The 115343-nt window shown below is 62.1% G+C and carries 84 protein-coding genes and 3 pseudogenes (1 of these 87 running past the window's edge); 52 read left to right on the forward strand and 35 right to left on the reverse strand.

Annotated elements, in window-relative coordinates; genetic code table 11:
* Both ACFZPT_RS16965 and ACFZPT_RS16970 read right to left on the reverse strand, forming a co-directional pair.
* Nucleotides 1–308: hypothetical protein (locus ACFZPT_RS16965; protein ID WP_379555525.1), on the reverse strand; the 308-nt coding region annotated here is incomplete at its 3' end.
* A gap of 146 nt (nucleotides 309–454) precedes the next feature.
* Nucleotides 455–1177 (reverse strand): pirin family protein, encoded by a 723-nt coding sequence (locus tag ACFZPT_RS16970; RefSeq protein ID WP_034114006.1) that lies wholly within the window; start codon nucleotides 1175–1177, stop codon nucleotides 455–457.
* Between the two features lie 180 nt (nucleotides 1178–1357).
* Here ACFZPT_RS16970 and ACFZPT_RS16975 point away from each other — a divergent pair, with 180 nt between their 5' ends.
* Nucleotides 1358–2308, forward strand: a complete 951-nt coding sequence (locus ACFZPT_RS16975) for a GlxA family transcriptional regulator (RefSeq protein ID WP_379555526.1) — start codon at nucleotides 1358–1360, stop codon at nucleotides 2306–2308.
* 150 nt (nucleotides 2309–2458) lie between these two features.
* Nucleotides 2459–3931, forward strand: coding sequence for a winged helix-turn-helix domain-containing protein (locus tag ACFZPT_RS16980; protein ID WP_034114002.1), 1473 nt, complete (start codon nucleotides 2459–2461; stop codon nucleotides 3929–3931).
* Here ACFZPT_RS16980 and ACFZPT_RS16985 read toward each other — a convergent pair.
* Entirely contained in the window at nucleotides 3878–6649 is a 2772-nt protein-coding gene (locus tag ACFZPT_RS16985; protein WP_034114000.1) for a winged helix-turn-helix domain-containing protein, read from the reverse strand. The two genes, ACFZPT_RS16980 and ACFZPT_RS16985, sit on opposite strands and share 54 nt — an antisense overlap.
* A 58-nt stretch (nucleotides 6650–6707) precedes the next feature.
* Nucleotides 6708–7106, reverse strand: a complete 399-nt coding sequence (locus ACFZPT_RS16990) for a helix-turn-helix domain-containing protein (RefSeq protein WP_034098366.1) — start codon at nucleotides 7104–7106, stop codon at nucleotides 6708–6710.
* 215 nt (nucleotides 7107–7321) lie between these two features.
* Here ACFZPT_RS16990 and ACFZPT_RS16995 point away from each other — a divergent pair, with 215 nt between their 5' ends.
* Nucleotides 7322–8230, forward strand: a complete 909-nt coding sequence (locus ACFZPT_RS16995; protein WP_034113998.1) for a LysR family transcriptional regulator — start codon at nucleotides 7322–7324, stop codon at nucleotides 8228–8230.
* 63 nt (nucleotides 8231–8293) lie between these two features.
* Here the strand turns inward: ACFZPT_RS16995 and ACFZPT_RS17000 are convergent, their stop codons facing one another.
* Nucleotides 8294–9538, reverse strand: a complete 1245-nt coding sequence (locus ACFZPT_RS17000) for a methionine gamma-lyase (RefSeq protein WP_034113995.1) — start codon at nucleotides 9536–9538, stop codon at nucleotides 8294–8296.
* Between the two features lie 123 nt (nucleotides 9539–9661).
* Here ACFZPT_RS17000 and ACFZPT_RS17005 point away from each other — a divergent pair, with 123 nt between their 5' ends.
* The 7 genes from ACFZPT_RS17005 (at nucleotide 9662) to uvrA (ending at nucleotide 20261) form a co-directional block, all read left to right on the forward strand.
* Complete coding sequence (locus ACFZPT_RS17005) at nucleotides 9662–10132, forward strand: Lrp/AsnC family transcriptional regulator (RefSeq protein WP_034098361.1); 471 nt, start codon at nucleotides 9662–9664, stop codon at nucleotides 10130–10132.
* Nucleotides 10133–10201: 69 nt separating this feature from the next.
* Nucleotides 10202–10819, forward strand: a complete 618-nt coding sequence (gene lexA / locus ACFZPT_RS17010) for a transcriptional repressor LexA (RefSeq protein ID WP_034098359.1) — start codon at nucleotides 10202–10204, stop codon at nucleotides 10817–10819.
* The gene (imuA, locus tag ACFZPT_RS17015; protein WP_034113993.1) at nucleotides 10819–11433 is read left to right on the forward strand and encodes a translesion DNA synthesis-associated protein ImuA; all 615 of its coding nucleotides are present in this window, start codon (nucleotides 10819–10821) and stop codon (nucleotides 11431–11433) included. Before lexA ends, imuA begins: the two co-directional genes overlap by 1 nt.
* A 7-nt stretch (nucleotides 11434–11440) precedes the next feature.
* Nucleotides 11441–12856: a DNA polymerase Y family protein gene (locus tag ACFZPT_RS17020; protein WP_034098355.1), complete on the forward strand. Its 1416-nt coding sequence runs from the start codon at nucleotides 11441–11443 to the stop codon at nucleotides 12854–12856.
* Entirely contained in the window at nucleotides 12853–15924 is a 3072-nt protein-coding gene (locus ACFZPT_RS17025; protein ID WP_034113991.1) for an error-prone DNA polymerase, read from the forward strand. Before ACFZPT_RS17020 ends, ACFZPT_RS17025 begins: the two co-directional genes overlap by 4 nt.
* 108 nt (nucleotides 15925–16032) lie before the next feature.
* Nucleotides 16033–17733, forward strand: coding sequence for an ATP-binding protein (locus tag ACFZPT_RS17030; protein ID WP_034113989.1), 1701 nt, complete (start codon nucleotides 16033–16035; stop codon nucleotides 17731–17733).
* 8 nt (nucleotides 17734–17741) lie between these two features.
* A complete protein-coding gene (uvrA, locus tag ACFZPT_RS17035; RefSeq protein ID WP_034113986.1) occupies nucleotides 17742–20261 on the forward strand; it encodes an excinuclease ABC subunit UvrA in 2520 nt (839 codons plus the stop codon).
* Between the two features lie 54 nt (nucleotides 20262–20315).
* Here the strand turns inward: uvrA and tkt are convergent, their stop codons facing one another.
* Nucleotides 20316–22370, reverse strand: coding sequence for a transketolase (gene tkt, locus ACFZPT_RS17040; protein ID WP_034113984.1), 2055 nt, complete (start codon nucleotides 22368–22370; stop codon nucleotides 20316–20318).
* A 175-nt stretch (nucleotides 22371–22545) separates the two neighbouring features.
* On the opposite strand from tkt, the gene ACFZPT_RS17045 reads away from it, so the two are divergent.
* Nucleotides 22546–22770, forward strand: a complete 225-nt coding sequence (locus ACFZPT_RS17045) for a DUF465 domain-containing protein (protein ID WP_034098345.1) — start codon at nucleotides 22546–22548, stop codon at nucleotides 22768–22770.
* Between the two features lie 66 nt (nucleotides 22771–22836).
* On the opposite strand, the gene ACFZPT_RS17050 is transcribed toward ACFZPT_RS17045, so the two are convergent.
* Entirely contained in the window at nucleotides 22837–24213 is a 1377-nt protein-coding gene (locus ACFZPT_RS17050; RefSeq protein ID WP_034113982.1) for a VOC family protein, read from the reverse strand.
* Nucleotides 24214–24409: 196 nt separating this feature from the next.
* On the opposite strand from ACFZPT_RS17050, the gene ACFZPT_RS17055 reads away from it, so the two are divergent.
* Entirely contained in the window at nucleotides 24410–27040 is a 2631-nt protein-coding gene (locus ACFZPT_RS17055) for a glucosidase (RefSeq protein ID WP_177449816.1), read from the forward strand.
* 89 nt (nucleotides 27041–27129) lie between these two features.
* On the opposite strand, the gene ACFZPT_RS17060 is transcribed toward ACFZPT_RS17055, so the two are convergent.
* From ACFZPT_RS17060 to ACFZPT_RS17075, 4 genes are all read right to left on the reverse strand, one after another.
* On the reverse strand, nucleotides 27130–27444 hold the full coding sequence (locus ACFZPT_RS17060) for an SCP2 sterol-binding domain-containing protein (RefSeq protein ID WP_034113980.1): 315 nt from the start codon (nucleotides 27442–27444) through the stop codon (nucleotides 27130–27132).
* Between the two features lie 56 nt (nucleotides 27445–27500).
* Nucleotides 27501–28211: a histidine phosphatase family protein gene (locus tag ACFZPT_RS17065; protein WP_034113978.1), complete on the reverse strand. Its 711-nt coding sequence runs from the start codon at nucleotides 28209–28211 to the stop codon at nucleotides 27501–27503.
* A 147-nt stretch (nucleotides 28212–28358) separates the two neighbouring features.
* The gene (locus tag ACFZPT_RS17070; RefSeq protein ID WP_052229572.1) at nucleotides 28359–33041 is read right to left on the reverse strand and encodes a hemagglutinin repeat-containing protein; all 4683 of its coding nucleotides are present in this window, start codon (nucleotides 33039–33041) and stop codon (nucleotides 28359–28361) included.
* A gap of 33 nt (nucleotides 33042–33074) precedes the next feature.
* Nucleotides 33075–34772 (reverse strand): ShlB/FhaC/HecB family hemolysin secretion/activation protein, encoded by a 1698-nt coding sequence (locus ACFZPT_RS17075; RefSeq protein WP_379555532.1) that lies wholly within the window; start codon nucleotides 34770–34772, stop codon nucleotides 33075–33077.
* A gap of 212 nt (nucleotides 34773–34984) precedes the next feature.
* Between ACFZPT_RS17075 and sohB the strand changes: the two genes are divergently transcribed.
* Nucleotides 34985–36010 carry a protease SohB gene (gene sohB, locus ACFZPT_RS17080; RefSeq protein ID WP_034098338.1) on the forward strand — a complete coding sequence of 342 codons (1026 nt, stop codon included), beginning with the start codon at nucleotides 34985–34987 and terminating at the stop codon, nucleotides 36008–36010.
* A gap of 584 nt (nucleotides 36011–36594) precedes the next feature.
* Entirely contained in the window at nucleotides 36595–38163 is a 1569-nt protein-coding gene (locus ACFZPT_RS17085) for a TerC family protein (RefSeq protein ID WP_034113976.1), read from the forward strand.
* Nucleotides 38164–38203: 40 nt separating this feature from the next.
* On the opposite strand, the pseudogene ACFZPT_RS17090 reads toward ACFZPT_RS17085, so the two are convergent.
* Nucleotides 38204–38473, reverse strand: a pseudogene (locus ACFZPT_RS17090) (thioredoxin family protein); the annotation flags it as partial.
* A gap of 75 nt (nucleotides 38474–38548) precedes the next feature.
* Nucleotides 38549–38797, reverse strand: a complete 249-nt coding sequence (locus ACFZPT_RS17095) for a hypothetical protein (protein WP_034113974.1) — start codon at nucleotides 38795–38797, stop codon at nucleotides 38549–38551.
* 304 nt (nucleotides 38798–39101) lie between these two features.
* Between ACFZPT_RS17095 and ACFZPT_RS17100 the strand changes: the two genes are divergently transcribed.
* From ACFZPT_RS17100 to ACFZPT_RS17135, 8 genes are all read left to right on the forward strand, one after another.
* Nucleotides 39102–39950, forward strand: coding sequence for a transporter substrate-binding domain-containing protein (locus tag ACFZPT_RS17100; RefSeq protein ID WP_034113972.1), 849 nt, complete (start codon nucleotides 39102–39104; stop codon nucleotides 39948–39950).
* A gap of 52 nt (nucleotides 39951–40002) precedes the next feature.
* Nucleotides 40003–40665 (forward strand): amino acid ABC transporter permease, encoded by a 663-nt coding sequence (locus ACFZPT_RS17105; RefSeq protein WP_034098333.1) that lies wholly within the window; start codon nucleotides 40003–40005, stop codon nucleotides 40663–40665.
* A 12-nt stretch (nucleotides 40666–40677) separates the two neighbouring features.
* Complete coding sequence (locus tag ACFZPT_RS17110; RefSeq protein ID WP_034098332.1) at nucleotides 40678–41340, forward strand: amino acid ABC transporter permease; 663 nt, start codon at nucleotides 40678–40680, stop codon at nucleotides 41338–41340.
* On the forward strand, nucleotides 41337–42119 hold the full coding sequence (locus ACFZPT_RS17115; protein ID WP_034098330.1) for an amino acid ABC transporter ATP-binding protein: 783 nt from the start codon (nucleotides 41337–41339) through the stop codon (nucleotides 42117–42119). The genes ACFZPT_RS17110 and ACFZPT_RS17115 overlap by 4 nt, the downstream gene beginning before the upstream one ends.
* Nucleotides 42120–42135: 16 nt before the next feature.
* Complete coding sequence (locus ACFZPT_RS17120) at nucleotides 42136–42525, forward strand: RidA family protein (protein ID WP_034113970.1); 390 nt, start codon at nucleotides 42136–42138, stop codon at nucleotides 42523–42525.
* A 74-nt stretch (nucleotides 42526–42599) separates the two neighbouring features.
* A complete protein-coding gene (locus ACFZPT_RS17125; protein WP_034098328.1) occupies nucleotides 42600–43364 on the forward strand; it encodes an IclR family transcriptional regulator in 765 nt (254 codons plus the stop codon).
* 9 nt (nucleotides 43365–43373) lie between these two features.
* Complete coding sequence (locus ACFZPT_RS17130; protein WP_034113968.1) at nucleotides 43374–44582, forward strand: amino acid deaminase; 1209 nt, start codon at nucleotides 43374–43376, stop codon at nucleotides 44580–44582.
* A gap of 85 nt (nucleotides 44583–44667) precedes the next feature.
* Entirely contained in the window at nucleotides 44668–45576 is a 909-nt protein-coding gene (locus ACFZPT_RS17135; protein ID WP_034113966.1) for a sugar kinase, read from the forward strand.
* Between the two features lie 108 nt (nucleotides 45577–45684).
* On the opposite strand, the gene ACFZPT_RS17140 is transcribed toward ACFZPT_RS17135, so the two are convergent.
* The 12 genes from ACFZPT_RS17140 to ACFZPT_RS17195 form a co-directional block, all read right to left on the reverse strand.
* Entirely contained in the window at nucleotides 45685–45960 is a 276-nt protein-coding gene (locus ACFZPT_RS17140; RefSeq protein WP_034098324.1) for a peptidylprolyl isomerase, read from the reverse strand.
* A 31-nt stretch (nucleotides 45961–45991) separates the two neighbouring features.
* Nucleotides 45992–48541, reverse strand: coding sequence for a PAS domain-containing sensor histidine kinase (locus ACFZPT_RS17145; protein WP_034113964.1), 2550 nt, complete (start codon nucleotides 48539–48541; stop codon nucleotides 45992–45994).
* A 142-nt stretch (nucleotides 48542–48683) separates the two neighbouring features.
* Nucleotides 48684–50636 (reverse strand): acetoacetate--CoA ligase, encoded by a 1953-nt coding sequence (locus ACFZPT_RS17150; protein ID WP_034113962.1) that lies wholly within the window; start codon nucleotides 50634–50636, stop codon nucleotides 48684–48686.
* Nucleotides 50637–50696: 60 nt separating this feature from the next.
* The gene (locus tag ACFZPT_RS17155) at nucleotides 50697–51470 is read right to left on the reverse strand and encodes a 3-hydroxybutyrate dehydrogenase (RefSeq protein ID WP_034113961.1); all 774 of its coding nucleotides are present in this window, start codon (nucleotides 51468–51470) and stop codon (nucleotides 50697–50699) included.
* A 7-nt stretch (nucleotides 51471–51477) separates the two neighbouring features.
* Nucleotides 51478–52869, reverse strand: a complete 1392-nt coding sequence (locus tag ACFZPT_RS17160; RefSeq protein WP_034113959.1) for a GntP family permease — start codon at nucleotides 52867–52869, stop codon at nucleotides 51478–51480.
* A 284-nt stretch (nucleotides 52870–53153) separates the two neighbouring features.
* Nucleotides 53154–54554, reverse strand: coding sequence for a sigma-54-dependent Fis family transcriptional regulator (locus ACFZPT_RS17165; protein ID WP_034114320.1), 1401 nt, complete (start codon nucleotides 54552–54554; stop codon nucleotides 53154–53156).
* A gap of 43 nt (nucleotides 54555–54597) precedes the next feature.
* On the reverse strand, nucleotides 54598–56169 hold the full coding sequence (locus tag ACFZPT_RS17170) for an ABC transporter ATP-binding protein (protein ID WP_034113957.1): 1572 nt from the start codon (nucleotides 56167–56169) through the stop codon (nucleotides 54598–54600).
* 10 nt (nucleotides 56170–56179) lie between these two features.
* Nucleotides 56180–57202 carry an ABC transporter permease gene (locus tag ACFZPT_RS17175; protein WP_034098316.1) on the reverse strand — a complete coding sequence of 341 codons (1023 nt, stop codon included), beginning with the start codon at nucleotides 57200–57202 and terminating at the stop codon, nucleotides 56180–56182.
* Nucleotides 57202–58263, reverse strand: coding sequence for a microcin C ABC transporter permease YejB (locus ACFZPT_RS17180; RefSeq protein WP_034113955.1), 1062 nt, complete (start codon nucleotides 58261–58263; stop codon nucleotides 57202–57204). The genes ACFZPT_RS17175 and ACFZPT_RS17180 overlap by 1 nt, the downstream gene beginning before the upstream one ends.
* Complete coding sequence (locus ACFZPT_RS17185) at nucleotides 58263–60125, reverse strand: extracellular solute-binding protein (RefSeq protein WP_034113953.1); 1863 nt, start codon at nucleotides 60123–60125, stop codon at nucleotides 58263–58265. Before ACFZPT_RS17185 ends, ACFZPT_RS17180 begins: the two co-directional genes overlap by 1 nt.
* A 129-nt stretch (nucleotides 60126–60254) precedes the next feature.
* A complete protein-coding gene (locus ACFZPT_RS17190) occupies nucleotides 60255–60536 on the reverse strand; it encodes a peptidylprolyl isomerase (protein ID WP_034113951.1) in 282 nt (93 codons plus the stop codon).
* A 129-nt stretch (nucleotides 60537–60665) separates the two neighbouring features.
* Nucleotides 60666–61157 carry a DUF1543 domain-containing protein gene (locus ACFZPT_RS17195; RefSeq protein WP_034113949.1) on the reverse strand — a complete coding sequence of 164 codons (492 nt, stop codon included), beginning with the start codon at nucleotides 61155–61157 and terminating at the stop codon, nucleotides 60666–60668.
* Nucleotides 61158–61263: 106 nt separating this feature from the next.
* Here ACFZPT_RS17195 and ACFZPT_RS17200 point away from each other — a divergent pair, with 106 nt between their 5' ends.
* Nucleotides 61264–62085 (forward strand): aldo/keto reductase, encoded by an 822-nt coding sequence (locus ACFZPT_RS17200; protein WP_034098310.1) that lies wholly within the window; start codon nucleotides 61264–61266, stop codon nucleotides 62083–62085.
* Nucleotides 62086–62134: 49 nt separating this feature from the next.
* On the opposite strand, the gene ACFZPT_RS17205 is transcribed toward ACFZPT_RS17200, so the two are convergent.
* Complete coding sequence (locus tag ACFZPT_RS17205; RefSeq protein WP_017527976.1) at nucleotides 62135–62650, reverse strand: Hcp family type VI secretion system effector; 516 nt, start codon at nucleotides 62648–62650, stop codon at nucleotides 62135–62137.
* Between the two features lie 481 nt (nucleotides 62651–63131).
* On the opposite strand from ACFZPT_RS17205, the gene tssA reads away from it, so the two are divergent.
* From tssA to ACFZPT_RS17285, 16 genes and pseudogenes are all read left to right on the forward strand, one after another.
* Entirely contained in the window at nucleotides 63132–64679 is a 1548-nt protein-coding gene (gene tssA / locus ACFZPT_RS17210) for a type VI secretion system protein TssA (protein ID WP_034113947.1), read from the forward strand.
* Between the two features lie 33 nt (nucleotides 64680–64712).
* Nucleotides 64713–65210, forward strand: a complete 498-nt coding sequence (gene tssB / locus ACFZPT_RS17215; RefSeq protein WP_034098307.1) for a type VI secretion system contractile sheath small subunit — start codon at nucleotides 64713–64715, stop codon at nucleotides 65208–65210.
* A gap of 28 nt (nucleotides 65211–65238) precedes the next feature.
* Nucleotides 65239–66714: a type VI secretion system contractile sheath large subunit gene (gene tssC / locus ACFZPT_RS17220; protein ID WP_034113945.1), complete on the forward strand. Its 1476-nt coding sequence runs from the start codon at nucleotides 65239–65241 to the stop codon at nucleotides 66712–66714.
* A 14-nt stretch (nucleotides 66715–66728) separates the two neighbouring features.
* Nucleotides 66729–67130 (forward strand): type VI secretion system baseplate subunit TssE, encoded by a 402-nt coding sequence (tssE, locus tag ACFZPT_RS17225; RefSeq protein ID WP_034113943.1) that lies wholly within the window; start codon nucleotides 66729–66731, stop codon nucleotides 67128–67130.
* A complete protein-coding gene (tssF, locus tag ACFZPT_RS17230) occupies nucleotides 67120–68895 on the forward strand; it encodes a type VI secretion system baseplate subunit TssF (protein ID WP_034113941.1) in 1776 nt (591 codons plus the stop codon). Before tssE ends, tssF begins: the two co-directional genes overlap by 11 nt.
* Nucleotides 68859–69860, forward strand: coding sequence for a type VI secretion system baseplate subunit TssG (gene tssG, locus ACFZPT_RS17235; protein ID WP_034098300.1), 1002 nt, complete (start codon nucleotides 68859–68861; stop codon nucleotides 69858–69860). Before tssF ends, tssG begins: the two co-directional genes overlap by 37 nt.
* 13 nt (nucleotides 69861–69873) lie before the next feature.
* Nucleotides 69874–72441: a type VI secretion system ATPase TssH gene (tssH, locus tag ACFZPT_RS17240; protein ID WP_034113939.1), complete on the forward strand. Its 2568-nt coding sequence runs from the start codon at nucleotides 69874–69876 to the stop codon at nucleotides 72439–72441.
* Entirely contained in the window at nucleotides 72438–73973 is a 1536-nt protein-coding gene (locus ACFZPT_RS17245) for a sigma 54-interacting transcriptional regulator (protein ID WP_379555535.1), read from the forward strand. Before tssH ends, ACFZPT_RS17245 begins: the two co-directional genes overlap by 4 nt.
* A gap of 55 nt (nucleotides 73974–74028) precedes the next feature.
* Nucleotides 74029–74160 (forward strand): type VI secretion protein, encoded by a 132-nt coding sequence (locus ACFZPT_RS17250; RefSeq protein WP_080758744.1) that lies wholly within the window; start codon nucleotides 74029–74031, stop codon nucleotides 74158–74160.
* A gap of 17 nt (nucleotides 74161–74177) precedes the next feature.
* Nucleotides 74178–75365, forward strand: coding sequence for a type VI secretion system-associated FHA domain protein TagH (gene tagH, locus ACFZPT_RS17255; protein WP_034113936.1), 1188 nt, complete (start codon nucleotides 74178–74180; stop codon nucleotides 75363–75365).
* A gap of 5 nt (nucleotides 75366–75370) precedes the next feature.
* On the forward strand, nucleotides 75371–75871 hold the full coding sequence (tssJ, locus tag ACFZPT_RS17260; protein WP_034113934.1) for a type VI secretion system lipoprotein TssJ: 501 nt from the start codon (nucleotides 75371–75373) through the stop codon (nucleotides 75869–75871).
* Nucleotides 75858–77186 (forward strand): annotated as a pseudogene (gene tssK / locus ACFZPT_RS17265) (type VI secretion system baseplate subunit TssK). The gene tssJ and the pseudogene tssK overlap by 14 nt, the downstream one beginning before the upstream one ends.
* Before the next feature lie 5 nt (nucleotides 77187–77191).
* A complete protein-coding gene (icmH, locus tag ACFZPT_RS17270) occupies nucleotides 77192–78055 on the forward strand; it encodes a type IVB secretion system protein IcmH/DotU (protein ID WP_379555536.1) in 864 nt (287 codons plus the stop codon).
* Between the two features lie 15 nt (nucleotides 78056–78070).
* Nucleotides 78071–81450: pseudogene (gene tssM / locus ACFZPT_RS17275) on the forward strand (type VI secretion system membrane subunit TssM).
* Complete coding sequence (locus ACFZPT_RS17280; protein ID WP_052202219.1) at nucleotides 81417–82178, forward strand: PP2C family serine/threonine-protein phosphatase; 762 nt, start codon at nucleotides 81417–81419, stop codon at nucleotides 82176–82178. The pseudogene tssM and the gene ACFZPT_RS17280 overlap by 34 nt, the downstream one beginning before the upstream one ends.
* Complete coding sequence (locus tag ACFZPT_RS17285; protein WP_034113931.1) at nucleotides 82175–83017, forward strand: serine/threonine-protein kinase; 843 nt, start codon at nucleotides 82175–82177, stop codon at nucleotides 83015–83017. The genes ACFZPT_RS17280 and ACFZPT_RS17285 overlap by 4 nt, the downstream gene beginning before the upstream one ends.
* Nucleotides 83018–83025: 8 nt before the next feature.
* Here the strand turns inward: ACFZPT_RS17285 and ACFZPT_RS17290 are convergent, their stop codons facing one another.
* Both ACFZPT_RS17290 and ACFZPT_RS17295 read right to left on the reverse strand, forming a co-directional pair.
* Nucleotides 83026–83361: a DUF6388 family protein gene (locus tag ACFZPT_RS17290; RefSeq protein ID WP_034098284.1), complete on the reverse strand. Its 336-nt coding sequence runs from the start codon at nucleotides 83359–83361 to the stop codon at nucleotides 83026–83028.
* A complete protein-coding gene (locus ACFZPT_RS17295) occupies nucleotides 83354–83620 on the reverse strand; it encodes a hypothetical protein (protein ID WP_034098282.1) in 267 nt (88 codons plus the stop codon). Before ACFZPT_RS17295 ends, ACFZPT_RS17290 begins: the two co-directional genes overlap by 8 nt.
* A gap of 322 nt (nucleotides 83621–83942) precedes the next feature.
* Here ACFZPT_RS17295 and ACFZPT_RS17300 point away from each other — a divergent pair, with 322 nt between their 5' ends.
* On the forward strand, nucleotides 83943–86018 hold the full coding sequence (locus ACFZPT_RS17300) for a PTS sugar transporter subunit IIC/EAL domain-containing protein (protein ID WP_034113929.1): 2076 nt from the start codon (nucleotides 83943–83945) through the stop codon (nucleotides 86016–86018).
* Here ACFZPT_RS17300 and ACFZPT_RS17305 read toward each other — a convergent pair.
* The 3 genes from ACFZPT_RS17305 to ACFZPT_RS17315 are packed head-to-tail and all read right to left on the reverse strand — an operon-like array spanning nucleotide 86015 to nucleotide 89298.
* A complete protein-coding gene (locus tag ACFZPT_RS17305) occupies nucleotides 86015–86857 on the reverse strand; it encodes a metal-dependent hydrolase (RefSeq protein ID WP_034113927.1) in 843 nt (280 codons plus the stop codon). The genes ACFZPT_RS17300 and ACFZPT_RS17305 overlap by 4 nt on opposite strands.
* A 15-nt stretch (nucleotides 86858–86872) precedes the next feature.
* The gene (locus ACFZPT_RS17310) at nucleotides 86873–87763 is read right to left on the reverse strand and encodes an SDR family oxidoreductase (protein ID WP_034113925.1); all 891 of its coding nucleotides are present in this window, start codon (nucleotides 87761–87763) and stop codon (nucleotides 86873–86875) included.
* Nucleotides 87760–89298 (reverse strand): NAD(P)/FAD-dependent oxidoreductase, encoded by a 1539-nt coding sequence (locus ACFZPT_RS17315; RefSeq protein ID WP_034113924.1) that lies wholly within the window; start codon nucleotides 89296–89298, stop codon nucleotides 87760–87762. The genes ACFZPT_RS17310 and ACFZPT_RS17315 overlap by 4 nt, the downstream gene beginning before the upstream one ends.
* Before the next feature lie 277 nt (nucleotides 89299–89575).
* Here ACFZPT_RS17315 and ACFZPT_RS17320 point away from each other — a divergent pair, with 277 nt between their 5' ends.
* The 10 genes from ACFZPT_RS17320 to ACFZPT_RS17365 all read left to right on the forward strand — a co-directional run bounded on the left by ACFZPT_RS17320 (nucleotide 89576) and on the right by ACFZPT_RS17365 (nucleotide 103175).
* Nucleotides 89576–90568: an alpha/beta fold hydrolase gene (locus ACFZPT_RS17320; protein ID WP_034113923.1), complete on the forward strand. Its 993-nt coding sequence runs from the start codon at nucleotides 89576–89578 to the stop codon at nucleotides 90566–90568.
* Nucleotides 90569–90876: 308 nt separating this feature from the next.
* Entirely contained in the window at nucleotides 90877–92157 is a 1281-nt protein-coding gene (locus ACFZPT_RS17325; protein WP_034113922.1) for an alkane 1-monooxygenase, read from the forward strand.
* 133 nt (nucleotides 92158–92290) lie between these two features.
* Nucleotides 92291–92785: an alkane oxidation protein activator PraA gene (gene praA, locus ACFZPT_RS17330; RefSeq protein ID WP_034098269.1), complete on the forward strand. Its 495-nt coding sequence runs from the start codon at nucleotides 92291–92293 to the stop codon at nucleotides 92783–92785.
* A 133-nt stretch (nucleotides 92786–92918) separates the two neighbouring features.
* The gene (gene praB / locus ACFZPT_RS17335) at nucleotides 92919–93413 is read left to right on the forward strand and encodes an alkane oxidation protein activator PraB (protein ID WP_034098267.1); all 495 of its coding nucleotides are present in this window, start codon (nucleotides 92919–92921) and stop codon (nucleotides 93411–93413) included.
* Nucleotides 93414–93546: 133 nt separating this feature from the next.
* Nucleotides 93547–95001, forward strand: a complete 1455-nt coding sequence (locus tag ACFZPT_RS17340; RefSeq protein WP_034113921.1) for an outer membrane protein transport protein — start codon at nucleotides 93547–93549, stop codon at nucleotides 94999–95001.
* A 229-nt stretch (nucleotides 95002–95230) separates the two neighbouring features.
* On the forward strand, nucleotides 95231–97756 hold the full coding sequence (locus ACFZPT_RS17345) for an acyl-CoA dehydrogenase (protein WP_379555537.1): 2526 nt from the start codon (nucleotides 95231–95233) through the stop codon (nucleotides 97754–97756).
* Between the two features lie 150 nt (nucleotides 97757–97906).
* Nucleotides 97907–99250: a 3-oxoacyl-ACP reductase gene (locus ACFZPT_RS17350; RefSeq protein WP_034113919.1), complete on the forward strand. Its 1344-nt coding sequence runs from the start codon at nucleotides 97907–97909 to the stop codon at nucleotides 99248–99250.
* Between the two features lie 4 nt (nucleotides 99251–99254).
* Nucleotides 99255–100145: a MaoC/PaaZ C-terminal domain-containing protein gene (locus ACFZPT_RS17355; RefSeq protein WP_099311711.1), complete on the forward strand. Its 891-nt coding sequence runs from the start codon at nucleotides 99255–99257 to the stop codon at nucleotides 100143–100145.
* Nucleotides 100142–101440: an acetyl-CoA C-acetyltransferase gene (locus ACFZPT_RS17360; RefSeq protein WP_034098256.1), complete on the forward strand. Its 1299-nt coding sequence runs from the start codon at nucleotides 100142–100144 to the stop codon at nucleotides 101438–101440. Before ACFZPT_RS17355 ends, ACFZPT_RS17360 begins: the two co-directional genes overlap by 4 nt.
* A gap of 31 nt (nucleotides 101441–101471) precedes the next feature.
* Nucleotides 101472–103175, forward strand: coding sequence for an AMP-binding protein (locus ACFZPT_RS17365; RefSeq protein ID WP_034113916.1), 1704 nt, complete (start codon nucleotides 101472–101474; stop codon nucleotides 103173–103175).
* A gap of 682 nt (nucleotides 103176–103857) precedes the next feature.
* Here the strand turns inward: ACFZPT_RS17365 and ACFZPT_RS17370 are convergent.
* Entirely contained in the window at nucleotides 103858–104973 is a 1116-nt protein-coding gene (locus ACFZPT_RS17370) for a Gfo/Idh/MocA family protein (protein ID WP_034113915.1), read from the reverse strand.
* 308 nt (nucleotides 104974–105281) lie between these two features.
* Here ACFZPT_RS17370 and ACFZPT_RS17375 point away from each other — a divergent pair, with 308 nt between their 5' ends.
* Nucleotides 105282–106322 carry a YCF48-related protein gene (locus ACFZPT_RS17375; RefSeq protein WP_034113913.1) on the forward strand — a complete coding sequence of 347 codons (1041 nt, stop codon included), beginning with the start codon at nucleotides 105282–105284 and terminating at the stop codon, nucleotides 106320–106322.
* 15 nt (nucleotides 106323–106337) lie between these two features.
* Nucleotides 106338–108713, forward strand: a complete 2376-nt coding sequence (locus tag ACFZPT_RS17380) for an RND family transporter (RefSeq protein ID WP_034113911.1) — start codon at nucleotides 106338–106340, stop codon at nucleotides 108711–108713.
* Nucleotides 108714–108732: 19 nt separating this feature from the next.
* Here ACFZPT_RS17380 and ACFZPT_RS17385 read toward each other — a convergent pair whose 3' ends face one another.
* The 3 genes from ACFZPT_RS17385 to ACFZPT_RS17395 form a co-directional block, all read right to left on the reverse strand.
* Complete coding sequence (locus ACFZPT_RS17385; RefSeq protein ID WP_034113909.1) at nucleotides 108733–113607, reverse strand: dermonecrotic toxin domain-containing protein; 4875 nt, start codon at nucleotides 113605–113607, stop codon at nucleotides 108733–108735.
* 68 nt (nucleotides 113608–113675) lie between these two features.
* Nucleotides 113676–114026 carry a hypothetical protein gene (locus ACFZPT_RS17390; RefSeq protein ID WP_143506395.1) on the reverse strand — a complete coding sequence of 117 codons (351 nt, stop codon included), beginning with the start codon at nucleotides 114024–114026 and terminating at the stop codon, nucleotides 113676–113678.
* A gap of 8 nt (nucleotides 114027–114034) precedes the next feature.
* Nucleotides 114035–115343: the 3' end of a dermonecrotic toxin domain-containing protein gene (locus tag ACFZPT_RS17395; RefSeq protein WP_080758741.1), read on the reverse strand. The gene runs 3020 nt beyond the window's last position; only the last 1309 of its 4329 coding nucleotides appear in the window; its start codon lies beyond the right edge, outside the window — the gene reads right to left on this strand; its stop codon occupies nucleotides 114035–114037.

The raw sequence follows: 115343 nt of genomic DNA on the forward strand, positions 1-115343 counted from the left end.
GCCAGAGCGCGTTCCTGCAAACGATCCGCACCGCCTTCGGCCAGAGCACGTTCCTGCAAACGATCCGCACCGCCTTCGGCCAGAGCGCGTTCCTGCAAGCGATCCGCACCGCCTTCGGCCAGAGCGCGTTCCTGCAAACGATCCGCACCGCCTTCAGCCAGGCCACGTTCCTGTAAACGGTCGGCGCCACCTTCGGCGACACGGTTTTCCATCAGGCGATCCGCGCCGCCTTCGGCCAACACGGGGTGAGCGAATGCGTTGGCAGCGAGTACCGAGAAAGCAAGGCTAAGCAAGAGTTGGCGTTTCATGAGAGTGTGCTCCGAGTCATTAAGTTGGGGTGTTGCTGTGTATGGGTTGGATGTTACGCGTTGCTTTTTTTAAGAGAACTTCATTGGGCTGATGGTGACTATCGACGCCAGCGATGGCCCGGTTTCCCGGGCCACCGCGCGGTCGGTCATGGCATCTGCGGCAGTTCCTGAGGTCGCAGGTCGAACACCAACACCTCGGCGTCCTCGCCCTGGCTCAGGCGAATCTGGCGCTCATCCCGCACCCGGGCGCCGTCGCCTTCTTCCAGGCGCTGGCCGTTGACCTCAACGCTGCCGCGAGCCACATGGATGTACACATGCCGCGCCGGTGGCAGGTCCAACGTCGCGGTTTCTTCGGCGTTGAACAGCCCGGCGTAGACCCGTGCGTCCTGGCGCACGCTGAGGGAACCGTCGGCGCCGTCCGGCGAGATGATCAACTGCAAGCGTCCGCGTTTTTGCGCTTCGCTGAAGTGCTCTTGCTGATAGCGCGGCTCTGCGCCGGCCACCGAGGGCACGATCCAGATCTGCAGGAAGTGCACGCCTCGGGTCTGGCTGTGGTTGAACTCGCTGTGGGCCACGCCGCTGCCGGCGCTCATCAGTTGCACATCGCCGGGGCGGATCACCGAGCCGGTGCCCAAGGTGTCCTTGTGCTCCAGGGCGCCTTCGAGCACATAGGAGAAAATCTCCATATCGCGGTGCGGGTGCTGGCCGAAGCCTTTGCCGGCGGCGACGCGGTCATCGTTGATCACCAGCAGGTCGGAAAAACCCTGCTCGGCGGGGTTCCAGTAGTTGGCGAACGAGAAGGTGTGGAACGACTTCAACCAACCATGATTGGCGGCGCCGCGTTCGGATGCTTTGCGTAGGGTCAGCATGGTCTTTGTCCTCAAGTGAGCGCGGTCTGCGACATGCAGTGCGCTGGCGTTGAGGAGAAGGTTACTGGTTGTCTTTTAATTCATTAAGAAGATGAAAACTGAATAACTGTCCACTTGCGGTTGACAGTTGCGAGCGTGCAATAATGAGCGCCGCCTTCTTCTCTATGGACCCTCCGCACAATGAAAACCGTGGCCATGGCGCTGTTCCCGGACTTCCTCCTGCTCGACATGGCCGGGCCGCTCGAAGTGTTCTCCATTGCCAATCGCTACCTGCCCCCTGCGCAGCATTATCGAATCCTCATCCTGGGCACCGAGTCTGGCCCGTTGCGCGCCTCCAATGGGGTGATGGTGCAGGCCGACCTGTTGCTGGAGCAGGCCCTGGACGCTTATGACCTGTTGCTGGTGCCCGGCGGCCCTGGCGCCTACAACGAGTGCCACCCGGCGTTGCTGCCGTGGCTCAGGGCGGCGGTGCCACGGGCGCGGCGCTTCGGTTCGATCTGCACCGGCGCCTTTGTGCTGGGGTACGCCGGGCTGCTGGACGGTCATCGCGTCACCACTCACTGGCACTACACCGAGCGACTGATCAAGGCGTTCCCCAAGGCTATCGTGGAGACCGATCGCATCTACTTGCAGGACGGGCGCCTGATCACTTCCGGCGGGGTCACCGCGGGCATCGACCTGGCGTTGTCGGTGGTGGCTCAGGACCACGGCAAACAGGTGGCGGTGGAAGTGGCCAAGGTGCTGCTGGTGGTGATGAAGCGTCAGGGCGGCCAGGCTCAGTTCAGCCCGATGACCTCGGCCGTGGCGCCCCAGGAAACCCCGATCACCCGAGTGCAGAACCATGTTCTGGCCAATCTTGAACAGTCCTTCACCGTCGAATCCATGGCCGCTCTGGTTGATATGAGCGCGCGCCGCTTTGCGCGGTTGTTCGCCAAGGATGTGCAGATGACGCCCATGGCCTTTCTGCAAGGTGCGCGCATCGACCGCGCGCGGCACTTATTGGAAACCACCGAGCTGCCGCTCAAGACCGTGGCGTTCCACGCCGGTTTCGGCAGCGTGCGGCATATGCGCTTTCTCTTCAGTGAAAAACTCGGCCTGACCCCGACCCAATACCGACAACAGTTCAGTTAACGACACCATGTCCGTCTAGCGCACCGGATTGTCCGTATCGCTCCCTGTGCCAGCATTGTCCTGTCATTGCCAACTGGCAAGATAACGCCAAGCCCATGGAAAAGGATGCGCGAACGCCCAAGAACGGGTGTTTCAGCGCGATGACGAGACATGAACAACCCTCAGTCGATGGACGCTGATGGCACACTGCGCTTTGGTGCTTATGTCTTTCACCGCCAGCAACGCCTGGTCAGCAAGGCGGGTTGGCCGGTGCCGCTTGGCGGGCGCGCGCTGGACATCCTCGCGTTGCTGCTCGAAGCGCCGGGACAATTCATCGACAAGGCGACCTTGATCGAGCGCGTCTGGCCGTGCAGCGTGGTGGAAGAGAATAACCTGCGTGTGCACATCGCCGCGTTGCGCCGGGCGTTCGATGGGCAACGCTACATCCTCAATGATCCTCATCGCGGCTATTGCTTCGCGGCACCGGTGCACGGCGCACTGCCTTCGGTGGCGACGCCGTGCCATAACCTGGTTGCTCGGCTGACGCCGGTGATAGGCCGTGACGAAGTATTAGGCGTGCTGGTGCGGCGCCTGTCCGGCCAACGCCTGATGACCCTCACGGGTTGCGCCGGGGTGGGTAAGAGCACCCTGGCATTGGCCCTGGCCGAGCGGGTCTTGCCGCGCTATCGCGACGGCGTATGGTGGGTCGACCTGGCCACGGTGCAGACGCCGAAGGCGATGCTGGAGCAGGTGGCCGCGGTGCTGCAGCTGCAAGCCGGGAGCAGCGCCCATGAGCTGGGACGGCACTTGGCGTCGCGCCAGTTGCTGTTGGTGCTCGACGGCGTTGACCTGCTATTGGTCGCGTGCCGGCAGTGGCTGCGCGTATTGCGTGAACTTGCGCCCCGGGTCAGCGTGCTGATCAGCAGCCGTGAACCGCTGCACCTTCCCGGCGAATGGGTGCTGCGCGTACCGCGCCTGGCGGTGCCCGCACCGGCGGCACTGGCCAGTGTCGAACAGGCGTTGGCCTGCCCGGCGGTGCAGCTGTTCGTGGCGCGCGCGCGGGCCGGGCAGCAAGGCTTTGAGTTGCGTCTTCAGGATCTGGCGCCGCTGCGCGATATCGTGCGGCGCCTCGACGGCATTCCCCTGGCACTGGAGCTGGCGGCGGCGCAGGTCGACGCGCTGGGCATGCGTGGCGTGCAGGCGCAGCTGTGCAAGGGCTTACAGGTCTTGACTCGGGGGCGCCGCACGGCGGTTGAGCGGCATCAGTCCCTCGCGGCAGCCCTGGATTGGACCTACCAGCGCCTGAGCCTGCCGGAGCGCTGGTTGTTCCTGCAATTGGGGCTGTTCAAGCACGCGGTGAACTTGCCGACGTTGAGCGCGTTGGTGGCCGGCACCGAACTGGAGCATGCCGACCTGGCGTACCTGCTGACACGCTTGGTGAATGTCTCGCTGCTCAGCGTGGAGCCTGGTCCCGGATTGCCGCGTTACCGCCTGCTCAATTGCCTGCGCAACTATGCCCTGATGCAGTTGCGCGACCCACGGCAAGTGCAACGTTTGCAGCAGGGCTATGGGCATTACCTGGGGCTGGGTTCAGGCCGGCCGTTTGTCCTGCAACTGGTCGAGCAGGCGGCGAGCGTCGACTAGATCCGGCGTGGCGAACCCTTCGCTAAACCGTTCGTACACGCCTTTGAGCAGGTCGCGGGCGGCATCCGCGCGGCCCAGGCTTTGCCACAACCGTGCCATCGATGCGGCGCTGCGCAGTTCCCAGGCCAGGGCGCCTTGGGTGTTGGCCAGGTCGAGGGCTTCGCGCAGCAGGGGCTCGGCAGCCAACATATCGCCCTGGCCCAACATCTGCTCGGCGGTTACCCGCAATAGTTCCGGCGCGCACCAACCGGCGGCCCCCGTGCGTGCACGCGCGGCGTTCTGTGCATCGACCGGGCAGGCGCCGAGCGTGACCAGAATGTCTTCGATCAGCCCCAGACCTTGCAGGTCGCTGCGTTCCATGATGCCGGCGTAATGCCCGGCCCAGGTCTGGAACAAGTGCACCCCATGTTTATGCGACTGTTCCAGCAATAGCGCTTGCAGGCGCTGCGCTGCCGTCTGGTCGCCGTTGTAGCGTGCGATCACCACGCCGGCCAGGGCCAGGGTGTAGCAGATCGAGGTGCCGTGGTTGACCTGCACGGCCAGTTCCAATGCCTGGCTGGCGGTGCGCCAGGCGCGCTCGGGGTAACCCTGCAGCCATAGGATGCGCGCCAGGACGGTCAATGAAGCAACATTCTGGTCGTACTGTATGCCGATGCCGTGGGCGAACCGGTTCAAGTGGCCGCTGTGGGCCATGCGCTGGATCAGCTGTTCGGCATTCTGGCGGGCCAGGACCTGGTCGCCAGTGAAATGCTGGGCCAGCACCTGCAGGCGCTGATTGCTCAAGCCCAGCAACGGATCGGTGCGCGGATCGAGGCGATCGAACTGCACGCTCTGCGCCCGCGCCTGGTCATAGCGCCCGCCACAGAGGTCGACCGCCATTTGCCCGGAGATCGCGCGCAACTGGCCGCCCAGGTCCTGGCTCTGCTCGGCCAGGCGCGCGGCTTCGGCGAATGCCGTGCCGCTCTGGGCCGCGCCGCCGACTGCGTGATAAACCAGGCTGCCCAAGGCCAGTTGCAGCTGCATCGCCAGGCGCGGGCAGGGCGCTTGGGCCTTGTCCATCAGGGCCAGGGCCTTGCCCACGTACAAAGCGTGTTCGCGCAGCAGCGACAGTTCCTGCCACAGCGGCATGGCGCTGACCGTCAACTTGATCGCCAGCGCCGACGCACCGCCCGTTCCGAGGCCCCAGTCCAGCGCCGCGCGGATGTCTTCGCGCAGCGGGGCGTAGCGGTCGATCCACGGCTGGGTCGCGAGTAGCGACCAATCGGCCTGTGCCTGTTCCATCAGCGCCAGGCAACGCGCCGCGTGACGTTCGCGGGTGGCGTCCAGCTCGCCGGCGAGGCTGAGTTTTTCCAGGGCGTAGGTGCGGGTGATGTCCAGCAGGCGATACACCATATCGTCATCGCTGGGTTCTACGTTCAGCAGGGATTTGCCCACCAGTTGGCTGATCGAGCCGGGTACCTCGGCCGGGGCGAGCGCTGCGCCGGCAATCACCGCCGTCGCGCTGGCCAGGCTGAAGCCGCCGCGAAACACCGCTAGACGGCGCAGGCAGATTTGCTCGCCGGCACTGAGCAGGTTGAAGCTCCAGTCCAGGGTTGCGCGCAGGGTGTGATGACGGGGCAGGTCACTGCGCTGGCCACGGTTGAGCAGGCGCACGTTATCGTTGATTTGCGCCAGCAATCCCGACAGGCCGAAACGCTCGATCTGCGCCGCCGCCAGTTCAATGGCCAGGGGAATCCCATCGAGGCGCTGGCAGATATCGATGGCCAGGGGCAGCTCGGTGTCGCTAAGTTCAAAGCTGTCCTGATGGGCCATGGCCCGCTCGATCAACAGTTGCAAGGCCGGGTAACCCAGGGCCTGGGCACGATTGCCGGAGGCGGGTGGGCAGGCCAGCGGCTCCAGGCGTTGCACCGACTCGCCCTCGGCGCGCAACGCTTCGCGGCTGGTGGCCAAGATGTGCAGGTGGGGCGCGTGGCGCAGCAAGGTTTCGCTGATCAGTGCGATGTCGTCCAGCAGGTGTTCGCAGTTGTCGATCACCAGCAGCAACTGGCGCTCCTGCAAGCTGCGCGCGAAAGCCACCAGCGGCCCTTGTTCGGCCGGCGCCAGGTCGAGCAGGGCGGCGAGGTTGGGCAGGATCATCGATGGCGTGCTCAGCGGCGCCAGGTCCAGCAGGTGAATGCCGTCGCGGTAGTGGCCGATCAGCAATTCCGCCACCCGCAGGGCGACGGTGGTTTTACCGATGCCGCCGGCGCCGGTCAGGGTGATAAAGCGTTGCGTGGGCAGTTGTTGCACCAGGCGGTCGATCAAGGCCTGGCGTCCGATCATGCGAGTGCGGCGCAGGGGCAGGTTGTGGCACGGGCGTTGAGGCGCACCGTCGCTGGGTAGGCTCATCGGTTCGATGCTCAATGGCGCAACAAAACTGTAGCCGCGCTGGGCCACGGTGACGATATAGCGCTGCCCGGCCTGGCCATCGCCCAACGCTTTACGCAACGCCGCCATATGCACCCGCAGGTTGCCGTCCTCCACCACGCTTGTCGGCCACACCCGCGCGATCAGCTCCTGCTTGCTCACCACGTTGCCGGCCTGCTCCAGCAGGATCAGCAGGATATCCACCGCGCGCCGCCCCAGGCGTAGCGGCCGACCGGCCTCCAGCACCAGGCGTTGGCGCGGGTGGATACGGTAGGGGCCGAACTGCACGGCCTGATCGCGGAGGTCGTTCATGGGTGGCCATGCTCTGGGAACGGTAGGCGGCCAGCATAGGCCAGGCGTGTCTGGATCACTAGGCGGCGATCACATGGGGCTTGTGACGCAGTTGGTGATTTCGCCAGGTCATTGGGTTGACCCCTTCACTGCGGGTAAACATGTGGCAGAAGTGCGCCTGGTCGCAGAACCCGCACTCCAGGCTGATCTGCGTGAGGCTCAGGGAGGACGTGGTGATCAGCTCCTTGGCACGCTGGATGCGCTGTTGGCGGATCCATTCCTGGGGCGATAGCCCGGTGCTGCACTTGAAAGCGCGAGAAAAATGGCTGCGCGACAGGGCGCAGGCCTGGGCCAGCTCGGCGATGGTCAGGCTTTCGCCGAGGTTGGCCAGGATCAGTTGTTTGGCGATGCGTTCGCGCCGAGGGCACAGGCCGCCAGTGGCGGGCAAGCGAGGCGCACAGTACTCAAGTCGGGCCATGACAGGTATCCGCAGTCGATGGGAGCGTTCCCGGTGAATGGATGCAGTGTAGACGGCTGCATTCTTGGCGCCGGTGCCTGTTCCTGACGAGTTAATCGTTGTTAATTTTGCCAGGTTAGGCGGTTTTTCCTGGCGAAAAAGACAGCACAGGCGTGCAATCCCGATGCCGCTGCTACGTGCTTAGCTGGCGGCCTGATAACCGTCTGGATAGCGCCATGAACCGCAACGACCTGCGCCGCGTCGACATGAACCTGCTGGTGATTTTCGAAGCCTTGATGTTCGAAAAGAACCTGACCCGAGTCGCTGAAAAACTGTTTATGGGCCAACCGGCGGTAAGCGCAGCGCTGGGGCGTTTGCGCGATCTGTTCGACGACCCGTTGCTGCTGCGCAACGGCCGGGGCATGGAGCCCACGCCACGGGCAGTGGCGATACTCAAGGAGCTGCAACCGGCCATGGACACCATTTCCGGCGCGGTTAGCCGCGCCAAGGATTTCGACCCATCCACCAGCTGCGCGGTGTTCCGCATCGGTTTGTCCGATGACGCCGAGTTCGGCCTGTTTCCGCCGTTGCTTAGCCAACTGCGCGAAGAAGCGCCGGGGATCATCGTGGTGGTCCGCCGGGCCAATTACCTGTTGATGTCGTCGCTGCTGGCCAGTGGCGAGATTTCCGTAGGCGTGAGCTACACCACCGAATTGCCGGCGAACGCCAAGCGCAAGAAGCTGCGGGATATTCCGTGCAAAGTGCTGCGCGGCGATGACGGCGTGGCGCCGCTGAGCCTGGATGATTACTGCCAGCGCCCCCATGCAATGGTGTCGTTTTCCGGGGACTTGAGCGGCAATATCGACCTGGACCTGGCGCGCATCGGCCGCGCCCGGCGGGTGGTACTGGCGGTGCCGCAATTCAGCGGGTTGCGGGCGTTGCTGGCGGGCACGCAGATCATCGCCACCGTGCCGGACTACGCGGCATGCGCTCTGACCGAGGGCACCACCCTGCGCGCCGAGGACCCGCCGTTTGCGATTGATGCGGCAGAGTTGTCGATGGTCTGGAGCGGGGTGCACGACAATGACCCGGCGGAGCGCTGGTTACGGGCGCGGATTGCCGAGCATATGGCACCGAGGGTTTGAGTCTGGCTCAATGCCACGTGATGTCTTGTATGGGCGGGCTTGCCCCGCGTCAGGCCTGCGCCGTTACCTCGCGGCGTGGGTCGCCATCGCCTTGGCACGCGGCGCCACGCGCATGCACTTGGCCAACGCCTGGTGCACATCCGCCAGCAGGTCGGCCACATCCTCCAACCCGACCGACAACCGCACCAGACCTTCGCTGATACCGTGCTGCGCGCGTTCCTGCGGGGTGTAGGTGGAATGGGTCATGCTCGCCGGGTGTTGGGCCAGCGATTCGGCATCCCCCAGGCTGACCGCGCGGGTAAACAATTGCAGGGCGTTCATAAAGCGCCGGCCGCTGTCGATGCCGCCTTTTAGCTCGAAGGCCAGCATGCCGCCGGCCTGACCCATCTGTCGTTTTGCCAATGCGTACTGTGGGAAAGACGGCAGGCCGGGGTAGGTAACGTGCTCGACGGCGGGATGGGCCTGCAAGGCTTCGGCCACGGCTTGGGCATTACTGCAATGGCGGTCCATGCGCAGGCCCAGCGTTTTGAGACCGCGCATCAGCAAGGCCGCGTCCTGTGGCGACATCACTGCGCCGGTCAAGTCCTTGAGGCCTTGCAGGCGAATGCGCTGGGCCAGGGCCTGGTTGCTCACGGCAATGCCGGCGGTGATATCGCCGTGGCCGCTGAGGTACTTGGTGGCCGAATGCACCACCACGTCGGCACCGAGATCGAGGGGGCGTTGCAGGTAGGGAGTGCAGTAGGTGTTGTCGACCACCACGGTCACATTCGGCTGCTGGTGGGCGAGGGCGGCCACGGCGGCGATGTCCACCAGTTGCAGGGTGGGGTTGGCCGGGGTTTCGCAGTAGATCATGCGCGTGGCAGGGCTGAGCGCGGCCTCCAGCGCAGCCAGGTCGGTCAGGTCGACGTGGCGCACCTTGATGCCGAATTCACCGATGCCGTGGTGCAGCAGGGCGAAGGTGCAGCCGTAAAGGGTCTGGCTGACGATCACCTCATCGCCGGGCCGCAACAGCGTCCAGAACGTCGCGGCGATTGCGCCCATGCCGGAACTGAACGCCACCGCCGCCTCGCCGTTCTCCAGGCTGGCCATGCGCGATTCCAGCAGCGCGAGGGTGGGGTTGGAAATGCGCGTATAGAAATGCCCGTTGGCCTCACCGGCAAAACAGGCAGCGCCGTATTCGGCCGTGGGAAAGGCAAAGGTGGCGGACAAATAGATCGGCGGCACCAGGGCGCCGTGATGGTCTTTGGGGTCATAGCCGTGATGGATGGCGCGTGTGGAAAAGCCGAATGTCTTGTGTTTATTGTGCATGTCGGGCGCTCCTTGTTTCCTACAATGCTATGCTCGAAATCGCGGCCGAACTTTGCCAAGTTTGCTGCCAAATCCCGTATCAGGGGATGAAAAGCCAATAAAAATAACGTTTAGAGGCACGCTATGCCCACTCACCTCGATCGTACCGATAAAGCCTTGTTAAACGCCCTGCAAAGCAATGCCCGTCTCACGGTGGCCGAACTGGCCGAGCGTGTGTCGCTAACCACCTCGCCATGCTGGCGCCGGGTACGAAACCTGGAGGAAAGCGGGGTAATCAGCGGTTACCAGGCGATCCTGTCGCCCAAGGCGCTGGGGTATGGGGTGACGGCATTTGTCAGCATCATGATGGAGAGTCACACCCAGGAGATTGCCCGCGCTTTTGAACAGCGGCTGCTGGATATTCCGGAAATCGTGGCCTGCCATAACGTGTCGGGGCGCTATGACTTCTTGCTGGAGGTGGTGGCCAAGGATCTGGAGTCGTTCGGCGAATTTGCCCGCGAGGTGCTACAGACGTTGCCGTGCGTCAAAGAGATCTATTCGAGCTTCTCCTACAAGTCGGTGCGACCGCTGCGGACTATTCCCTTACCTGCTTGATCGACTTATCGCTGGTTCAACACAACCCCGACTGACGGCTATTGTCAGAAATTTCCCACAGGGGTACAAATGTACTCCATGACGACCCTGACCCCCCGCCGTACCGCCATCCTGACCTTTATCCGCGACCGCATCGCGCAGCAAGGCCAGCCCCCCAGCCTCGCCGAGATCGCCGAGGCGTTCGGTTTTGCCTCGCGCAGCGTGGCGCGCAAGCATGTGCTGGCGCTGACCGAAGCCGGTTTTATCGAGGTCAACCCCAACCAAGCCCGTGGTATTCGCCTGCTCAATCAGCCGGCGCGACCCGAATGGCTGGATGTGCCTGTGCTTGGCCGTGTGGCCGCCGGTCTGCCGATTGGCGCCGATGCCGAAGTGCACAGCCGCCTGCAACTGGACCCGGCTACCTTCGCGAAAACACCGGATTACCTGCTACGGGTGCAGGGCGACTCGATGATCGAAGACGGCATCCTTGACGGCGACCTGGTGGGCGTGCGGCGCAGTGCCGAGGCTTTGAATGGGCAGATCGTGGTGGCGCGCCTGGACGGCGAAGTCACCATCAAACGTTTTGAACGCAACGCCGACACGGTGCGTCTGCTGCCCCGCAACCCCGCGTACCAACCCATTGTGGTGGGCCCCGACCAGGACCTGGCCATCGAAGGGGTGTTCTGCGGCCTGGTGAGGCAAGGCTGATGGGCGCCGTGGTTGCCCTGGACGCGCTGTTCAATGGTGGCCGCGTCTGGAAGGGCCGGCCCGCCGCGCCACCGGCCAGCCTGCATCCCACCGGGCTGGCGGCGCTGGATGCGGTGCTGCCCAGCGGCGGTTGGCCGGCCTCGGCCTTGAGTGAAATCCTGATGGCCAAGGACGGCGTGGGCGAATTGCAACTGGTGCTGCCGACCCTGGCGCGCTTATCGGCGGCGGGGGAGCGCATCGTGCTGGTGGCGCCGCCCTATACGCCGTACCCCCATGCCTGGCAGAACGCCGGGGTGGACGTGCGTCAGCTCTCATTGGTGCAGGCCGAGGAGCGCGACGTGCTGTGGGCTGTGGAACAGTGCCTGCGTTCCGGCAGTTGCGGCGCCGTGTTGTGCTGGCCGCACAAGGCCGATGACCGTGCCTTGCGCCGCTTGCAGGTGGCGGCCGAAACCGGCCAGACCCTGGCTTTTGCCTGGCGTGCCCTGAGTGAAGCAATCAACCCATCGCCTGCCGCGTTGCGCCTGGCCGTCGAGGCCAGGCCCGCCCAGGTGCGCGTGCTCAAGTGTCGCGGCGGGCTGGCCCATCCGGCGCCGATTGCGTTGGCCGGGCACTGAGCTTGCCATGCGCTGGGTGTGTATTGTCTTCCCGCAATTGGCGCTGGACGGGGTGCAGCGCCTGCATCCCGAGCCGGATGCGCCCTTGGCGCTGCTTGCCGGTACGCCGCAGCGGCGCGTCCTGCAAACCGTCAATGCCGCCGCGCGTGCGTTGGGCTTACGGCCTGGCCAGTCCCTGACGGCGGCACATGCGCTGGTCAAGACCTTTGCCAGCGCCGAATACGACCCCGTGCAGATTGAGCGTTGGCAGCAATTCCTGGCGGCCTGGGCCTACCGTTTCAGTTCTCAGGTCAGCGTGTATTACCCCCGCGCCTTGTTGTTTGAAATCGAATCGAGCCTGGGGCTGTTCGGGCCCTGGCCGCTGTTCGAAGCGCGCCTGCGCAAGGAGTTGACCGAACTGGGCTTTCGCCACCGCATCGTCGCCGCGCCCAACCCGGCGGCGGCGCGGGTGTTGGCCAATCTCTATGATGGTCTGGCCGTGGCCGATGACTCCGCTTTACAGCAGGCCCTGGCCCCGTTGCCCATCGACCGCGCCGGCCTGGAGCCGCAGGCGGCTACCGCGTTATCGCGCATGGGCCTGCGTACCCTGGCCCACGTGCAGGCCCTGCCTCGGCACACCCTGGCGCGGCGGTTTGACGCCGGTCTGCTCCAGCACCTGGATGCCTTGAGCGGCCAGCGCCCGTTGGCTCTGGACTTCTACCAGCCACCCGACCGGTTTGACGTGCGCATCGAACTGAACTTCGACGTGCATTCCCATCAGGCGCTGCTATTCCCTTTGCGCCGTTTGACCGCCGATCTGTCCGCATTCCTCTGCGGTCGCGACAGTGGCGTGCAGCGTTTCGATCTGCATCTGGAACATGCCCAGGCTGCCGACAGCGTGATCAAAGTCGGCCTGCTCAGTGCCGAGCGCGAACCGGGCATGCTGTTCGAACTGGCGCGCGGGCGCCTGGAGCAGGTGCAAGTCAGCGCCCCGGTGCGCAGCCTTCGCCTGCTGGCCGAAGACCTGCCGGTGTTTGTGCCGCAGCGTCAGGACCTGTTCGACGAGCGCCCGCAACAAACCCTGCCCTGGGAGCAATTGCGCGAACGCCTGCGCGCACGCCTGGGGGATGACGCTGTGCAGGGCCTGCGCTTTCATGCCGATCATCGCCCGGAGTGTGCCTGGCAAGCGGCAGCGGACCCGCGTGCCTGCCAAGGCTTGAACAAGGTGCAGCGCCCCGGCTGGCTGCTGCCGCAACCGAGCCCATTGGCCGAGCAGGGCGTGCATATCCTGATGGGCCCGGAGCGTATCGAATCCGGCTGGTGGGACGGCGCCGATATCCGTCGCGATTATTACTTGGTGCAGACCCGCACCGGCCAACGCGGCTGGGCTTTCCGCAACGTGGGGCAGAGCGATGGCTTGTGGCTGCAAGGCTGGTTTGCATGAGCTACGCCGAGCTGCATTGCCTGTCCAACTTCAGTTTTCAGCGCGGTGCATCCAGTGCCCTGGAGTTGTTCGAAAGGGCCAAGGCCCAAGGCTACAGCGCCCTGGCAATTACCGATGAGTGCAGCCTGGCGGGCATCGTGCGCGCCTGGCAGGCGGCCAAGGCGGTGGAACTGCCGCTGATCATCGGCAGCGAAGTGCGCCTGGAAAACGGCCCGAAAGTGGTGCTGCTGGTGCAAGACCTCAGCGGCTACCAGCACCTGTGCCGGTTGATCACCGTGGCCCGCCGCCGCGCCGAAAAGGGCCGTTATCGCCTGCTGCAAGACGATTTCGATCAACCGATGCCCGGCCTGCTGGCGTTGTGGGTGGCGGCTGACGATGACACCCAGGCGTCGATCCAATGGCTGCGCGAGACCTTCGCCGAACGCCTGTGGTTGGCGGTGCATCTGCATTGCGGGCAGGACGATGCACGCCACTTGCAGCAACGCCTGAACCTGGCCGCCAGTCTGCAAATACCAGCGGTGGCTTGTGGCGATGTGCATATGCACGTACGTGGGCGCCGCGCTTTGCAAGACACCATGACTGCCATCCGTCATCACGTCAGCGTGGCTGAGGCCGGCACGCGCCTGCACCCCAACGGCGAGCGGCACTTGCGCAGCCTTGACGCCCTCGGCGCGCTGTACCCGCAAGCGCTGCTCGACGAAAGCCTGGCCATCGCGCGTCGTTGCACCTTCGACCTCGGCCAGTTGCGCTATCACTACCCGCGTGAATTGGTGCCCGAGGGGCATACCGCTAAAACCTGGCTGCGCGCCGTCACCGAAGAAGGCATGGCGCGGCGCTGGCCCCACGGCGTCGAGGCCAAGACGTCAATGCAGATCGACCACGAATTGGGGCTGATCAGCGATCTGGGCTACGAAAGCTATTTCCTCACGGTGCATGACATTGTGCGCTTCGCCCGCAGCCGTTCGATCCTGTGCCAGGGCCGTGGCTCGGCGGCCAATTCGGCGGTGTGCTTTGCCCTGGGCATCACCGAGATCGACCCGAGCCTGACAAACCTGTTGTTCGAGCGGTTTTTATCCAAGGAGCGCAACGAGCCGCCGGATATCGACGTGGACTTCGAACACGAACGCCGCGAAGAAGTGCTGCAATACGTATTCCAGCGCTACGGCCGCCACCGCGCGGCGCTGACCGCGGTGGTCAGCACTTATCACGCTGCCGGCGCGGTGCGTGACGTGGCCAAGGCCTTGGGGTTGCCGCCGGATCAGATCAACGCCCTGGCCGATTGCTGCGGGCGCTGGAGTGACGACGCACCGCCCCTGGAGCGCCTGCGCGAAGCAGGCTTCGACCCGCATACGCCGATCCTGCATCGGGTGCTGACCTTGACCCAGCAGCTGATCGGCTTCCCTCGGCATCTGTCCCAGCACCCCGGTGGGTTCGTGATTTCCGAGTACCCGCTGGACACCCTGGTGCCGGTGGAAAACGCCGCCATGGCCGAGCGTACGATTATCCAGTGGGACAAGGACGACCTTGACGCGGTGGGCCTGCTCAAAGTGGATATCCTTGCCTTGGGCATGCTCAGTGCGATCCGCCGTTGCTTCGATTTGCTGCGCCAGCATCGCGGTCGCGACCTGTCGCTGGCCAGCATTCCCAAGGACGACCCGGCCACCTACGCCATGATCAGCAAGGCCGACACCATTGGCGTGTTCCAGATCGAGTCGCGGGCACAGATGGCCATGCTGCCAAGGCTCAGGCCCAAGGTCTTTTATGACCTGGTAATCGAGGTCGCCATTGTGCGGCCCGGGCCGATCCAGGGCGGCATGGTGCATCCGTACCTGCGGCGGCGTAACCATGAAGAACCGACGACTTACCCGTCGCCCGAACTGAAAACCGTGTTGCAACGCACCCTGGGCATCCCGCTGTTCCAGGAGCAAGTGATGCAGATCGCTATGGTGGCCGCCGACTACAGCCCCGGCGAGGCCGACCAGTTGCGCCGTTCCATGGCCGCCTGGAAACGCCACGGCGGCCTTGAGCCCCATCGCGAGCGGTTGCGCGATGGCATGCTGAAAAACGGCTACACCGAGGCATTCGCCGCGCAGATCTTCGAGCAGATCAAGGGGTTTGGCAGCTACGGTTTCCCCGAGTCCCATGCGGCCAGTTTTGCCTTGCTGACCTACGCCAGTTGCTGGCTCAAGTGCCATGAACCGGCGGCGTTCGCGTGCGCGCTGATTAATAGTTGGCCCATGGGGTTCTACAGCCCGGACCAGATCCTGCAGGACGCGCGGCGCCATCGCTTGCAGATCCGCCCGGTGGATGTGCAGGCCAGCGACTGGGATTGCAGCCTGGAACCCATCGATGGCGCGCAACCGGCGATTCGCATGGGCTTGCGCCTGATCTCGGGGTTTCGTGAAGAGGATGCGCGGCGCATCGAAGCGGCGCGCCGGCAGCAAATATTCAGCGACATCGCCGACCTGGACCGTCGCGCCGCGCTGGACTCACGAGCCCAGGCCCTGCTCGCCGATGCCGGCGCCTTGCGTGCCCTGGCCGGCAATCGCCACCGCGCACGCTGGGAGGTGGCAGGCGTGCACAAGCAACTGGGATTGTTTGCCGGCCTGCCCAGCCCCGACGAAGACGCGGTGGTCTTACCGGCGCCCACGGTCAGCGAAGACCTGCACGCCGACTATGCCACCCTGGGCACCACCCTCGGCCCGCATCCACTGGCGCTGCTGCGCGCCGAGTTGCGTCAACGACGCTGCCGCAGCTCCCGCGAGCTGATGGCGGTGGAGCATGGGCGCAATGTCAGCGTTGCCGGGCTGGTTACCGGGCGACAACGGCCCGGCACCGCCAGCGGGGTGACCTTCGTGACCCTGGAAGATGAGTTCGGCAACCTGAACGTGGTGGTCTGGCGTGACCTTGCCGAACGTCAGCGCCTGGCTCTGGTCGGCTCGCGTCTGCTTAAAGTCGATGGCCGCTGGGAAGCGGTAGGCGAGGTGCGGCACCTGATCGCCGGGCGGCTGACCGATCTGTCCACCTTGCTCGATGGCATGGATGTGCGCAGCCGGGATTTTCGTTGAGCCCAGTAGCATATGCGGCGAATTGCCCCTAACGTATGCAAATGAAACGATCCGCCCCCGGTGCGCTCCAACTGTTGCGACCGTCCTTTCTCTGCGCAGAGCCGAACGATGCAATTTTTATCCAACCCACACGGCTGTGAAGGTTGGGCCGGTGAAATGGCCCAGCGTATTCGCGCATTCGACTGGTCAACCACTGACCTTGGACCGATCGATCGATGGTCCACCAGCCTGGCCTGCACCGTGCAAATGATGCTGGCGTCTCCCGTGCCGATGGTGATGCTGTGGGGGCGAGCGGGCTACATGATTTACAACGACAGTTACTCGGCTTTTGCCGGTGGACGTCACCCTTATCTATTGGGCACGCCGGTGGAGCTGGGTTGGCCGGAAGTGGCGGATTTCAATCGGCATGTGGTGGACACCTGCCTGGCTGGCGGCACCTTATCGTTCAACAATAAAGACCTGGTGCTGTTGCGCAACGGCCTGCCGGAGACCGTGTGGCTCGATCTGTACTACAGCCCCGTCGCCGGCGATGACCAGCAACCGGCCGGGGTGTTGGCGATTGTGGTGGAGACCACCGAACTAGTGAAGTCCGAGCAGGTGCGCCAAGAACTCACGCACAACCTGGAACAGCGGGTGGCCGCCGAAGTGCAGGCGCGTTCCGCCGCCGAGGACCAGTTGCGCCAGTCGCAAAAACTGGAAGCCATTGGCGGCCTCACCGGCGGCGTGGCCCACGACTTCAACAACCTGCTGCAAGTGATCTCCGGCAACCTGCATTTGCTGGCGCGGCATGAGCCGCACAATGAGCATGTGCAACGCCGGGTCAGCGCTGCGATTGCCGCCGTGGACCGTGGCGCCAAGCTGTCGGCCCAATTGCTGGCGTTTGCCCGGCGCCAGCCGCTGTCGCCAGCGGTGTACAACCCGCTGCGTATTTACGAAACCCTGGGTGAACTGCTGCAACGCGCCTTGGGCGAAACCATTCATATCGACGTGCAATTGCCCCGCGACCCCTGGTGCATCCACGTCGACCGTCACCAGTTGGAAAACGCCTTGCTCAACCTGGCGATCAATGCCCGGGACGCCATGAAAGGCGAGGGTGTGATTCGCATCAGCGGCGAAAACATCATCCTCAACCCCGACGATTGCGTGGGCAAAAGCGTCAACCCTGGCGAATACGTGCGTCTGTCCGTGGCCGATACCGGGGTGGGCATGTCGCCGGCCATCCAGTCCAAAGTGTTCGAACCCTTCTTCACCACCAAGCGTGATGGCCACGGCACGGGCCTGGGCCTGAGTATGGTGTTCGGCTTTGTGCGTCAGAGTGGCGGCCATGTGGATGTGTGCAGCGAAGAGGGCAAGGGCACCGTGGTGAAGCTGTATTTTCCGCGCAGCCTGGGCGAGGAGTGCCTGGAGGTGCCGGCCGAGCCGGTGGTCTCTGAGTGTGGCCGGGAAACCATCCTGGTGGTGGAAGACAACGAGGGCGTGCGCCTGACCGTGGTGGAGGTGCTCGAACAATCGGGCTACACCGTGCTCACCGCCGAAGATGGCGACCAGGCCATGCGCCAGCTGCAAGCGGGCCTGCAACCGGAGCTGATTTTCACCGATGTGGTGATGCCGGGCCGGGTCAAAAGCACCGACCTGGCCGAGTGGGCGCGGGTGCAAATTCCGCCGGTGCCGGTACTGTTCACCTCCGGCCACACCCGCGACATCCTCTCCAACAACCATCTGCTGACCCCCGACATTCATCTGCTGAGTAAGCCCTACAGCCCCGAAGCCTTGACGCAACGGGTGCGCAGCGTGCTCACCGCTCGATAAGGTTGACCATGACCTCACAACGCAACCTCCCGCCGCTCACGGCCCAGGCCGCTGGCTTTGTGCGCGTGCGCGGCGCTCGCGAACACAACTTGCGCAACGTTGATGTGGACATCCCGCGCGATGCCCTGGTGGTGTTCACCGGCGTGTCCGGCTCGGGCAAATCGTCCCTGGCGTTTTCTACGGTGTATGCCGAGGCTCAGCGTCGCTATTTCGAATCGGTGGCGCCGTATGCGCGGCGCTTGATCGATCAGGTGGGCGTGCCGGATGTGGACAGCATCGAAGGCCTGCCGCCGGCGGTGGCCCTGCAACAGCAGCGCGGCACGCCGAGCGCACGCTCATCGGTGGGCAGTGTGACCACCCTGTCGAGCCTGATTCGCATGCTGTATTCCCGCGCCGGTCAATACCCGGCGGGGCAGGCCATGCTGTATGCCGAGGATTTCTCGCCGAACCTGCCCCAGGGCGCGTGCCCGCAATGCCATGGGCTGGGCCGCGTGTATGAGGTAACGGAGGCGCTGATGGTGCCCGATCCGTCCCTGAGCATCCGCCAGCGCGCGGTGGCGTCCTGGCCGTTGGCGTGGCAGGGCCAGAACCTGCGCGACATCCTGGTGACGCTGGGCTATGACGTGGATATTCCGTGGCGCGACCTGCCGAAAAAACAGCGCGATTGGATTCTCTTCACCGAAGAAACCCCAACGGTGCCGGTGTATGCCGGTTTCACCCCGGAGCAGACCCGCGAGGCGCTCAAGCGCAAGTTGGAACCCAGTTACCAAGGCACGTTCAGCGGTGCGCGGCGCTATATCCTGCACACCTTCAGCCACACTCAGAGCGCGCTGATGAAAAAGCGCGTCTCGCAGTTTATGCAGGGCAGCCCTTGCCCGCTGTGCGAGGGCAAACGCCTGACCCGAGCGGCGTTGTCGGTGAAATTTGCCGGGGTGGACATCGGCGAGTTGTCCCAGCTGTCGTTGACGCAGCTGGCCGAGTTGCTGCGACCGGTGGCGGCGGGCGAAGACCGCATGAAACTGTCGGTGGAAAAGCGTCTGGCGGCGCAGCGTATCGCTGAGGATCTGCTGGAACGCGTTAATACACTGATCGAACTGGGTTTGGGCTACCTGTCCCTGGAACGCAGCACGCCGACTTTGTCGTCCGGCGAATTGCAGCGTTTGCGCCTGGCCACTCAGTTGGGCTCGCAATTGTTTGGCGTGATTTATGTGCTGGACGAACCATCGGCTGGCCTGCATCCGGCCGATGGCGAAGCCTTGTTTACCGCGCTGGAGCGGTTGAAGGCGGCGGGCAATTCGTTGTTTGTAGTCGAGCACGACCTGGAAACCATGCGCCGCGCCGATTGGCTGATCGATGTCGGCCCGGCTGCCGGCGAGCAGGGCGGGCAAGTGCTGTACAGCGGGCCGCCCGCCGGCCTGGCCGAGGTGCAGGCGTCGCAGACCCGCGAGTACCTGTTCGCCGCACCGCGTCCGGCCACTGCCGCGCGTCGTGAGCCTAGCGCCTGGCTGACGCTGGAGGGCGTAACGCGCAATAACCTTAAAGATTTGCAGGTGGATTTTCCGCTGGGCTGCTTTACCGCCGTCACCGGGGTTTCCGGTTCAGGCAAGTCCAGCCTGGTCAGCCAGGCACTGCTCGAACTGGTGGGCAGTGGCCTTGGGCGCATGGTGGAAAGCGACGAGGAACCAAGCCTGGAAGATGACGCGCCGCAAGCAAGCGGCGGACGTATCGGCGCTGGGCTGGAACATATCCGGCGTTTGGTGCAGGTGGATCAGAAACCCATCGGCCGCACGCCGCGTTCCAATCTGGCAACCTACACCGGCCTGTTCGACAACGTGCGCAAACTGTTTGCCGCCACGCCAGCGGCGAAGAAGCGCGGCTACGATGCCGGGCAATTCTCGTTCAACGTCGCCAAGGGCCGCTGCCCCAACTGCGAGGGCGAAGGCTTTGTCAGCGTCGAGTTGCTGTTTATGCCCAGCGTCTACGCACCGTGCCCAACCTGCCATGGCGCGCGCTACAACCCCGAAACCCTGGCGGTGAAGTGGCAAGGCATGAGCATCGCCCAGGTGCTGGGGCTGACGGTGAACCAGGCGGTGGAGGTGTTTGCCGAACAGCCGGGCGTGCTGCGTTCGCTGGAGGTGTTGCGGGATATCGGCCTGGGTTACCTGCGCCTGGGCCAACCGGCGACGGAGCTGTCCGGCGGCGAAGCGCAGCGCATCAAATTGGCCACCGAGCTGCAACGCAATGCCCGTGGCGCCACCTTGTATGTGTTGGATGAACCCACTACTGGCCTGCACCCACGGGACGTCGACCGCTTGCTCAGCCAGCTCAATCAACTGGTGGACGCGGGGCACACGGTGGTTGTGGTGGAACATGAAATGCGCGTGGTGGCCCAGAGCGACTGGGTGATCGATATCGGCCCGGGAGCCGGTGATCTGGGCGGCAACGTGGTGGCCTGCGGCACGCCGCAGAAGGTGGCCAAAAGCAAAAAGAGCCGGACTGCGCCGTTCCTTGCCAAGGCGATGATCTAATAAGTGATGGGGGCCAAAGGTAGGAGGGGGCAAGCCCCCTCCCACAGGTTTTGATCAGTGCTGGTTAAGGTCGATCTGAGCCTTGGCCTGTTTCACCACATGCTCAACCGTGAACCCGAACTTCTCCTGCAATTTGGCCAATGGAGCCGAGGCGCCGAAGCTGTTCATCACCACTTTGGCGCCAGTCTGGCCGACGTAACGGTCCCAACCCAGAGGGCCGGCCTGTTCGATCACCACGCGCGCCTTCACGGCAGGCGGCAATACGCTGTCGCGGTAGGCCTGATCCTGGTCTTCAAACAGCTCCCAGCTGGGCATCGACACCACCTGCGCGGCAATCCCTTCAGCCTTGAGCTGTTCATAGGCGGCCACGGCCAGGCTGACCTCGCTGCCGGTGGCTATCAGGATCACCTCAGGCTGGTCAGCCGCCGCCAGCACATAGGCGCCCTTGGCCGCACCACAGGCCGCGGCATAGCGGGTGCGGTCAAGCGTCGGCAACGGTTGGCGCGACAACACCAGGCAGCTGGGCCGGTGGGTCTGTGCCAGGGCGACCCGCCATAATTCCAGGGTTTCATTGGCGTCGCCCGGGCGCAGGGTCAACAGCCCTGGGGTGGCGCGCAGCTGGGTGAGGTGTTCGATAGGTTGGTGTGTCGGCCCGTCTTCACCCACGCCGATCGAGTCATGGGTAAACACGAACACCACCGGCAGCTCCATGATTGCCGCCAGGCGGATCGGCGGCTTCATGTAGTCGCTGAACACCAGAAAGGTGGAGGTGTAGGGCCGCAGGTAAGACAACGCCAGACCGTTGGCGATCGCGCCCATGGCGTGCTCGCGGATGCCGAAATGCAGGTTGCGCCCGCTGTAGTCGTCGGCGCTGAAACGCCCGGCGCCGTCGAACGTGAGGTTGGTCTTGGTCGACGGCGACAGGTCCGCCGAACCGCCAAGCAGCCAGGGGATTTGTCGGGCGAAGGCATTCAGTACTTCGCCACCGGAAGCGCGGCTGGCGACGCCCTTGGCGTCCGCTTCAAAGGTTGGCAATTCGTCTTGCCAGTGCGCAGGCATCTCGCCGGCGCGCATGCGCCGCAGTTCGTCGGCACGGTGTGGGTCCAGGCTGGCCAGGGTCTGATTCCATTGTTGGAACAACGGTTCGGCCCGCTCATACAGCGCATCGCGCAATGCCGTGCGTGCGGCATCGGGCACCAGGAACTGGGCATCCTCGGGCCAGCCATAGGCGGCCTTGGTCAGGCGGATTTCTTCATCGCCCAAGGGTTCGCCATGGGCAGCGGCGGTGTTGTGCTTATGGGGCGAGCCATAGCCGATCACGCTGTCGACCACGATCAGGGTGGGCGCTCCGGTATTGGCCTGAAACGCTTGCAGCGCCTGGCTCAAGGCGCCCAGATCGTTGGCGTCGGTGACATGCAGCGTGTGCCAGCCATAGGCCTGGAAGCGCTTGATCACGTCCTCGCTGAACGCCAGCTCAGTATGGCCTTCGATGCTGATGGTGTTGTTGTCGTAGATCCAGCACAGGTTATCCAGCTTCAGGTGGCCGGCCATGGATGCGGCCTCGCTGCTGATGCCTTCCATCATGTCGCCGTCGCCGCACAGGGTGTAGACGTTGTAATCGAACAGCACCTGGCCGTCGCGGTTGAAACGCTCAGCCAGCCAACGCTCGGCCATGGCCATGCCGACGCTATTGGCGCACCCCTGGCCCAGCGGGCCGGTCGTGGTCTCGACACCGGTGGTCATGCGGTATTCCGGGTGCCCCGGCGTCTTCGAGTCGGCTTGGCGGAACTGCTTGATATCGTCCAGGCTGATCGCCGGCTGGCCGGTGCGCTGACCGTGGGCATCAACCTCCACCACGCCGGCCAAGTGCAGTAGCGAATACAACAGCATCGAGGCATGCCCCACCGACAACACAAAGCGATCTCGGTTAGGCCAATCAGGCTGCTCCGGGTGGTAGCGCAAAAATCGGCTCCACAGCGTATACCCCACCGGCGCCAGGCCCATGGGCGTGCCGGGATGGCCGGAATTGGCCTTCTGCACGGCATCCATCGCCAGGGTACGCAGGGTGTTGATGCATTGAGTGTCGACAGCAGTGGCTGGATGAGTCATGAACCGGTCTCCCTCGGGTTGCGATCTGCAGTGGAGGGCAGGGCGTCGTAAAAGGTTTGATCTCATCTCACCTGCCGCGACGAACGGGGCAAGATTCACCCAGGACATGACAAAGCCCGTGAGAATGGTCTAGCTTCAAGGTCGTAAGCCATCGATCAACATGCGGAGGTACGCCATGCCAGTGAAACACGACCTGTATCAGGATTTGGGATTGAGCAAGGAGGCCGTTCACGAACGCAGGGCAAGTGACAAACGCCTGGATTCGCTGCTCGACCAATACGACGTCGCCGACGCGGAAGTGGTAAAGGCCGAAGGAGCAAGTGCCAGCGATGAAGACGTGGAGAAACTGAAGAAAAAACGCTTGTTGGTCAAAGATAAGATTGTGGCGCAGTTGGGCTGAGCAGAACCAAGGAGCGAGCACGCTCGCTCCTACATCGTTTGTCCCGAAGTGTTTGAAAGGCAGCGATTATTCCAACAACGCCCGCATACACTCATCCACCGACCGCTGTTGTGTCTCCCCATACAACTTCAATTCATCAATCGTCGGGCTGCCGAGGGCTTTTTCGAATTCAGCCTGGTTTGAGTTGGCTGCGTAGTGGCTTTGCGCAGCGTCCCCCAGGTTCGACTGGAAGATCCCCGCCGCGCTGACCGGCAGGAAGTCCTCGTACACCAGCGGTTCCACATCGATATGGCCTGCGTCGATCAGCTCCGGCAGGGTGCGGGGTTGTGCGGGGTTGCCGCGTGCCGCCAGGCCTTGGGCAGTGGCGAAGTAGCGAAAGTAGGCCAGGCCCTGTTCGCGTAGTTGCGCGTAGGTGTCGGGGAAGGCCTGGAAATGGTGCGCCAGCAGTTGACCATAGCGCCCGGCGTTCGCCTCGTTGGGGAACGCCCCCAGTTCATCTCGGGCGGCGTTCAGCAGTCGGTCATACAGCGCGCGGCCCTTGGGCGTGAGTGCGACGCCGCGTTGCTCGATTTCGCCGAAACGTGCGCTGTGGCTGCCTTGGGCGTCGGTGAACGCGATGGGTTCGTCGAGGGCTTTGAAGCTGGTCTGGCGCAGCAGGATCGGGCACTGGCGGGGTGGCGGGCCTTCGATGACGGCCTTGGGTGTGATGCCTTTGCCGGGCATGGCCGCTTGCACCTGGTCGATGTCCAGCGTGCGCGGAGTGAGATGGTTGATATGCGGGCCTTTGAAGGCCACCACGTCGGCGATCAGGCGGTGTTGGTCGCTGAGTTGCTGGTACTGCGCGGCGGTGACGGTCGCGGTGTGGTGCCAGCGGAAGGTTTCCAGGGCCTGTCGGATAAATTCATCGGCATCCTCGACGTTCAGGCCACCGTCTCGCTCCGCTTGTTCGATCAGCGCCAGGGCGCCCGGGGTGAAGATCGAGCGCTTGGCCAAGGCGTTTTCGGCGAAGGCGCGCAGGTCGGGATTTTCAATCAGTTCCAGGCGCAGCAGCGAGGTGAACACGCGGAACGGGCTGGTTTGCAGCGCGCTTTCATGCACCGCACGAAATGCCGTGGAGTGCACCGGCACGCCCGCCGGCGTCAGGTCGTAATAACCCACCGGCTGCATGCCCATAACCGCGAACAAACGGCGGATGGTTGCCAGCTCGGCAGCCGTGCCCAGGCGAATCGCGCCGTGGCGTTCCATATCCAGGCGTTGCATCTCGCCGGTGCGCTGCAGGTGCTGTGCCAGCCGCGGATCAGCCTCCAGCGTCTGCGCGTTGACCTGCGCCACCAGCTCCATCAGCGCGCCATACAGCGGGACTTCAGCGCGGTACATCTCGGACATGGCCTTGGAAAAACCCTTGCGGATCTCGTCGGGGCTGACATGGGCGCTGGCTGGCATAGAAAAATTCCTGATCACAATGAAAGAGGGCGTGGCCGTTGCCCGGATTTTGTTGAGCCCCGAGGCGGCTTGCAAACGAAGAATCCTCTGGACTTCATTCTGCAAACGAATGAGTCAAGGTAAAACCGAGTTCATGTGCATTGATACGGGGATGGGTTCTACACTGGCCGCCAACCAGTGCCTGATGGAGGGTTGGATGACCGCATCTATTCTGCAAACGATCGAGGGCCAGCGCCTGGTGGGTGAGGGCGCCGATGCCTGGCGCGTGTGGGGCCCGTATTTAAGTGAGCGCCAGTGGGGCACGGTACGAGAGGACTACAGTGCCGACGGCGATGCCTGGCGTTTCTTTCCCCATGATCACGCACGTAGCCGCGCTTATCGCTGGGGCGAAGATGGTCTGGCCGGGTTCAGCGACAAGGCGCAGCATTGGTGCCTGGGCCTGGCGCTATGGAACGAGCGCGACCCGATCATCAAGGAGCGTCTTTTCGGCCTGAACAACGCTGAAGGCAACCACGGGGAGGACGTCAAGGAACTGTACTTTTTCGTCGATGGCGTGCCGAGTCATGCCTACATGCGCATGCTCTACAAGTACCCGCATGCAGCGTTCCCCTATGATGATTTGGTCGCCGAGAACGCCCGACGAGGCTTGGGCGATGCTGAGTATGAAATCCTCGATACCGGGGTGTTCGAGGACAACCGCTATTGCGATGTCAGCGTCGAATACGCCAAGCACCAGCCCGACGATATTTTCATGCGCGTCATCGTGCATAACCGCTCGCCGCAGCCGACACGCCTGCAGGTGCTGCCTCAGTTGTGGGCGCGCAATGACTGGAGCTGGACCTTCGATGCATCCAAGCCACGGTTGAGCCTGGACGGCGAGCGGGTGTTGGCGCGTCATCCTGCATTGCCGGATCGCTGGCTCAGCGCCTGGGACCAGGACGGGCTGGAATGGCTGTTCTGTGAAAACGAGAGCAACACCACTCGCTTCGACGGGCAGCCAGCATCGGGGCCGTTCAAGGACGGCATCAACGATTACGTGGTGAACGCGGCGCATTCGGCGATTCGTCGCGACGCCGGCACCAAGGTCGCCGCGCGTTTCATCCTCGATCTGCCAGGGCTGGCGAGCCAGACCCTGTACCTGCGCTTCGCCCCTGTGGAAGCGCCCCAGGTCCATGCACGCAAACTGTTCGAACAACGCCGCCGGGAAGCGGATGACTTTTACGCGGCATTGCAACACGGCATCAGCGACGCAGACGCGCGCAATGTGCAGCGCCAGGCCCTCGCAGGGTTGCTTTGGTCCAAACAGCTGTACTACTTCGACGTCAACCAATGGCTCGACGGTGATCCCACCCAACCTGCACCGCCACCCGAGCGCTTGCACCTGCGCAATAGCCATTGGCGGCACCTGTCCAATTTCGACATCCTGACCATGCCCGACACTTGGGAATACCCCTGGTATGCCTCCTGGGACCAAGGGTTCCAGGCCGTTGCCATGGCGTTGATCGATCCGGGGTATGCCAAGCACCAGTTGTTACTGCTGGTCAAAGATCGCTTTATGCATCCCAACGGCCAATTGCCGGCGTACGAATGGCGTTTCGACGATGCCAACCCACCGGTCCATGGGTGGGCCAGTTGGCGCGTGTATCAGCAGGACAAGGCGCTGACCGGTATTGGTGATTTGGACTTTCTTGAACGGATTTTCCACAAGCTGCTGTTGAATTTTTCCTGGTGGGTCAACCGCAAGGACGCTGAGGGGCGCAATCTGTTCCAGGGCGGCTTCCTGGGCCTGGATAACATCGCCCTGTTCGATCGCTCGGCTGCGATGCCGCCTGGCTATCAGCTCGATCAGGCCGACGGCACGGCGTGGGTGGCGGCCTATGCGCTGGATTTGATGCGTATCGCTCTGGAGTTGGCCAAGCGCAATGCCGTGTATGTGGATATTGCGGTGAAATTTTTCGAGCATTTCTTGTATATCGCCGGTGCCATCAACCGGGTCGACGATAGCGAGGAAGGCCTATGGGATGAGCAGGACCTGTTCTTCTACGATGTGCTGCGTCGCCCAGACGGCCAGAACGAACCGGTACGCCTGCGCTCCATCGTCGGCCTGATGCCGCTGTTTGCCGTGCTGGTGCTGGAGCAACGCGAGCATGAAGGTTTGCCTGGGCTACGCGAGCGCCTGCTGGGGTTTATGCACCACCGGCCCGATTTGGCCGCACTGGTATCGCGCTGGAACGAGCCGGGACAGGGCAATCGCCTGTTGCTGGCGCTGCTGCGTGGCGAACGCACCAAGGATCTGCTGCGGCGCATGCTGGCTGACGACGAGTTTCTCTCAACGTTTGGCGTGCGCTCATTATCCAAGGCGTTCGCGGACCAACCCCTGGCGCTGAAGATAAATGGCGATACGTTGTGCGCGCGTTACCAGCCAGGTGAGTCCGACTCGCGGCTGTACGGCGGTAATTCCAATTGGCGCGGGCCGTTGTGGATGCCCATCAACTACATGCTGATCGAGTCGCTGCGCGAATTTGAGCGTTATTACGCCGATCACTTTTCGGTGGAGTACCCGGCGGGCAGCGGTTATCTGGCGTCACTGGGAGAAGTGGCCGACGGCCTCAGCCAGCGGTTGACTCGTTTGTTTCTATTGGATGAAAACGGTTCACGCCCGTCGATGGCGGGGTATGCGCAGTTGGAGGCTGACCCCCTCAGCCGTGAGCTGGTGTTGTTTCACGAATATTTCCATGGCGAAACCGGCCGCGGCCTGGGGGCGTCACACCAAACCGGGTGGAGTGCATTGGTGGCGTTGTTATTAAGTGTTGCGCCGAAGGCTTGAGGGGAATAAGGCCGGTATCCGGTTAGTCGGAGGCCGCCAGGTTGAACGAAAAATCCCGCCGGGGGCGGGATTCTTTGAACATCGACTTATCAGGCCGGAAACAGTTCGCTCAGTTTCATCGCCAGCATCATGTCGCCTTCGGTGCGCAGCTTGCCGCCCATGAACGCCTGCATGCCGTCGGTGGTGCCGTCGACGATGCCTTTCAGCGTGTCGCTGTCCATCACCAGGGTGACTTGGGCGTCTGGGTTTTCGCCTTCTTTGAGTTCGCAGGTCTTGTCTTTGACCACCAGGGAGAAGTTCTTGGTGTCGTCGATGCGGAAACCGAACACCAGGTCCAAGCCTTCGGCAGCGCTTGGGTTGAATTTGGCTTTCATTGCTTCTACAGCTTTGGCTACGTCAGTCATGGTTTCGATCCTTAAGGGTGGAGTCCAGTGACCTTGGGGTCACGGTTGGCCGCGGTTCATCGGAAGGTGATGAGCTGCGGCGCCTTCAACAGTTGCAAGTGGGTATGGCTGTTGAAGGAAGCCAGGGCCACCTCGCGACCGCGGAATTTCAGCTGGTTGAGCGAGGTGTTCACAATCTGCCAGTTCAGCTCGAAGGCTTGGGCGGCAGGGATGCGAGTAATCAGGTGGAGCAGGGCGGTGATGGTGCCGCCGGAGGTGAACACGGCGATTTTGTGGGTGTTGTCGGCTGCTTCCAGCAGACGCTGCAGGCCGCCTTGGACGCGCTCGACAAACCCCAGCCAGCTTTCCAGCCCCGGTGGGTCGTAGGTGCCGGCCAGCCAGCGTTCGATGATCAGGGCGAAGATGCGTTGGAACTCGCTGCGGTTTTGCGCGGCATTGCGCAGGATGTCCAAAGCATCTGGCTCGCTGTCGAGCAGGTCGGGGAGCAGGGCGCGGATGATGGCGTCGGCATCGAATTCGTTGAAGGCGCTGTCGGTTTCCAGGGTGGGAGTCGGCAGGCCGAGGGTGCGGTATTGATCGAACGCGGCTGTGGCGGTGTGCTGCTGGCGGCGCAGGTCGCCGGCTATGCAGCGGTCGAACACCAGGCCCATGTCCGCCAGGTGGCGACCGAGCACTTGCGCTTGTTCCACGCCGATGGGGGACAGCACGTCATAGTCGTCTGCACCGAAGGAGGCCTGGCCATGTCGAATCAAATAGATGCTGCCCACGTCCGTTCACCCGGTACGTTGAAAGTCTGGCGAGGTTATGAGGATGCCGGGGAGCTGTCAATGGAAAAACATACGCTTGTTTTAAAAGCGTGTTGGAGCAACTGAGCAAGGCCCCTGTGCACAGGGGCCTGGATGTTTTTAACGCGCTTATTGATCGACTCCGCTGATCAGGTGTTGGCCTTGATCGTGGCCGCCGGTACGCAACAGGCCCAAGTTGAAATGCTCATCGCGCTGGCTTTGCGGGTCACGGGGGTTGTTGAACGCTGCGTAGAGCGCTGTGCCCAGTTGCTGGGGCGAGGTCGAGGCGTTGAGCGAGAAATCCGTGCGGGTGTCGCGGCCTTGGATGTCGCGGCCAGTAATCTTCGCCTCGCCCAGTGCCACGCGGCCATGGCTGGAGGCGATGCGCGCGCCGGTCAGGTCGACTGCGCCGCCCACATGCAGCGTTACCCCGTCGCCGCCGTTGATGCCGGACGCCTCGGCGACCGTGTTATTGCTGAACCAGCTGAAGTCCCCCAGCAGTGTGGGTGTGGTGTCGCGGTAAGCCGGATTTTGAAACAGCAGGTTCTTTAACGTGGACGACCCCGTGGCCGCGCCAGTACCGGCCTGGGTCGCGGGTGAGCCACCGACCTTGCTGATCAGCTTGTCCTTGAGCGTGCGCGCCTTGTCGGCCGTTTTTTCGTAAAGGTTCTTTCCGGCGGTCTTGAGCTTGCCCGACCATGGCCCGCCGGCCACGCTGAGCTTATCGACCGCGCCCGCCGGGTTCTTTTCCGTGGTCAATTGCGCGTCGACCTGCACCTTCAAGCCCTCCACCTGATCCTGACGGCTCTGCACCACCAAGTCGCCGTCGATTGTGCCGCTGACCTCGCGCGCCGTGACGGTGGCCCCCAGCAACTGCGTATCGCCGCGGCTGTCGAGTTGAATGCGATCAGCCCGCAGGCGGGTATTGTCGTGGGTCTGACTGCTGAGTTGGTCCACGCCGCCCTTGGCGCGCGCGAACAGGCCGGAACCGTTATTGGCCGGGTCCGTACTGCGGGTGCCGCTCACACCCAGTCCGCCGGCGATAGTGCGGTTGTTGCGGTGCTCGTTGGAGACCGCAGACTCCAGCACCAAGTCGCCGCCGGTGGCCGCCAGCTCAAACGCCTGGGCCTGGCCCTGCACTCCTTGCAGGCGCACATGATCGGCCTGGATACGCACGGTGCCCGCGCTATCGAGCGTGCCACCGCGCTGCAACACGCTGTGTTCGTCGATGTCAGCCAGGCTGAACTGGGCACCGGCGCTGCCGCTCTTGCTGCTGGATGTGTCAGCCTGGGTCGCTTTGGCACTGACGCGAGCCCCGCCGCCGATCCCGTCGCCACTGGCCGTGTGGGTATCGACCCCGGCCAGGAACTCAAAGCGGTTTCCGGCGGTGAGGCGAATATCGCCGCTGTTAAACGTGCCGACCTTGGCGCCGTGCAGGGTCAGGTCCTGCCCGGCGTCGATTTCGATCACGCCGTCGGCGATCAAATCGGCACTGCGGCCTTGGGAGTCTTCGACGCTCAAGTCGGATTTATCCAACTGGAAGCCCGCGTTGGCTTTCTTGCTGGTGCCTGGACTGCTGCCCAGTTCAACCCAGCCGAAACCGCTCAAGGTGCCTTCGCCGGAACCCTGCCAGTCGCGGGCTTGGTTGAAGGTCAGCGAACCGGTGGCCTGAATCTTCAAATCACCGCGTCCCGCGTCGAAGCGGCTGCCTTCATACCGGCCGTCGCTGCCCAGCTGTACGCTGATGCCGCGTTTGCCCTCGATGCTGCCTGGCACTGCGGTACGGGTGGTGTTACCCAGGTCAAAACTGCCGCCCACGCCCAGAACCCGCGCATTCAGGTCGCGGCCGGTGGTGGTGTACAGCCTTAACGAAGCGTCGGTGTCGGTGCCCTTGTCCTGTTGCCAACTGCTGTGCTCGGCTGCGTTGAAGGTATGGCTGTCGGCCTTGATCGACACGCCGCCCTCGGTGGCCGTGTAGCGTGTGCCTGTATCGGTCAATGCACCCTCGACCTGCACGTTGACGGTGGCGCCTTCGAAGGTGCTGACCACCGCTGTGGTGCCTCCGCTCTCGGCGCGGGTGTTCAGCACATTGACGGCCAGGTCGACTCCCAGGTTGGGTGGTTCAATCGCATCAAGCACCGAGGGTTGATAGAACTTGCTCTGATCCACCCCTTCGACCAGTTTCTGCACCGGGCGGGTGAGGTCTTTGTATTCGATGTTGCTGCCGATACTGGCGGTCCAGCCCTTGACCTGCTCGGTTTCGACGGTGCTGTTGGAGACCGCGCGGTTTTCCACGCTGCCGGCGCTGAGGGTGAGGTCTTTGTCAGCCTTGACCTGCGCGGCCTCGGTCAACAGCGTGCCCTGGCCCTTGTCGGCAACCAGATTCAGATCGCCGGCGCTGCTCAGATGGCTCGATTTGACGGTGGTGGAGGCGCTGCTTGTAATCACCTCTTCCTGACCGACCTTGTAACCGCCGCCGGCTCGATCCATGCCGCCGGTGACAAAGTGGCCAAGGCCGAAGGTATCGGTTTCACTGACGCGCGTGGTGGTGTCGGCTTCGCTGAGCAGTTCGATGGCGTGGCCGGCGATGTTCAAATCGCCCTGGGTACTGCTCACGTCCGAGGCTTTGACCCGCACGGTATTTTCGGCAGTGATGTCCAGCGTGGCGCCTTTTAGTTGGCTGCCTTCATGGGTGAGGCTGTCTTGGGTGGTGGTGTTGTGCTCCTGGCTATAGCCGACCCCGGCTTGAAATTGTTTCGAGCCCTTGATGCCGGGCGCCGCTTGTTTGGTCTCGGTGGCGGAAGAAGTGAACCCGTTGCGGGTGGTCTGCGTGACCGTGGTGTCGCGGCTCGTGCCCGCTAGCAAGTTGATATCGCCCACGGCGGTCAGTTTCAACTCGGCCTTTGCTTCGACATCCGCGCCGATCACATTCAGATCACTGGCGCTTTGCAGGCGCAGGTTGCTCTGGGACTTCACCTGGCTGCGCACCAGGTTGCTGGCGTTTTTCCGCTCGTCAGTCTGGTCCTTGAATAGGCCGAACAGTTTGCTGTCGGAGCGCGACTTTTCCGAGTGCACCAGGCTTTGGCTGCCGTCGATCGTCAGCGAGCCGCTGTTGCTGATCAATACCGCGTCCTGCTGCCCCAGCACCTGGCTGCCGGTAATCAGCACATCGTCGGAGGTGACCCGCAAGGTGCCCTTGGCACTGACGCGGCTGCCGATGGATTGGTCTTCGCTGCGGATGTCCTTGTCGTTTTTGCCGAACACGGCGCCGGAGAGCAGGTCGCCTTCGTAGTTGTTCTGCGTGCGTTGCTGGGCAGCGCGCGTGACGCCGACATTGACCTGTTTGCCGGACTCGATCGTCAGGTCCCCCTGGCTCTGGACCTGGCTGCCGAGCACCGTCAGGTTCTTGCCGCTGCGTACGCTCATTGCAGCGTTGCTTGACAGGCTGCTGGCGCGGGCGGTTTCGGTGGTGCGCGAGGTGTCGTAATCCCCACGCCATAGGCCCTTGCGGTGGTTGAGGGTTTCGCGGGTGGTCTGGGAGTCGTTCAAAGCGCTAAGGCGCAGGTCTCTGCCGGCCGTGGCCTGCAGGTTGCGACCGGCGCTGGCGCTGGAGGCCGACAATTGCAGATCGCCACCGGCCTTGAGCGTCAGATCGGTGCGGGCCTTGAGCTGGGTGCCGACGTGTTCGACGTCGATCTGGGTGGTGGTCTTGTCGTAGGTTTCGGTAGTGATGAACAACACCTTCTTTTTCCAGGACTCTTGCTGTTGGCTCTGGCTTTTGCGGGTTTTGGCCTCAAGGCGCAGATGGCGTCCGGCGCTGGCGTCGATGGCGCGACCCTGCACCTCAACCGCCGATAGTGTCAGATCGTTGTGGGCGGCGAGGGCGACGTCGCCGTTGGTGCTGCTGATGCGGGTGCGCACCGGCTCTGGGTTGCCGGAGATGGACAGGTTGCCGGCCGACGTCACCTTGAGATTGCCGCGCGCTGTCAGCGGCGCGGCGATCTTGACCCCGGCGCCGTCGGCGGTGCTGATAATGTTGATGCGTCCGGCCTGCATGGCGCCCAACAGCTGCGCGTCGACCGGGCGGGCGCTTGCCCGGGCGCTGCTTTCGATGACGGCGTCGGCGTAGCGCAGGCGATTCTGCCCGATCAAAACGTTGAGATCGTCCCGTGCGGTGAGCGTACCGTGGGTGCTGATGCGTGGAGCGATCAGGTCGAGGGCGCCGGCGCTGTTGCTAACGCCTCGCTCGCCAACGTTGAGGGGATTGGCACCGTTGAAGGTGGTGAGGCGCTTGAGCTTGCCGTCCTCCAGTTCCGGGCTGCCCACTACAAAGCTGGCGCGCGGTGTATTGATAAAGCTGGCGCCGTTGACTGTGATGCCGTTGGGGTTGGCCAGCACGTAGTCGGCCGCGCGCCCGAACACTTCCTGCGGGCCGTTGATATGGGAGGCCTTGCGGCTGGTTACTTCGTTGAGAATCAGGCCGGCCGCCCGGCCGCTGAACTGCGGATTGGCCGGTAACTGCCCGGCCAGTTTCGAGCGTCCCGCCGCCACCGCATTGTTCAATACCAGACCTGCGCTTTGCACGTTGTAGTCCACGAATCGGTTGTGGGAAACCCCAGCCGGGTTGGGCGCGACGATGTTCAATACCGGTACATCCTTCACGGTGAAGCGCTGGGCATTGCCGCTCACCGGCACCACATCGGCGGCGAACGCCTGATGGCCATAGTGAATCGACAGCAGGCTGCAGATCACCCAACGCAGGGGATGGGAGGGTTTGAGATGAAACGATGGAAAACGGCAATGACTAGTCATGGCTTGACCTTCTTGTTGTTATTGGGGGAGGCGTTATAAGTGCAGGCTTAACTCCATCAGCCAGAAACCTCGTTCCTTGATCGGTAGCGCGGGGCCGAACAGCCCGCGCTGGTAATCCACGTCCACTTGCCAGGTGCGGTGGTTCAAGGCCAGGCCAACGCTGGCCCCGCCTACACGCTGGATATCGGCGCCTTTGAGGTGCTGGCTCCAGCCCAGGTCCACCCCCACGCGCGGGCTGATCTGCAACTGGCCCAGCAGGTGTCGGCGCAGGCTCAAGGTGTTGCGCCACACCGCGCCGTTGGCGGCGGCCAGCGCAGCGAGGCGGAAGCCGCGTACCGCGTAATGGTCGGTGATCAGCAACTGTTCCAGGCTCGGCAGTGGGTCGGGGCTGTATTGCAGTGCGAGTTGGCTGTTCCACACACCGTCGGCGGTAGGGTTGTGCCGCGTGTAATCGATGTCGACGCGGTATTTATGAAATTGCGCGCGGGGCAAGTCCCGGGATTCACGCCGGCTGTCGCGGTCGGCGCCCAAGCCGTCGAGGCCCTGGGCATAGCTGACATTGGCGTTCCAGATGCCGTCCGCCAGCTTCAACAGGTTGAGACTGGCCTCGGCCACCGTCAGGCTCGGGCTCTGGATCGCCAGGTAGGTATCGGCGATGTAGCTTTGCGAGCGTTTTGTGCTCAGGCGCAGGTTGCCATTGAGCAACGTGTGCTGATCGCGCCACAGCAGGCGGTTGAGGGCGAGGCCGTATTGATGGGCCTGGCCGTTGGCGCTGACGGTCTGGCTGGGCAGGGCGATGCCATAGCGGTATTGGGCCTGGCTGGCGCTCAAGGCCAGGGTCCAGAAACCGTAGGGCAAGGTGTAGTAGATACCCTGGGAACGACTGTAGCGGTGGCTGTCGCCCAGGGAGGTACTGGCGCTGACACTGATGAAGTCATTCAGGCTCAGCGGGCTGTCGTACGCCAGATTGAGTAGCGCCGTGTGCCTTCCTGTCGCCTCGGTGCCACGGTTGTTGTAGCTCGCGCTGCTGCTCAGGCGCGGCGCAGTGGAGCGCGGGCGCAGCAACAGGTGCGAGGCCCCAGGTTGCTGGCCGGGGAGTACATCCACCGTCAGATCGACTGAGCGCAGGCGGTTCAACTGATCGAGGCCCTGTTCCAGCTCGCGCAGTTGCAGCGGCCGGCCCAGCATGTCGGGGAACGCGCCGCGCAACGACACCGGTAGGTCCGGATCCGCCAGTTCGATGCTTTCGAGGTAGCCTTCTTCGATGACGATGTCGAGGCGCTGGCCATCTTCTGGAGGCTGTTTCAGGTAGGGGCGACTGGTGATATAGCCGGCCTCGACGTACAGCGCGGTCAGTGCCGCCAACAATTGGTTGATAGGCGACGCGCCCATGCACGCGCTGAGGTGGGATTGCAGCACCGTGCGCAGGCGCGCCGGCTCGAGCAGGGTATTGCCCGTCAGGCGCAGGCCGCGTATCTGCCAGCACGGTTCGGTGGCGGACGACTGCGGGAGCGGGGCGGCGGGCTCCGATTGCACGGTGGCCTCACGCTCAAGCAGGCGCAGGCGCTGCTCGCGTTCCAGTTGCTCGCGAGTTCGACGCTCGAACTCTTGCGCACGCAGGTCGACCGGGTTGAGCTGTGCGGAGGCTGCCACGCCAGGGAGGCTGGCGCTCGATGCAATGCACAGCGCCATGAGCAGCCAGGCGCGGGTATCGAGGTGCTGGGGGCGCATCGGCGTCGCTCCTGTGTGGGTGTGTTCAACGCCGAGTTTAAAGTCGTTTTCTCCTGTATTTGCTGGGCTTTGGGTCTGAAAATGATGTGGGAATCGAACTACGCAAGTAGGACTTTGTCGCTATTTTTGTAGGATATAGGCCGGGTTAACAGTGTTAGACACGGTGGCGACAATCCCCGTAGACTGCGGCTTTCGAGCCTCATAGGTGTCTTATGGAGTTTCTTGCCGAGTACGCAAGTTTTCTAGCTAAAACCGTCACCCTGGTAGTCGCCATTCTGGTGGTGCTGATCAGCTTCGCGGCGCTGCGCAGCAAGGGGCGGCGCAAGTCCGCCGGTCAATTGCAGGTCAGCAAACTCAACGATTTTTACAAGGAGCTGCGCGAGCGCCTGGAGTCGACCCTGCTCGACAAGGATCAGCTAAAGGCCCAGCGAAAATCCGAGGGCAAGGCCGAAAAGAAGAAGGGCAAACAGAAAGCCGAGGCCAAGCCACGGGTGTTCGTGCTGGACTTTGACGGCGACATCAAGGCCTCGGCCACCGAGAGTCTGCGCCATGAAATCACCGCATTGCTCAGCCTGGCCACGCCCAAGGATGAGGTGGTGCTGCGCCTGGAAAGCGGCGGCGGCATGGTGCACAGCTATGGCCTGGCCTCGTCGCAACTGGCGCGTATCCGCCAGGCCGGCGTGCCGTTGACCGTGTGCATCGATAAGGTGGCGGCCAGCGGCGGCTACATGATGGCGTGCATTGGCGAGAAGATCATCAGCGCGCCCTTTGCCATCCTGGGTTCCATCGGTGTGGTGGCGCAGTTGCCCAACGTCAACCGCCTGCTGAAAAAGCACGATATCGACTTCGAAGTGCTCACCGCCGGCGAGTACAAGCGCACCCTCACGGTGTTTGGCGAAAATACCGAGAAGGGCCGGGAGAAATTCCAGGAAGACCTGGACATCACCCATCAACTCTTCAAGAACTTTGTTTCGCGTTATCGCCCGCAGTTGGCCATCGACGAAGTGGCGACCGGTGAGGTGTGGTTGGGTGTGGCCGCGCTGGATAAACAGTTGGTTGATGAGTTGCAGACCAGCGATGAATACCTGGCGACCAAGGCCAAGACGGCCGAGGTATTTCACCTGCACTATGCCGAGCGCAAGAGCTTGCAGGAGCGCGTTGGCCTGGCGGCCAGTGGTTCGGTGGACCGCGTGTTGTTGACGTGGTGGAGCCGGTTGACTCAGCAGCGCTTCTGGTAACACCAATGTGGGAGCGGTGGCTTGCTCCCGATAGCCGTAAGTATCTAAAGGCTGATGCAAAACGCCGTGGTGAGCAGGCTTGCCCTGCGCTGGGCTGCGAAGCAGCCCTCTCCAAAAAATACGGTTTATCTGGCACACCGAGGCGCTTGGCCCGGGGGCGGCTTTGCAGCCAAGCGCGGGGCAAGCCTGCTCACCCCAAAGGCCGCATTTTTTCAGGTTTTGTTTTCATCGAAGGGCAAGTAGATGCCTATGCCCCGATAGCGGTGTATCAATCAACCTATGCGAACTTGAAGAACGGCCATCGGGGTAAGCCCGCCTCTCACGGGGTTTACGCTTCGGGTACAGATTTTGTAATGGTTTTGCGTTGTGGGAAATTCATGTTTCGAATGTAGGATTTAAGTCCTTTTCTCATTGCAGGACTTGCATGAATACCCTCTCGGAGCCCCCCAGTCGTCTTTCCCCAAGACGTTTATTGCTGCCGTTCCCGCTGAAACATCCCGTTTTTCGATTGCTGATCTTGTGCCGGTCCTACGACCGCGCTTTGCCATGTCCGGCATTCTGAATTCAACCAAGAGACTTTATAAATGGAATGGTTAGCGGATCCAACGGCCTGGCTCGGCTTGTTGACCTTGATTGTGCTGGAACTGGTACTGGGTATCGACAACCTGGTGTTTATTGCGATCCTGGCGGACAAGCTGCCGCCGGAGCAGCGCGACCGAGCGCGGTTGATCGGTTTGTCCCTGGCCTTGCTGATGCGCCTGGGCCTGCTGGCGAGTATTTCCTGGCTGGTGACGCTGACCCAGCCGCTGTTCGAGGTGTTCGACAAGAGCTTCTCGGGCCGTGACTTGATCATGCTGTTCGGCGGTGTATTCCTGCTGTTCAAGGCCACCATGGAATTGCATGAACGCCTTGAGGGGCATGTGGCGCAACGTTCGGGTACCGCGGCATACGCACTGTTCTGGCCGATTGTGGCGCAGATCGTCGTGCTCGATGCGGTGTTCTCCCTGGACGCGGTGATTACCGCCGTGGGCATGGTGGACGAACTGGCGGTGATGATGATCGCGGTGATCATTTCCATCGGGTTGATGATCGTCGCGAGCAAGCCGTTGACTCGCTTCGTCAACGCTCACCCTACGGTGATCATGCTGTGTCTGGGCTTCCTGATGATGATCGGCTTTGCCCTGACCGCCGAAGGCCTGGGCTTCCATATTCCGAAGGGCTACCTGTATGCGGCCATCGGTTTCTCGATTTTGATCGAGGTGTTCAACCAGATTGCCCGTGCCCGTCGCAAGAAGTCGGCCCAGGGCGTGCTGCCGGTGCGTGAGCGCACTGCCCATGCGGTCATGCGCCTGTTGGGCGGACGCAGCCTGGCGGTGGAAGAGGTGGGTGAGGACGTGGCCGATCTGCTGGGCGAGCCCGATGCAGCGCAAGGCCCGCTGTTTGACCGCCGTGAGCGGGTGATGATCAGCGGCGTGCTGCAACTGGCCGAGCGACCGATCCGCAGCTTGATGACGCCGAGGGCCAAAGTCGACTTTATCGACCTGTCGGACGATCTCGATACGATTCGCCTGAAACTGATGCATTCGTCCTACTCGCGGCTGCCGTTGATCCGCAACGGTGCCGTTGATGAGCCATTAGGCTTCGTACACAAAAAGGAATTGCTCAAGGAATACCTGGCCGGTAACGAGCCGAACCTGGAGCACTTGGCACGCCGGGCGATCAACCTGTTGGACAGTTTTTCGATCCTCAATGCGCTGGAACAGATGCGCCAGGAGTCGACCCATATCGCCTTTGTGATCAACGAATTCGGTGATTTTATGGGGGTGCTGAGCATGACCGACATTCTTGAGTCCATCGCTGGCGAACTGCCGGACGCCAGCGAAATCGAAGGGCCGGATATTGTCGAGGAAGGCGCAGGCTTTCGCGCCAATGGCGCGCTGAACCTCCACCAGGTTCGCCAGCGCATCGGCTTCAACGCGGTCGCTACCGAGGATTACCAAACCTTGGCGGGACTGGTGATGAGCCTGCTCGATCGTCTACCCGTGGTGGGCGACTGCCTGGAGCATGAGGGTTGGCGTTTGACGGTGGTGGCGGTGGAGGAACGGCGGGTGACGCAGGTGTTTTTGCAACGTGGTGAGGGGCATAGCGTTTGAACGTGTCCTGCAATAGCTCTCGCCGCTTGTCCTCAGGCCCGAAATACTTGAGCGTTTCCATCATGGTTCCGCGTGAGTAGATCAGTAGCGTCGGGGTCCCCGTCACGAGGGGGTGCCTCGGCGTGTTGGCACAGTCGAGTACCAGGCTGCGAATCTGTGGGTATTGGGCTGCTGTCTCAACGAACAGAGGGCCGATACCCGCGCAAGCCGAGCAACGCTCGGACACAAACAGCATGAAAACCGGATGTGGCGTGCTCAGTAGCCGTTGGTATTCGTCGGCATCGGCGATGGTTGCAGTGGCATACCCCATGGCGATGATCCTCCTGGAAAGTGCTGGTTGTGCCCAACGCTAATCCGGGCTCGCCCTTGCGTCTACTGTCAACCTTTACAGGTCCTCCTCCCGTTCCGCGCGTTCCCGCGCCTTGCGTGCCTGGTTGGCGCACTTCCTGTATTCCTCGTTATCGCGAGAGGCCTTGGCGCGACGATAATCGTGATGGTTCTGACTGGTGTAATTGGCATCGAACGACTCCTTGAGTCTGGCCAACTCCTCCTTGCACGCGCGACGATCCTCGCTGCCCAACGCATTCCCGGCCACCAACGCAAAAAACACCAGACCTATAACGCTGACCTTCATCACCACCCCCTCAACCTCAGCCGGCCCACACCCTTCACAGCCTAGCCCTCCAGGCCCATTTTTCCACGCCCACCATCGCCCTCAATTGAGGCGTTCTCACCCAAACTGGGGCCCCGGGTAGCACTCATGCCGCAAATGCTGGCTCATCGCCGTATAACGCCGCAGAGCTATGTTACTGATCTGCATGGTATTTCCCTTCAGCGTATGTTTTCGCCTTCGCCTATGGCACACTTTCTGCTGTCTATTCCGTTGTTACATACTAGGTTCCGGTATAGCGGAATACACAACCTCTGGAGTGCTTGTCATGCATCACCGACCTTCCGTGTTCAAAGCGTGTGTTTTTCTCTTCGCCGCATCGGCTTCCCTCGCCACCGTTGCGCAGGCGGCGGGCAGCAAGCTCGATGATGTGCTCAAGCGTGGGCATCTGATCGTGGGTACAGGCAGTACCGATGCGCCGTGGCACTTCCAGGGAGCGGATGGCAAGTTGCAAGGGTTCGATATTGATATCGGTCGCATCGTGGCCAAAGGTCTGTTCAATGATCCGAGCAAGGTCGAGTTCGTGGTGCAATCGTCCGACGCGCGGATTCCCAACCTGCTGACCGACAAGGTCGACATGAGTTGCCAGTTCATCACCGTGACCGCCAGCCGCGCGCAGCAGGTGGCGTTTACCTTGCCTTACTACCGCGAGGGTGTGGGCCTGCTGCTGCCGAACAACAGCAAGTACAAGGAAATCGACGACCTGCAGGCCGCTGGCGATGGCGTTACCGTCGCCGTGCTGCAGAACGTGTATGCCGAAGAGTTGGTGCACCAGGCGCTGCCCAAGGCCAAGGTCGATCAATACGACAGCGTTGACCTGATGTACCAGGCCGTGAACTCCGGGCGCGCGGACGCCGCCGCCACCGACCAGTCCTCGGTCAAATACCTGATGGTGCAAAACCCCGGCCGCTACCGCAGCCCGGCCTACGCTTGGAGTCCGCAGACCTATGCTTGCGCGGTCAAACGCGGCGATCAGGACTGGCTGAACTTCGTCAACACGGCACTGCATGAAGCCATGACTGGTGTGGAATTTCCCACCTACAAAGCCTCCTTCAAGCAATGGTTCGGCGTGGACCTGCCGGAGCCGGCGATTGGCTTCCCTGTCGAGTTCAAGTGACGTGTGAAAACCGGGGCGCCGCCACTGGCGCCCCTCTCAGGTAGCGTTGACCATGAATTATCAGTTGAATTTTGCCGCCGTCTGGCGCGATTTCGACACCTTGCTGGCGGGGCTCGGGTTGGGTCTGCAACTGGCATTGCTGTCGATCGCCATCGGCTGCGTGATCGGCCTGCTGATGGCGTTTGCCATGCTGTCCAGGCACCGCGCCTTGCGCATCCTGGCGTCGGTGTACGTGACGGTGGTGCGTAATACACCGATTCTGGTGTTGATCCTGTTGATCTACTTTGCCTTGCCCAGCCTGGGCATTCGTCTGGACAAAATCCCTTCGTTCATCATCACCTTGTCGCTTTACGCCGGGGCGTATCTGACCGAAGTGTTCCGTGCCGGGCTGTTGAACATTCCCAAGGGCTTGCGCGAAGCCGGCCTGGCCATCGGCCTGGGCGAGTGGCGCATCCGCGCCTATATCACCGTGCCCGTGATGCTGCGCAACGTGCTGCCGGCGCTGTCGAACAACTTTATCTCGCTGTTCAAGGACACCTCCCTGGCCGCCGCGATCGCCGTACCGGAACTGACCTATTACGCCCGCAAGATCAACGTCGAAAGCTACCGGGTGATTGAAACCTGGCTGGTCACGACCGCGCTCTACGTGGCCGCCTGTTACCTCATTGCCCTGTTGCTCCGTTACCTGGAACAACGTCTGGCGATCCGTCGTTAAGGAGGGTTCCCCATGTACGAATCTCCCAGTTGGCTGCACGAGTTGTGGATCGCCCGAGACACCCTGTGGGCGGGGTTTCAGGCCAGTGTTTATGTGTCGGCGCTGGCCATTCTTTTCGGCACGCTGATCGGTATCGTCGCCGGGTTGATCCTGACCTATGGCAAGTTCTGGATGCGTGCACCGTTTCGCCTGTATGTCGACCTGATCCGTGGCACGCCGGTGTTCGTGCTGGTGCTGGCGTGCTTCTACATGCTGCCGGCGCTCGGCTGGCAGATCAGCGCATTCCAGGCCGGTGCGGTCGGGCTGACGTTGTTCTGTGGCTCCCATGTGTCGGAAATCGTACGCGGCGCACTGCAAGCCATTCCCCGTGGGCAACTGGAAGCGGGCAAGGCGATCGGTCTGACGTTCCGACAGTCCCTGGGCTACGTGCTGTTACCTCAGGCGTTGCGCCAGATCCTACCGACCTGGGTCAATTCCTCCACGGAAATTGTCAAAGCCTCGACCTTGCTGTCGGTGATCGGCGTGGCCGAATTGCTACTGAGCACCCAGCAAGTGATCGCGCGTACCTTCATGACCCTGGAGTTCTACCTGTTCGCCGGGTTTTTGTTCTTTGTCATCAACTACGCCATCGAGTTATTCGGGCGCTACATTGAAAAGCGGGTGGCCTTGCCATGAACCAATCTCACACAACCGAACCGCTGCTGAATATTCGCGGCCTGCGCAAACAGTACGGCGAGGTAGAAGTGCTCAAGGGCGTCGACCTGTCGATGCAGCGCGGTAATGTGGTGACCTTGATCGGCTCCAGCGGTTCGGGCAAGACCACGCTGCTGCGGTGTGTCAATTTGCTGGAGGAGTTCCAGGGCGGCCAGATCACCCTGGACGGCGAGTCGATCGGCTACAGCGACGTCGGCGGCAAACGCGTGCGTCACCCGGAGCGCGTGATTGCCCAGCACCGGGCGATGACCGGCATGGCGTTCCAGCAGTTCAACCTGTTCCCGCATTTGACCGCGTTGCAGAACGTCACTTTGGGCTTATTGAAAGTTAAGAAAATGCCTAAGGACCAAGCCGTTGCTCTCGCGGAAAAATGGCTGGAGCGTGTAGGACTTTTAGAGCGGCGCAATCACTTTCCCGGCCAGTTGTCCGGCGGCCAGCAACAGCGTGTGGCGATTGCCCGTGCGATTGCGATGAACCCCAGCTTGATGCTGTTCGACGAAGTCACCTCAGCCCTTGACCCGGAACTGGTGGGCGAAGTGCTCAGTGTGATCAAGGGCCTGGCGGAAGAGGGCATGACCATGTTGCTGGTCACCCATGAAATGCGTTTTGCCTATGAAGTGTCCGACCAGATCGTGTTTATGAACCAGGGGCGTATTGAGGAGCAGGGTTCGTCGAAGGACATCTTCGAACGTCCGCAATCGCCGCGCCTGGCGGAATTTTTGAAGAACATTCGTTTTTAATCAGGAGCACATTGTTATGAGCATCACTCGTTACGGAGCCGGCAGCACTGCCGGCGGTGGCCAGCCTCGGCCTTTCGCGCGTGCCGTGGAGGCGGATGGCTGGTTATACGTGTCAGGCCAGGTGCCGGCAGTGGACGGCGAAATCATCACCGGCAGCATTGTCGAGCAAACCCACCAGACCCTGCGCAACGTGGTGGCGATTCTGGAAGAGGCCGGCTATGAATTGAAAGACGTCGTACGGGTCGGCGTATGGCTGGAAGACCCGCGGGACTTCTGGAGTTTCAACAAAGTCTTCGGCGAATACTTCGCCCCGGAACACGCCCCGGCGCGGGCCTGTGTGCAGGCCAACATGATGGTCGATTGCAAGGTCGAGATCGATTGCGTGGCCTACAAGAAAAAAGGCTAAATGCTTCGACTTCCATACAGAACCCATGTGGGAGGGAGTGGCTCCCCCCACATTCCACCGGACCGAAAACCATCATGACCGAAGACACCATCAAACGCCGCGCCAAAGGCCTGGACCGAGCGTTCGATATCCTCGATTTTCTCAAGGAAATCGGCCAACCGCTGCGCCCGAACGATATAGCCAGCGGCATCGGCAGCCCCAAGTCCACGGTCTATGAACTGGTCGCTTCGTTATTGGAACGGCGCATCCTGGAAACGGTGGGCAAGGACGGCCACGTCTACCTCGGCCGCCAACTGTACTTTCTCGGTCAGGCGCACCTGCGCCATTTCGACCTGACCCGCGAGGCCGACCATGCCTTGCAGGAAATCGTCAGCCAGACCCACGAAACCGCCCAGATGTGCCTGCTCAATGGGCGCAAATACACCGTGGCGCTGATGCGCGAAGGCGAGCGGCATTTCCGCATCTCCTCGGATATCGGCGAAAACGCGCCCATCCCCTGGACCGCCTCCGGGCGTCTGCTGCTGGGGCACTTGAGCGATCAGCAGATTGTCGACCTGATCGACCCCGAAGATTTCATCCTGCCGGACGGTCAGCGCCTGCCGCTGGAGACTTTCCTGGCGCAGATTCGTCAAGCCAGCCTCGACGGTTTTTTCTCGTTCGACAGCGTGGCCGACACCTTCACCCATTGCTTCGCTGCCCCGGTGCGGGATGCCCAAGGAGTCAGCATCGCGACCCTGTGCATCGTCGCGCCCCGGGCCGACGCCCTCAACAACTACAGCGACTATCGCCGGGTGCTGATCGACAGCGCCAACAACCTGGCCCGTCGCATCAACGAATAGGAACTCCTTATGCCTGCCCTCAATGCCGTCGAAAAAGGCGCTGCCGCCATCGGCGCCCACTTGGTCCGCGACGTCAGCCTGCCGGCCCTGGTGCTGCACCGTGACGCCCTGGAACACAACATTCGCTGGATGCAGACGTTTGTCAGCAACAGCGGCGCCGAGCTGGCGCCCCATGGCAAGACCAGCATGATGCCGGCGCTGTTCAAACGGCAGATCGAGCAGGGCGCATGGGGCATTACCCTGGCCAGCGCAGTGCAGACCCGTGCTGCTTATGCCGGTGGCGTGCGCCGCGTATTGATGGCCAACCAGTTGGTGGGCGCGCCGAATATGGCGCTGATCGCTGACCTGTTGGCCGATCAGGATTTCGATTTTCATTGCATGGTCGATCACCCGGATAACGTCGCCGACCTCGGGTTATTTTTCGCTGCCCGCGGCCTGCGCCTGAACGTGATGATCGAATACGGTGTGGTCGGCGGCCGTTGCGGGTGCCGCAGCGAGCAGGAAGTGCGCGACCTGGCCCGGGCGATCAAGGCCCAGCCGGCCCTGGCGCTGACGGGCATCGAAGGTTACGAAGGGGTGATCCACGGCGAGCACGCCATCCGCGGTATCCGCGATTTCGCCGCGAGCCTGGTGCGCCTGGCGATGGAGCTGCAAGACAGCGGCGCGTTCGATCTGGCCAAGCCCATCGTCACCGCCTCGGGGTCGGCCTGGTACGACCTGATTGCCGAGTCGTTCGAAGCGCAGAACGCCGCCGGACGTTTTCTCAGCGTATTGCGCCCCGGCAGCTACGTGGCCCACGACCACGGCATCTACAAAGACGCGCAATGCTGCGTGCTCGACCGTCGCAGCGATCTCAACGAGGGCCTGCGCCCAGCCCTGGAAGTCTGGGCCCACGTGCAATCCCTGCCGGAGCCGGGGTTTGCGGTGATCGCCCTGGGCAAGCGTGACGTGGCCTACGATGCCGGCCTGCCGATGCCGCTCATGCGCTACAAGGCCGGTGTCCTGCCGGCTGAAGGCGATGACGTGAGCGCCTGCGTCGTCACCGCAGTGATGGATCAGCACGCCTTTATGACCGTGGCGCCGGGCGTGGAGCTGCGCATCGGCGACATCATTTCCTTCGGCACCTCGCATCCGTGCCTGACCTTCGATAAATGGCACGTCGGCTGCCTGGTGGATGAGCAATTGCAAGTGATCGAATCCCTGCACACCTGCTTCTAACCCGCGCAGCCCCCCACCGTATGCGTTCCAATGTGGGAGGGGGCTTGCCCCCGATGGGGCCCTCAGCCACACCAGAGACTCAGGCATGAACACAACCCCTCGCATCGCCCTGATCGGCGAATGCATGATCGAACTGCAACACCGCGCCGACGGCAGCCTGCACCAGAGCTTCGGCGGCGATACCCTGAACACCGCGGTGTACCTGCGCCGTGAGCTGGGCGCTGGTGGCAGCGTCGACTACGTCACCGCCCTGGGCGATGACAGCTTCAGCGATGCGATGTGCCAGCAATGGGCCGACGAAGGTCTCGGCCTGGGCCTGGTGCAACGCTTGCCGGGGCGTTTGCCGGGCTTGTATTGCATCCAGACCGACGCCCGAGGCGAGCGCAAATTTCTGTATTGGCGCAACGAAGCCGCCGTGCGTGACTGCTTCACTACGCCCGCCGCCGAGCCCGTTCTGGCGGCGCTGCCGGGCTACGACGTGGTGTATTTCAGCGGCATCACCCTGGCTGTGCTCGGTGAGATCGGCCGCGGGCGCCTGCTGCAAGCCCTGATCGAAACCCGCCGCCGTGGTGGCCGGGTGGTGTTCGACAACAACTATCGCCCGCGCCTGTGGCCCAGCGTGGAAGCGGCCCGCGTGGCGTATCACGCGGTGCTGGCCGAAGTGGATATCGCCTTGCTCACCGAAGATGACGAGCGCGCATTGTTTGGTTATGAGGACGCCGAGCAGGTGTTCGCGGCCTATCCAGCCATCGCCGAGGTGGTGCTCAAGCGTGGCGCAGATGCGTGCCTGATCCGCTGCAACGGCGGGCGGTTTTCTGTACCGGCGTTAAAGGTCGGTAAGGTGGTGGATACCACGGCGGCGGGGGACTCGTTCAGCGCGGCATATCTGGCCAGCCGGCTCCAGGGTGGTTCACCCGAGGCGGCGGCATTGGCTGGACATCGTCTGGCCAGTCGGGTGATTCAGGTGCCGGGGGCATTGATTCCCCAGGGGTGAATGGGCGCCTTCGGCGGATCGGGGGCAAGCCCCCTCCCACAGTCGATTGCATTGCTCCAGATATATGCGGGAGAGGGCTTGCCCCCGATGGGACCCTAAAGGCATCCCTCAATCGCGATAAAACACCTGCACCAAGTGATACCCGAACTTGCTCTTGATCGGCCCATGCACCACCCGCAGCGGCTTCTTGAAAATCACTGCGTCGATCGCCCCCACCATCTGCCCCGGCCGGATCTCACCCAAATCACCGCCACGTTTGCCCGACGGGCAGGTGGAGTACTTCTTGGCCAGCACATCAAAGGCTTCGCCCTTGGCAATGCGCTGCTTGAGTTGTTCGGCTTCTTCGCTGGTTTTCACCAGGATATGACGGGCTTGGGCTTTCATTGATCTCTACCAGGTGTGCGACGGCGCGCGATTATGCCTGAAGTCCTTCGTCGACGCCGATCATGCCGCGGATTTTGGTGGCCAGCAGGTCGATGGAAAACGGCTTGGCCACCATGTCCATGCCATCCTCCAGAAACCCTTGGCGCTCGGCAGCCGTTTCGGCGTAGCCGGTCATAAACAGCACCTTGAGGCCCGGACGGTGCTGGCGGGCGATTTCCGCCAGTTGCCGGCCGTTCATGCCCGGCAGGCCGACGTCGGTCACCAGCAGGTCCACACGCAGGTCCGATTCCAGCAACGGCAAGGCGGTACGGGCGTCCGCCGCCTGGTGCGCGGTGTAGCCCAATTCGTCGAGCAGGTTCACCACCAGCATGCGCACCGCCAGGTCATCCTCGACCACCACCACCGCTTCGCCCGCCAAAGCCACCGGCGCTTCACCGAGGCTGGCCGGCAGGCTGCTTTCCAGTGACGTGCCGTGCAGGCGCGGCAGGTAGAGGCGCACACAGGTGCCCTGGCCCGGGGCACTCTGGATGGTCACATGGCCGCCGGACTGTTGGGCAAAACCGTAGATCATCGACAGCCCCAGGCCGGTGCCCTGGCCGATGGGTTTGGTGGTGAAGAACGGGTCGAACGCCTTGGCGAGTATTTTCGGCGCCATGCCGGTGCCGTTGTCGCACACCCCGAGCATCACGTAATCGCCGGCCTTGACCGGTTCGAGGGTGGTGATGTCGGTGCCGTCCAGGTAGCTGTTGGCGGTTTCGATCAGTAGCTCGCCGCCATCGGGCATGGCATCGCGGGCATTGATCACCAGGTTGAGCAGGGCGTTTTCCAACTGGCTGGCGTCAGTGTTGACCGGCCAGATGTCCTGGCCCAGCTTCACTTTGAGGGTGATGTGCGCGCCCTTGGTACGGCGAAACAGGTCTTCCAGGGATGCCACCAATTGGTTCGGGTTCAGCGGGCGGCGGTCCAGCGACTGGCGGCGCGAGAACGCCAGCAGCCGGTGGGTGAGGGCGGCGGCGCGATGGGCGGAGGCCACGGCGGCGTCGGTAAAACGGCCGATTTCATCGCTGCGCCCGGCGGCGATATAGCGCTGCATCAGGTCCAGGCTGCCGATAATGCCGGTGAGCATATTGTTGAAGTCGTGGGCGATGCCACCGGTGAGCTGGCCCACCGCTTCCATTTTTTGCGCATGGCGCAGGGCGTCTTCGGCACGTTCACGTTCGTACATTTCGTTTTGCAGGCGCTGGTTGGCCTCGGCCAGGGCCTGGGTGCGCTGGGCCACCCGTTCTTCGAGGTTTTCGTTGAGGTGGCGCAAGGCCTCCTCGGTGAGTTTGCGTTCGGTCTCGTCGATCACAAAGATGTAGAAACCATTGACCGAACCGTCGTTGCTGAAGCGTGGCAGGTACTTCATCAGTGCGTGCCGCGGCCGCCCATCGCGGTGCGGCGTGACGGTGAGGAAGCTACAAGCCTTGCCCTTAAGCGCGGCGGCGATTTTGTCCGCGCGCCCGGCGTACACCTCCTCGCCGAGCACTTCGCGGATGGTTTTTCCGTACAGTTCCTCGGGCGTCTTGCCGTACCACTCCAGATACGCGCTGTTGTTCAGGCGAAAGCGCTCGTCGTGGTCCACATAACCGATCAGCACCGGCATGGCGTTGATGATCAGCTGCAATTCGGTCTGGCTCTGGCGCAGGGCCTGTTCGGTGTGCTTGCGTTCGGTCAGGTCCAGCGCCGCGCCAAGGAAGCGCGCCGGACGGCCCTGTTGATCCTTGTAGCAGCGGCCGCGGGCGAACACCCAGCGCACCTCGCCATCGGGCTGCAACAGGCGGTATTCCTCGGCGTATTCGGTACCGTTGGTGATGCAATACTTGATACTGCGCGTCACCGTGCCACGGTCTTCGGGGTGTACGCCTTGCAGGTAATCGCTGATGGGCAACAGGCCGGCGTCCGCCGGATCGACACCGTGCAGGTAGGCGAAGTGGGCGTCGGCGATGAAATGGTCTTCGCCGATGTCCCAATCCCAGGTGCCCACCGCGTCGGTGGCGGCCAGGGCCAGTTGCAGGCGCTCCTCGCTGTTGTGCTGGGCCTTGAGGCTGGCCTCGGAGCGCTGTTGCAGCTCCAGGGCTTTGCTGCGCCGCTCGTTGGTTTCGATGGCGGTGACCAGAATGCCAGCGACCTCGCCGCTTTCGTCGCGGATGGGGCTGTAGGTGAGGTCCAGCCAGATCTCGGTATCGCGCTGGTTGCGCTGCAGCACAAAGCGCTGCTCGCTGAAGGTGCGCACCTGCCCCTCCATCACGGCGTTGTAGATCGGTGCGGTGAAGCTCTCCAGTTCCGGCCAAGCCTGGTGTGCCGGCTGGCCCATGGCGCCGGGGTGCTTGTTGCCCGCCAGTCGGGCGAAGCCATCGTTATACAGCTGAATAAGTTGGTGGCCCCACAACAGGAGCATCGGCATCGGAGAGTTGATCACGATGTCGACCGCTGTGCGCAGGCTTTGCGGCCAGTCATTGGCCTCACCGAGCGGGCTGTGTGCCCAGTCCAGCCGCGCGATCAATGCAGCGGCTTCGCTACCGGTGGATGTTCCATTCATGAAAAAGCCCTGAGCGTAACGCCTTGAAAGATGAAAACACCCATTATCCCGTGAGTCGGCCCTGGGTGACTACCCGGGAAAAATAGCACGCATTGGCGTTTTGTCTTGCAAATCAGCTGCTCCGGGCTGAAACCTTTCATCTTCACGCCAGTTCGGGACGGTCGCGAAAAGCCTCCAGTGCTTGGGGGTTGGCCAGGGCATCGGTGTTCTTCACCGGTTCGCCGTGCACCACATTGCGCACCGCCAGTTCGACGATCTTGCCGCTGATGGTGCGCGGAATGTCATGGACGGCGAGGATCTTCGCCGGCACATGGCGTGGCGTGGTGTTGGCGCGGATCACCTGGCGGATCTGCTGTTGCAACGCGTCATCCAGCTCGACGCCATCGTCCAGACGCACAAACAGCACCACCCGCACATCGTCCTGCCAGCGTTGGCCGATGGCCAGGCTCTCCAGCACCTGGGGCACCTTCTCCACTTGGCGATAGATCTCGGCGGTGCCGATGCGCACGCCGCCGGGGTTGAGCACCGCGTCCGAGCGCCCATGGATCAGCAGGCTGCCATTGGCGCGCTCCTCGGCGTAGTCGCCCTGGGCCCACACGCCGGGAAACTGAGCGAAATACGACGCGCGCAGTTTCTGCCCGTCGTGGTCGTTCCACAGGCCGATGGGCATGGCCGGGAAGTGACGGGTACACACCAGTTCCCCTTTTTCGCCGATCAACGGCTGGGCCTTCTCGTCCCACACTTCGATGGCCATCGCCAGGCTCTTGCATTGCATTTCGCCACGGCGCACCGGCAGCACCGGGTTGCCGATCACAAAACAGGAGACGATATCGGTGCCGCCGGACATCGACGACAGGCACAGCTCGGCCTTGATCTCGCGGTAGACGTAGTCGTAGCTCTGGGGCGACAACGGCGAGCCGGTGGAGATCAAGCCCTTGAGGCTGCTCAGGTCATGGCTCAGACGCGGTTGCAGCCCGGCCTTTTCCAGGGTGGCGAGGAACTTGGGGCTGGTGCCGAACACGCTGATACGTTCGGCATCGATCAGGTCGATCAAGCGCTCGGGCCCCGGATGAAACGGCGAGCCGTCATACAGCACCGCCGTGGCGCCCAGGGCCAGCACCGAGACCAGCCAGTTCCACATCATCCAGCCGCAGGTGGTGTAGTAGAACAGGCAATCGTCGCGGGACAGGTCGGCATGCAGACCATGTTCCTTCAGATGGGTGAGCAACACACCGCCGGTGCCATGGATGATGCACTTGGGCACTCCGGTGGTGCCGCTGGAATACAGGATGTACAGCGGATGATCGAACGGCACCGCGACAAACGCCGGTTCGCCGTCGGGTTGGTAGGCGTCCTGCCACAGGGTGACGCGGGCCTGGGTGCGATAGTCCTCGACCCGTGCCTCGGGCCGTGCGTAGGGCACCACGATCAACTGTTCCAGGGACGGCAGGCGTTCGAGGATTTCATTGAGCTTGGCGCTTTGATCGATGATTTTGCCGGCATACCGATAACCGGCGCAGGTGATCAGCACCTTGGGTTCGATCTGGCCGAAGCGGTCGATCACGCCTTGGGTGCCGAAATCCGGCGAGGAGCACGACCAGATCGCGCCAAGGCTGGTAGTGGCGAGCATACCCACCAGGGTCTGCCAGGTGTTGGGCATGCACGCCGCGACCCGGTCACCCAGACCAACGCCCGCCGCTCGCAGGCTGTTTTGCAGGCCGGCGACATGAGCGGCGAGTTCGGCGTAGGTCAGTTGTTCGCGCTGGCCGTCTTCGCCGATGGCGATCACGGCCGGGTGATGGTCGCGGCGACGCAGCAAATGCTCGGCAAAGTTCAGGGTCGCGCCGGGGAACCACTGAGCGCTGGGCATAACATCCCCTTCGATCAGTACGGCGCTGGGCGAGCTGCGAAACTGCACATCGAAGAACGCCACGATGGCCTGCCAGAACTCGGCGCGCTGGTCGATGCTCCACTGGTGCAGGGCCGGGTAGTCGCTAAGCTGCACGGCGTGGCGATCATTGATAAAGCGCCGGAACTGGTCCATGAGCGTCGTACGGATGCGGTCCGGGGAGGGTTGCCAGAGGATCTCGGACATCAGCAGGGTCTCTTGTTCTTATGCACGTCTTGCAAACGACAGCATTTCGCTGTGTTTGATCTATTGGGCCAGCCAGCCACCATCGATATTCCACGCCGCGCCACGCACCTGGGCGCCGGCCTCGCTGCATAAGAACAGCACCAGCTCGCCCAGTTGCGACGGGGTCACGAATTCCAGCGACGGTTGTTTCTCCGCCAGCAGATCGTGTTGCGCCTGCTGCGGGTCCACGCCTTGGGCGATGCGATCGTCGATCTGTTTCTGCACCAGCGGCGTCAGCACCCAGCCGGGGCAGATCGCGTTGCAGGTCACGTTGCTGGTGGCGGTCTCCAGGCCCACCACTTTGGTCAGGCCGATCACGCCATGCTTGGCCGCCACATAAGCTGCCTTGCCCACCGAACCGACCTGGCCATGCACCGAAGCGATATTGACGATACGCCCCCAACCCTTGGCCTTCATGCCCGGCAGACCCAAGCGCGTGCTGTGGAATACCGACGACAGGTTGATCGCGATGATGGCGTCCCAGCGCTCGGCCGGGAAGTCTTCCACCGCCGCCACATGCTGGATGCCGGCGTTGTTCACCAGTATGTCCACACCGCCGAACTCACGCTCGGCATAGGCAAACATGTCGGCGATCTGCGCCGGGTCGCTGACGTCCGCCGGATGGTGGCCGACCTGTCCGCCATAGGCTTGCACTTGGGCGATTACCGCACTGGCGTCGCCGAAGCCGTTGAGGATCAGGTTGGCGCCGGCCTTGGCCAGGCTCAGTGCAATGCCCAGGCCGATGCCGCTGGTGGAACCGGTGACCAGGGCGGTCTTGCCGTTCAATGTCGTCATGTTCACCTCACACAATGCCAGTGGCATAGAAAGTACCGATCACCACGAACACCGCAAGGGTCTTGATCATCGTGATGCCGAAAATGTCCTTGTAGGCTTCGCGGTGGGTCAGGCCGGTGACCGCCAGCAGGGTGATCACCGCGCCGTTGTGGGGCAGGGTGTCCATGCCGCCGCTGGCCATGGCCGCGACCCGGTGCAGCACTTCAAGGGGGATATTGGCCGCGTGGGCCGCCGCGATAAAACTCTCGGACATTGCCGCCAGGGCGATGCTCATGCCGCCCGAGGCGGAACCGGTGATACCGGCCAGCAACGTCACTGTGATCGCCTCGTTGACCAACGGGTTGGGGATGCCCTTAAGCCAGTCCGCCAGCACCAGAAAGCCCGGCAACGAAGCGATGACCGCACCGAAGCCGTATTCCGACGCGGTGTTCATCGCCGCCAGCAATGCACCGCTGACTGCGCTTTTGCTACCTTCGGCGAGTTTGCTCTTGATCGCCGAGAAGCCGAACACCAGCACCACGATAATCCCCACCAACAACGCCGCCTGCACCGCCCAGATCGCCGTGAGCTTGGCGATCTCGGTGGTCACCGGCGCGCTCATGCCCGGCAGGCTAAGGCTGTGGGTCTTGCCGTACCACTGCGGGATCCAGTGGGTGAACAACAGGTTCATCACCCCCACCAGGATCAGCGGCGACAGCGCGATCCACGGGTTGGGCAACGTCAGGTTCTCGGCGGTTTCCGGCTCGTTGCGCAGTTCGGTGCCGTAGCCTTCACCGGCGCGCTGGGCCTTGTTGCGCTGGCGCGCCAGGTAAAGCATGCCGGCGCAGAATACGAAAATCGTGCCGATCAGCCCCAGCCACGGCGCCGCCCAGGCGGTGGTGTTGAAAAAGGTGCTGGGGATGATGTTCTGGATCTGCGGCGTGCCGGGCAGGGCGTCCATGGTGAACGAAAACGCGCCGAGGGCGATGGTCGCCGGGATCAGGCGCTTGGGGATATTGCTCTGGCGGAACATCTCCGCCGCAAACGGGTACACCGCGAACACCACCACAAACAGCGAGACGCCGCCGTAGGTGAGCAGGGCGCAGACCAGCACGATCACCAGCATCGCCTGGCGCGTGCCGAGCAAACGGATCGCCGCGGCCACGATCGAACGGGAAAACCCCGACAGTTCGATCAGCTTGCCGAACACCGCACCGAGCAGGAACACCGGGAAATACAGTTTGATAAAGCCGACCATTTTTTCCATGAACACCCCGGTAAAGGCAGGGGCGACGGCGGAGGGGTCGGTCAGCAGCACCGCTCCTAGCGCGGCGATGGGGGCGAACAAGATAACGCTATAGCCACGGTAGGCAGCCAGCATCAGCAGCGCGAGGGCTGCCAGGGCAATGATCACACTCATGGTGTGTCTCCAGATAGGATTGTTATTTTTGTGGTGACGCGGTGGGGAAGGGCTATAGCGAGATGCGTGCCAATTACTTAATTTGTTGAAATATATGAATATTTTTCAAGTGGATTCTGCTTGTGTCTCAATCTAGAGACAATCCCGGGCCGAATGTGGGAGGGGGCTTGCCCCCGATAGCGGTGTATCAGTATCAGATGTGCTGACTGGCCCACTGTCATCGGGGGCAAGCCCCCTCCCACAGTGGTCGTCTATTTATTGAGAGTTAAGTCTCTGATTGGAGATCAGGTGATGCTTAGCGCGACCATTTTCTTGTACAACGTCGACCGCCCCAACTCCAACCGCTTAGCCGCCTCGACTACACTCCCATCACAGGCCTTGAGCGCCGCCACAATCACCTGCCGGTCAAACCGCTCCCGCGCCGTGTTGTAGCTTTCACCTTCCTCCGCCGCCACGGCAGTGCTACGTGCCACCGGGCTGAAGGTGCCAATGGCCGCACGGACTTCCTGGGCGTTCAATATCAAGTCATCACTTAACAGCGCCGCGCGCTCCAATACGTTGCGCAACTCACGGATATTCCCCGGCCAGGCATGCTGGGCCAATAAGTCCAGGGCTTCGCGGTCCAGTTCGTGATGGCTGCGCAGTTCTTCGAGGATCGCCTCGCTGAGCGCCGGAATATCTTCCAAGCGTTCGCGCAGGGGCGGGACCTGGATCGGCAGCACATTCAGGCGGTAATACAGGTCCGCGCGAAACTCGCCACGTTTGATCGCCGCCTCAAGGTCCATCGACGTGGCCGCAATCACCCGTACGTCGCTGTGTAGCATCTCGTTGGAGCCGACCGGTTCGAACTCCTTTTCCTGCAACACCCTTAGCAGTTTGCTTTGCAGCGGCAGGGGCATGTCGCCGATTTCGTCGAGAAACAGCGTGCCGCCCTGGGCGATCTGGAACTTGCCGGGGCGGCCCTTGCGGTCGGCGCCGGTAAACGCGCCGGGCGCAGTGCCGAAGAACTCGGCTTCGAGCAAATCGTGGGGGATCGCCGCGCTATTGATGCTCACAAATGCCTTGTGTGCCCGTGACGAGGCGCCATGAATGGCCTGGGCCAGCAACTCCTTGCCGGTGCCGGTTTCCCCCAGTAGCAACACCGGCGACTCAGTCTTGGCGCTGCGCCGCGCCCGGCGTTTGACTTCCAGGCTCGCGGCGCTGGTACCGATAAAGTGCGCGAAGGTGTACTTGCTCTGGCGTGAGCGCAGCAACGAGCGGGTGGAGGCCAGTTCCTGCTGCATGCTCATGTAGCGCTCGATCAATGGCGACAGGTTGCGCAGCTCATCGAACAGCGCGAAGCCGATGGCACCGATCACCGCCCCGGCATCGTTGTGAATCGGCAGGCGCATCACCACCAGCGGGCCTTTGGGGGTGTCCTGGATATCCAGCAGGATCGGCCGGTCGGTGCGCACCACCTGGCGCAGCAGGCTGTTGGAAATCACCCGCTCGCAGGGTTGGCCGATGGCCTCATCCGCGCTGTTCAGACCGAAGCGCTTGGCGTAGCGCTCGTTCATCCACACGATATTGGCGTCGCGGTCGACGATCACCGTGCCTTCGCTGGACTGCTCGATGATTTCGAACAGCGACTGGATGGCCAGGCCGCGCACCTGTTGGTAATCGGTGAGGTTATCGGTGAGGTTCATGCCCATGCCGCCAGCAAAAGGGTGAGTGAAGTTCCATAACGTCCTACAGCGGAATATGCGCCGCTGCCATCAGTTCCTTGGTGTAGGGGTGTTGCGGTGATTCGAACACGTCGTGGCTGGCGCCGCGCTCCACCACTTTGCCCTCCTTGATCACGATCATGTCGTGGGCCATGGCCCGCACCACGGCCAGGTCATGGCTGATAAACAGGTACGTCAGGCCGTATTTTTCCTGTAGTTCACGCAGCAGCGCCACCACTTGCTTTTGTACGGTGCGGTCAAGGGCGGAGGTGGGTTCGTCCAGCAGCATCAGCGCCGGCTTGAGCACCAGCGCGCGGGCGATGGCGATGCGCTGGCGCTGGCCGCCGGAAAACTCGTGGGGGTAACGATGCCGACTGGCGGGGTCCAGGCCCACGTCCTTGAGCACCTGGATCACCTGCGCTTCGCGCTCGGCCAGGCTGCACGGGGCGTGCACTTCCAGGCCCTCGCTGATGATCTGCTGCACCGACATGCGCGGGCTGAGGCTGCCATAAGGATCCTGGAACACCACCTGCATCTGCTTGCGCCATGGGCGCATCTGGTGATGGTTGAGGGTGTCGAGGACCTGGCCCTGGAAACGGATGCTGCCGTGGGAGTCCAGCAGGCGCAGGATCGCCTGGCCGAGGGTGGACTTGCCGGAGCCGGATTCACCAACGATGCCGAGGGTCTTGCCACGTTGCACGCTGAGGCTGATACCGTCCACGGCGTGCAGGTAGGTCTTGCGTTGAAATAGCCCACCACCGAGACGGAACTGCACGCTCAGGTCCTCCACTTGCAACACCGTCTCGCGTTCCTCGCTGCACAGTGCATCGCTCGCCGGTTCGGCATCCAGCAGCAGGCGGCTGTAAGGATGCTGCGGCGCGCTGAACAGAGCCTGGCATTCGGCCTGCTCGACGATCTCGCCGGCATGCATCACGCACACCCGCTGGGCGATGCTGCGCACCAGGTTGAGGTCATGGCTGATCAGCAGCAGCGACATGCCCAAGCGTTGTTGCAAGGATTTGAGCAGCAGCAGGATCTTGCGCTGCACGGTCACATCCAGCGCGGTGGTAGGTTCGTCCGCGATCAAGAGTTCCGGCTCGCACGCCAAGGCCATGGCGATCATCACCCGTTGGCGTTGGCCGCCGGACAATTGGTGGGGATAGGCCTTGAGGCGTTCCCTCGGTTTCTGGATGCCGACCATGTCAAGCAGTTCCAGAATGCGCGCCTGCGCCGCTTTGCCGCCCAGGCCTTTGTGCAGCAACAGGGTTTCACCGATCTGCTTTTCGATGCTGTGCAGCGGGTTGAGGGAGGTCATCGGCTCCTGGAAGATCATGGCGATACGGTTGCCGCGCAGCTTCTGCAAGGTCGCCGCCGGGGCGCCCACCAGCTCTTTGCCGCGATACTTCACGGAGCCGGTGGTGGCAGTGCCGGCTTCGGGCAACAGTTGCAGGATCGAATGGGCGGTCACCGACTTACCCGAGCCCGACTCACCCACCAGTGCCAGGCATTCGCCGGGGCGCACATCCAGGCTCAAGTTGTGTACCACGGTCTGGCCGTTGAAGGCGACGCACAGGTCGCGGATCTCGATCAGGTTCATTTGCAATCACTCATGAGCGTGGGTCGAAGGCGTCACGCAACGCCTCGCCGATAAAGACCAGCAGCGACAGGATCAGCGCCAAGGTGAAAAACGCGGTCAGGCCCAGCCACGGCGCCTGCAGGTTCTGCTTGCCCTGGGCGATCAATTCACCGAGGGACGCACTGCCCGCCGGCATGCCGAAGCCGAGGAAGTCCAGGGCGCTCAAGGTGGAAATTGCCCCGGTCAAAATGAACGGCAGGTAGCTCAAGGTCGCAGTCATGGCGTTGGGCAGGATGTGCCGGCCAATGATCTTGCCGTCCCCCAGGCCCAAGGCCCTTGCGGCCTTGACGTATTCCAGGTTGCGCCCGCGCAGGAACTCGGCGCGCACCACGTCCACCAGCGCCAGCCAGGAAAACAGCGCCATGATCCCCAGCAGCCACCAGAAATTCGGCTCCACGAACCCCGACAGAATGATCAGCAGGTACAACACCGGCAAACCGGACCACACTTCAAGCACGCGCTGTCCGATCAAGTCCACCCAGCCGCCGTAGTAACCCTGCAACGCGCCGGCCGCGATGCCGATGGCCGCGCTGATCGCGGTGAGCGCCAGGGCAAACAGAATCGAGACCCGCGCGCCGAAGATCACCCGTGCCAGCACATCCCGCGACTGATCGTCGGTGCCCAGCCAGTTCACCGCCGAGGGCGGGCTGGGGGCAGGGCGGGTCAGTTCGTAGTTGGGGGTATCGTCGCTGAACGGGATCGGCGGGAACAACATCCAGCCGCCGTCCTGCTGGATCAGCTTTTGTACGTAATCGCTGCGGTAGTCGGCCTGGAACGGCAACTGCCCGCCGAACTGTTGCTCGGTGTAGCGCTTGAACACCGGGAAATACAGCTCGTTCTTGTAGCTCAGCACCCAGGGTTTGTCGTTGGCGATCAACTCGCCGCCCAGGGTCAGGATAAACAGGCCGATAAACAGCCACAGCGACCACCAGCCGCGACGGTTTTTCTTGAACCGCTCGAAACGTCGGCGGGCCACCGGAGACAGATTGAGCATCAGGCGTTCCTCGCGGCGAAGTCGATACGCGGATCCACCAGGGTGTAGCAGAGGTCGCCGATCAGTTTTATCAGCAGCCCGAACAAGGTGAAGATAAACAGCGAGCCGAACACCACCGGGTAGTCCCGAGAGACGGCGGCTTCGTAGCTCATGCGCCCCAGGCCGTCGAGGGAGAAGATCACTTCGATCAGCAGCGAGCCGGCAAAGAACACACTGATGAACGCCTGGGGAATCCCCGAGATCACCAGCAACATGGCGTTGCGAAATACATGACCGTACAGCACGCGGCGCTCGCTCAAGCCCTTGGCGCGCGCGGTGACCACGTACTGACGCGTGATTTCATTCAGGAATGAGTTTTTGGTCAGGATGGTCAAGGTGGCGAACCCGCCGATCACCAGAGAGGTCACCGGCAGCACCAGGTGCCAGAAATAATCGGCCACCTTGCCCACGGTGCTCAACTCTTCGAAATTCTCCGACACCAGGCCGCGCACCGGGAACCAGTTCAGGGAAGTGCCGCCGGCGAACACCACGATCAGGAACATCGCGAACAGGAACGCCGGCATGGCATAGCCGATCACAATGGCGGTGCTGCTCCATACATCAAAGCTGCTGCCATGGCGTACAGCCTTGCGAATGCCCAGGGGGATCGAAACCAGATAGGTGATCAGAGTGGCCCAGAGCCCGAGGGAAATGGTCACGGGCATTTTTTCAAGGATCAGGTCGATCACGGTTTTGCCACGGAAGAAGCTGTTACCGAAGTCCAGCTGGGCATAGCTTTTGAGCATCAGCCACAGACGCTCCGGCGCGGGCTTATCGAAGCCGTATTGCTTTTCGATGTCCTTGATCAGCTTCGGGTCCAGACCGCGACTGGCGCGGGAGCCGCTGCCCATGCCTTCGCCGGACGAGCCGCCGACACCACCGCCGCCAATCCCTTGCAGATGGGCAATGGCTTGTTCGACTGGGCCGCCGGGGGCGGCCTGCACAATCACGAAATTCACCAGCAGGATAATCACCAGGGTGGGGATGATCAGCAGCAGGCGCCGCACGATATAGGCAAACATCAGCGGGCCTCCCCGCGTTTTTTCAGCTCGGCTTTCATTTGTTCATTCGTCAGCGGTGTGGGGCTGATTTCCCACCAGGTTTCCAGGGCCTCGTCGTTCTTGGCCTCGATAGCAGGGCGGCCAAAGCGGTTCCACCACGCCGCTGACGTACCCGGCGGGTAGTAATTGGGGATCCACAGGTAGTCCCATTGCAGCACTCGGTCCAGGGCATGGGCGTAGGTCAGCATCTCGGCCTGGGTGTTGGCCTTGACCAGACCCTTGATCAGGCTGTCCACGGCCGGGTCTTTGAGCACCATGTAGTTGTTGGCCCCCGGATCGAACGCGGCGGCGGAACCGAAGTAGTTGTACAGCTCCATCCCCGGCGAAGTGGTGACCGGGAACCCGGTGACGATCATGTCGTAATCCCGGCTCATCAGGCGGTTTACATATTGGGAGGAATCGATGCGGCGGATATTGAGGGTGATGCCGATCTGCGCCAGGTTGCGTTTGTAGGGCAACAGCAGGCGTTCCAGACCGGCCTGGGCGTTCAGAAAGGTGAACTCCAGCGGCTCGCCCTGGGCGTTCACCAGTTTGTCGCCGTCGGGTTTCCAGCCGGCTTGCTCAAGCAGGGCCAGGGCCTGCAATTGTTTGTCGCGGATCATGCCGCTGCCATCGGTGACTGGCGCCTTGAACACTTGGGTGAATACCTCAGCGGGTATTTGCCCGCGCAGCGGTTCCAGAATGGCCAGCTCTTCCTGGCTTGGCAGTTGGGTGGCGGCCAGCGGGCTGTTAGAGAAAAAGCTCTGCTGACGGATGTACATGTTGCGCATCATCTGCCGGTTGGCCCACTCGAAGTCCCACAGCATCGCCAAGGCCTGGCGCACGCGGCGATCCTGAAACATCGGCTTTTGCACATTGAACACATAGCCTTGCGCCGGTTGCGGCATTTCCTTGGCCAAATGCGCGCGTTGCAGGCGGCCATCGTCGAGGGCAGGGCCGTTGTAGCCGATGGAATAGCCGGTGGCGGAAAACTCGCGGTTGAAGTCGTAGGCCCCACCGCGCAATACCTGGCGCGCCACTTCGGTGTCGCCGAAGTATTCCAGGCTCAGGTGATCGAAGTTGTAGAGGCCACGGCTGACGGGCAGGTCCTTGCCCCACCAGTCGGGGTCGCGGGTAAAGGTGATGGTGCTGCCCGAGTCGATCTTGCTGACTTTGTACGGGCCGCTGCCCAGTGGCGCCTCGTAGCCGCCGCCGTTGGCAAAGTCGCGGGTCTTCCACCAGTGCTCCGGAAATACCGGCAGGGTGGCGATATCCAGGGGCAGGGTACGGTTCTCATTGCTGGAGAAGTCAAAGCGTACCTGGCGTTCGCCTTCCACTTCGACCTGTTTGACGTCGGCGAACAGCGTGCGAAAGCGCAGGCTGCCTTGGGTCATCAACAGATCGAAGCTGTAGCGTACGTCTTCGGCGGTGATCGGTTTACCATCGGCGAAGCGGGCCTTGGGGTTCAGGTAAAAGCGCAGCGACAGGCCATCCTCGGCGCGCTCCATCTTCTCGGCTACCAGCCCGTACACCGTGTAGGGTTCGTCCAGTGAGCGTTGGGCCAGCGGCGCGTAGAGCCAGCCGTCGACCTGGGACACGCCGATGCCTTTATCGATATACGGCAACACATGATCGAAGCGCCCGATCTCAATGGCCGAACGCCGCAGGCTGCCGCCCTTGGGGGCTTTGGGGTTGGCATAGTCGAAATGGGTGAAACCGGCTGGGTACTTGGCCGGTTCGCCGTACACCGTGAGGTACGTTTGTGGCGCCGCGATCACGGCGGTACTCGCCATTACAAAGGCCAGGGCAGTACTGATAAGGGGTGTGAAAAAAGCCAATCGCATTGTCAGCCTTGAACGCCGGATAAAAAGAATAGGGATTTGTACGCTAACGGCGGCAGCGTCGCCAGTGATCAGATGCACAACGGCCCACCGAATGGCGGGCCGTTGTTTCGCGCATCAGTGCAGGACAAATCAGTCCTGACGGCTGGTAACTTCCAGCAGGTGGTAGCCGAACTGAGTCTTGACCGGGCCTTGCACGGTGTTGACTGGAGCGCTGAATACCACGGTGTCGAATTCTTTAACCATCTGGCCTGGACCGAACGAACCCAGGTTGCCGCCATCGCGGCTGGAAGGGCAGCTGGAGTTGGCTTTGGCGATTTCTGCGAAGTCAGCGCCGCCTTCAATTTGAGTCTTGAGTTCGTTGCACTTTTCTTCAGTGGACACGAGGATGTGGCGGGCGGTGGCTTTGGCCATGAGAGTAACTCCTTGAATGAAAAGGGTGAGCGTACCGGATTCAGGCGGTTATTTCCCGGCAAAGTTCCCAGGGATTGCCTGAGCGGTACGGCGGCGGGCCATGCCTTTCGCAGGCAGGCTGATGTTTCACTATAGAACGATGTAATCGTTGCGCTTGACGATCGGAAGGTGCTCACCCTGGACCAGATGCACGTAGCGGCCATCCACCAGGTCGATGGGCAGGCAGTCATCTACGTCCAGCACAGCGTCGGTATGCGCCTGGGACCAGTGCCGGCGCATCTGTTGCTTGCCTTGGCTTTTAGCTTCGTGTTTGTTGCGGGCAACCACCAGCAGATAATGGTGGGCCTCGCCGAAACTCTCGGCTTCGTAACCGCCGAGGTTGATGAAATACAGGCGATGGGCGTCAGCGTGGGGTGCCAGGTGGCTGAGTTCGACTTTCCAACCGTCGACGCCGTCGACCGCCATCCACGAATCGATATGCACGCCCTTGGCGCTGCCGAACCACGCCTCGCGCAGTTGCGGGTAAGTGCCTTGCAGCGTATCGGCCGCGGCGAATACCACATCATGAACTTCGATCCTGGCGCGAGGGTGTTTGCCCCCGAGCATCACGACAAACAGCATTGCAGATCCTTCCTGGCGATTGGGCAGGGCCCAACCATACTTCGATTGAACCCTTTTGTCCGGTCAATGCCACACGGTTAACCCAAGAACTCATCAGGAGGTTGTCATGCGCAGTATCGATCTGGCGGGCGTTCCCGTTCCCGTCATCGGCCAGGGCACCTGGCGCATGGGCGAAGACCCGAACCATCGCCGCGCTGAAATCGCGGCATTGCAGTTGGGGATCGACGAGGGCATGACCTTGATCGATACCGCCGAAATGTATGGTGAGGGCGGCGCCGAAACGGTGGTCGGCGAGGCCATTCGCGGCCGGCGCGATCAAGTGTTTCTGGTGAGCAAGGTCTATCCGCATAATGCCAGCCAAAAGGGCATGCCCCGTGCCTGTGAAGCCAGTCTCCAACGGTTGGGCACTGACTACATCGATCTGTATCTGTTGCACTGGCGCGGCCAGTACCCCCTTGAAGAAACCGTAGAAGCGTTCGAACGCCTGCGCGAAGCCGGCAAGATTGGCCGTTGGGGCGTGTCCAACTTCGATGTGGCGGACCTGCAGGAACTGGCAGCCCCGGCGTGTGCCACGAATCAGGTGCTCTATAACATCGAGGAACGGGGCATCGAATTCGATTTGCTGCCTTGGTGGCAGCAACATCATCTGCCGCTCATGGCCTACTGTCCCATCGCCCAGGGCGGAGCACTGCTGTCGAGTCCGACGCTCAAGCAGATCGCCCTGCGTCACGAGGTAGCTCCCGCCCAGGTTGCGTTGGCCTGGGTATTGCGCCAGGACGGCGTGATCGCCATTCCCAAGGCGGTGACGCCCGAGCATGTGCGGCTCAATGCCGCCGCTGCCGCGCTGGTGCTCGATGAGCACGACCTCGATGCCATCGACCGTGTGTTCGGCGCGCCCAAACGCAAGCATCCCTTGGCGATGGTCTAGCTGACGACAGAAACGGCGCCGTCCATGGCCGCCGTTTCTGCGGTTCGGTTTAACCCGCTACCGGGCTGCGCCAGTCATCGGACCCCGACGTACCGGACACCTCGTGGGTCCACACGATCTTGCGATAGGTGAAATACACGTCTTCCAGATGGGTGAAATGCGCATTGTCCGGGTCCTGGCAGTTGGGCATGCGTGATTGGATATCCACCAGGGTCGCGCCCTCCAGTTCAATGGTGAAGTAGTGCTCCTGGGTCCCGGCCGAAGAGGTACGGAACCATTCCAGTCGACACTTGACCTCTTCGCCGCTGGTCAACGCGCTGAACAGCAGCGGCGAAGATTTATCGAAGACCTTGCTGATCATCAGCGGCTTATGCACCCGCTGACCGGTCGGTTGGCCGGATTGCGGGTCCCTGGGAATGATGACCTGATGGGAGAAGGCTTGTACCAGGATCTGGTCTTCGTGGCCTTCCTGATAAATATTGCCTACCGAGTCCTGAGTGAACGTGCCTGCCGTAATCAAACCTTGTTTGACACCGGTGATAGAAAGATACGCGGGTGTTGGCATGACGGGTTTCCTTGCCTGGTTATAGAGGTAGTTCCAACCCGCAATGCTGCCGGTTGGTCAAATGCCTATAACAAAAAACGTGCCGGAAACTGTGATGGCCAATAGGGCCGCGCTCTGCGCCGAATCTTCGTCTGTGTTTATCTAAAAACCCGCCTTGAAATGCAGATAAGTTGGAGAATATGTGCGCATAAGTGTGCAATTAATTGCTCGCTATTATCTTCCTTTAATTATTTAGGTTTACACGGTCTGGCTATACAGGGTGTAAGTATTCAACTGCGCAAAAAACTGCGCAGGCCCCCTAATTTAGAGGTTTGTAGGAAATGACTTAAGTGTTGGGTGGATGCTTGCTCAATGGTCTTGGCATGACTAAGGTTTGCGAACTTCGTGGAAGTTAAGGCGAAGCCAGGATGGCAAGTTGATAGGTCGGTCTAGTTGTTATTGTCTTGTCTTGAATCTAATGCTTAGTTGCGTATGGTCCTAAATGGTCTATTCAGGAAAATTTTGTGCTTATTATTTGGAGCTTGCGCAAACTCCCTGCTCGCAGTCGAATTTTGCGGGCGGCGATGTGCGGTTTTCAACTGAGTATGAAACCCTCGAATTCGAACTGGCCAAGGCCCAATCCATACATGGTGCGTGCCAGCCGGACTGGCAGAAAGTCGTGGTAACCGCCGAGGTTCTGCTAAGGGAACAATCCAAGGATCTTCGCGTGGCTGTCTGGTTGACCTGGGCGCTGCATCAGCGTGAGTCCTTTCCTGGGCTGCTGGCCGGATTGAAATTATTGCGTCTTCTCTGTGAGGGCCATTGGTCGGAGGTGTATCCCCGAAAAACGCGCACCCGTGCCGCTGCGTTTCAGTGGTTGGTATCGCGCCTGGAGACATTGCTCGCGCGCCACTTGGCCCTCCAAGACCAACAGCCGCTTTTTCGTGCGGTCGTTGAGGAACTGGAGGGCCTGGATGAGCTGTTGAGCCGTCATCTGAAAGAGGACGCGCCTTTGCTATTGCCGATTTGCAGGCAATTGACCCAGCAGTTGGAGCGCGCCGCGCAGAGCCAAGCTCCGGCCACAGGATTGACCGGCGCGGTAGCCCAGGTGAAGCAGGCCACGACACAACTGATCAAACCCGAGCCGGTGCTGGAGAGTGAGAAGGATGCGCACAAGTGGCTGCGAGCATTGCAGGAGCAGGCCCGTCCGCTATGCGCCTGGTGGTTGCGCCAGAACGCTACCGACCTGCGTGCCTTGCGCCTTAATCGCACGCTGATGTGGCTCTCCCTGCTCAGCTATCCGGACGCGGACAGTGAGCGCATCACCGCGCTGCGCGGCCCAGCACCGGACAAGCTCAAACGCCATCACGAACGCTTTGCCCAAGGCCATTACGCCGATCTGCTGCTGGAACTTGAGGCCAGTCTGGCCGGCGCGATGTTCTGGTTCGACGGCTTACACATGGTCTGGCAATGCCTGGAAGCTCTGCAGGCCGAGCTGGCCATGACCGAACTGGAAGTGAATTTTGCCCTGCTGCTGCAGCGCCTGCCGAACCTGCCTGAGTTTCGCTTCCACGACGGTAGTCCATTTGCCGATGCGGGCACACGGGACTGGATCGCCACGCAGGTTGTACGTCACCTGCGGCCACCCGAGGCGCCGTGCGAGGCCGTCGAGGAGGCGCCTTGGGAAGTCGCCTTGCAGGCCCTGCAGCCCAGGCTGCGCAAAGACGGGCTCAAGGCCGTCGTGCATGAACTCAAGCGGGGGTTGCATGGGGCTCGTAGCGACCGCGAGCGTTTTCACTGGCGCCTGGCACAGGCCCGGCTGTGTGTGCAGGCGGGCAAACATGAGTTGGCGAAGATCCAGCTCGACCATCTGGACCTCGAGTTGCAACGCACGGGGCTGGAGCGCTGGGAGCCGGAGCTCGCTGTCCACGTCACGCAGCTGTTGCACCGCTGCTGTGACCTGTTGCCACAGAGCCATGCCGTACGCGAGCGCAAGGAAGACACCCACCGCAGGCTGTGCCTCTTCGATCTCGAAGCGGTACTTGAATAGGCTTTCGAGCCACTCGAAAAAAGGAGAAACACCATGGCCAAAGAAGGTTCGGTTGCACCCAAGGAACGCATCAACATCACCTTCAAACCTGCCATCGGCGCTGCCCAGGAAGAAGTCGAACTGCCGTTGAAACTGCTGGTGCTGGGAGATTTCACCCAGCGCGAAGACGCGCGCAAGCTCGAAGATCGCAAGCCTATCGCGATCGACAAAAACAGCCTTGACGAAGTCTTGGCCAACCAGGCGCTGAGCCTGGCGCTGAATGTCCCCAATCGTCTTCAGGACGACGCCGATGTCGAGGAGCTGGGGATTCAGGTGCGCATCCATTCGATGAAGGATTTCAACCCCGCCCATCTGGTGGAGCAGATTCCGGAGTTGCAGAAGCTCATGGCTCTACGTGAGGCATTGGTGGCGCTCAAGGGGCCTCTGGGCAACACGCCGAGCTTTCGTAAAGCCATTGAACAGGCGCTGGCCGATGACGAGTCCCGCGCACGGGTATTGGCGGAACTGGCCTTGAGCAGCCAACCCGCCTGACACTTTTCAGTAAAAGGACACTGACACCATGAACAGCCAACCGATACAGACCTCGGTCAACGCCACCGAAGAACACAGCATCCTCGACAACATCATTGCCCAAACATTACTCAGCGCCGACGACGAAGCCTACGCCATCGCCAAGCGCGGGGTATCGGCTTTTATCGAAGAGCTGATCAAACCCCAGAACAGTGGCGAACCGGTCAAGAAGCATTTGGTCGATCGAATGATTGCCGAGATCGACACAAAGCTCAGCTTGCAAATGGACGAGATTCTGCACCATCCGCAATTCCAGGCACTGGAATCCGCGTGGAGGGGCTTGCAACTGTTGGTCGACCGCACCAATTTCCGCGAAAACATCAAAATCGAACTGTTGAACGTTTCGCGCCAAGACCTGCTGGACGACTTCGAAGATTCGCCGGAGGTGACGCAATCCGGGCTCTACAAGCATATCTACAGCGCGGAATACGGTCAGTTTGGTGGCCAGCCGGTGGGCGCGATAATCGCCAATTACTTCCTGGCGCCCAGCGCTCCCGATGTGAAACTGATGCAATACGCGTCCAGTGTGGCCTGCATGGCCCATGCGCCTTTTATCGCCGCGGCCGGGCCGGGGTTCTTCGGCCTTGAGAGCTTCACCGGCCTGCCTGACCTGAAGGATCTCAAGGATCATTTCGAAGGCCCGCAGTTCGCCAAATGGCAGAGCTTTCGCGAGAGCGAGGATTCCCGTTATATCGGGCTCACCGTCCCGCGTTTCTTGCTTCGTACGCCTTACGATCCTCTCGAATGCCCGGTCAAGACCTTTGCTTATCGGGAAAACGTGGTGAACAGCCACGAGCACTACCTGTGGGGCAATACCTCCTATGCGTTTGCCACGCGCCTGACCGACAGCTTTGCACGGTTTCGCTGGTGCCCCAACATCATTGGCCCGCAAAGCGGCGGTGCGGTGGAAGATCTACCGTTGCATCACTTCCACAGCATGGGCGAAATCGAGACCAAGATCCCCACCGAAGTACTGGTGTCCGACCGTCGAGAATATGAGCTGGCGCAAGAGGGCTTTATTGCTCTGACGATGCGCAAGGGCAGCGACAACGCCGCGTTCTTTTCCGCCAGTTCCGTGCAGAAGCCCAAGCACTTCGGCATCAGTGCCGAGGGCAAGCAAGCCGAGCTGAATTACCGTCTCGGCACTCAGTTGCCCTACATGATGGTGGTCAACCGCCTGGCTCATTACTTAAAGGTCCTGCAACGCGAGCAGTTGGGCTCGTGGAAGGAGCGCACCGACCTGGAGCTGGAGCTCAACAAGTGGATTCGCCAGTACGTCGCAGACCAGGAAAACCCTAGTGCCGAAGTGCGTGGCCGGCGGCCGTTGCGCGCGGCCCGTATCGTTGTCAGTGACGTTGAAGGCGAGCCCGGCTGGTACCGGGTCAATCTGAGCGTGCGACCGCACTTCAAATACATGGGCGCGGACTTCACCTTATCCCTGGTCGGCAAGCTCGATAAAGAATGAATCGGGGGCCAGGAATGATGCGCAACCAACGCCTTTTCGAGCGTCTTGATCGCTCCGCACCTAACTCAAAATGCTGTGCGAGTTCTGTCGCGGCCCATCTGGGCAAGATGCTCAGCATCCGCGCCGGCAGTGTCCAAACGCTGCCGGATTACGGCTTGCCTGACCTCAACGATATGAACCAGAGCCTGCACGAAACCCTGAGCCGGTCGCGACTACTGATCGAGCGCTTTATCCGGGCCTACGAGCCGCGCTTGCAGAATGTCCTGGTGCGCGCCTTGCCCCGTGATCACGACCCATTGGCCCTGGCCTTTTCCATTGAAGCCACGCTGAGTGTTGACGGTGTCACGAGGCCCGTCACCTTCACTGCGCGGCTTGGCGACGCCGGTCGTAGTGAGGTCTATGCCGATGTCCGCTAACCGCTATTACCAGAGCGAACTCAGCGCGCTACGTCAGTTAGGCCGGCGTTTTTCCGAGCGCAACCCGGCGCTTGCGCCATTTCTGGGAGAGACCGGCAAGGACCCGGACGTGGAGCGTTTGCTGGAGGGTTTTGCTTTCCTCACCGGTCGCCTGCGCCAGAAGTTGGATGACGAGTTACCCGAGCTGACGCATTCGCTGATGCACTTGCTGTGGCCCAACTATATGCGACCGCTGCCTGCGTTCAGCATCCTCCAATTCGACCCGCTGCGACATGCCGGCCCCAGCGTGACCGTTGCACGGGATACACCTGTGGAGAGCGAACCGGTCGACGGTGAGCGCTGCCGCTTCCGAACTTGTTACGCCACTCAGGTTCTGCCGTTTCAACTGAGCGCCCTGGAGTACAGCGTTAACGGCGAGCGGGCAGTGTTGAACTTGCGCTTGGACATGAGCGCCGAGGGGAATTTCAGCGCGTGCGTATTTGACCGACTGCGCCTGCATCTGGCCGGGGACCGGTATGTCAGTCAAGGCCTGTATTTGGGGTTGCTGCGTCATTTGGACGGCATCGAGTTACGGCCGTTCGGTCGCGACGGCGTTGGAATCGATGTCGGCAATGGCCAGGATCTGTCGCTGCGAATTAGCGCGCAAAGCGTACAACCCGTAGGGTTCGCTGAAGAGCATGCGCTGATCCCTTATCCGCCCAATACCTTTCGCGGATACCGTCACCTGCAGGAGTATTTCGCCTTTCCTGAAAAGTATCTGTTTGTCGATTTGGTTGGGCTGGATGTACTGCAGACGTTGCCGACCGCAGCCCTCCAGCAAACGTGCGGTGTGACGCTGCGTTTTGAGCTGAGCGGTCGTTGCCCGCAACTCCAGCAGCCTACGCTGGATAACGTGAAGCTGTACTGCACGCCCATCGTCAACCTGTTTGAACATGACGCGGTTCCGATCCGCCTGGATGGCAAACAGGATGAATACTTGCTGATCCCTGGAGAATACAAGCGGGGCAATGCCGACGTGTTTTCCGTTGATCGGGTGACCGGGTGGCGCCCCGGAGGGTTGGGGTATCAGGCATACGTGCCGTTTGAATCCTTCGAGCACGACGCCAACGAGGGCTCACCCTGCTACAGCATTCGCCAACGCGCCTCCGCACATCACGGCGGTCTCGATACCTGGCTGGGGTTTGGCAATGGCGTGGGGCAAAGCCAGGAAACCCTCTCGGTCGAGCTAACGTGCACCAATCACAACGTACCTCGGTCACTCAAGGCGGGGGCAATCAACCAGCCCTGCGAACAAACTCCCGAAGGCCTGTCGTTTCGCAATATCTGCGCGCCGACCGAGAGTTTTGCGCCGCCGCTGGATCAGGACTTTCTTTGGCGGTTGATCAGCAACATGTCGCTCAACTACCTGTCGTTGAGCGACATCAGTGCGCTGAAGGTCGTCCTGCAAACCTACGACCTGCCGCGTTACCACGATCGGCAGGCGCAAAAAATCAGTCAGAGAAAGCTGGACGCATTGCGCTCCATCCAGCACACGGGGGTCGACCGATTGCATCGCGGCATGCCGTTTCGCGGCGTGCGAATCGACTTGACCGTCGACGCCCAGGGCTTTTTGGGGCCAGGCGAGATTTTTATGTTCGCGTCGGTACTCAATGAGTTCTTCACGCTGTACGCCAGCCTCAATGCTTACCACGAACTACGAGTCATCAGCACACAAGGAGACGTGTACCAATGGCCAATCCGGATGGGCCAACAGCCCCTGCTTTAAAGCAACTGAGCCGAGTCATCCGTGAGTACTCGCTGTTCCAGGCGATCGCTCGGGTGATCGAGCAGTTGCGCGATGTGCACCCGCTGCTGGATGACGACGCGTTGTATGAGCGCTTGGAGTTTCAGGCCAATCCAGGGTTGGGGTTTCCCGCTCACGATATTGATCGCTTGGAGTTTTTTGTTGAGCAGGGTCAATTGCGCGCCCGTCTTCGCCTCAACGTGTTGGGCCTATGTGGCGCGGGATCGCCGTTGCCTGCGTTTTACGCGGAACAGGCATGCGCCGAAGGGGCTGATGCAACCCGCGATTTTCTGGACCTGTTTCACCATCGATTGCAGCGTCTGATGTTGGGAATCTGGCGTAAATATCGTTACCGCACCTGTTTCGAGACAGGGGCACGGGACGCCTTTTCCGAGCAGATGTTTGCGTTGATCGGTTTGAGGGGCCAGCCGATTCGCGCTGCCGCCCAACTGGACTGCAAGCGGCTGTTGCCTTACCTGGGGCTGCTTGGCTTGCGAGCCCATTCGGCGGCCTTGATCGAAACGGTGCTGCGTTACTACTTCAAGCACAGCCGCTTGTGGATCGAGCAATGGGTTGAGCGCTCGGTGGCGATCGCTCAGTGCCAGACAAACCAGCTAGGCGTCGCCAACAGTGTGCTGGGCCAGGACAACGTGCTGGGCAGTCGTGTCGCCGACCGTGGCGGCAAATTCAGGGTGCATGTGCACGACCTGGGCTGGCAGCGCTTTCACGGGTTTTTACCCACTGGCGCGGATTACCCGCAGCTGTGCTCGTTGATACGGCTGACTGCGCGCGATCCGCTGGAATACGACTTGCGCCTGGTGCTTGCGAAAGAAGAGATCAGGCCGCTGCACATCGGCGAACACAACGTCTGCCGGCTGGGATGGACCAGCTGGCTCGCGCACGACTGTGCTGACGGTGTGCTTATCGTGGCAAGCGACGCACATTAGGGGATCAGCAAAGATGATGAATGTAGACCTGCAACAACTTATCCGCACATTGACCCCACAGGCACGGCGAGATCTGGAGCGGTCCGCCGAGCGATGCGTCACACGGGGTGGCCATGAGGTCTTGGTAGAAGACTACCTATTGGCCTGGTTGGAGCACAGCGATTGCCTTCTGGCACGGGCATTGGCCGACGCGGGTGTCGAGGTGGGCGAGCTGCAAGCTATCTTGCAACCAAAAGCGCAGGCAAACGCGTCACGTAATCCGGTATTCGCCCAGGCGCTGGTGCAATGGTTGCAGCAGGCATCGCTCGTTGCCCACTTGCAATTGCGTCAAACCGAGGTGGACCACGCCGCGCTGCTATTGGCGCTGCTGCAGCATCCGCAGCAGCATGCCGGCTGTGCTTACCAAGAACTGTTGAGCCGTGTGGATACGCAGCGCGTGCTTGAGTTTGTGTCGAGTCGCGCCGTTGAAACCCCGCCTGCATTGGCTGACGAGTCCTGCCTGGCACGGTTTACCCACGATCTGACACGCCAGGCGCAATCCGGGCGCATCGACCCGGTGCTGTGTCGGGATGATGAGCTTCGCCGGTTGATCGACATCCTTGTGCGCCGACGTAAGAACAATCCGCTACTGGTCGGCGAAGCCGGAGTGGGCAAGACCGCAATTGTCGAAGGACTAGCCCTGCGCGTTGTCGGCGGCCAAGTGCCGGAACTGTTGAAGGATGTGCGCGTGCTGACGCTGGACATGGGCATGCTGCAAGCCGGGGCCAGCATCAAAGGTGAATTCGAGCGGCGTCTCAAGGGGGTGATCGACGAGGTCAACGCATCCCCACGCCCGATTATTCTGTTTATCGATGAAGCCCATACCCTGGTGGGAGCGGGAGGCCCGGCAGGTGGCGCCGATGCCGCCAACCTGCTCAAGCCGGCGTTGGCGCGCGGTGAGCTACGCACCATTGCCGCGACCACCTGGTCCGAATACAAGCGTCACTTCGAGAAAGACCCGGCCCTGGCGCGGCGATTCCAGCCCATCCATGTCGGTGAGCCCAGCGTCGAACAGGCGGTTTCGATCCTGCGTGGGCTAGTGCCGGTGCACGAGACCAGTCATGGGGTCTACGTGCGTGACGACGCCGTCGTGGCGGCGGCACACTTGAGTGCCCGTTATCTGGCGGGTCGACAGCTACCCGATAAAGCGGTGGATGTACTGGATACCGCTTGCGCGCGTGCGCGGATCAGCCGGGTTTGCGCGCCTGAGGCGTTGCAGCGTCTGGAGGCGGATCTGGCCGAAGGCGCCCGACAACGCCTGGCATGGATTCGCGACAGGGATGCCGGGGTGCCGGTGGATACGCAGGCTTTGCACGCGCTGGATCTTCGCTTGGCGGCAGTAGAGAGCGAGCGGCACTCATTGGAGCAGCGTTGGCTCGAACAGCGCGCGTGCGCGGAACAGGCACTGACTCTGCGCCGACAACTGGAGGACGCTCGCCGTGGAGGGCAGGGCGTCGATGCCCTGGAGCAGGCACTTGGCGAACAGAGACGGGCATTGTCTGCACTGCAAGGCCCGCAGCCATTGGTTCATCTTGAGGTTTGCCCACGCCTGGTGGCCGAGGTGATCAGCGCGTGGACGGGGATTCCGGTCGAACGCCTGGCGTTTGAGCACAGTGATGCGGTCACTGGGTTTGCCCAGGCACTGCGTGCACGCATCCTCGGTCAGGAGCCTGCCGTGCAGGCACTGGATCGTAATCTAAGAGCGGTCGCCGCTGGCCTCAATAAGCCCGACGCGCCGGTCGGTGTGTTTCTGCTGGTGGGACCCAGCGGCGTAGGTAAGACCGAAACGGCACTGGCCCTGGGCGACTTGCTCTACGGCGGTGAGCGCTTTGTCACGACCTTGAACATGTCCGAGTACCAGGAGAAACATGCGCTATCTCGGCTGATTGGGGCGCCGCCCGGTTATGTCGGTTACGGCGAGGGCGGCGTGTTGACGGAGGCGGTGCGTCAACGACCGTATTCGGTCGTACTGCTGGATGAAGTGGAAAAGGCCGACCCGGAGGTGCTGAACCTGTTTTATCAGATCTTCGACAAGGGCCTGGCCAACGATGGCGAAGGTCGGGAAATCGACTTTCGCAATACGCTGATCCTGATGACGTCCAACCTGGGCAGCGATTGCATTACTGATCTGTGTTCCGGCGCCCAGCGGCCGGATGCGCAGGCGCTGCACGCAGCGATCTATCCGCTGTTGCGCGATTATTTCAAACCGGCGCTGTTGGCGCGCATGCGCGTATTGCCCTATTACCCGATCGCGGGCGATGTGTTGCAGCAGTTGGCCAGGGCCAAGCTGGAGTGCCTCGGGCGGCGGTTGGAAGCACGCCGGCTGGCGTTCAGCTATACAGCGGAACTGGTCGCGCATATGGCTGACCGTTGCAGCCATAGCGACAGTGGCGCGCGCTATATCGACCAATGGATCGAGACCCATTTGATGCCACAAATGGTCAACCGTCTGCTGGAGGCGATGGCCGTCGGTGAATCGCTGTCGCGCGCCCATGCCGATCTTGACCACCGTGGACAACCGATCTGCGAGTTCAGCCAATGACGGACAATCTCTTTAGCCAACTGCCCCATCCCCTGGCTTATGCCGAAGCATTGTTGGGCTGGTTCACGCGCCTGGGCACCGACAGTGACGAGGCGAGCTTGCCCGAGCTGTGTGCCGCGGCGACGGCGCAGCTTAGCCAGTGCGAACTGAGCCAGTTGTATAAGTACGACGAGACGACGGGTCGGCTTGAGCTGATTGCCCAGCACTTAGCGAGTACCTTGCCGCCAGGCGGGCGGCTATGCGGCGACGACGTTCAGCATCAGCCGCTGTTGCAGTATGTCCTCAAGCAAGCCAGCCCTCTGAACCTGGATGACCTGAGTGGTAGCGTTTACGAGAGCGGCTTCTTACCGGCGATGGCGACGTCGTGGCAGTCGTTGTCATGTATACCGCTGTTCGGTCGGCGTGAAAGCCTCGCAGGCTTGCTGTTGTGCGCCAGCCTGCGCCCCAGACCCTTGCAGGACTATGCCCGGTCATTGGGGCAATTGGGCAGCTTTGCGTTGACGCAATTGGGTTTACTGCGCCGCGTGCGTCCTGCCCACAGCCGCGCGGCGAACCAGGTCAGCGCGCGAGCCCCCCAAAGCACTCACGGCCTGATCGGCACCAGCAAAGCGATGGCCGATACCTGTCGTTTGATCGACAAGGTTTTGCAGGCTCCCTACACCGTGCTGCTAAGCGGCGAGACCGGCACCGGCAAAGAAGTGGTGGCGCGCGCCATCCATAGCGCCGGCCCACGCAACGGTAAGGCGTTCGTGGTGCAGAACTGTGCCGCCTTCCCTGAAGGCTTGCTGGAAAGTGAGCTGTTCGGTTACCGCAAAGGCGCCTTCACCGGCGCCGAGCGCAACCACATCGGTTTGTTCGATACCGCCGATGGCGGCACCTTGCTTTTGGATGAAATAGGCGACATGCCGTTGTCGCTGCAGGCCAAGCTATTACGGGTTTTGCAAGAAGGTGAAATCCGTCCGCTTGGCGCCAGCGCGGCTCATCGGGTGGATGTGCGCATCATTGCCGCGACCCACCGCGACCTGACGGCCATGGTGGCCGAGGGGGCATTTCGCGAGGATCTTTATTACCGGTTGGCGCAATTCCCCATCGAGCTGCCGCCCTTGCGCGAGCGAGATGGCGATGTATTGCTGTTGGCGCGGCATTTCGCCGAAAAGGCCTGTGTCGCATTGGGTCGGTCAACGGTGCAATGGTCGAGTGCGGCGCTCGATCAACTGTCCGGTCATCCGTTCCCCGGCAATGTTCGCGAACTCAAATGCCGAGTCGAACGCGCGGTATTGCTGTGTGACGAGAACCTGATCCTGCCGGCGCACTTGTGCCTGGAGCCGACGCCGGTAGTGCCCTGTGTCGATGCGACGTTACGCCAGCGCCTGGAGCGGGTTGAGCGGGTATTTCTGCTCGATTGCCTGCACAAGAACCGTGGTAACCGGACCCGTACCGCCCGTGAGCTGGGCGTGGCACGTCGCACGCTGCTGTATCGACTTGCGCGTCTGAACATTCCCTGTGGCGATGTGGCCGGGAGTGCTGAATGAGCCGATCAAGGATGTGTTGTCCGACCGCGTACCTGAATTTTCCGGGAGAAACCTGATGCTTCTACGTCCGTGGCAAGCCTGGGGGCTTGTGCTGTGTCTACTGAGCGGCTGTAACGCCAACTACGTTTTTGATGATGCCGATTACCGTCCGCTGGGCGACCCCCAAACGACGCGTCGTGGTCAGTGAGCAAGGAGTGCCGAGCGATGCAATTAGTATTCGAGGTATGTGACACCGCCAGCGGTGAGGCGCCGCTGCGCAAGGTGTTTGACCGCGTCGGGGGTTTTATCGGCCGTGGCGCAGGATGCGACTGGGTAATTCCGGATGCGACGCGGCTGCTCTCCAGCCACCATGCGTTGATCAGCTATCGAGATGGGCAGTACTTTCTGACGGATGTCAGCAGTAATGGCATTGGCGTGGCAGGCGGCATGGAGCGTTTGAGGAAGGGGCAGGCGCGGCTGATCGCCGACGGCGAGGTCTATCAGCTGGGCGCCTTGGACATTCGCGCGCACTTGCGACCGCGCTGGACGACGCAGGACGACCGGCAGGCGCTGGCCTGCGCCGACACCATTCCAGATGACGCATTTTTTGGACTGGACCCGATGCACGCCTTGGCGCATGAGCAACGGTGCGATGAGTCTTGCGAGGAGCTGGATGCACTGGCGCACAGTATAGAAACGCCCACCTGTTCGTTTGCCCATAGCGCCGTGGAGCGCGATCACCTGACGGTGCCGAGATGGGCGCAACCTCCCAAGCGCATGCCACCCCCTCCACCTGACCCAAGCGTGCCCGAGCTGCCGGCAGCCTTCTGGGCGCAGTTTGGCGACGCCCTGGGCCTGCGGATGGATGGGCTCGATAGCGTGGCCTGCGAAGCGCTGGCGATCAAAGTGGCGGGCCTGTTCAGACAAACCGTCGAGGGAATGCAGCAATGCCTGCGCACTCGAGATGAGCTGAACAATGAATTGAACCTGGGCGCAGCCATGCCTGGCTTTAAAAGCCATAACCCGCTGAAAGACTGCCTCGATACCCAGGCGACCATAACGGCATTGCTGGGCGCGGGCGAGCTGGGTCAATTGTCCGCCGAGTTGGCGCTGGCTCAAGCCTGTCGGGAGATGCAAGTCCATCAGTTGGCGTTGGTGGTGGCTTGTCGAGCGGCGGTGCGCGGCGCGCTCGCGGCGTTTGCGCCGAGCCATTTGATGCTGTGCTTCGAGCGAGAAGGTAAACCGGCCAGGTTCACCACCGACGGCGCGTGCTGGCGCGCCTATCAGCGTCACTACCGACATCTGGTCGATGAGCTCCCCCTGGATGAACAGCTGTTGAATAGCGATTTTTCCAAGGCCTACGAGGAACAGGTGCGCTTGGTTTCCACGTTGCATGCGGCGTACCCAGGATGAGATTTATGTATCGAACCTTTATTGCATTGATGCTGTTGGCGCTGAGCCTGTCGAGCGGTTGCAGTCATGTCGGACCGTTTTCAACCCTGACCAAACTGGACCTGACGTTGACGACCGGCGAAGCGCTGAACCCGGACTTGCACGGTCGGCCTTCCCCCGTGGTGGTGCATCTGCTGGAGCTGCGCCATCCGGTCGCGTTCGAAAATGCCGATTTCTTCAGCCTGTATGCCCGAGCTGAACAAGCATTGCCTAAGGACTGGGTGAACTCCGAGGAGCTGGAACTACGCCCCGGTGAACAGGTGGCGCTCAGACTCAGCATCGAGCCACAGAGCCGTTATGTCGGTGTGCTGGCCGCTTATCGGGATTTGCCCCATGTGCAATGGCGGCTGGCGTTGCCCGTGGCCCCGCAACAGCGCACGCGTGTCGAAGTGATGTTGGACGAATCGGGTATTCGTCTTGTCGATCCGTTCGCCAGCCGGTCGGGGAACTCAAATGCAGGCCTATAAAGTCATCTGGCAGGAAGGCATGCTGCTGCGTCCTCAGCACTTGCAGCACAACGACCGCTATTACCAGCAGCAACTCAATCAGACACGCCTGATGGGCAGTAACGGTTGGGGATTCCTGACGCTGCACGTCGATACCCAGCACCTCAACCTGGGCAAGGTGGTGCTTACCCAGGCCAGCGGGATGTTTCCCGACGGCAGCCTGTTTGCATTGGGCAGTGCCGACGAACCGCTGGTATTGCAGGTTCCCGTCGGTGCCGGCGGACAGGCCGTGTACCTGGCGTTACCGCTGGCGATCGGCAATCAGGTCGAAGCGCGGCTCCCGGAGCAGGGCGACGTGCTGGCGCGTTATGTCAGCTGTGAACTTCAAGTCGGCGACTCCAACGCGGGCGCCGATTCACGCTGCCAGATCCATTGCGCGCGCCCGGACCTGCGATTGGTGTTGGGGGAGCAACGCGATGATCCGCTGCTGGTGAAACTCCAGGTGGCCCAGGTTGTGGAATCGACGCGGGAAGGGGGCGTGACGCTGGATGCGGATTTCGTACCGACCTTCCTCTATCTACAGCGTTCTGGCTACGTAGCGTCGTGCATCAAGGAGGTGATCAGCCTACTCGCTACCCGGGGCGATGCGATTGCCGCGCGCGTCCAGGGCAATGGCGGATCGGCGGGCGCTCAGTTGGGTGACTTCCTCATGCTGCAATTGATCAACCGTACGGAACTGGTCTTGCATCACTACTTGAGCTAGCCCCAGGTCCGTCCAGAAGCGGTGTATCGCCAGTTGCTGTCGTTGCTCGGCGAGCTATCGACATACGGCACCGATAACAAGCGCGCGCAGTCGCAGGGGCGGTACCGACATGACGACCAGGGTGAGAGCTTCCGAAGCTTGATGGACGGCATTCGAACGGCGCTGTCGCGGGTGTTGGAGCAGCATGCGACGCAGCTCGCGTTGCAACCGCGCCAATACGGCGTGCTGGTTTGCCCGGTCAGCGATCTCAAACTGCTGGGTTGCGCCACCTTCATTCTGGCGGCCGAGGCCCAGTGCGATTCGGAAGAACTGCGCCACCGTCTGCCGGCGCACCTCAAGATCGGCCCTGTGGAGCGCATTCGTGAGTTGGTCAACCTGCACCTGGCGGGTATCAAGCTCAAGCCGCTGCCGGTGGCACCGCGGCAGATCCCGTTCCATGCCGGCAAAACCTATTTCATGCTCGATCTCAGTGTCCGCGACATCACACAGCTGGAGCAGTCGGGTGGCTTCGCCTTCCACGCCAGCGGCGAGTTCGCAGGACTGGAACTCAACTTTTGGGCCATCAGGAACTGAACATCATGACTATGGACAGTGAATACCCGCAGGACGAAAAAACCGTCCTGCTAGACCGCGAGGGCAACCAACCGGCACAGGGGGCGCTGAAGGACTTCCCAACGCCTCCGCGCTTCGAACAGCTGGAAGACCGCATGATTTACTCGGCCGCCCTGCAGGGCGTGCAGAGCTTCGATATAGGGCCCAACACCTTGGTAACGGCGGCCTGGGAACTGCTGTCCCAGGTGGTACAGCTCAAGGCCAGTTCGGGCCGGGAGAGCTTGCAGAGCCTCAACGATCGATTATCGGCGGGGGTTTCGGCATTTGAAATGCGGGCCTCCCATCAGGGGGCGGAAAAGAGTCAGGTCATGTCTGCCCGCTATGTGCTGTGCAGTGTGATTGACGAGGCGGTGGTGACCACGGCGTGGGGTGCCCGCAGTGACTGGTCGACCATGAGCCTGCTGAGCCGTTTTCATCAGGAAACCTTCGGCGGCGAGAAATTTTTCCAGTTGCTGGAGCGCTTGTCCCGCGATCCGATCAAGCACCTGGCCATGCTTGAACTGATGTACCTGTGCTTATCGATAGGGTTCGAAGGCCAGTATCGCGTCATGGAGCGTGGAGCGGCGCAACTGGAAGCGGTACGCGATGGTTTATATCGACAGATCCGGCACGTGCGCGGTGAACGCCTGCCGTCGGCGGCGTCGGTTGAGCCTGGGCGAGCAGGCGACACACCGTTGCGGATGATCTCGGCGACCTGGGTTGTTGTCCTGACCGTCGCCTGCTTGCTGGTGGTGTACTCCGGGTTTGCCTGGGTCTTGCGCAACGAGCGCATGACCGTCCTGCAACCCTTTCAATCCGTGGCGCCGGAACAGACGCGGACGCCGATGTAACGCTGGGAGCAATCAATGAACGCATTCTTCACGGGCGTGGGCAGAGTGCTGCGCAAGAGTTGGGTCTGGAGCCTGCTGCTGGTGTTATGCCTGGCGGCGCTGGTGTGGTGTTTAGGGCCGTTGTTGGCGGTGGACGATTATCGGTTCTGGCACGGGCCACGGCACGTCTGCTGAGCATCAGCGTGCTGTTTCTGCTATGGGGCCTGGTGATGGTGGTCGTGGGAGGGCGGCGCGCGGCATGGCTCGACAGGCCGGACCACCAGGCGCGACATCAACGTCAGGTGTTGATCGACCAAGAGCGGCGGCAGGTGCGCGGGCGTTTCAAGGAGGCGTTGCAGACCCTGAAAACCTCACGCTGTTACGGGGAGCGTGGCGAGCGTTGGCGCAATGACTTGCCCTGGTACCTTCTGATCGGCGAACAGGGCAGTGGCAAAAGCCAGTTGTTGGCCGCCGGCGGCGTGCGGTTTCCGCTCGACCGCAGCGACACACCCTCAGGCACGACCGCCTACTTTGATTGGTTCCTGGCTGATGAGGCCGTGATCGTCGAAAGCGCCGGGCGCTATCTGACGCAGCCCGATGGTGAAGTGGACGAAGCAGGCTGGGCGACGTTGCTGGGCTTGCTCAAATCGCGGCGCCGGGCACGTCCTCTCAATGGCGTGGTGGTGACGCTGGCGGTGGACACCTTGCTCGGCGGCAACGAACACGACTTGGATCTGCATGCCCGCCATGTGCATGCGCGCTTGCAGGACATCCACCAGACGCTGCATATGGATGTGCCGATTTATCTGGTGCTGACCCAGGCTGACCGCTTGCCGGGGTTTGCCGAATTCTTCGATACGCCTCAGGGGGGCAGCGCCCAAGCGGTATTGGGAGAGCGTTTGCCCGCCAGTAAAACCGGTACCGAGATGGCCCAGGTACGCGATGCCTTTGAAGCCTTGCTCAAGCGTCTGGGCACGGAGCTGATCCCGCGATTGCACCAGGAGCGCAGTGCCGAGCGGCGCGGCGTCATGCTTGATTTTCCTCGGCAGGCCGCGCGAATCGCCGAGCGGTTGTGCCTGTTTGTGGAGTCCGGGTTCTCGGCTCATCGCTTCCAACGTATCTATGGACTGCGTGGGTTCTATCTGACGAGTGCGGAAACCGCTGGCAGGCGCGGCCATTTTGTTCAAGGTTTGTTCAAACAGGTGATTTTTGCCGAGGCCGGCCTTGCGGGGTTGCAGACCCCGGAGCGACGTCGCCTCCATCTTCGTCAGGGCTTGCTGATATTGGCGGCATCAGGGGTTGTGGTCGGCAGCGGGGCATTGTGGGCGCACAGTTATTCGGCCAATCATCAGCGCCTGATGCAACTGGCGCAGCTGATCGCGCCTCACCCCCCGGCGACACCAGGTTCGGACGCCACTCTGGCGTTGCTACCACTGCTGGACAGCCGGCTGGCTGCCACCCAGGTGTTTCCCGCGGTGACGGATGCGCGCCGGAACGAACGGGCCGGGCTGTATCAGGGCGAGATCAGTCGCCCGGTGTTGGTGACGGCTTATGAGGACGCGCTGCGCCAACAATTATTGCCCGAGGTCGCGGCGTTGCTCGAAGCGCAGGTGCAGGCCACGCTGAACGACCGCGAAAAGTTGATGGACAGCCTGCGGGCCTACCTGATGCTCAGTTTGCCCGAGCGTCGGGACGCGACCTGGCTGGCCGAGCGCGTGGCGGCTCAGTGGGCTGCGCTATATGGCGGGGATAGCTCGGCGCAGAACAGGCTGAACGCGCATTTCTCATATTTGCTTAGGCTATCTTTTGAATCGCCGTTGAATGCCGAACGGGTGGCAGCGGCTCGCCAGGCCCTGCGCGGAGAGTCGCTGGCGGGTGTGATCTATCGCGTATTGCGTGATCAGGCCCGCAATCTGGAACCCTATCGCTTGGCGGAGGGGGCAGGGGTGACGGCGGGCGAACCCCTCATTCCGGGGTTCTTTACCCACCAGTACGTGCAGCACTTTGAAAAGCAGGGCTCGCGTCTGGTCAATGGGATTGTCCAGGACAACTGGGTTCTCGGGGAGGGTGGCGATCTTAGTCCGATGGATATGCGGCAGTTGATGCAGGAGCTGGAACAACGCTATTTCAGCGAGTACGCCGATACTTGGAGCCGCGCCCTGAGCCGCGTCCGTCTGGAACCGAGCGAAACCCTCCGAGAGCATGTCGATACACTCGCGGGCCTCTCCTCAATGCAATCACCGCTAGTGCGTTTGTTGCAGCAGGTGCATGAGCACACGCGTTTTCCGACGGCTCATGAGCGCCTTGGTGGCGTACAGCAGGCCATCGAGCGCGGTACCTCGACTCAGAGCGAGGCTGCCGCAGGGCTGCTTAGCGGCCTCCAGGCGCAGGCCGTGCCGGACTCCGCTCGCCGTGCGTTGCTGCGTCGCTTCGAGCCCTTGCACCAGTTGCTGGATGCCGAGCGCAACCCCGACGGCGAATGGTTGCAGGCCTTGCGGCTGCTCCACGAGTGGCACTTGCAATTGGTCGCCCTGAACCGCGAAGGGGCGACGGAACAGGCGGCGTTCAAGTTGGTCAAGCAGCGCATGGAGGGGCAGCAGCCGCTGTTAGGCCAACTGCGCGACAGAGCGGCGCGCCTGCCGCTGCCCCTCAAAGGCTGGCTCGAAGCTATCGCTGACGACAGTTGGCGATTGCTGCTCGATGATGCGTATGTGCACGTCAATCAGCGTTATCAGAGTGAGGTCTATGGCTTCTACGCCAAGGCCATCCAGCGTCGATACCCCTTCAATGCGCAAGCCGCGGGCGAGGTCGCGCTGGGGGATTTTCAGGAGTTTTTCAAGCCAAGGGGCGCCATGGCGCGTTTTTACGAGACCTACGTGAAGCCTTTTGTAAGCACCGAAGGCAGCCGCTTCCGGCTGCGCGGCTTGGATGGCCGCAGCCTGCCGATGTCACGCTCGTCCCTGGAGCAACTGGCCAAAGCTCAACTGATTCGCCTGGGTTTTTTCAGTGAGGAGCAGGGCGAATGGGCCGTTCGTTTCACACTGGCACCCTACAGCCTGGACCCGACGGTTAGCCGCGCGGTGTTGCGCATCGGCGATAAACAACTGGAGTACCGCCACGGTCCGATCGTGCCGACGACGTTCCATTGGCCTGAAGAGGCAGACAACGGCCGCAGCAGTCTGGTGCTGGAGCGTGGCGCCCAGCGGCCGTTCGGTATCGAGAAAAACAGCGGGCCCTGGTCGTTCTTCCGGTTCTTGGATCTGATGCAAAGCGAGCCCGCCAATGGCCGCAATGCCCAGGTACTCAAGGCCGATCTTGCGGGGCTGCGCGCCAACTTCCTGCTCAGCAGCGCACGCCACCCGGGCCCGTTCCAGATGGCGGCATGGCGCACTTTCCGTCTGCCGGAGCAGTTGTGAGCCAACTGCGCGACCCGTGCCGCAGCGCCGGGCGCACCGAGCGAGGCAGGACGCGTGCGCGCAATGAGGATGCATTTCTCGATTGCCCGCAACACGGTTGCTGGGCCGTGGCCGATGGGATGGGCGGGCATCGCGCCGGTGATGTGGCCAGCCAGTGGGTGATCAGCAGCCTTGCCGCGCTGCCGCGCCAGAGCAATTTCGACCAGCGGCTCAAGGCCGTGCGGCATTGTCTGCGGGCACTGGACAGTCGACTGGGCCGAGGGTTGCCCCCCAATGCAAGCGCGCCGTACGCAATCATGGGCAGCACGGTTGTGGCGTTGTTGCTGGAGGGCAATCGGGCAGCCTGCGTCTGGGCTGGGGACAGCCGTTGCTATCTGTGGCGCGGGCAGCGCTTGTATCAGCTATCGCGAGACCATTCCTTGCAGCAGCAACTGATGGACACGCAACGCTTGACCCTGCAACAGGCGCAGTCCCACCCGGCAGCGAGGTCTCTGACCCGTGCGCTGGGCGGGCGGCAACCGCTGATTCTGGAAGTGTTGGAGCTGTGTACTCGTCCTGGCGATGTGTTTTTGCTTTGCAGCGATGGTTTGTATCAGGGCCTCGGCCATGACGCCTTGGGACGTGCGCTGAGTAGGGGCGCACCCGGTCAGGTGGTGGATCGGCTGTTCACCGAGGTGCTGCGCGGGCCGGCAGCGGACGACTTGACGGCCGTGGTGGTTCAGCCATGACCGCCGGGGTGGGGCCGACTGATGTGCTGGCAGGGCGTTATCAGCTTGAGCGCGTACTGGGTTCCGGCGGCATGGGCGTGGTCTATCGGGCTCGCGACCTGCTGCATGAGGCGTTCGGCGACGCCAACGCCTGGGTCGCCCTGAAACTGCTGGGCGAGCCATTGGCCCAGTCCCCGGATGGTCATGTGTTGCTGTACAGCGAATTCGCCCTGACCCGCAGCCTGCGCCATGAGCATGTCGTGCGGATGTTCGCCTTCGACGTCGACACCGTCCGTGAAGTGGCGTTCTTCACCATGGAGCTGTTGCAGGGAGTGACCCTCGATCGCCTGCTGTTGGAGTGTCCGGAGGGTTTGCCGTGGAGCGAACTGCAGCCTCTGGCGCTGCAGTTGTTAGATGCCTTGAGCTACGCCCACCGGCAGGGCGTTCTGCATGGCGATGTAAAACCGGCGAATATCCTGTTGGGCGACGAGGGGGTGCGTCTGTTCGATTTCGGCCTGGGCCACGGCAAGGCGCAGGAAGCGGCGAGGTTGCCTGGTTTGAGCCGTAGCCGTCTGAATGCCTGGACGCCTGCGTACGCGGCACCGGAGCTGATGGCGGGTGGGGAGCTGTCGGCCTTGGCTGACCTGTACGGCGCGGCTTGTGTCGTCTATGAACTCGCCCAGGGCCGCCGTTCGGCGCCACGTCAGCCCGACCAGCCGCTGCCGAGACCGCGCGGCTTACCCAGGCGGTGTTGGCCGGCGTTGCGCTCGGCCTTGCATTGGACGCCGGAGCAGCGAAAGGTCACGGTGGCACAGCTGCGCGAGGCCATGGCCGGCGTCAGACGGTGCTGGTTCGTGTAGTGACGGCTTTAACCGGGCAGGTCGTGCAACTGGCAGTAATCGGCCCAACTCATGCCCGCCATCTGCGCCACTTCCTTGTGCACTTCCAGGCGCTGGGCTTCGAACGCTTCAGGAGAGTCACTGGTGAGCTTGAGCGTCAGCTCCCAAGCAAACAGGCCCAGGCGCTCGGCTTCGGCTTCGAAGGCCTCGTGCAAACGTTCGGCGCGGTATTCGGCCAGGGTTTCACCCCTGGCCCGGGCGGCCAGAGGGTTCAAAGCATCCAGTTCAGCGACCAACGTCGGGTGCGCTGCCTGAAAGCGTTCGAGGGCTAGTCGGTGACTATCGCCGGGGCCGGATTCAAGCACGGGAGCCTGCCTCCAGATGCGTCTTTCTGCGTCGGGCGCGTTTGCGCAAGTGGCGGTTCACCCGAGATTGCAGTGGATCGAGGATAAAGAACAGCAAGTAAGCTGTCAGTACCAGCGTCAGGTCAATCCAGGTTCCGCCAATGGGGCCCGAAACCTCTTCGATCACATCTTTGATCAAAAACAGCAGAGCTACACCGCTTAACCACAGCGCTGCGTTAAGCAGCAGTGGGCGCATCGCATTCGACAACTTATGTTGCATTTCGAGCTTACCTCCTTGGTACCTGATACCACTCAGGCGCTGTTTCCCTGAATGGGCACCTCAGCCTGAGACTTCACCGGGCTGCCCATAACGCTTCAAAAGCCGGCAATAGTACCCGTTCAAGAGAGATTAGGAATTTTAGCTGTTCCGAAAGTTCAATAAATCGTCAGCGAAAACTTACCGATGCTGCGACAGCCAGCCAATAAAATTGCATGCCCATCCTTCAAATCTCTTTCGCTCCCGATGCCAGGACGTGTAGCGTTAGCCCGTGTTTACGGGGCCCTGCCTTAAAGGGCGTATGCGATGGGCAGAGGGATGGGTCATGGTGCAAACGCTCTCCAAACTTTTCTTCACCCAGCGCCTGGCCGCATTGGCCAGCACTGAGTCATTGCGGGCGATCCGCGAAGGGTTGTTGTGGATTCTGCCCTGCCTGCTGGTGTCGGCCGGTTTCCTGATTCTGTCCGAATTCGCGCGGGTGCTGGGGTTCGAGCCTTCGGTGGTGGCGTTCCTCGCTGGGCTGCATAACCAGATCAGCTCGGTCATCCCGCTGCTTGTGGCAGCGTCCATTGGTTACATGTTGGCAATTCAGCATCGCCTACCGCAGTTGCCGGTTGCCTTTCTGTGCCTGGCTCATGTGGTGGTGGCGACGTTCATTCTGCGTGACTACCCGCGAGCCTCGGCGACCTTTGTGTTGTTTATCGCCATCGCCTCGCCGCTGCTAAACGTGCCGGCGATGGCATGGCTGCACCGTTATCGTTGGACTCGGCTGGTCAATGAGGACCTGGTAGGGCACAACCTGCGCGGCACCATCAATATGGTGGTGCCCGGCGCCATCACCGCTCTGGTACTGGTGATAGTGCTGTCTCTGCTGCTACAGGTGCCTTATGTGGCGCAGTTGCAGGGGCCGCAGGTGCTGGGTGCGCTGCAGTCGCCTTACGGCAGCGGCTTGTTTGTGACGTTGATGAACTCGCTGCTGTGGTTCTTCGGGATTCACGGCGTGTACGCCATGCAGCCGCTGTTCGATGTGCTGGATCAGGCCGTGGTGCTTAATGGCACGGCACTGGCGGCCGGCGAGCCGATCAAGTACCTGTTGAACAGCGGTCTGCTCGGCAGTTTTGCGTTTATCGGTGGGTCTGGCAGTGCGTTGTGCCTATTGCTGGCGATTCTGCTGTTTTCCAAGAGTCAGTCCATGCGCCTGGTGGCGGTGGCGAGTTTGCCGTTGTCGCTGTTCAACGTCAGCGAGGTACTGTTGTTCGGCTTGCCGATCATCCTCAATCCGCGGCTGTTCATGCCCTTTCTGTTAGTACCTGCCTTGAACGCGATGCTGGCTCTGGGGGTGGTGCATATGGGCTGGGTGTCGCCGGCGGTAGCCAGCGTGCCGTTCACCTCGCCGGTGCTGCTCAATGCTTATCTGAGCACCCATGGCGACCTGGCGGCGGTCGGGTTGCAGGTGGCGTTGCTGGGGCTGGGCACGCTGGTTTATGCGCCGTATGTACGGGCCATGTATCGCCAGGCCAGTGAAGGCGGCACGGTATACCTCAAGTCCCTGGACATGACCTTCCGTGGCCTGGAGGAAAAAGGCCGGCTGCGCGAGCTCGACCCGGTGTTGACCTCCCACAAAACCCTGGCGCGCCAAGCCAATGAGCTGAGCCGCATCCAGCAGATCAGCGACTATGATTTTTATCTGGAATTCCAACCCCAAGTCTCGACCCTCACCGGCCTGTGCACCGGTTGCGAAGCCTTGATGCGTGCCCGCGATGGCCAGGGCACGGTGCATTCGCCCTGGGAATTTCTGCAGTGGCTGGCTCAGGCGCAGTTGATGCCGGACGTGGATATGTGGGTAGCGTCCCAAGCCGTGCGCCAATACCAGCAGTGGCAAAAGCTCGGATTCACGCTGCCCATGACTATCAATATCTCCAGTGCGACCTTGACCGATGCCGCCTACGGCGAACGCCTGGTCGGCATTCTGGCCCAGGCTCACGGGTTGGTTTCCGTGGAAATCACCGAAGACGCCCTGGTCAGCGATATCCAGGCCACCCGCCAGACCATTCAGAAACTCCAGGCGATTGGCGCCAAGGTGTACATCGATGATTTTGGCACCGGGTTTTCGGCCCTTAGTTATCTGCACCAGTTTCCAGTGGACTTCATCAAGATCGACCGCAGTTTCGTAGTTGCCCAGCACGACCCCAAGGGCGCCCAGGTCCTGACGGGCATGCTGCGGTTCTGTGAAGCGCTGAACCTGGGCGTGGTGGTCGAAGGCGTCGAGACCGCCGAGCAACTGGCCTTCCTGAACACCGGCAGCGAGCTGTTTATCCAGGGCTGGTATTTCAGCAAGGCGCTGCCGGGCGATCAATTGCAGGGCTTTGTGCGCGAGCGTGCGGCGCTGGCGCAGACCTAGGCGGATTCGTAGCGGCGGCGGGTCTGTTCGATATCCTCGACTAACGCGTCGATACCGGCCAGATGCGCGCGGTTGTCGTGATCCCATGGGTGAAAGCCCGGTTTGAAGTAATGCAGCCACGGCACCAGCATGCGCGGGAATACACCTTTGGGACCGTACAGAAACTTGAGCATGCGCCAGAACCCTTTGAGAAAGCCTCCCGCCTTGCGGTCGGCCACCAGCAAGCGCACATGAAAATCCAGCACCACCAGCCAGAACAACAGCGTGGTGGTCAACATGGTCCCGGTGCGCAGCAGGTAGCGCGCGGGCCCAGGCTTGATCACCGTATTCCATACGTCAAACGCCACCGCTTTGTGCTCGGTTTCTTCCAGGGCGTGCCAGTACCACATTTGTTGGTAGCCCTTAAGTGAGTGGCCGAAGCGCGACGGGTCGCTGAGCAGGATCTCGGCCAGCATGGCGGTGTAGTGCTCCAGAGCGATGGTCACGGCCAGGTTGAAAGCCGGCGGCAGGTGTTTTTTCTGCCAGTCGAGGATGAATTTCAAGCGCCGGTCGAGGGTATGCGCCGGCAGGCCCGCCGCTTGCAGCAGATCGTTATAGGCCACATGTTCGCGGCTGTGCATGGCTTCCTGGCCGATAAAGCCCTGGATTTCCTTTTTCAACAGCGGGTCGTCGATGCGCTGACGGTAGTGGCGCACGCTGTCCATAAAAAACAGCTCACCCTGGGGAAACAGCAGCGACAGGGCGTTGAAGAAGTGCGTAACGAACGGACCTTGCGCGTGCCAGTCCTTGATGCGCTCGGCGGGTAGGGCAAAACGGACATCGCGACGGATGGGTAGCATGGGCTGTGCTCCTGTTCAGAGACGGGACTCGTCATTGGTTTCGAACACCGGCGTGCGCGGCTTGGGGGCCATGCGCTTGCTGGCGAACACCACCAGCGCCTGATAGGCCGCCGGCAGGCAGCGGGCGAGCAGGTCGAGGGCGTAGGCGTCGCGGCCGATCAACACGCGACGCTTGTTTTTGCGCACGCCGTGCAGGATCACTTTGGCGGCCTGGTCGGCATCAGTGATAAACAGTTTTTCGAAGTCGGCGCGGGCTTGTTGCTCGCTGTGGATCAGAAAGCCGGTCATGTTCGCGTCGATGCGGCTGCTGCGACAGATGTCGGTGCGGATGCCGCCGGGGTGGACACAGGTGGCCGACACGCCGCAGCGTTGCAGATCGAGTTCCTGGCGCAGTGCCTCGGTAAAACCGCGCACGGCGAACTTGGTGGCGTTGTAGCCACTCATGCCGGGTTGGGCAAACAGCCCGAATACGCTGGAGGTGTTGATCACATGCCCCTCGCCACTGGCCTTGAGATGCGGCAGGAACGCCTTGGTGCCGTGGACGACGCCCCAGAAATTGATGCCAACGATCCACTCCAGGTCCGCGTAGTCCACGCCTTCCACGGTGCTCGACAGCGCCACGCCGGCATTGTTGAACACCAGGTTGACCTGGCCATGTTCGTCCACGCAGCGCGCGGCCCAGTCCTCCACGGCCTGGCGGTCGGCCACATCAAGCACCTGGGTGGTAACCCGCACCGGCGACAGGGTGGAGGTCTTGATCAATTCCTGGGTGTGCTCCAAGCCTTGAGCGTTTTTATCCGCCAGCGCCAGGTGGCAACCTTCGCGAGCCAAGGCCAGGGCCAAGGCGCGCCCCATGCCGGACGCGGCGCCGGTAATGGCCGCCACGCGACCGTTGAATGACTTCATGACAGGCTCCCTTCGATATTGGCGTGGGCCACCGCGACTGTGCGCGGCGTGGCGTTGGCCGTCGTCACGCCCGCTACATAGTCCTTGAGCGCGAACTGGCGGGTGACCTGCTTGAAGCGCCAGGTCGAGCCAGGCCAGAGCGTGGTGTTTTTGCCGGTGCGCGGGTCCAGGTACCAGCTCTGGCAACCGCCGGTGTTCCAGATGGTGCGCTTGAGTTTGTCCTGCAGATGGGTGTTATAGGCCTGTTCCACCGACGGTTTGACCTCCACTGTGGCAATGCGCTGGCGTTGCATCTGCTTGAGCGCGTCGAGGATGTAGGCCACTTGGGCCTCGATCATCAGGATCATCGAGTTGTGCCCCAACCCGGTGTTGGGCCCGATGATCAGGAACAGATTTGGGTAGCCCGGCACCGTGGTGCCTTTATAGGCATGGGCGCCGTCGCGCCAGGTGTCCATCAGGTCCACGCCGTCGCGGCCAATGATGCAGCCACGGGGCAGGGGGTCGCTGGCTTGGAAACCGGTGCCGAAGATCAAGCAATCGGCCGGGTGCTTGATGCCGTCGGCGGTGATCACCCCGTCCGGCTCGATGCGCTGCACGGCCTCGGTTACCACCTCCACATTGCTGCGCGACAAGGCCGGGTAATAGTCGTTGGAGATCAGCACGCGCTTGCAGCCGATGGTGTAGTTCGGGGTGAGGGTTTTGCGCAGGGAAGGGCGCGCCACTTGTTTATGCAGATGGCGCAGGGCGATGCGTTGCACCGTCTTCATCAGCCGCGGGTGCAGCGCAAAGCCCACCACGCGGCCTTCCAACGCCCAGTAAAACGCGCCGCGCACCAGGCGCTGGGTGAAGGGCAGGTGCTTGAACAGCCAGCGTTCGAACGGCGAGATCGCCCGGTCGGGCTTGGGCATGATCCACGGCGGCGTGCGTTGGAACAGGTCGAGGTGGGCCACCTGCGCAGCGATCTGCGGTACGAATTGAATCGCACTGGCGCCGGTGCCGATCACGGCCACGCGCTTGCCTTTCAACGCGTATTCATGGTCCCACTGCTGGGAGTGGAAGCGCTTGCCCTTGAAGCTGTCCAGGCCCGGAATATCCGGCAGCGCCGGACGCGACAGGCCGCCCATCCCGGATACCAACACCCGTGCGCTCACCTGGCGGCCATTGCTGAAACTCAAATGCCAGCGTTGCTGTGCTTCGTCGAATACCGCACGGGTCAGCCCCATGCCGAAGCGCAGGTAAGGCGCCAGCTCGAAGCGCGCGGCGCATTGCTCCAAATAAGCGCGGATTTCCGCCTGCGGCGCGAACTGCCGCGTCCAGTTCGGGTTGGGCGCAAACGAAAACGAATAAACATGGGACTGCACATCGCAGGCACAACCGGGGTAGTGGTTGTCGCGCCAGGTGCCGCCGAGGCTGTCGGCCTGTTCGGCGACGAAGAAGTCGCGAACCCCGGCTTCCTTGAGTTTGATGGCCATGCACAGGCCGGCAAAGCCTGAACCGATGATGGCGATGTCGATCGAGTCACTGTGGGCATTCATAGGCTGTCCTTGGTGGGCATCGCAGGTGCTCCTGTTTTTGTTTTGTCGTGTGGAGAGAACGCCATTGCAAAGGAAAATTTAATTAATTATTTTAAAAAAGATTTTAAATAATCTACCTGAAAATATCGCCTACGCTAGGTCCTTGTCTCAAATGTGCGATTTGTCCGACGGACGCGCACGCTGTGCATGAGGTTCGGGTCCAGGGTGTGGACGGTGGCCGAAGCCCGACCAATTCCGGTGGGGTGCGCGGCGGCAGGGAATGCAGAGGACCGAGCGCATGACGATGGAATGGGTGGTGGCTGCGGGTGTGGGAGCGTGTGTGCTGGCCTGGGGCTTTAGCGCCTGGATGACGCGGCGCATTGAAGCGGCGGTGCCGCGCGACGGGCATGTTGTCGAGGTCGACGGCGAACGCTTCCACTATAGGGACGAGGGCAAAGGCCCGCCGCTGGTAATGATTCACGGGCTGATGGGCAGCAGTCGCAACCTCACCTACGCCTTGTCCGCGCAGTTGCGCGAGCACTTTCGGGTGATCACCCTTGATCGTCCGGGCTCGGGTTATTCCACGCGCCACGCAGGCACCGCAGCCGACTTGCCGGGGCAGGCGCGGCAGATTGCCAGGTTTATGCAGACCCTGGGCTTGGACAAACCTCTGGTGCTGGGGCACTCACTGGGCGGTGCGATTTCGCTGGCGCTGGCCCTGGATCATCCTGAGACGGTAGCGGGCCTTGTGCTGGTGGCGCCGCTGACTCATCCCCAACCGACTTTGCCGCTGGTGTTCTGGTCACTGGCGGTACGTCCCGGTTGGCTGCGCCGCTGGGTCGCCCACACGCTGACAGTGCCCATTGGCCTGTTGACCCGCCGCACGGTGGTCAAGGGCGTCTTCGCGCCGGACCCCGCCCCAGACGATTTCGCCACCCGCGGCGGGGGGTTGCTGGGCATGCGCCCGAACAACTTCTATGCCGCCTCCAGTGAAATTGCCCTGGTCAACGATGACCTGCCGCAGATGGTCAAGCGCTACACGAGCCTGACCTTGCCCATTGGCCTGATCTACGGTGCCCAGGACCGCGTGCTGGACTTTCGCAAGCACGGTCAGGCCCTCGCCGACGCGGTGCCGGGCCTGAAACTGCAACTGGTGGAGGGGCGCGGCCATATGCTGCCGATTACCGCCACGGCGCGGGTGGTGGAGCTGGTGCAGCAGGTGGCCAAGCGTGCGCGGCCGCTGCAAAACGTCGCGCCTCTACCCCCGCCCGTTGCGCTGGCGAATAAATAATCGTGAGGTGGGTCGTGGCCGAGGGCGAGGCAAAAGGTTGTTTTAGAGACCTGACTGCAGAGCAGAAAAACAGACTGCGCAGTCACGTCAAAAAGCCCTCGACAAAGTAGTTGACGACCTAACGATTCCGCGCTATCTATTTAAAAAAATATTTCAATATTTATTTTGAAATGAATTTTTTGAAGTGCCTAAGAGCGAATAACAATGAAAAAAACGCCTTTTGTCGCCCGTTTATGTTCCCGCAGCCTTCTGCGCTCCCTGCACCTGCTGTGTGCCCCTCTGTCGGCGCGTGTCGCCCGGAGGCTGCCATGAACCAGACCCTTACAGCACCGACCGTATGGGCCGACGGTAAACGCCACCTGTGGTGGCTGGGCATCATGCCCCTGGCCACACCGCTGTTGTCCGGGGCATTGGCGATCAGCACCGGTATCCAGCAACTGTGGTGGGTCGGGGTGTTGGTGATCTTCGGCCTGATCCCGCTGATCGACGGCCTGCTCGGCGAAGACGTCAGCAACCCGCCGGAATCCGCCGTCGGCCACCTCGAATCCCAACGCTATTACCGCTGGATCGTCTACACCGGCGTGCTGTTCGTCATCGCCTCGGTGGTGATCACCGGCTGGCTCGCTGCGGGCGGTATCGCCTGGATCATCGACGGCGGGCTGATTCGGGCCACCGCCCATCTCGACCCGGCTAACTGGATGTCCCAGCTGGCCACTTACGTCACCGCCCGCACGCAATTGCATGGCGAACCGAGCTGGTTCACTTACCTGGGCATGGCCATGTCGACCGGCGCCGCCACCGGCATTGCGATCAACACCGCCCATGAGCTGGGGCACAAACCCAAACCCCTGGAAGTGTTCCTGGCCAAGGTCACCCTGGCGCCGACCTTTTACGGGCACTTTTACACCGAACACAACCGTGGCCATCACGTCCGCGTGGCCACCCCGGAAGACCCGGCCAGCTCGCGTCTGGGCGAGAGTTTCTGGGCCTTCCTGCCGCGCTCGGTGTGGTTCAGCGCACGTTCGGCCTGGAACCTGGAGCGTGAACGCCTGCGCAAACTGGGCCTGCCGGCCTGGCACTGGAAAAACGGCGTGCTCAGTGCCTGGATGTACAGCGTGGTGCTGTGGGGCGCGATGATCGCCTGGCTGGGTGCCGCGGTGATTCCATTTCTGATTATTCAGGGCATCTACGGATTTTCGCTGCTGGAAGTGGTGAACTATGTCGAACACTACGGCCTTAAACGTCAGAAGTTGCCCAACGGTCGTTATGAGCGCTGCTCGCCACGGCACTCCTGGAACAGCAATCGGATTGTCACCAATATCTTTCTGTTCCAGTTGCAGCGCCATTCCGACCACCATGCCAACCCCACGCGCAGTTATCAGTCGCTGCGTCATTTCGATGAGTCGCCGCAACTTCCCTACGGTTATGCGAGCATGATTGTCTGGGCTTATGTGCCGTACTTGTGGCGCCGACGCATGGACCATCGGGTACTTAAGCATTATGCCGGGGATATCACCCTGACCAATCTGCAGCCGTCACAGCGTTTGAAATACCTGGAAAAGTACGGGAATAACGCGACCCCGTTCTAATGTAATTAAAGCGAGCGTTAACGGCGCCAGATATATCCAGCGTGGGGGTTTTGTCGCCCTCGATTTATCGCTCAAGTTTTCAGCAAGTTGTGTTTGACCCGAACAAAAACAATTAAAGGGAAGGACGTCCACCATGCAAGCACCTGCCAAATTCACTGCCCATGTTGTACTGGCTGCGTTGGGCCTGATCGCCTATCACCAGGCCCAGGCTGCCCGTATCGAACCGGCCGGCAGCGCCTTTACGGCCCAGGGGCCGATCAGTTTTTCCAAGGGCGCGCTGATCAGCGCCGATTGCACCATTAAAGTGGCGGGGAAAGTGGCGGCCGATGGTTCATCGGTCAATGTCGATAAAGTTGAATTCGACGGCGGCCTCAAGTGCAGCCGGGTCGAAGCGATTAACTTGCCGTGGGTATTGGTGGCTAAAGACAGTCGTAGTGGGTCCATGTCGAAAATCAGTGTCGACGTACATGCTTTCGGCCTGGGCGGTAAGTGCGGTCCTTCCACCGCCGACGGCACCTGGGATAACGCCACCGGCAAGTTGGAAGCGGCCAATGTGCCGATTGGCGAAGACTGCAAGATTAAAACGGTGTCGATCAAGATGCCGCCTAACTTCAAGGTCGTTGAATAGCAACACACGTTAATAGCGGTAATTACATTGAGATTTGGCTGGAAAGGGAAGTTCTGCAGTTTCACCGTGACCTCTCGTTCATGGCCATTACCCCCTGGCGAAATGAATTCGCCATAACATGTGAGGAAAAACAATGAAAAGCTTGAAAACCCTCGTATCGTTGTCTGCTTTGGCTGTCTGCATGGGTGCTGCGTCGATGGCGAACGCCTATAGCATCGCTCCGGTAAATACCAGCTTCACCGCGCCAGGGACGATTTCGGTGAAATCACCTTCTTCGTTCCAGGGCACCGTTAACTGCGGTGCTACCTTCACCGGGAATGTTGACGCCACTGGCGTTGCCAAAATCACCGGTGTAGCGGTAACCGGTGGCGGGCTCTGCGCCTTGCCGAAAATCACCGGGCTGCCTTGGACCCTGTCCGCCACCGGCCCGTCGGCGGGTTCCGTGACCAACGTCGGCTACACCATCGCTGCCTCGATTCTGTACCCGGCTTCCAATTGCGGCCCGTCCACCATCGCCGTGGGTTACAGCGGCGGGGTGCTGACGGCGGCTAACCAGACCCTGAGCGGCAGCTGCACCGTCGTCAGTCTGAGCGTCACCCCAAGCCCAGCGCTGACCATCGTGCCTTGATGGTCGGCTGAGAACGAAGGGCTGATCACCCGTAAAAAAGCCGGCGCCCTTACCGGGCGCCGGTTCAAGCAGGGCCAGGCAGCAAGACGAACCGGCAGGGCCGGCTCAGAGCGATAATAATAAGGAGTGCCGCATGAATAATAAGAAACAACAGATGCAGGTTTTGCTGGGGCTGGCATTGATAGGCGGCGTGGTGATGACCGCACCTGTTCAGGCCGGCGGTTTTTCAACACCCACCTATGGCGCACCAGGCTGGGGCCGGGCCTTTGCCGGCGGTTCGCTGTTTAAAAACGATCCCAGCTCGGCGTACAACAACCCGGCGGCCATGGCCTTCGTCGACCATAATGTGGCGCAACTCACCGTCGATTACGCGCGCATCAAGATCAAGTACAAGGGCGATGCCTTCGACTACACCGGCAACCCGACTTCCAGCACACCGTTGGACGCCAACGGTTTCCCTGACCTGGCTGCGACCACCCAGAATAACAACGACGGCGGCGAGGGCGGTTTTACCGCCTGGTTACCCACCGGCTTTATGGTCATGCCCCTTGGGGACCGGTTCGCGTTTGGCTTGAGCCAGGTCGTCCCACAAGGCATGCGTTCCACCTGGGATGAAAATTCCAAACTGCGCGACTTTGCCGTGGACACCAAAATCGAAACAGTGGGGCTCACAGGCTCCTTGTCCTTCAAGGTCAACGATCAGTTCTCCCTTGGCGGCGGGTTGATCGTGCAGCACAGCAAGGGCTTCGTCAGTCAGAACGTCGACCTGCTGTCCGCCGCCGCCGTGTCCGATTCGGTCCTGGGCGGCATCAACTTCCCATCGGATGTGGGCACCGCACTGATGCGGGTGAAGGTCGACAATATTTCGACCGGCTGGTTTACCGGTATCGTGTGGAAACCCACCGACCGCGACACGCTGGGCCTGAACTACCACGCCAAGATCAAGAACAAGATGACCGGCAAGTACACTGTCCGTGCCGATCAGTTCTCCAATAACCTGATGACCCAGCCGAGCCCGTTTGGCGGCACCGGTACGTTGGTCAATACCGCCTATCCAGGGCTTGAGTTGTACCCGAACGGTGCCCATGCCAGCGTGCAACTGGACATTCCCGCCACAGCGGGCCTGGACTGGGTGCATCAGTTCAATGACCGTTTCACTATGGGCGCAAGCGTCACCTGGACCGAATGGTCATCGTTCAAGGACCTGACCCTCGAATCCGCAGGCACCACGGTTGTCTCCATTCCCTACAACTACAAGAACACCTGGATGTATTCCTTGGGCGGCGACTATCGCTTGACCGATGAACTAACCCTGCGCGCCGGTGTGGCCCTTGACCAGACACCCACCCGCAACTCGACACGCGACCCGCGGATTCCCGACGGCGACCGTACGTTCCTGTCCTTGGGCGCCGGTTACGACGTTAAAGCCGTCAAGGGCTTGAGCCTGGACTTGGCGTATTCCCACCAGTTCGTTCAGGAGGTCAAGCTCAAGACTCAAAACGTCGATCGCCTGGGCGGCGCGCGTCTGGACGGTAAAGCCGAGTCGTCGGGTGATGTGGTGAGTGTGTCGGCCACTTACGCGTTCTGATCCTGGGCTGATCAGCGAGGGCAGTCAGCGCATCTGGCTGCCTCGTTCGACCATTTTTCAACACTTCGGCTGAGCCCGCTCAGCCGCTATTTTTTGGCCCAAGCATTAAATAAAAATTTCAAAACAAAATTTGAATTTGTGTTTCCCAGTTTGTAGTGTGGCGTTACGCCGCTGTCGCGTTTTAGCGAGCTGCGTAGCTGTCGTGCCCTGAATCGAGTAGAGGTATCCCATGGTTATCTGGTTATTGGCGGGTTTCGTAGCGGCGCTTGCCCTGGCGTATCGACAAGCGGCGGCGGCCCAGTGGTTGGGGGGCAGCCTGGTGTGGCTGGCATTTGGTTACCTGTTCTCCGTGGTCGCCGGTGTTGGCGTCACGGTCGCGGCGCTGCTGGTGGTGGCGCCCGCGCTGCTGATGACGATCAAGCCCTTGCGCCGCGCGCTGTTGACCAGCAAAGCCCTCGGCCTGTTTCGTACGATCATGCCGGCCATGTCTGATACCGAGCGCGCAGCCATCGAGTCCGGCACGGTGTGGTGGGACGCCGAACTATTCAGCGGCAAGCCCAACTGGCAGCGGCTGTTACAGGCCGCTCCGGCCAGCCTGAGTGCCGAGGAACAGGCGTTTCTCGATAACGAAGTGGAAACCCTGTGCGACATCGCCAACGATTGGGAAACCACCCAGGTCTGGCAAGACATGTCGCCCGAAGGCTGGCAGTACACAAAGAGCGCCGGGTTTCTCGGCATGATCATTCCCAAGCAATACGGCGGCAAAGGCTTCTCCCATTACGCCCAATCCCAAGTGGTGATGAAGTTGTCCACCCGTTGCTCGGCGGCGGCGATTTCGGTGATGGTGCCCAACTCCCTGGGCCCGGCCGAACTGCTGCTGCATTACGGCACCGAGGCGCAGCGCAATTATTACCTGCCGCGCCTGGCCCGTGGCGAAGACATCCCGTGCTTCGCCCTGACCAGCCCCTATGCCGGCTCCGATGCCGGGGCGATTCCCGATGTGGGCATCGTCTGCAAAGGCGTGCATGAAGGGCAGGAGGTGTTGGGCTTTCGCGTAACCTGGGACAAGCGCTACATCACCCTCGGCCCGATCGCCACGGTGCTGGGCCTGGCATTCCGCGCCGAAGACCCGGACGGCCTGCTCGGCGCGGCCGGCTCCCTGGGCATCACCTGTGCGTTGATTCCCACCGCCCACCCCGGCGTCAACAGCGGCCGGCGGCACTGGCCGCTTAACGCGGTGTTCCAGAACGGCCCGACCACCGGCAAAGACGTATTTATCCCACTGGATTGGGTGATCGGCGGCCGCGAGCAGGTTGGCAATGGCTGGCGCATGTTAATGGAATGCCTGGCCGCCGGCCGCGCGATTTCCCTGCCGTCGGCCAACGTCGGCCTGGGCAAGGTGGCGGTACGGGGAACGACGGCCTACGCCGCCATGCGTAAACAGTTCGGCCTGCCCATCGGCAAGTTCGAAGGGGTGCAGGCGCCGCTGGCGCGCATGGCCGGGCATTTGTATGCCTGCGACGCGGTGCGCAAAGTCTCGGTGGCGTCCCTGGATGCTGGTGAGAAACCCTCGGTGATCTCGGCCATCGCCAAGTACCACGTTACCGAGCGGGCGCGGATGATCGTCAACGACGGCATGGACATCGTCGCCGGCAAGGGCATCTGCATGGGCCCCAATAACTTCCTGGCCCGCGCCTATCAGCAAAGCCCCATCGCCATCACCGTGGAAGGCGCGAACATCATGACGCGCTGCCTGATTATCTTTGGCCAGGGCCTGATCCGTTGCCACCCCTATGTGTTCCGCGAGATGGAAGCGGCGCGCAACCCGGACCGGCGCCAGGCCCTGGAAGCCTTCGACAGCGCCATGTTCGGCCACGTGAGTTTTGTGCTGGCCAATACCGTACGCGCGGCGGTGCATGCACTGACCGGTGGCAAGCTGATTGCCGCACCGGCCAAGACCGAACCGGCGCTGGCGTCCTACTACCGCCAGGCCAATCGGCTGTCGGTGGTGTTGGCGTTGATCTCGGATATCTCCATGGGCGTGCTGGGCGGTGCGCTCAAACGCAAGGAAAGCCTGACCGGGCGCCTGGGGGATGTGCTGTCGCAGCTGTACATCTTGTCCTGCGTGCTTAAACGCTTTGAGGACGATGGCCGGCCCCAGGCGGACCTGCCGCTGGTGCATTGGTCGGCCCAGGACGCGTTGCTGCGTGCCCATGAAGCCCTGGCCGAAGTGCTCGACAATTACCCCTCCAAAACCGCCGCGCGTGTGCTGCGGGCCTTGAGTTTTCCCTTCGGTCTGCCCTTGCGCAAACCGTCGGACCGCTTGTTGGCCGACGTCGCCGATGCGGTGCAGACCCCCGGTGCCACCCGCGACCGCTTGCTGGCCGATTCCTACATCCCGCGCCCGGAAATCGACAAGCTGGCCTACGGCGAACTGGGTTTCCGTTTGCTGCCCCAGGTCGAGCTGATCGAAGCGCGCCTCAAGCCGGCGATCAAGCAGGGCCTGCTCGAACCGCTGCCGGTATCGACCACTGCGTTTACCGCCTGGCGCATCAAGGCCCGGGCCCTGGACTTGATCAGCGACGACGAAGACACCTTGCTCGCCCGCTACGTGGAATACGCCGATCACGGCATCCAGGTGGATGACTTCCCTCAGGACTTCGGATTGTTGGAGGCGTTGCAGCAACGCAAGCAGGCGCTGGAACCGGTCGCCAAGCGTCGTACGGCCCAGGGCGAAAACGCCTCGGTCAACTAAGAAAACCCCGGTCAATGTAGGAGGGGGCTCGCCCCCGATAGCGGTGGTTCAGCCAATGAGCCGGTGTCGGATAGATCGCTATCGGGGGCAAGCCCCTCCCACATTGGATCGGGTTTACACGGTCAGAATGTGTTGAGAGTGATTGCTGATATGAGTGACAGCTACCTAACCTTCGTCAATTCCCCCTGGGGCCGTCGCCTGGCCCAGGCGGTGGGCTTGCCCCAGCCCTTGCCGCTGCAGCGCCATCGCAGTGGCCAGCAGGGCCTGGTCAATCCGGTGATCGTCGCCGGGGCAGGGCGCCTGACGGCCCAGGTGCAACGGATCTTTAGCGCCACCGACACGGTGGCCGCCACTGCGGCGACGCTCAAGGCGCCCTCCACGGTCAAGGTGCAGGGCGCGGTGTTCGATGCCAGCGGCGTGGCTAACCTGGAACAACTCGACGAGCTGTACGCGTTCTTCCACTGCAACGCCAGACGCCTCGGCCAGCACGCGCGGGTGGTGGTGCTCGGCACGGCGCCGGAGCACTGCGCGGACTTGCCCCAAGCCATCGCCCAGCGCGCCCTCGAAGGTCTGGTGCGGTCCCTGGCCAAGGAACTGCGCCGGGCCATCACCGTGCAGTTGCTGTACGTAGCGCCGGGGGCTGAAGACGCGCTAGACAGCAGCCTACGGTTTTTCCTGTCACGCCGTTCGGCCTATGTGTCGGGGCAGGTGGTGCGCGTGGAAGCCCCGGTGGATGGTCACGTCACGGTCAATTGGGATAAGCCGTTCGCCGGCCGCCGTGCGTTGGTTACCGGTGCGTCCCGCGGCATCGGCCTGGCGATCGCTCAAGTACTGGCTCGCGACGGCGCGCACGTGGTGTGCGTGGACGTGCCCCAGGCCCAGGCTGCGTTGCAAAAGGCCGCCGACTCTGTGAACGGTTCGGCATTACCGCTGGATATCACCGCGCCCGACGCCGCCTCATCGTTGCAGGCCCATGTCAGCCAGTACGGCGCCTTCGATGTGGTGGTGCATAACGCCGGGATCACCCGCGATAAAACCATCGCCAAGATGAGCGAAGCGGCGTGGCAGAGTGTGCTGGCGGTCAACCTGCAAGCGCCGCTGTGCCTGAGCAATGCGTTGCTGGACGGCCAGGGCCTGAATGCGGGCGGGCGCATTGTGTGCGTGTCGTCGATTTCCGGCATCGCCGGCAACCTCGGGCAAAGTAACTACGCCACTTCCAAGGCCGGGGTGATCGGCCTGGTGCAAGGGCTGGCGCCACGGGCGGCGACCCAGCAGGTTACGGTCAATGCCGTGGCGCCGGGCTTTATCGAGACGCAGATGACTGCCCGCATCCCGTTGATGATCCGCGAGGCGGGGCGGCGCATGAATTCGCTGTCCCAGGGCGGGCAGCCGATCGACGTGGCCGAAACCATTGCCTGGCTGGCCCATCCAGCGTCGGGTGGGGTTAACGGCCAAGTGGTGCGCGTCTGCGGCCAAAGCCTGTTGGGAGCCTGATGCCATGGACGACCTGACGCAGATCATCGACCCCCCGCCGTCACGCACGCGACTGCTGCTGGATGGTGTGCGCGCACTGCGCAAACCCAAGCTCGACGGCGCGCCGCTGCTGCCCAAGGCGCGCCTGGTGCGCCCGGCGGTGGAGCTGTCGGCTGAGGGTATCGCCGCGTATGGCCGCGCCTGCGGTTTTCGCCGTGAGCAGGGCGTGCCATTGACCTATCCCCATGTGCTGGCCTTTCCTTTGCACTTGATGCTGTTGACCCGCCCCAGTTTTCCGTACCCGGCCAGTGGCATGGTGCACTTGGCCAACCGTATCCGGCAGCATCAGCGCTTGCAGGAAGGCCAGGCGTTGCGGCTGGAAGTGTATGCCGAACGCTGGGTCGCGCACCCCAAGGGCCAGGCGCTGAGCATCGCCACCCGTGCCTATAGCGCTGGCGCACTGGTGTGGGAGGGCGACAGTCTGTATCTGCGCCGAGGCGTGGCCGATCCGGTCGGCGCGCCTTGGGACGAAGCGCTGGCGCTGCCTTCAGACAGTTTGGTACGCACTCAGAAGTGGCTGTTGCCGGCCGACCTGGGGCGACGGTTTGCCAAAGTCTCCGGGGACTTCAACCCGATCCACACCTCGGTGATCGGCGCCAGACTGTTCGGTTTTCGCCGCGCCATCGCCCACGGCATGTGGACCTTGGGCCGCGCGCTCGCCGCCCAGCAACCGCCGGGTGGCCTGGAGCACGCCGAGGTGCAGTGCGAATTCAAGTTGCCGATCCTGTTGCCCGGCCAGGTTGCGCTGTGGAACTTACCCGCCAGCGGCCCGCGTCGCGCCTTCGAAGTGCGCAACGGTGCGGGCGACAAGCCCCATCTGCGCGGTCTGCTGTCCCTCAATGAGAACCTTCAATGAGTCACTACAGTTTTAACCCGGCGCCGACCCGTCGCGTGGCGATCATCGGCGGCAATCGTATTCCGTTCGCCCGTTCCAACACCGTGTACGCCCACGACAGCAACCAGGATTTGCTGGTGGCGGCGCTGCAGGGCTTGGTAGACCGCTACAACCTGCACGGCCAGCGCTTGGGCGAGTTCGCCGCCGGTGCGGTGATCAAGCATTCGCGGGATTTCAACCTGGCGCGCGAGTCGTTGCTGTCTACCACGTTGTCGCCCGAAACCCCGGCCTACGACGTGCAGCAAGCCTGCGGCACGGGGCTGGAAGCGGCGTTGCTGGTGGCCAATAAAATCGCCCTTGGCCAGATCGAAGTGGGTGTCGCCGGGGGCGCCGACACCACCTCCGACGCACCCATCGGCATCAACGAGTCCCTGCGTCACACCTTGCTGGCGGCCAACCGCGCCAAGGGCTTGGGCGACAAGCTCAAGACGCTGCTCAAGGTGCGCCCATCGATGTTTTTCAAGCCGCTGCTGCCGCGCAACGGTGAGCCGCGCACCGGCCTGTCTATGGGCGAGCACTGCGAAGAAATGGCCAAGCGCTGGCAGATCAAACGCCTGGCCCAGGACGAACTGACCCTTACCAGTCACCAGCGCCTGGCAGCGGCGTACCAGCGCGGTTTCTTCGACGACCTGATCAGCCCCCATCGTGGCCTGGCCCGGGATAACAACCTGCGTGCCGACGCCAGCCTGGAAAAACTCGCCGGCTTGTCCCCCGCCTATGACCGCCAGAACGGCACGCTTACCGCCGGCAATTCCACGCCGCTCACCGATGGCGCCTCGGTGGTGCTGCTGGCCAGCGAAGCCTGGGCGGCCGAGCACGGTTGGCCGGTGCTGGCCTACCTGCGCACCGGCGAGACGGCGGCGGTGAATTTTGTCGACGGCAGTGAAGGCTTGCTGATGGCGCCGGCCTACGCGGTGCCGCGCATGTTGCAACGTGAAGGCTTGAGCTTTGCCGACTTCGATTTCTTCGAGATCCACGAAGCGTTCGCCGCCCAGGTGCTGTGTACGCTCAAAGCCTGGGAAGACCCCGACTACTGCCGCGAGCGGCTAGGCTTGGCGGCACCGCTGGGAGCAATCGAGCGGGCCAAGATGAATGTCAACGGCGGCTCCCTCGGCTGCGGTCACCCGTTCGCTGCTACCGGCGGCCGGCAGTTGGCGGCGCTGGCCAAGGCGATCCATGAACGCGGTGGCGGTCGTGGCCTGATTTCAATCTGCGCCGCCGGCGGGCTGGGCATTACCGCCATCGTCGAAAAATAGCGCTGTCAAAAACAACAACAAGGAGACTGCCATGAACGCTATCAGCCTGGAGCAACGCGAACGCATCTGGTTGGACGCTTATCTGCCCGGCGTTCCGGCGGATATCGACGCCGGCATCGAAGACTACCCGTCGCTGCGTGAGGTGTTCCTGGAACACCTGGAAAAATTCCGTGAGCGTATCGCCTACGTCAGCATCGGCACCGAAATGACCTACGCCGACTGGCAGGTACAAGGCTTTGCGTTCGCTGCCTGGCTGCAGGAACAGGGCGTGCAGCGCGGCGACCGCGTGGCGCTGATGATGCCCAATTGCTTGCAGTACCCGATCTGTTTGCTCGGCACGATCCTGGCGGGGGCGGTGGTGGTCAACGTCAACCCGTTGTACACCGCCCATGAGCTCAAACATTTGCTCAAGGACAGCGGCGCCGAAACCGTGGTGATCTTCGAAAATTTCGCCCACACCCTGGAAAAAGTCATCGAAGGCAGCAGCGTCAAACGCGTGGTAATCGCCGCCATCGGCGACCTGCTCGGCACCTTTAAGGGGGCGGCGATGAACTTCATCCTGCGCTCCGTGCAAAAGCAGGTTCCGGCCTTCAACCTGCGCGGCTCGGTGCGCTTCAATCAAGCGTTGAAACAGGGCCGGGCGCTTTACCCGCAGCCGGTGGTCATGCAACTGGATGATCTGGCGTTTCTGCAATACACCGGCGGCACCACGGGGGATGCCAAGGGCGTGATGCTCAGCCATCGCAACATCATCGCCAACCTGTTGCAGGCCAAGGCGTGGGTCGGGGACCAGTTGGATCAGGACAAGCAGGAAACCAACGTGACCTTGCTGCCGCTGTACCACATCTTTTCCCTGACGGTGAACTGCCTGATGTTTATGTGCCTGGGCGGGCGCAATATCCTGATCGCCAACCCACGGGACGTGAAGCGAGTGCAGATGATCCTGCGCAAGGAGCGCTTCAACGGCATTGCCGGGGTCAACACGCTGTTCAACGGGTTGCTGGAGAACCCGGAATTCTGCGCGCGGGACTTCTCCGATCTGCGCATGGTCATCGCCGGCGGCATGGCCACGCACACCGCAGTCGCCAAGCGCTGGAAGGAAGTCACCGGGCTGCCGATCATCGAAGGCTACGGCCTGACCGAGTGTTCGCCGGTAGTGAGCATCAGCCCCATCGATATTTCGCGCATGCGCGAGATGGAATTCACCGGCAGCATCGGCGTGCCCTTGCCTTCCACCTGGGTGCGTTTTATGCGCGAGGACGGCGAAGTCGCCGATATCGGCGAACAGGGTGAGCTGCAAGTACGCGGCCCACAGGTGATGCAGGGCTACTGGAAGCGCCCCAAGGAAACCGCCGAAGTGCTGGATGCCGAGGGCTGGCTGGCCACCGGCGATATCGGCGTGATGGACGAGCGCGGCTATATCCGCCTGGTGGATCGTAAAAAAGACATGATCCTGGTCTCGGGCTTCAACGTGTACCCCAACGAAATCGAAGACGTGGTGGCCCTGCACCCCGGCGTGGCCGAAGTGGCGGCGATTGGCGTGGAAGACGGCGTGACCGGAGAGAAGGTCAAGATTGTCGTGGTGCGCAAAGATCCGAGCCTGACCCAGGAGCAAATCCTTGCCCACTGCCGGGAATACCTGACCGGCTACAAAGTGCCGCGTTACGTGGAATTCCGCACCACCGAACTGCCCAAGACCACCGTGGGCAAGGTCCTGCGCCGCGCCTTGCGCTGATGTCAATGTATGCAGCTGATCTAAAGGTGTGAGGGGGCTTGCCCCCGATGGCGGAGTGTCAGCTTGTGTCTTTTTTAGCTGATGCACCGCTATCGGGGGGCAAGCCCCCTCCCACCTTTGATAGCCATTCCGGGCGATGTGGTATCAGCTGACACTCCGAGGTGCCTGGATGTGGGGCCGCTTCGCAGCCCAGCGCAGGGCAAGCCTGCTCGCCAATGTAAATGTATGCAGCTGATCTAAAGGTGGGAGGGGGCTTGCCCCCGATGGCGGAGTGTCAGCCTGTGGTTTTTTAGCTGATGCACCGCTATCGGGGGCAAGCCCCCTCGCACCTTTGATAGCCATTCCAGGCGATGTGGTTTCAGCTGACTCTCCGAGGTGCCTGGGTGTGGGGCCGCTTCGCGGCCCAGCGCAGGGCAAGCCTGCTCGCTGATGTCAATGTATGCAGTTGATCTAAAGGTGGGAGGGGGCTTGCCCCCGATGGCGGAGTTTCAGCCGGTGTGTTTTTTTACTGATGCACCGCTATCGGGGGCAAACCCCCTCGCACCTTTGATAGCCATTCCAGGCGATGTGGTTTCAGCTGACACGCCGAGGTGCCTGGGTGTGGGGCCGGTTCGCGGCCCAGCGCAGGGCAAGCCGGCTCACCACAGAATTATTTGTCAGCTTTTAGGATTTGCGTTGTGTGTCAGACCGCGCTCACGTTGACCCAGCGTTCCTCGCGGGCCGCCAGGCGAATCGCGGTCGCCAGCCGCTCCACGGCCCACGCCGCTTCAAAGTCAGTGCCGTCCGCGCCCTGGCCGGCCACCGCCATGATCAGTTCCTGCACTTCCAGGGTTTTCAATTCGTTGTAGCCCAGTTGATGCCCCGCCGCCGGGCTGAAGGCCGCGTAACCGGGCAGGGCGGGGCCGGCCAGCAGGCGCTGGAAACCGTCCTGGCCGACGCGGTACAGGCGCAGTTCATTCAAACGTTCCTGATCGAACGCCAATGTGCCCTGTGTGCCGCTGATCTCAAAACTCAGATGGTTCTTATAACCGTGTTTGAGCCAACTGCTGCTCACTGTGCCGCGCGCGCCATTGGCGAAGCGCAGCAGGGCATGCACCTGATCGTCCACCGCGATGGCCTTGCGTTCGGCGCTGCCGCTGACCGCAGGGCGTTGGCTGTGGACGGTCTGGGTGTCGGCGCACACGCTGACGACATCGCCCACCAGATAACGCGCCATCGACAACAAGTGGCTGCCCAGGTCCGCCAGGGCGCCGCCGGCATGTTCGACTTCGCAGCGCCATGACCACGGCGACTGCGGGTCGGCCATAAAGTCTTCGCTGAATTCACCCTGGAAACTGATGATCTCGCCCAGCTCGCCGTTGGCAATCATCTGCCGCGCCAGGCCGATCATGGGGTTGTGCTGATAGTTGTAACCGACCCGCGTCACCACCCCGGCAGTGCTCGCCGCCCGGCGCATGGCGTCGGCCTGTTCAAGGCTGACGGCCAGAGGTTTTTCGCAGTACACCGCCTTACCGGCGGCAATCGCCGCCATGGCCATGGGGTAATGCAGGTGGTTGGGGGTGGTGATGGCCACCACGTCGACGGCGGGGTCGTCGATCAGCGCCTGCCAATCGCCGTGGGCCTGGGCAAAACCCCAGGCGCGCGCGCAGCGCTGGGCGCGTTCGGTGTCGGCATCGGCCAGGGCGGCTAGCTTGAGGTGCACCGGCAATTCGAATACCGCCCGGGCGTTATTGAACGCCAGGGCGTGGGCACGGCCCATAAAGCCTGTGCCGATCAAGCCGATTCCGAGTTCGCGCATAGCCTTTGTTCCTTTGGATTATTGTTGTGAGGAAGGCTATTAATGGAATAAAAATTCCCAAAATTCAATAGATGGAATAAAAATTCAGCATGCCCGCCACAATCAGCCTGACGAATGCGGCTATATTCACCGCATGGCCAAACGCCGCCAGTTAACAAAACATAACGTAGCACCGATTGTCAGACGATTCGAAAGCCCGATAGGATGGCGCCAGCTTCCACCAGGCGCTCTAGATTGCAGGTTTCAGAGCCCGGGATGGCAAGACCTAACAATAATAAATGGGAGAAAGGTCTATGAGTGAGCCTGTCATGGGTTGGGTTGTCTGCCGCCCACGCGCCGCACGCAGAGTTGCGTTGCTGGCCACAGCGCTCTCGCTGTTTGGCGCCGTTGCATGGCCGACTGCGGTCCAGGCCGCCAGCGATACCCCCGCCGCAGTGGTGTTTGCGATTGAATCCCCCAAGGCCGCCAAAGGCCTGATGATCGACGTGGTCCACGCCGGCAAACGCCTGGTGGCGGTCGGTGATCGCGGGCATATCCTCTATTCCGATGACCAGGGCGCCACCTGGGCCCAGGCCAAAGTCCCCACCCGGCAATTGCTCACCGCCGTGTTTTTCGTCGATGACAAACACGGCTGGGCCGTGGGCCACGATGCGCAGATCCTCGCCAGCACTGACGGCGGCGCCACTTGGACCCAGCAGTATCAAGACCTCAAGCGCGAAGCGCCGTTGCTCGACGTGTGGTTCAAGGACGCTAGCCACGGCTTGGCCGTCGGCGCCTACGGTGCGTTGCTGGAAACCAACGACGGCGGCAACACCTGGGAAGATGTCAGCGACCGCCTCGACAACGAAGACCAGTTTCACCTCAACGCCATCGCCGCCATCAAGGACGCCGGGCTGTTTATCGTCGGCGAGCAGGGCAGCATGTTCCGTTCCAGCGACGACGGCCAGACCTGGGAAAAACTCGAAGGCCCCTACGAGGGTTCGCTATTTGGTGTGATCGGCACCGTCCAGCCGCAAACGCTGCTGGCCTATGGCTTGCGCGGCAATCTTTACCGCTCCACGGATTTCGGCAGCACCTGGGAACAGGTCGAACTCAAGGCCGCGCGCGGAGCCCTGGAGTTCGGTTTATCGGGCGCCACATTGCTCGAAGATGGCTCGTTGGTGGTGGTGGGCAACGGTGGCAGCGTGGTGGTCAGCCACGACGACGGTCAGACCTTCAGCGTTTTCAACCGCCCGGACCGCATTTCCCTCTCGGCGGTGACCGCGGCCGGCAATGGCAACCTGATTCTGGCCGGGCAGGGCGGTGTGCGCGTCGCCCAGCCAACCGGCGCTGAACTCGAAAAACAATAAGAAGGCAGAGAAAGCATGAGCAGTCATCACAACGATAAAGCGACCTTTCTTGAGCGCCTGATTTTTAACAATCGCCCGGCGGTGATCGTGATCTGCCTATTGGTGAGTGCGTTCCTGTTCTGGCAAGCGACGTTGATTCGCCCGTCCACCAGCTTCGAAAAAATGATCCCCCTCAAGCACCCCTTCATCGAAAAGATGATGGAGCACCGCAACGACCTGGCCAACCTGGGCAACACGGTGCGTATCTCGGTGGAAGCCAAGGACGGTGACATTTTCACTAAGGAGTACATGGAGACTCTGCGGCAGATCAACGACGAGGTGTTCTATATCTCTGGCGTCGACCGCTCGGGTCTCAAGTCGCTGTGGAGCCCCAGCGTACGCTGGACCGAAGTGACCGAAGAAGGCTTCGCCGGTGGTGAGGTGATCCCGCAGAGCTACAACGGCTCGCCGCAAAGCCTCGACCAACTGCGCAACAACGTGCTCAAGTCCGGACAAGTCGGGCGTCTGGTGTCCAACGATTTCAAATCGAGCATCGTCGATATCCCGTTGTTGGAGTCGTACCCGGACCCGCAGGACCAGGGCAAATTGCTCGCCCTGGACTACCGCAAGTTCTCCCACGAACTCGAAGACAAGATCCGCGACAAGTTCGAAGCGCAGAACCCTAACGTCAAGATCCATATCGTCGGCTTTGCCAAGAAGGTCGGCGACCTGATCGACGGCCTGGTGATGGTGGTGATGTTCTTCGGCGTCGCGTTCGTCATCACCCTGGTGCTGTTGCTGTGGTTCACCAATTGCCTGCGCAGCACCATCGCGGTGTTGAGCACGACCCTGGTGGCGGTGATCTGGCAACTGGGGCTGATGCACTTTTTCGGCTTCGGGTTGGACCCGTATTCGATGCTGGTGCCGTTCCTGATCTTCGCTATCGGTATTTCCCACGGCGTGCAGAAGATCAACGGTATCGCCCTGCAATCCAGCGAGGCCGATAACGCGCTGACCGCGGCGCGCCGCACGTTCCGGCAGTTGTTCCTGCCGGGCATGATCGCGATCCTCGCCGACGCAGTGGGCTTCATCACCCTGCTGATCATCGACATCGGTGTGATCCGCGAACTGGCCATCGGCGCGTCCATCGGCGTGGCGGTGATCGTGTTCACCAACCTGATCCTGCTGCCGGTGGCGATCTCCTATGTCGGCATCAGCCGGCGCGCCATTGCCAAGAGCAAGAAAGACGCAAACCGCGAACATCCGTTCTGGCGCCTGCTGTCGAACTTTGCCAGCCCGAAAGTTGCACCGATCTCCATCGCCCTGGCGTTGGTCGCCTTTGGTGGCGGCCTCTGGTACAGCCAGAACCTCAAGATCGGCGACCTTGATCAAGGCGCGCCGGAGCTGCGCCCGGATTCGCGCTACAACAAAGACAACAACTTCATCATCAGCAACTACTCCACCAGCTCCGACGTGCTGGTGGTGATGGTCAAGACCAAGGCCGAAGGCTGTTCGCGTTATGAAGCCATGGCGCCTATCGACCAGTTGATGTGGAAGATGCAGAACACCGAGGGCGTGCAGTCGGCGATCTCGCTGGTGACCGTGTCCAAGCAGATGATCAAGGGCATGAACGAGGGCAACCTGAAATGGGAAACCCTGTCGCGCAACCCCGATGTACTGAACAACTCCATCGCCCGCGCCGACGGCCTGTACAACAACAATTGCTCCCTGGCGCCGGTGCTGGTGTTCCTCAACGACCACAAGGCCGAGACCCTCGACCGCGCAGTGCATGCGGTGCAGGAATTCGCCAAGGAAAACAACAAGGACGGCCTGGAATTTATCCTGGCCGCCGGTAACGCGGGGATCGAGGCGGCGACCAACGAGGTGATCAAGGAGTCGGAGCTGACCATCCTGATCCTGGTGTACCTGTGCGTGGCCACCATGTGCATGATCACCTTCCGTTCCTGGGCCGCGACTCTGTGCATCGTGCTGCCGCTGGTGCTGACGTCGGTGTTGGGCAACGCGCTGATGGCGTTTATGGGCATCGGCGTCAAAGTGGCGACCTTGCCGGTGGTCGCCCTGGGCGTGGGGATCGGCGTGGACTACGGCATCTACATCTACAGCCGCCTGGAAAGCTTCCTGCGTGCGGGGTTGCCGTTGCAGGAAGCTTATTACCAGACCCTCAAATCAACCGGTAAAGCCGTGCTGTTCACCGGCCTGTGCCTGGCGATCGGCGTGTGTACCTGGATCTTCTCGGCCATTAAGTTCCAGGCCGACATGGGCCTGATGCTCACCTTTATGCTGCTGTGGAACATGTTCGGTGCGCTGTGGCTGCTGCCGGCCCTGGCACGCTTCCTGATCAAGCCGGAGAAACTGGCCGGCCAGAAGGGCAACTCACTGTTCGCCCACTGACCGGTGCGCGGCCCGTGCTTCAGGCACGGGTCGCCGCAGGCGGTGCGATGGCCAGGAACAAGCGGTCGAGCGGCGGGGTGATGCGCACATACAAAATGCTGCGCAGCGGCACCGCCCCCGGCTCGCTATGTTCAAGCAAGCGCGCTTGTACTGGAGCCTTCAACAAGTCTTTTTGCGTGTACTTGCGCTGTTCGGGCAGTTTCAGGTGCGCACGGGTGTATTCGGCTGCCGGTGCGGTGGCGGTGGCGTAGTGAAAGTGCGCGTACCACAACACTTGCGGCGGTTTCTGGGCCTTGTCATACACCGCGTACTCCGTGAAAAAATCCCCGCTCAAGGTGGGCCGCTGCGGGTCGGCCAGGCTGGTCAAGTTGATATCGATCTGTTGGTGGCGCCATAGGTAATCGATGCCGTCCAGGCTCGGCCATTGTTTTTTATACGCCGCGCTGCAGCGTTGCTCCGCTGTACGGCGCATATCCCGTGCATGGTTGCGAAACTCCTCGGCCAGGTCCATGGCGCTGGTTTGGTTGGCATGCTCCCCAGCCAGCGCGTCGGCCACCCCATCGAGTTGGCGCGCCTGGGTGTCGAGCCAATGGTCCCAGTCCGCCGGGTCGATGGATTGTCGGGTGCGTGGGTCGTCGAGCTTGAGCTGCTGGGCGTCGATGGTGCGCTCAATCGCCGCGCGTTGACGGATCAGCCCACGGCCTTCTTCGCGCAGGGTGGCGAAGGACGGCTTGGGTGGGGTGATTACAGCCGGCGCCTCAGGGGTTTCAAGCACCTGGGCCCAGCCGTCGGACGTGGCTTCGAAGGTGCTGATGGGGCTGCCGGTAAAGCTGTCGGTGATGGTCAGCTGTTCCTGCTGTCGAGTGCCGCGCGTCACCTCGCCGACCCGGTAGTGACGCTTGCGGGTTTTGAACACACGGCTTGTGGCGGGCTTGCTGCGCAGGGTTTTCGCCAGCGACACGCTCACGGCCAGGGCTTCCTGGGCGCGAACGACGTTTTCCAGCTCGGTCTGGGCCAGGGTCTGTGCGTGATCCAGACGCTGGACAAACCGCTCGACGATGCTGGCGTTCAAGCGCGCGGGGTTGATGGCCTTCAGCGCCTGCACGCCGTTGGCGTAGCTGCGGTAGCTGTCCAGCAGGCTTTCATACAGGTTGCGTTGATCGTCCAGGGCGAAGCCTTCGCTGCTGCGCACGCTGATGTGCGACTGCACGGCCTGATGGATATCGAGGCGGTCCAGGCGCTCCACATACAGGGCCTCCTGGGGCGGCAAGTGTTCACCCGTATCGACGATGACCACGCTCGCCAGCGACGACAGCGCACGCAGGCGCATGTTCTCGCCGAAGAAATTCTGCGGCTCGACGATCAGTGCCAGCAACTTCTGACGGATTGCGCGCCCGGCGGCGGAGTCTTGCTCCAAACGTTCCAGGGTGTCCTCCAGCGCGGTGGCGGTGATAGCCAGCCGATCGAGCGCATCGGCCATGTCGATGCTGCGGGCGACGTGTTCGTTATAGGCGTTCAGGTTACCGAAGGCGCGCTCGACCACCATGCGCCGTTCGACCTGGGCCATGGGTTCACCGCGGTCGGAAAACAGCAAGGCATTGGCCCAGTTGCGCTGGTAGTGATGCAGGGAAAACTGCTGGTTCCACAGGGTTTCGAGCACTTTGGCGCGGTCTTGCACATGCACGCCGGCACCGCCCACCTGTTCCAACTGTTGCCCGACGCTCACCAGTTCTTGGCGCAGGCGGACGCTCTCGTCCAGTCGTTCGCTCAGGCGCTCCAGCAGAATCTCGAACTGCGCGCGCAGCGTGCTGTGGCGTTGCACCTCCAGCCCATGGCGTTGCCGCAGCGCGGGTTTTTGCTGCTCGCTGGCTTTGTTCAGCAGGTTCCAGGTCAGCTTCAGCACACGGCTCTGGTCGGCCAGGCGTTTGTCGGCGTCGGCCAGGCTGTCCAGCGCCTGCTCCAATGGGCGCATCAGCGGTGGGATATCGGCGCTTAAGGTTTGCAGGCGTTCCACCAGCGCCTCTTTGCGGCGTCGGCTTTCCTCGCGCAACGCCGCGATGCGCTTGGGCCCGCCCCCTTCGAGTTTGAGCCCGCGATCCAGGCGCCAGTGGCCCTGACCGTCGGTCTTGAGCTTGATGCCGGGGTGCTCGGGCTTCTCGGGATGGATGATGTACACCTCGCCAAAGCCCGGCACTATCGACACTTCAAACAACAGCCCGCCGACCGAGGCGTGCCAGCGTCCGTCGATGTTGAACAAGCCCTTAAGCGCGCCACTGTCCATGGCTTTCGGGGTGGGTTGCGGCCAGGGTTTGTGCACGCTCAGCAGCTTGTCCAACAGACGCCCGGCGGCGCTGTCGCTGGCCAGGGAGCGGTCGAAGTCCAGCAGGGTGCGCCCACCGCCGGGCGGCTCGGCAGGCAGGCCCACCGTGCCGCGGCGAATATCCGCCTGGCGGATGCGCAGCGGTTGGCTCAGGGGCCGACGCAGGGGCAGGCGGGCCTGTGTTTGTGCGTGCCGTGTCGCCTCAATCGGCGTATCACCCGCCTGGGCCTGGTGCATCAGCACCATGGCGATGTTGAGCAACAGATCGACCCAGGCCAATTCCCGCGCCACCGGATCGGCGCTTTGCAGGTTCGGCAGGTCTTGCCTGAGGCCCTGCATCATTTGCAGCATCCAGCCCACCACGGCCAGCGGTCCACGGGCTACCACCAGCAGGGTGTTGAAGCCCAGTTGCACGCCTTCGAGCAGCAGCGCCCAGCGGCTTTCGCTGTTGGAGGTGGACTCGCGCTCGGCCAGTTCCACCAATTGCCGGGCTTCGGCGCCGAACAGGTATTCCAGCAGCCGATTATTGTTGAGGAACAGGCGCATTTCATCCGCGCTCTCGTCGTCGGCCTCGGCGAGGGTCGCCGGGCTCGGACGACTGGGCAATACGTCGAACTCCGAGCCCTGGTAGAAACGGATGATATGGGGCTCCAGAAAGCCGCCATTGCTGTAGATCGCCCGCGCGCTGTCGGGCAGCCAGGTCAGCACACTGTCTTGCAGCGGGCCGGGACGCGTGATGGCGCTCAGTAACTGTGCGCGGCTAGGGAACTCCAACAGCGCCGGCTGATAGGCCGGACGGTAGAGCAGGTGCGGACCTTCCTGGCCGTTGCGCGCTTCGATGATGAACATGTTGGGGACCGTGTCGGCCTGGGCGTCGGCTTTTCGCTTGAAGGCCAGCGGGCGCATGATGATTTCAGTGCCTTGCATCCAACGCTGCGCACGGCTTGCGCCCAGCACCGCACACACATAGCGCACGCCGCGCCGGGTCAGCCCGGCCTCACCCTTGATCAAGGCTTCCAGGGCTTGCAGTTTGAGCCGCACCGGATGCTGCTGGATAAACAACTGCTGACGTCGCTGTGCCTGCGCATTGGGCGCCAGCAATTGTTCGCGCAGGTAAGCGGGGTAGGTACGGCCGATGTCCACCTGTTGCACTAGGCGCATCAGGTAGTCCGGCGTCAGCCAGGCTTCGATGGGCCGCCCGGAGCGGTGATGCAGGGTGACGCTGCCGCTGGGTTTGCCGCAGAGGTTTTTCAGCGCCAGGTCCACCTGGCTCAGGGTCACCGGTTGCACATAGCCGCTTTGCAGAGTGCCGACGGACACCGCAAAGGTCAGTTGCAGGTCTTCGGCGCGATAGGCCAGCGCGGACTCGTCGGTGCAGCGGTCCTGGCGCTCGAGCGCCGCATTGCGCGCCTGGCACAGTTGCGGGTTCAGGCGGCGGGCGGCAAAGCGGCGGATATCGTCGATGCCGTCCAGGTAGCCCGCACCGTCGTTGAGGCGACGCAGGCTGGCCTGCTCCAGCAGGCATTGGCGATAGCTGAAGCGCTCGGTGGCCGAGGCGTTTTTCAGCCAGGCGGGCAATGCGCTGTCAACGGCGTCGAGGGGCTGCGCCGGCGTGGTTGGCGCGCTGATAAAGCCAGGCGCCAGGTCGGTGAGGGCGGCCACTTGGCTTTCCAAATCGGCCAACGTGCTATGGGCGGGCAGGCGCAACGCCGCCAGATCGTCCAATTGCCGGTTGAGCAGCAGCGCGGCTTGTAGCTCGAAGATGTCGCCGTCGGGCTCGTACTGGCGCCAGGTGATCCGGTCGGCGAGGTAGCGCGCTTCCAGGCGCTCGCCCCACGCCTGCCCGAAGGCTTGCAAACTGGCGAAGGCTTCCACGGTGCCGGGCAGGCTATACAGCCAGACGCGTTCGCCGCTGACGATCAACAGCTCGCTGCATTGCAGGGTAAGCCGGGTCTGGCCGCGTACCAACAGGGCTTCCAGGGTATAGGCATACACCCTGTTGTCCGGGGCGGTTTGCTGGCGGCGCGCTTCGCGTGCCGGGTAGCGCGCCAGGGCGGTGAGGGCCTGGAGCTGCTCGTGGTCGCTGGTCGATTGGCTGATCGCACACTGGCGAAACAGGCTGTGCAGCACTTCGCTAAGACATTGCCAGTGGCTGATGCCGGCGCTGTCGACCTCATCCCAGAAGCTGCTTAGCGCGGTTTGCAATGTCGCCGGCAGCAGGGTTGGCAGCTCGCGGATGATGCGTTGCAGGTCGTTCAGGGGGACGGCGGGTTCGGTCAAGCGGTTGCCGCTGGCATCGCTCAGGTAGGCGTCGAGTCCGGCGCGGGTGGCGAGGTCGGGCAGGGTGCCGTTGGCCAGGTAGGTCAGGGCCATTTGCAGCACAGAGGGCAAGGCGCGGCCGCCACCGTCGCGTGGGTGGGCCAGGTATAGCTCGGACAGTGGCCGGGTCAGGGGCGGGCTGAGTTCTTTGAGGCTGTCGCTCAGTCGCTGCGCGGTGGCCGAGCGCAGGGTCGGCCGCGCCTGGAAGCGCGCCTGTACGGCGTGCGCGAGGATCAGGTGATCGGGGCTGGGCATGGGGGGAGTCCTTTCTTGATTCTTGATTCTTGATTCTTGATTCTTGATTCTTGATGGGAGGGCGATGCTTACGGCGCCAGCGGCAGAAACCAACGCTCGGCCAGGGCCTTGCCGATCAAGCCGCGGTGTACGTTCACCACCGCCTGAGGGCTTTGCGTTTTGGCCAGCAGCGAGTAGTAGCTTTGCTTCTGCTGGGCTTTGGTTTTCAGGTGCGCGACGCTGTAGTCGGCCTTGGGCGAGTCGTGTTTGGGGTAATGGAAGTGCGCGTACCACAGCGGTGCGCCATTGAGGTCGGTGACGGCGTATTCCTGGATAAAATCGCGCCGCTCGCCGCTCAGTGGCACACGCTCGCTGTAGCGCGCGATGGCCACTTGTTTCTGCGCGAGCAGGTATTCCAGGTTGCCGTGGGTGGGGGGCAATTCCAGGCTCAATTGCAGGCGCAGGGCATCGCCCTGGCGGGCAGGCGCATGCCGGCCTCGCGCAGCTGGGTGGCCAGCGCCAGGTCGGCGGCCAGGCGTTCGGCCAGCGGCAGGGCCTGGATCGTGCGGTCCAATTCGGTGGCCAACCTGTCGTAGCGCGTACCCTCGTAATGCAGAATTTCCTGCACTTCCTCAGGATGACGACAGACGCTGCGGTAGCGCTGCGCACGTTGCAGGTGGGCGTCGAGCATGGCCAGCAATTTGCGGGCTTCACCCTTGACCAGGCTCAAGCCACGGGAGGGGGCGGGCGGCGACGGTGCGAGGGGTTCTTTGAACTCGACCCATTCATCGCCGTCCTGGGAGTACAGGCTTAGCAATTGGTTGCTCTCTTCCGAACGCACCTCCACCACTTCGATCGGCAGGCTGCTGCCGGCTGGCTTCAAGTCGCCGATCAGGGTGCCTTTGCGCCGCGTGCGGATGACTTTTTTCTGCGGTTTGCCCGGCGCCGTCGGCTGGCGCTTTGGCGTACGCACGGGGCTGGGATCGCTTGGCTGAATGGCGTTGGCCAGTTGCAGGTTGACGTCCTGATACAGCTCCTCGATCAGCGTGAACAGGGGCGCCGAATAGCTTTGCTCCAGGCCTTCCACATCGACGATGTTCAGACCTTGCAGGGCGTCCAGGGCGCGTCCGTAGTGTTCCACCAGGCTCTCCAGCACGCTGATGCGCTCACTGGCGGGCAGCTCCAGGGCATTGAGTTCGCTGTGGGTTCGCACCTGCTCGACCAGCGGCGCTATGAGGGTGTCGAGCCTGTCGAGCCGCACCGAGTCGAACCCTCGCGTCGCCAGCCAGCGCAGGGTGCGAATCTGCAAGGCCTGGATCGCCAACACGCTGATTTCGTCGGGGCGGTCCTGGGTCAGGCGGGTAAAGGCGTCTAGGCCCAGGCCGCCCAATTCGTGCAGTTGGGCGAGGTAACGGTCCTTGACTTTCAGCCACTGGATCGAGCGCTCGTTGATCGCCAGCAGGTCCTTGATAAATTGCTCGTGGCCGGCGCGGTTGGCCAGCACCGCCTGTTTCAACGCCGTGCCCAGGCGCGTGAACGGTGCATTGGCCGTGTACAGCGCTTGGCGATCGGTTTCGGCGATGACCACCAGTTTGCGCCCGTTGTTGACCATGTTTTCCATCAGGGCTGCGACGGTTTGCGTCGACAGCGGGATACTCAGCTCCCGTCGTTCCTGCACGCTGTCGAGAATCTGTTGGTATGCCTGGGTCTGGGTCAGCAGCGCGTTTTCAAATTGCCGACGTTTTTCGGCGCGCTGT

Origin of the sequence: Pseudomonas sp. MD330_10 (assembly GCF_042610415.1) — a bacterium.
Classification (GTDB): domain Bacteria; phylum Pseudomonadota; class Gammaproteobacteria; order Pseudomonadales; family Pseudomonadaceae; genus Aquipseudomonas; species Aquipseudomonas rhodesiae.

Bases quoted from the DNA above. Each gene is read 5' to 3' on its own strand.
- ACFZPT_RS16970 (WP_034114006.1), bottom strand. From the start codon at position 1,177: ATGCTGACCCTACGCAAAGCATCCGAACGCGGCGCCGCCAATCATGGT.
- ACFZPT_RS16975 (WP_379555526.1), top strand. From the start codon at position 1,358: ATGAAAACCGTGGCCATGGCGCTGTTCCCGGACTTCCTCCTGCTCGAC.
- ACFZPT_RS16980 (WP_034114002.1), top strand. From the start codon at position 2,459: ATGAACAACCCTCAGTCGATGGACGCTGATGGCACACTGCGCTTTGGT.
- ACFZPT_RS16985 (WP_034114000.1), bottom strand. From the start codon at position 6,649: ATGAACGACCTCCGCGATCAGGCCGTGCAGTTCGGCCCCTACCGTATC.
- ACFZPT_RS16990 (WP_034098366.1), bottom strand. From the start codon at position 7,106: ATGGCCCGACTTGAGTACTGTGCGCCTCGCTTGCCCGCCACTGGCGGC.
- ACFZPT_RS16995 (WP_034113998.1), top strand. From the start codon at position 7,322: ATGAACCGCAACGACCTGCGCCGCGTCGACATGAACCTGCTGGTGATT.
- ACFZPT_RS17000 (WP_034113995.1), bottom strand. From the start codon at position 9,538: ATGCACAATAAACACAAGACATTCGGCTTTTCCACACGCGCCATCCAT.
- ACFZPT_RS17005 (WP_034098361.1), top strand. From the start codon at position 9,662: ATGCCCACTCACCTCGATCGTACCGATAAAGCCTTGTTAAACGCCCTG.
- lexA (WP_034098359.1), top strand. From the start codon at position 10,202: ATGTACTCCATGACGACCCTGACCCCCCGCCGTACCGCCATCCTGACC.
- imuA (WP_034113993.1), top strand. From the start codon at position 10,819: ATGGGCGCCGTGGTTGCCCTGGACGCGCTGTTCAATGGTGGCCGCGTC.
- ACFZPT_RS17020 (WP_034098355.1), top strand. From the start codon at position 11,441: ATGCGCTGGGTGTGTATTGTCTTCCCGCAATTGGCGCTGGACGGGGTG.
- ACFZPT_RS17025 (WP_034113991.1), top strand. From the start codon at position 12,853: ATGAGCTACGCCGAGCTGCATTGCCTGTCCAACTTCAGTTTTCAGCGC.
- ACFZPT_RS17030 (WP_034113989.1), top strand. From the start codon at position 16,033: ATGCAATTTTTATCCAACCCACACGGCTGTGAAGGTTGGGCCGGTGAA.
- uvrA (WP_034113986.1), top strand. From the start codon at position 17,742: ATGACCTCACAACGCAACCTCCCGCCGCTCACGGCCCAGGCCGCTGGC.
- tkt (WP_034113984.1), bottom strand. From the start codon at position 22,370: ATGACTCATCCAGCCACTGCTGTCGACACTCAATGCATCAACACCCTG.
- ACFZPT_RS17045 (WP_034098345.1), top strand. From the start codon at position 22,546: ATGCCAGTGAAACACGACCTGTATCAGGATTTGGGATTGAGCAAGGAG.
- ACFZPT_RS17050 (WP_034113982.1), bottom strand. From the start codon at position 24,213: ATGCCAGCCAGCGCCCATGTCAGCCCCGACGAGATCCGCAAGGGTTTT.
- ACFZPT_RS17055 (WP_177449816.1), top strand. From the start codon at position 24,410: ATGACCGCATCTATTCTGCAAACGATCGAGGGCCAGCGCCTGGTGGGT.
- ACFZPT_RS17060 (WP_034113980.1), bottom strand. From the start codon at position 27,444: ATGACTGACGTAGCCAAAGCTGTAGAAGCAATGAAAGCCAAATTCAAC.
- ACFZPT_RS17070 (WP_052229572.1), bottom strand. From the start codon at position 33,041: ATGACTAGTCATTGCCGTTTTCCATCGTTTCATCTCAAACCCTCCCAT.
- ACFZPT_RS17075 (WP_379555532.1), bottom strand. From the start codon at position 34,772: ATGCGCCCCCAGCACCTCGATACCCGCGCCTGGCTGCTCATGGCGCTG.
- sohB (WP_034098338.1), top strand. From the start codon at position 34,985: ATGGAGTTTCTTGCCGAGTACGCAAGTTTTCTAGCTAAAACCGTCACC.
- ACFZPT_RS17085 (WP_034113976.1), top strand. From the start codon at position 36,595: ATGGAATGGTTAGCGGATCCAACGGCCTGGCTCGGCTTGTTGACCTTG.
- ACFZPT_RS17095 (WP_034113974.1), bottom strand. From the start codon at position 38,797: ATGAAGGTCAGCGTTATAGGTCTGGTGTTTTTTGCGTTGGTGGCCGGG.
- ACFZPT_RS17100 (WP_034113972.1), top strand. From the start codon at position 39,102: ATGCATCACCGACCTTCCGTGTTCAAAGCGTGTGTTTTTCTCTTCGCC.
- ACFZPT_RS17105 (WP_034098333.1), top strand. From the start codon at position 40,003: ATGAATTATCAGTTGAATTTTGCCGCCGTCTGGCGCGATTTCGACACC.
- ACFZPT_RS17110 (WP_034098332.1), top strand. From the start codon at position 40,678: ATGTACGAATCTCCCAGTTGGCTGCACGAGTTGTGGATCGCCCGAGAC.
- ACFZPT_RS17115 (WP_034098330.1), top strand. From the start codon at position 41,337: ATGAACCAATCTCACACAACCGAACCGCTGCTGAATATTCGCGGCCTG.
- ACFZPT_RS17120 (WP_034113970.1), top strand. From the start codon at position 42,136: ATGAGCATCACTCGTTACGGAGCCGGCAGCACTGCCGGCGGTGGCCAG.
- ACFZPT_RS17125 (WP_034098328.1), top strand. From the start codon at position 42,600: ATGACCGAAGACACCATCAAACGCCGCGCCAAAGGCCTGGACCGAGCG.
- ACFZPT_RS17130 (WP_034113968.1), top strand. From the start codon at position 43,374: ATGCCTGCCCTCAATGCCGTCGAAAAAGGCGCTGCCGCCATCGGCGCC.
- ACFZPT_RS17135 (WP_034113966.1), top strand. From the start codon at position 44,668: ATGAACACAACCCCTCGCATCGCCCTGATCGGCGAATGCATGATCGAA.
- ACFZPT_RS17140 (WP_034098324.1), bottom strand. From the start codon at position 45,960: ATGAAAGCCCAAGCCCGTCATATCCTGGTGAAAACCAGCGAAGAAGCC.
- ACFZPT_RS17145 (WP_034113964.1), bottom strand. From the start codon at position 48,541: ATGAATGGAACATCCACCGGTAGCGAAGCCGCTGCATTGATCGCGCGG.
- ACFZPT_RS17150 (WP_034113962.1), bottom strand. From the start codon at position 50,636: ATGTCCGAGATCCTCTGGCAACCCTCCCCGGACCGCATCCGTACGACG.
- ACFZPT_RS17155 (WP_034113961.1), bottom strand. From the start codon at position 51,470: ATGACGACATTGAACGGCAAGACCGCCCTGGTCACCGGTTCCACCAGC.
- ACFZPT_RS17160 (WP_034113959.1), bottom strand. From the start codon at position 52,869: ATGAGTGTGATCATTGCCCTGGCAGCCCTCGCGCTGCTGATGCTGGCT.
- ACFZPT_RS17165 (WP_034114320.1), bottom strand. From the start codon at position 54,554: ATGAACCTCACCGATAACCTCACCGATTACCAACAGGTGCGCGGCCTG.
- ACFZPT_RS17170 (WP_034113957.1), bottom strand. From the start codon at position 56,169: ATGAACCTGATCGAGATCCGCGACCTGTGCGTCGCCTTCAACGGCCAG.
- ACFZPT_RS17175 (WP_034098316.1), bottom strand. From the start codon at position 57,202: ATGCTCAATCTGTCTCCGGTGGCCCGCCGACGTTTCGAGCGGTTCAAG.
- ACFZPT_RS17180 (WP_034113955.1), bottom strand. From the start codon at position 58,263: ATGTTTGCCTATATCGTGCGGCGCCTGCTGCTGATCATCCCCACCCTG.
- ACFZPT_RS17185 (WP_034113953.1), bottom strand. From the start codon at position 60,125: ATGCGATTGGCTTTTTTCACACCCCTTATCAGTACTGCCCTGGCCTTT.
- ACFZPT_RS17190 (WP_034113951.1), bottom strand. From the start codon at position 60,536: ATGGCCAAAGCCACCGCCCGCCACATCCTCGTGTCCACTGAAGAAAAG.
- ACFZPT_RS17195 (WP_034113949.1), bottom strand. From the start codon at position 61,157: ATGCTGTTTGTCGTGATGCTCGGGGGCAAACACCCTCGCGCCAGGATC.
- ACFZPT_RS17200 (WP_034098310.1), top strand. From the start codon at position 61,264: ATGCGCAGTATCGATCTGGCGGGCGTTCCCGTTCCCGTCATCGGCCAG.
- ACFZPT_RS17205 (WP_017527976.1), bottom strand. From the start codon at position 62,650: ATGCCAACACCCGCGTATCTTTCTATCACCGGTGTCAAACAAGGTTTG.
- tssA (WP_034113947.1), top strand. From the start codon at position 63,132: ATGGTCTATTCAGGAAAATTTTGTGCTTATTATTTGGAGCTTGCGCAA.
- tssB (WP_034098307.1), top strand. From the start codon at position 64,713: ATGGCCAAAGAAGGTTCGGTTGCACCCAAGGAACGCATCAACATCACC.
- tssC (WP_034113945.1), top strand. From the start codon at position 65,239: ATGAACAGCCAACCGATACAGACCTCGGTCAACGCCACCGAAGAACAC.
- tssE (WP_034113943.1), top strand. From the start codon at position 66,729: ATGATGCGCAACCAACGCCTTTTCGAGCGTCTTGATCGCTCCGCACCT.
- tssF (WP_034113941.1), top strand. From the start codon at position 67,120: ATGTCCGCTAACCGCTATTACCAGAGCGAACTCAGCGCGCTACGTCAG.
- tssG (WP_034098300.1), top strand. From the start codon at position 68,859: ATGGCCAATCCGGATGGGCCAACAGCCCCTGCTTTAAAGCAACTGAGC.
- tssH (WP_034113939.1), top strand. From the start codon at position 69,874: ATGATGAATGTAGACCTGCAACAACTTATCCGCACATTGACCCCACAG.
- ACFZPT_RS17245 (WP_379555535.1), top strand. From the start codon at position 72,438: ATGACGGACAATCTCTTTAGCCAACTGCCCCATCCCCTGGCTTATGCC.
- ACFZPT_RS17250 (WP_080758744.1), top strand. From the start codon at position 74,029: ATGCTTCTACGTCCGTGGCAAGCCTGGGGGCTTGTGCTGTGTCTACTG.
- tagH (WP_034113936.1), top strand. From the start codon at position 74,178: ATGCAATTAGTATTCGAGGTATGTGACACCGCCAGCGGTGAGGCGCCG.
- tssJ (WP_034113934.1), top strand. From the start codon at position 75,371: ATGTATCGAACCTTTATTGCATTGATGCTGTTGGCGCTGAGCCTGTCG.
- icmH (WP_379555536.1), top strand. From the start codon at position 77,192: ATGACTATGGACAGTGAATACCCGCAGGACGAAAAAACCGTCCTGCTA.
- ACFZPT_RS17280 (WP_052202219.1), top strand. From the start codon at position 81,417: ATGGCGCACTTTCCGTCTGCCGGAGCAGTTGTGAGCCAACTGCGCGAC.
- ACFZPT_RS17285 (WP_034113931.1), top strand. From the start codon at position 82,175: ATGACCGCCGGGGTGGGGCCGACTGATGTGCTGGCAGGGCGTTATCAG.
- ACFZPT_RS17295 (WP_034098282.1), bottom strand. From the start codon at position 83,620: ATGCAACATAAGTTGTCGAATGCGATGCGCCCACTGCTGCTTAACGCA.
- ACFZPT_RS17300 (WP_034113929.1), top strand. From the start codon at position 83,943: ATGGTGCAAACGCTCTCCAAACTTTTCTTCACCCAGCGCCTGGCCGCA.
- ACFZPT_RS17305 (WP_034113927.1), bottom strand. From the start codon at position 86,857: ATGCTACCCATCCGTCGCGATGTCCGTTTTGCCCTACCCGCCGAGCGC.
- ACFZPT_RS17310 (WP_034113925.1), bottom strand. From the start codon at position 87,763: ATGAAGTCATTCAACGGTCGCGTGGCGGCCATTACCGGCGCCGCGTCC.
- ACFZPT_RS17315 (WP_034113924.1), bottom strand. From the start codon at position 89,298: ATGAATGCCCACAGTGACTCGATCGACATCGCCATCATCGGTTCAGGC.
- ACFZPT_RS17320 (WP_034113923.1), top strand. From the start codon at position 89,576: ATGACGATGGAATGGGTGGTGGCTGCGGGTGTGGGAGCGTGTGTGCTG.
- ACFZPT_RS17325 (WP_034113922.1), top strand. From the start codon at position 90,877: ATGAACCAGACCCTTACAGCACCGACCGTATGGGCCGACGGTAAACGC.
- praA (WP_034098269.1), top strand. From the start codon at position 92,291: ATGCAAGCACCTGCCAAATTCACTGCCCATGTTGTACTGGCTGCGTTG.
- praB (WP_034098267.1), top strand. From the start codon at position 92,919: ATGAAAAGCTTGAAAACCCTCGTATCGTTGTCTGCTTTGGCTGTCTGC.
- ACFZPT_RS17340 (WP_034113921.1), top strand. From the start codon at position 93,547: ATGAATAATAAGAAACAACAGATGCAGGTTTTGCTGGGGCTGGCATTG.
- ACFZPT_RS17345 (WP_379555537.1), top strand. From the start codon at position 95,231: ATGGTTATCTGGTTATTGGCGGGTTTCGTAGCGGCGCTTGCCCTGGCG.
- ACFZPT_RS17350 (WP_034113919.1), top strand. From the start codon at position 97,907: ATGAGTGACAGCTACCTAACCTTCGTCAATTCCCCCTGGGGCCGTCGC.
- ACFZPT_RS17355 (WP_099311711.1), top strand. From the start codon at position 99,255: ATGGACGACCTGACGCAGATCATCGACCCCCCGCCGTCACGCACGCGA.
- ACFZPT_RS17360 (WP_034098256.1), top strand. From the start codon at position 100,142: ATGAGTCACTACAGTTTTAACCCGGCGCCGACCCGTCGCGTGGCGATC.
- ACFZPT_RS17365 (WP_034113916.1), top strand. From the start codon at position 101,472: ATGAACGCTATCAGCCTGGAGCAACGCGAACGCATCTGGTTGGACGCT.
- ACFZPT_RS17370 (WP_034113915.1), bottom strand. From the start codon at position 104,973: ATGCGCGAACTCGGAATCGGCTTGATCGGCACAGGCTTTATGGGCCGT.
- ACFZPT_RS17375 (WP_034113913.1), top strand. From the start codon at position 105,282: ATGGGTTGGGTTGTCTGCCGCCCACGCGCCGCACGCAGAGTTGCGTTG.
- ACFZPT_RS17380 (WP_034113911.1), top strand. From the start codon at position 106,338: ATGAGCAGTCATCACAACGATAAAGCGACCTTTCTTGAGCGCCTGATT.
- ACFZPT_RS17385 (WP_034113909.1), bottom strand. From the start codon at position 113,607: ATGCCCAGCCCCGATCACCTGATCCTCGCGCACGCCGTACAGGCGCGC.